The following is a 115343-nucleotide window of genomic DNA, read 5'->3' as shown; positions in this document are numbered from 1 at the left end:
AGCGCTTTAAGGGTAACAGCACGTTCGGGCGCAGGCAGGCAGGTAATGCAAAATATTGCCGATGTAGCATTGTACTCCCTAAAGTAGCACCCTCGCGGCCTACTTTAGGGCTATACAATGTTCAAACAATAAACTAAGCACTAACTACACCTATCCTTTTTAATAACTTCCTGTTTTCGCGCCTGTGTATCAAACGATAAACGATGGAATAAATAACAGGTAATATTAAGAGGGTAAGAATAGTAGAAGTTATTAACCCGCCAATAACCACAATGGCTAAAGGCTTTTGGGTTTCTGAGCCTATACCGGTTGATAATGCGGCAGGCATAAGGCCAATAGCGGCCATCAGGGCGGTCATCACCACCGGGCGCACACGCGATATCACCCCTTCAAGTATGGCCTCGTTAAGCGGCATATGCTCTTCCAGGTTCTTGCGGAACACCGAGATCAATATCACACCATTTTGGATACACACCCCAAACAAGGCTATAAAACCTATACCGGCAGATATACTAAAGTTGGTATGTGTAATATGTAATGCCAGTATCCCGCCTATGAGCGCGAACGGTACGTTCATAATGGTAAGCATGGCATCCTTGGCATTACCAAAGGTGATGTATAGGATCAGGAAGATAACCAACAAACAAATAGGTACCACGTGGGCCAGTGTGTTTGATGCACGTATCTGGTTCTCAAACTCGCCGTTCCAGGTAAATGCGTAGCCCTTATCAAGTTTTACGGCGGCATTTACTTTTTGCTGTGCCTCGGCAATGGTACTGCCCAGGTCACGGCCACGCACCGAAAATTTGACTGCTATGTAGCGCGTGTTATTATCCCTGAAGATAAATGCCGGACCGGTCAGTTGTTTAATTGTTGATATTTCCTTGATGGATATTTTAGAGCCGTTCATGGTAGGTACCATCAGGTTTTCTATTTTCTCTTCAGTATCGCGGTATTGTTTCTGGTACCGCAGGCGTATATCAAACTTACGCTCCCCCTCATATAACTGGGTAGCAGCTTTACCGCCAATAGCCATTTCTATTACCGAGTTGGCATCGGCAGTGGCAACGCCATACAATGCCATCTTTTGCTGGTCAAGCTCAATTCTAAACTCGGGTTGGCCAAGGTTACGCAATACGCCAAGGTCATCTACACCTTTTACATCCTTCAGCACTTTTAATACCTCATCGGCCTTATGATCAAGCGTTTCAAAGTCGCCACCGAAAATTTTAACGGCCATACTGGCGTTAACACCGGCAACGGCTTCGTCAACATTATCACGTATGGGTTGCGAGTAGTTATACACTATACCCGGCAGTTTACGCAATTGCCCGTCCATTTGGTCTATCAGTGCTTCCTCGGTTAAGCCACTCGGCCATTCCTTTTTATTCTTTAGATCAACCTGGATCTGCACGTTAAAGAAACCCTTAGGGTCGGTACCATCATTGGTACGGCCCACTTGTGCCAGCGTTTGCTTTACTTCTGGAAATTTTTCCAAAATCTGCATCATTTTTTGGTTGATGTTCTCGGCCTGGGTAAGCGATACGCTCATCGGCAACTCAGCTTCTACCCAAAGGGCGCCCTCGTTCAAATCGGGTAGGAACTCCGTACCTAAGAATTTAGCCGAGAAGAAAGTTACTCCCATAAAGGCAAGCGCAACAATAAGGCTCAGCTTTTGGTTTTTATAAGTAAACCCAAACATTTTACGGATGCCGTTCTCAAAAAACAGCACAACCGGATTGTGTTTTTCCTTCACATTTTTTCTTAACAGGATGCTTGATAATGCAGGCACCAATGTTAAGGTAAATAGCAACGCGCCTAATAAGGCAAACCCTAAGGTATAAGCCAGCGGTGAGAACATTTTACCCTCTACCTTCTGGAACGCGAAGATGGGGATCAAACAGGTGATGATGATGAGTTTGGAGAAGAAGATGGCCTTGCCCATTTCGGCACCAACATTTTTGAATAAACCAAGCTTGGCAATCTTGTTAAATTTCTCCATCCCCAGTTCCCTGGCGCGATGGTCGAGCGCTACGAAGATGCCCTCAACCATCACCACGGCCCCATCTATGATGATCCCAAAATCTACCGCCCCCATCGATAACAGGTTGGCCGTCATCCCCTTTATACGCATACATATAAAGGCGAATAATAAAGCCAATGGTATAATAATAGCAACAATAAGCGTGGTACGCCAGTCGGCCATAAACAAAAACACGATAACGGTTACCAGCACAATACCTTCCAGTAGGTTATGGATCACCGTTTCGGTACAAAAATCCATCAGGTTGGTACGGTCGTAAAAGGTATCAATCTTCACATCCTTAGGCAGTACATTCTCGTTCAGGTCTTTTACCTTCTCGCGGATCTTATCCAGTACAACAGCCGGGTTTTCGCCCTTGCGCATTACAATAATACCCTCAATAACATCCTTTTGCCTGTCGCGGCTTACCTGCCCCAGGCGTGGCAGGCCGCTTTCTTTTATATCGGCCACATTACGGGCCAGTATAGGCACGTTGTTTACGTTTTTAATAATGATGTTCTGGATCTCACTGATGTTGTTGATCAAACCGATACCACGCACCACAAAAGCCTGGTCGTTCTTTTCAATTACATCGCCACCTACGTTAATGTTACTGCGGTTAATAGCGTTGTAAACATCAAGCGATGTAAGCCCGTACTTTTGTAATAATGATGGGTTTACACTTACCTCGTAAGTTTTTTCCTCGCCTCCAAAGCTGTTTACATCGGCAACCCCCTGGATAGATTTAAACTGTCGGTCCAGTATCCAATCCTGTATGGCAGTAAGTTCATGGAGTGATTCGGTTTTGCTTTTCAGCGTATAGCGATAAATTTCGCCGGTTGGGCCGTAAGGTGGTTCCACCTCAGGTTTCACACCATCGGGCAGGTCTGCGTTCTGCAGGCGGCTTAGTACCTGCTGGCGGGCGAAGGCATCATCCACATCATCATCAAAAATGATGCGCAGGTATGACAGGCCAAATGATGAAGTGGTACGCAGGTTAACCTTTTTCTGTACCGAGTTCAGCACTGTTTCCATGGGTATGGTTATCATTTTCTCCACCTCTTCGGCGCTGCGGCCTGGCCATTGTGCAATTACGATGATCTGCGTATTGGTAACGTCCGGAAACGTCTCTATAGGGGTATTCAAGTAGCTCCAGACGCCCAATACAGCCAGCACCGCAGTCAAGAAGAATACCATCGCCCGGTGCCGTAGCGAGAAGTATATGATATTTTTAATTAGCTTGTTCATTTATTTGTTTTTGAAGGCCTAAGGCCGGAGCGAATACCAAAGACATGATAAATTTATCCCTGCTTTGATTTCTGACTCTTACATCTTGATTCTATTCCTGATTCTAATAATCCTTATTCAATTAATCTTCCGTTAAGGCGTTATAAAGCAACAACTGGCTTTTTGACACTACCTTATCGCCCGGTTTTAAGCCCGAGGCCACGTAAGTAACACTATCCACAGTTTTTATTACGTTTACTGCACGTACCTGCAAATCGCATTTGCTGTTATAAACTACTACATAGTTTTTACTGCTGTCAAATATCACTGCTGATGCCGGTATGGCTACCGATGTTGTGCTTTCGTTATTGGTGATAAGCACATTGGTAAACATTTCGGGTTTTAGCAGCATATCTTGATTATCTAAAGCAATACGTACTTTCATCACTTTATTATCAGGGTCAAGAACCGAGCTTATCTCATCTATTTTACCGTTAAAAACTTTATCAGGATATGCCAGTGTTGATATTTTGGCATCATAACCCTTTTTCACCTTTGTAATATCCGATTCAAATACGTTTGCCCAGATCCATACATCCTTCATATCAGATATAGTGAATAAGCTGTTGCTGTTATCAGGCCTGATGAAGTTACCTGCCGAGATATTCTTCTCAACAATATAACCGCTGCCCGGCGCTTTAATAACAAGCGAGCCGCTGGCGTTGGTATTGCCACCGCCGTTAATAGCAATCTGGTCGCGGACTTTGCTATTCGCGGCAACCGCTTTGTTATAGTTCTCTTTTGCTTCGGTGTAATCGCGCTCGCTTGATATACCGTTCTTATACAGGTATTCGGCCTGCTCTAACTGGCGTTTGCTAATGGCAAGGTCAGATTTTGTTGACGTAAGGTCGGTATAGCTGCCGGCAACATCAGCGCTGCGCAAAACCGCAAGCACCTGGCCTTTGGTTACCTTATCACCTAATGATACTTTTACCTCCATCACCTGCCCACTGGTAAACGGAAACACTTTCACTACTTTATTTTCATCGAATGATACCTCGCCCGACAGGGTAAGCTCATCCTTCATTGGTGTGCTTTTGGCGGTATCTATCTTTATCATTTTTGCCAGCGAATCGCTTATGCAAACCTGTTTGGTTTCCATAGTGCCGGTTTTTTTATCCTGGCAAGCGGTAAGGCCAATTAGCCCAAGGCCTAAGTATATAATTTGCTTTTTCATTTATGTTTATTGCTGATGCTTATTGCTTATAATGGGTTTATTACGGTAGTGCCTACAGCGTAGTTTAAATCGGCTATGGCTTTTTGCAGGTTTAGCTGCTGCTGTAAAATTTTAAGTTTGGTTTCGCGGTACGAGTCAAAAAAGTCTACATACTCCTGCAGGTTTATCTGTTTTAGCTGAAAGCCTTTGCCCATGCTTTTAAAAAGCTGGTCGTATTTCGCATAAAAGTCGTTCTCTTTTGAGCCGAGTAATTGCTGGCTTAGCTGGTACTGCTGCACCGCCGAATAAACATCATTATTTAACTGCAGTTCGCTGTTCTTAAGGGTGTACTCCTGGCTTTGGGCGGCAAGTTTTGCATTTTTAATATTCCCCTGGTTACGGTTAAATATTGGTAGCGGCAGGCTAATTTCCAAACCCACAAAATTGCGCGCATAACTGCTGTTCTGGTCAAAAGTGCTACCGATGGTTATATCGGGCACAGCCATTGCTTTTTGCAGCGCAAAATTGTGGTTGTTTTGGTTTAACAAGTACTGATTGGCCAGGTAATCGCCGCGGTTGGCCTTGGCAGTCTCGGCCAGTGTGGCGGCGTTAAGTATGGTATCGGTATTGTTAAAAGTTATCTGAGGGGCAATAAATTGGTTCGGGTTTGCTGCAAGCAATGTTTTGAGCTCGCTTTGCAGGTCGTTTATCTGGCGGTTTATTTCAACCAGGTCATTCTGCAAGCCAAAATTCAATGCTTTTAAACGTATAACATCTTTTAATGAGTTGTTACCTGCCTGGTATGATTTATCAATGGCGTTTACCATATTGGTTGCCGATGCAATTTCCATCTGGTAAACCTTGCGCTGGTCTATCAGGTTGGCCACCTGCGCAAAATCAAGCAGCAGGTTATAATGCAGGTTGCGCAACAGGTCGTTAAACTGCGCTTGCTGTATCTGTACATCATCATTAGCAATTTGTACCTGCTTGCCGCGCTTGCCGGCTGTTTTAAAAACCTGGCTTAACTGTACCAGTACCTGCCCGTTACCATTGCTGTGGTTAAAAAACTTCTTGTTGGCGTCGGTAATGTTTTGGTCGGTACTTAAAACAGGGTTATCCCACAGTTTGGCTTGTTTAACCAATGCCTGTGCAGCATCAACATTGTATTTTTGAGCAAGCAGGCTAAGGTTATTTTGCAGAAAGGTTTTCTCTGCATCTTTAATGGTAATACGAAGTGTATCCGTTTGGGCCGAAGCTTTTTGCCCGCATAGAATAGCAAGGGCAAAAAGTATAAAAATTCTGTAATACGTGCGTAACATTGTGCTTTGTTTGATAGTACCAAAACTATTGCACGTGTATTAGAGACACATTAAAACTGAATTAGAATTGCATTAGAATTTACAGTGGAGTATTGTTTGCTTTATTCGGCTTAGTTTATTACCTTTCAGAATATTTACCTGTCACAATGAAGAAACTTTATACTAAAGGCAACGGCGCTATTTTCAAGCTGTGTATTATTCTGTTTATTGTTTGTGTTGCTATTATTTACAGTTGTAAAAAAGATAATTCTCATTCCTCCCAGCCACTAAATCAAAAGGAACAAAGTGCTTTTGTACAGGAAGCCAAAAGTTGGTTTGAAAGAAACGATGCTATCAATAAAGAACAATCGCTTGCTACCAATGCTACAGGAACTAATAAACGCAAATGGAGCGACGGGTTAAAGCCCGACTGGAATAAAACAGCCGTATATCAAAAAGATAAAGGGACGATCATAGAAATGCCCCTGTTTAGCAGCGGGTTATCTTTTTAATAAACACTGCCGATGGCAGCCGGGCAACACAGCAAAACAATTATACCAAGGCCAGCTACTTAATACAGAAAGATAGTGCAGGTGTTTTCAGGGGATGGTTTATGGTATTGGTAGCTGATACCGCCTATATAAACGGCGACTTTACTAAACTAAACAAAAACTCTTACCAAAGTAAGGACCCGGCTTATAGCGGCAGGCTGCTGTATTTTGATACAAGGCAAGTTTTTAGGCGGATGGCGATACGCTAATGGAGCGATCACTAAAACAATAACGTTGAGTGATTATACAACAAACAGCCAGCAGGTTAATGATTCAAAAATAAAAGTTAATCTGGTGCAAACCTGTCACACTATACCGATAACTACGGTAACATGGGAGTGTATAACAGTAGGTGATAATCCGGCAACTTCCTCTACCGGTTGTACAGCTCACTATGAGTACACCTATGAAACAGAGTGTAACCCTACAGGCGGAGAAGGTGGTGGTGGATCAGGCGGCGGTAGTGGTGGCGGAGGAGGATCAGGCGGCGGAGGTGGTGGTGGAAATTTCCCTAACCCACCAAACCCGAATTGCCCACCGGTAGCAATATCATCAATTGATGGGAAACGTGTTAATTTAATTTCTGGCGGCGGGCCATGTACGCCTACTATTAAAAATCTTGTTAATAACCCATGTTTAAAAAAGATGGTTGATGCATCTATAGCCAAGAATGTTAACTATAGTATTAAAGAATCGATGAATTCTGTATTTGATCAGAACAGTGATTTTAATATTAGCTTTATAGATGCACCGCCTCAGAGTTTTAGAGCGCCTACTGTAGATGGTGATACTGGTATAGATAATTTTAGCTTTAAGAAAAACCCAGATGGAACTCCAAGTCATGAATTAGATTTTATGAGTGTAGAAATAAGATTAAATACAAATTTAAGTAATGCATCTAAAGAATACATCACTGCGACAATTATGCATGAAGCACTACATGCTTATTTATGGTATAGTCAAACAATTGTAAACCAACACTTAGACATGGCAAGAAACTATATTACTTCAATGTCTTCTCAATTGCAAGCAATGTATCCTAACATGTCGGCATCAGATGCCAAGGCTTTGGCTTGGGGTGGTTTAATCCAGGAAGCAGGAAGTTTGTATTCAAGCCTTAGCCAAGCAGAAAAAAATAATATTGCAAATACTAATAATGCTTATAAAAATGGAACTAATGGAGCACCATGTAACCCTTAAAAAGGTAGGTTTAAAATTTGTAATAATATTAATTTTAATAATACTTTATATACCATCAAACGCACAATCAACAAGGGATATAAATAACTTTTCAAAATTTGTTATTAAAAATTACAATTTACCGGACACTTTAAAAAACGATTGCGAATGGATGTACGCTATTGTAAAAGTTAAAACTGATACCCATAACAAGATTATCAAATATGATTTTGTTAATAAGCCACCTCTGGGGATGGGAAGGGCCTTTGATTTTTTGATTGGCTACCAATTTTCTCAAAAAATGAAAATAAAAGGCCATCCGGTTGTGTTTTATTTTTCAATAGACAATTCCGAAATTTGTATACCAAAAGAGGGTGAGAAAAGATTTTATGCTCCCAATCAAGCGGTAGAGACTATTATGGCAATTTATTACAAAATTTATAAGGATGATCCTCAAACCGTCATTATACCAGGTTTAATTATAAAAGCCTTTTATCCTCGGCAACAATAAGTAATATCTGTCAAGGTGTTGTAAATTCCTTCGTCGCAGGGGCTTACATTGTGGACTCTGCGATGCCTTTCATACGGCCGCAGAGTCTCTTTCAGAAGCCCGTGCGGTGACGTGAATCGAATTGCCCACCCGTAGCAGTATCATCAATTGATGGGAAACGTGTTAATTTAATTTCTGGCGGCGGGCCATGTACACCTACTATTAAAAACCTTGTTAATAACCTATGTTTGAAGGCAATGGTTCGCCCTTCTCGGTATTGTCACCAACAACGGCACTAAAAGAGGCTAATGACAGGTATAAATCTGGCGCAAGTGGAACTCCGTGTACAAAATAATTCATATTGATATGAAACTAACAATAATAAATCTGCTTTTTTTAGTACTTCCATTTACATATCAACAAGAATCGGAATATAAAGATTTTAGGCATTTTGTTTCCAGTAAATATTTTATACCTAAATCGGTAATTAACAATTGTAATTGGCATTACGCTATTGTAAAAATCACTATAAGAAACAAAAAAATCATTGAGTACAAAGTTTTAAACGAGACATCGGATGATATGAGAAAGAGTTTCGGGTTTTTAACAGGATATCGATTTTCAAATAAAAGTATGCCAAAAAACCAAACATTGGTTTTCTGTTTAACTGTTGAAAACCTTAAAACATCGTGCGATATTCCCAAAACAGTTAACTATACACCCACAGAGATTTTAAGCAAGGTTATGTCGGGATATGCTCATCAAAGAGAGATTGAACCCAACACTGTTTTTTTGTTTAATCCCATCATATCGATGATAGAGGATCCGAGATATTAAGAACACCATTGCTATCACTTGATCTTGTTGGGAGTGTAGTTAAACAATTATGAAATATATCACCATCACTTTATTAATAATTGGCTGCTTCTTTTCAAAGAATTTGCCCGCTCAAAACGTTCAGCCGTCTGAGTTTGTTAATCCTACTACAGAGCAGGGTATTTTAAATAAAATCCTAAATGGAATTTATTTTACGTATTACTCCCCAACTTATATAAGTAATAAAACGCCCGTTTTCACTATTCTTAAAGTTGATGTATCTAAAACCGGAAAAATCACAGACATTATTTTTTCTGACAATACAGATGCCGCGTTTAAAAATGCATATTTAAATAACAATGATATTGAAAGTTTCAAAAAAACATTGGAAAGGTATGCTCAGCAAAAATCATATTTAAATACGTCCATGTTAATTCCTATTAGCTATCAACCTAATTCACCAAACAAAGAAGGTGTGTTTACATATGATAATATTCAATCGCTAACCAAATTTAAAGGCCAAAGTTTTATTGGGTCTACTGTCATTTTGCCAACGGTAATCATATCTGTTCTTTCAAAAAATAATATGTAAATTATAATCATATTTCGCCCTTGTTGGTGTTGTCACCAACAAGCCGCCATGCATTAATAATATGCTATTTCAAAACAGGCCTAAAGGTTGTTGGTGACAACACCTACAACGGCACTAATAGATGAATGGATTTGTAGAGGTAGGGATTATCCGCTTTGTTAAACCTCTGCATTCTCTCGTTGGGAGGGTGTTGTTCCGGGCGATGTTCTATTTTCGAATATTTATAAGATCCACCCTATCTATCCTGGGGAAATTTACACCAGTCTTATCCTTTTAAAAACTCCACTATAAATGTACTGCCTCTCTCTGCACCTGGTTCTACGCGGATAGTGCCTTTAAAAAGTTCAATTATTTTGCTGGTGATGTATAAACCTATCCCGCTGCCCGGTATGCTCTTATCCTTATTAGCCCTAAAAAATGGGTTAAATATCCTTTCAGCATTTTCTTTACTGATGCCCGGGCCCTGGTCTGTAACCGCAATTTTTATGTGCGCTACCGTTGCTTCAAAACTTAAGGTAACGGGGTGCGGTTCGGAATATTTAAAGGCGTTATCAATAATATTATTGAGGGCTATGTATAGCATTGATTTGTTGGCCATGATGGTTAACAGCTCGTCATCATCAGGCAGGTTGGCCAGCTGAATTTTGAGCATCCCCGCCCCTTTGCGCGCCGACCATTGTTCCTCCAGTTCCCAAACCAATTCATCCACCCTCACCGGGCTTAGTTTGGCCTGGGTATAGTTCAGGTCAACCTGTGCAAGTTCCATCAGGCTGGTAATGGTTTCCTGCAGGCGCGCGCCATCAGTAGCTATTGATGACAGAATGCGTTCGTACTCCACCTTGTCGCGATCTTTCTCCAGCGCAACCTCAACCTCGCCCATTATACTGGTAAGCGGCGTGCGCAGCTCGTGCGATGCATTCGCCACAAAGGTTTGCTGTAACTCAAAGGCATTTTGCAGGTGGGCCAGCAGGCGGTTAAAGTTATCTATCAGTTCGGCTATCTCGTCTTTACTGTTTACCTGGCTTACCCGCAGGTGCAGGTTACTGGACCGGATGTTCCTGATCTGAGCGATTACCTTATCAACCGGAGAGAGTGCCTTTTGAGCAAATTTACGCCCCGCAAAAAACAATATCACTCCAAAAACAACAAAAAGCGAGCTGGCTATCTGCCCCAGGATGATCATCCGGCGTTGCGAGTTGATATCAATTGCTGATGCCAGGATCACAAAATCGCCCTGATTATCGTGATAAAATTTGCCCACCACTTTACGCCGGCCCTCTTCATACTCAATGTAACCATCCCGGCGTACCTGGTTAATGATATCCTTTGTCCAATAAATGTTATGATCCATTTTAAAGGCCGACATGTCATTACGGTCGTAAATACGGATCACCTCTCCCGACAATTTCTCGAGGTACTGCTGCTGTACTTGTAACAGGGAGTCGGCCGCCAGTTCATCTGCCTTAAGATACAATTGCGAGGCAAGGTTGGTACGGTCGGTTAAACGGCTATAAAAATCGGCAGTAAAAAACGAATACACGGCAATATACAAAGCCACCAAAACAAGCAGCAGCGCCCCCGAACTGATGAGCGTAAAATAAAGCGATAGCCGGGTTTTTATTTTCAATTAGTGATAGCTTGAATTAACGAATTAGTGATTTTGCTTCCCTTGTTTAGTCCCTTGTCAATCTTTTAGGATATACCCCATACCAATAACCGTATGAATTAGCTTTTTATCAAACCCCTTTTGTATTTTATTTCGCAGATAGTTTACGTAAACATCAACCATATTGGTGCCGGTATCAAAATTTATACCCCAAACGCGTTCCATAATATACTCGCGCGATAGCAGCTTATTTGGGCTTTTGATGAATAGTTCCAACAAACTATACTCCTTGGCGGTAAGGTTTATCTGTTTGCCCTCGCGCTCGGCGGTTTTATCCCAGGTGTTTAGTTTAAGGCCGCCAAAGCTCAGGATGTGATCGTCACCATCGGCCAGTTTTTTACGCCGAAGCAGCGCCTCTATCCGTGCAAGCAGCTCATTAAAATGGAATGGCTTAACCAAATAATCGTCAGCACCCGAGTGCAGGCCGTTCACTTTATCATCAATTGTACCCAGGGCGCTTAACATCAGTACAGGCAGTTGGGGCTGATGCCTGCGTACCTGCCGGCAAATTTCGATGCCGCTCATATCCGGCAGCATAACATCCAATATCATCAGGTTATATTCGTTTGCCTGTACCATTTCTAAAGCAACTTCGCCGGTATCGGCAATATCTACTTCATAATCGTGTTCGTTAAGGCCTTTTTTTATAAATGATGATACCTTTTCTTCATCTTCTATAACACAGATCCTGATCATGCTGAGCGTTTTTTCAAATATGAAAATATTCAAGGTAAATTGAGCCTATTTGTCAACTTACTTTCACAAATATACATTACAGCGCATATAAAGCCCGCCTGTGTTTGATGCCGAAACCCATTTTATTAGGTTTGCAGCCATGACCACTACCACAGGCACCAAGCTACACCCCGCAATAATCCCCCTGATGGCTGTTGCCGCAGGCGTTACCGTAGCCAATATTTATTATAATCAGCCCATTCTTAAAGATATTGGCGAATCTGTACATGCCTCAGGGTCCGAAATTGGGAAGGTATCTATGTTTGCGCAATTGGGTTATGGTTTGGGGATGTTCTTTTTGATCCCTCTTGGCGATAAAGTGAACCGTAAACGGCTCATCCTGTTACTTAGTATCTTATTGATGACCACCCTTGCAGGGTTTAGTTTTGCTACAAAGCTATACCAGGTTTACGCGCTCAGTTTATTTGTTGGCCTCTTTGCAACATCGGCCCAGATACTGATGCCTATGGCCGCCACGCTCGATAGTGTTAACCGTGGTAAAACAGTAGGTAAAGTTTTCAGCGGGATATTGGTAGGGATATTAGGCGCGCGGGTTATCAGCGGGTTAATTGCCGGCTGGCTGGGGTGGCGTTTTGTTTATGGCATATCGGCAGGGATGGTATTTATTGTTGCTATACTGCTTAAATTTTATTTGCCAAACGTGCCGCCTAAGTTTAAAGGCAACTACGTTGGTTTGCTTAAATCGGCCTTATCATTAGTCGGCGAGTTTAAAATATTAAGGCAGGCTGCATTATTAGGTTTCTTCACCTTCGGCATCTTCTGCTCTTTCTGGACCACCTTAACCTTTCACCTGAGTAATGCGCCGCTTAATTTTTCGGCCAGCACTATAGGTTTGTTTGGGTTTATAGCTATTGGGGGCGCATTGGTAGCCCCGTGGTTTGGCAAACTGGCAGATAAAGGCAACACGCACCGCTCCCTTCTTATATCGGTAGGGACGATCATCGCGAGTGTTATTTTGCTAAAGATATTCCCGTACTCTATCGCGGCGCTTGTTATAGCTATCTTCTTTTTAGATATAGGCGTACAGGCTACCCAGATAACCAACTTTGCCCGTATCTATGCGCTTGATGAACACGCCCACAGCAGGCTCAACACCATTTACATGACCACCTATTTCATAGGCGGATCGGCAGGTACTTATTTTGGCCTGCTATCGTGGAAAATGGGCGAATGGAACATGAGCACCTGGCAAATGCTTTTATGGGGCGTTATAGCCATAGCAATTGTTATGGTGAGTAAAGGCAAAGCGGCTAATCAACAAAAAGCTACCGTTTAACCCGGTTTATCCCATTATTGATACCGGCTTTTATCATATCGCCGTAACCATCAGCAGGTAAAAAAGTTGCGAAGCTAAGCGCAAGCTGGTAGTTATCATGTGCATTGGCAAAATCCTGCAGATCCTCGTAACATTTGGCAACATTTAGGTACAGGGATGGGTATATTGCTTTTATCTCATCGGTGTTAATTTCGAGCGCTAAGTTTAATGCGGTTTCATCCCAGATTAATTTACCCGCAACTGTATCCTGCCGGCGCGCAACATAATGCGCGGCTGTAAACCTCTCTGTATTATTTTTAGCCTCGTTCCAGGCTTGTTCAAATAATATCAGTGCCTGTTCGGGTTTGCCCTCGCCCTCCAGCATCATGCCTTTGGCGCAAAGTTTATTGATGGGATTTTCAGGGTCGAACTGCATAAACTTATAATTTTAAACGCTTTGCTTTACCTTTTCCTTTAAATGATCGGCAAGCCGTATAGTTAGCGCGGTTAGCGTTAACGTAGGGTTTGGCGCGGCGGCAGTTGCATAGCACGATGCACCGGCCATGTACAAATTGGCTATGCCATGCACTTTGCAGTTGGCATCAACCACACCTTTTTTAGGGTCATCGGCCATGCGGGTGGTACCCATGTGGTGCCAGCCCCCGCCCGTAAATGATGGCCAGGCGTTATCGTTCTCGTCCTGCAGGTAATCCATCAGGCGTACCCTGCCTGTAGCGCTGATGCCCATCTGTTCGCCTATTATTTTGTAGATGCTGCGCAGGCTATGCTTCTCCAGGGGGGTAAGCTCCCAATGAAGGGTAGCACGCGGTACGCCAAGCGCATCTTTTTCATTTTCTAAAGTAACGCGGCTATCAGGATTTGGCGCCTGCTCTACCCGGGTAAACAGTTCAAATGCCTTGTAGCTTTTAAAGGATTTTTCTTTTTTAGCTTTTTCCTGATCGGCATGCATAAACGCGTTGGTTTTGGCGGTATCGGCGCTCCAAAGATCGATCATCGGGGTGTGCGTTTTGGCTATCTCTAAAGGCGTTAATGATGCCGTGCCGTTTAATATGCGGTACTTTCGCTGCAGCTCCTCGCTTATGGCCAGTTCGGCGCGGTGCTTAACGCCCCAATCCCACTGGTAAAGTTTAAGCTCCTGGGGCTTGGTGAGCCACAGTTCGGCCGATTTTATCTCCAAATGCTCCATAAAGTATCGGCCTACGTTATCGTTTTGGTTACCCAGGCCTTTTGGCGCCTGTTTGTTTGATGCCAGCAGCAGGCGCGCATTCTGTATAGAACAGCAGGCTATAATAAATTGCTTTGCCCTAACTGTATGCTGTTTGCCGGCAAAATTTTTCACAGTAACTTCTTTTATAGCCGTTACACTTTCGTTTGCAGTAATATCCGTTACATTGGCATACGTGTACAGATGGATATTGGGTGCTTTTACAATGGTATCGCGGTATTTGGTGCCAAAACGTGTGGGCGGGCTAAACTGCCATATTTTATTAAAAACGGCCTTATCATTAAACGGCAGCGATGTTAGCTCTGGGTCTTTATCCTGCCAGTATTTTACATCGTACTCATAAGGGCCAAGATCGAGGTTTTTGTGGGCACGGGCATAGTATGGGTCAAGGTCTTCGCGCTTGATGGGCCATCCGCTATGCGGCACCCAGTCGCGTTCTTTAAAGTCAACAGGGTCAAAAGGCGAGCAGAAGCCTGCCCAGTGCCCGGTTGTGCCGCCAAAATAATGCAGCCTTGCCGATTCGAGCGGGTAGTAACGTTGCCCGGTAACTTTGCCTTTGTACAGGTCCTGCATCCGGGATTCGTATTCAAAGCCTCCGCCTTCCAGTAATATTACTTTATAGGGAGTGTTCAACCATTCAAGCGCCATACTTATGCCTGCCGCCCCCGATCCTACTATACAAATATCACCTTCGATCAGGCTATTGTTATCAATATTTCTCGCGTCGATATGCATGGCCGGTTATGATTTAAGTAATGAATAAAGCGCGCACTGCCTGGCTTCGGTTACCGACATTACCCAGCCCCTTACCACCAGGATATTACCCTGTTTAAAATCGGCTGTTACCCGTTTATCAAGCATGGCTTGTATCTCGTTCTTACTTAGCGCAACATCTTTACCACCCAAAAGCAGCTGCGATAACTTCTCCTTATTATCCTCGGCAGCATGAGTTTTACGGTAAGCCAGCCCGGCCTCGTCAATCGTTTTATCATCAACCAGTTGCGAAAGTAAATAGGGCTGTGCCACCGCCATTTCTTTAGCCCCACCGCAGCCATGCACCATTGGCAGGGTAAGCGCCAGTGCGGTAAAGGCCGATAGTTTTACAAATAACCTCCGTTCCATACTTTTCAGTTTTTCACCACTTCCAGTCTCATGCTTCCTACGCCCCGCTCCTTGATCAGTTCGGTATAGTTGGTTAGCGTAAACTTATTATTAACCAGCGCCTTAAACTGCGGCGAGAGCAGCATGTTCAGTTCTGTTTCGCGGTGCAAGGCAGTAAGTGGTTTGCCTGCTTTGGTGTTCATCATACTACTGTTCATATCAAACAGGGCGTTCATTTCGGGCGTTTGCAAGGCAACATGTATCACCACCAGGTTTGGTCTGTTCTTGCTTAACTTGTTGGTTACATAAGCTAAAAAGGCTTTCTTTTTGGTAGCTACAGGCTCGCCCCACATCTCCTTGTAGGTTTCGCCAAAGTAAACGGTTTCGCTTAGGGTTGATATACCCAGTTTGTATTTACGGGCAAGCTTTTCGGTAAGCGCACGCAATGCCGGAGTTGATAACGCTATGCCCATGTGCGGATCGATGTAGGATATTTTCAGGCCCGATGCCAGCGCCCTTTCTATCTGTGCTGATAACTCTTTCTCTACCTCCTCTGTCTTATACCCGCTTTTGGCAAAGGCCTCTGTACTTTGCGGAAAGTAGCCAACCTTATCTACCAAACTCGGCACCGCCTCGCGCCCGGTAACCGGCCCCCAGCGGTAGTTCTTCCACTCGCTGGTAAGGGTTAAATGCACGCCAACGCTTATCTGCGGGTTCTTTTTCAGGATCTCTACTGCTTCCTGGTACCAGGGGCAGGCAAACTGTACCGACGCTGAGAAAGGCATTTTTGTATCGGCCATTTTTTGCATGGCCATGTTTACAGAGTGGTTCATGCCAATATCGTCAAGTCTTAACATCAGCCGTGGCAAAACCTGGATAGACATTTGTGCCGACGCCGTTTGCATTACAGCAACGTTCAATAATAAAAAGAACAGGTGTTTTATATTTTTCATAGCAGATATTATTACTTATTACACTTTTAAGAAGGCCTTTTTGCGGTACAGGAAATACATGAACATCCATTTAACCATAATAAAGCAAATAGCCATTACCACGATATTGTAGGGGCTGCCAACCCACTCGCCCAGCCAGCCAAAAAAACCATTGGTAGCGTAGTTCCAGTTGATGAATTTGCTGGAAATGTAGATAAGGATAGAGTTCATGCCTATCACCTTAAAAAAGAAAGCCCATTTTTTATATCCCAACACATCTATCACATAGTAAAACAAAGCCAAAAGCAGTAAGCTTAAACCACCAACCTGCATCACAAACGAGCTTGTCCAAAGGTTTTTATTGATCGGGAAATCGAGGTTCCAAACCTGCGCTATTACCAGGAATATAACACCAACCACAGCCAATATAAATGCCTTTCGCCCTTTATGCTGATGGCCGGTTTTTAACAGTGCACCTGCCAGTATGCCCAACAAACCTGTACTGATAGCCGGGATGGTGGAGAACAAGCCCTCAGGATCATGTATGCCCAGATAAAGCTTACCCGGCAGCAGCAGCCTATCCATATACGATGCAAAGTTGCCCGGCATGGTGAGGTCGCCATGCGCGAAACCCGGTGCCGATGTAAATTTAAGTAACAGCCAATACCCGATAATGAAAAACCAAAACCAGGCTATTTGCCATTTGCGGTTGGCATACAGGTAAATAATATTGGCAAACATATAGGCAATGCCGATGCGGCCCAGTACCGATGCAAAACGGATCTCGTCGATAGATTTAAGTGTTTTCAGCCCGTTATTAACAAGTAAGCCAAGCAGTATCAATATGGCCGCACGTTTTATAACACGCAACACCAATTGCGGCCTGCTTGCGCCTTTTTCCAACTCGCGGCCAATAGAATAGGGCGTGGCCACTCCCGCCAGGAACAAAAACAGTGGGAATATCAGATCGTACAAGTGAAAACCGTTCCAATCCGGATGGGTAAACTGGTTGGCAATGCTGCCCCAAAACGGCGAACCGGTTGCTTTGGCAAGGGTGTGGAAGATCTCCTCGCCACCCAGTATCCAGAACATATCAAACCCACGCAGGGCATCTAACGAATACAGGCGTTCATAAGTAAACGGCGATGTGTTTACATCAGCAGTGCCATCGGCTTTTTTTGCAGTCATGGTGTTTATGATAATAAGGGTTGAACAAGCCGGCTAAGGGTACCGGCATTTGGTTTATGAATGTACCATTAAATATAGGATACTTTTTAAATAATTTGCAAAAGTATTTCCATAATTATTTTCATGTTTGATTGCCAGTCGGAGCCTGTCGAAGACTTGAACGAACTGCTAATGGTTCGACAGGCTCACCATGACATACTTTTTTTTGTCAGTCTGAGCTCGTCGAAAACTTGAACGAACTGCTAATGGTTCGACAAGCTCACCATGACATACTTTTTTTGTCAGTCTGAGCTTGTCGAAGACCTAAACGCTTTGCAACTTAGACAGGCTCACCATGACATACTTTTTTGTCAGTCTGAGCCTGTCGAAGACCTGAAAGCTTTGCATTATTTAACTTTTGCTAACTTAGTTATAATGAACCATTATCATGTTTATATACTTTTGTGTAGCGACGGATCATATTATACTGGTGTAACAAATAATATTGAAAGACGCATGATTGAGCACGAATCTGGTGAAAACCCCAATTGTTACACATTTAAACGCAGGCCACTGAAACTGGTCTTCAATGAAGTATTTGCTGACATTAACCAGGCTATCGCATTTGAAAAGCAGGTTAAAGGATGGCGAAGAGCCAAGAAAGAAGCTATCATAAACTGCAGATGGGACCTACTTCCTGAATTAGCAAAGTCGGCGAATGGTTCGACAAGCTCACCATGACATACTCTTTTTGTCAGTCTGAGCTTGTCGAAGACCTAAACGCTTTGCAAAGTCGGCGAGTGGTTCGACAGGCTCACCATGACAGTTCCACCCCTCTTGTCAGTCTGAGCTCGTCGAAGACTTGAACGCTTTGCAAAGTCGGCGAGTGGTTCGACAAGCTCACCATGACATACTTTTTTGTCAGTCTGAGCTCGTCGAAGACCTGAACGCTTTGCAACTTCGGCGAGTGGTTCGACAAGCTCACCATGACATACTTTTTTTGTCAGTCTGAGCTTGTCGAAGACCTAAACGCTATGCAACTTCGGCGAGTGGTTCGACAAGCTCACCATGACATACTTTTTTGTCAGTCTGAGCTCGTCGAAGACTTGAACGCTTTGCAACTTCGGCGAGTGGTTCGATAAGCTCACCATGACATACTTTTTTTGTCAGTCTGAGCTTGTCGAAGACCTAAACGCTATGCAATATTAGCTAATGGTTCGACAGGCTCACCATGACAGTTCCCCCCTTGTCAGTCTGAGCCTGTCGACCCCTCTTACCCAACCGGCGGTATATAAAAATGCGTGATTTACGGTATATGGGTTAAGGCCTAATTAAGGCACTTTTAATACATCATTTGCAAAACATAAATTGGATTCCCCCCTGCCATGGTTAGCATTTAATTATATCTTTCTATTAACATGTGTAAAAACAAAACCCAGTTTAAAAGGCACGCCCTTTTTAAGTTTTTAGCCTTACTGCTTTTAATATCCCCCATCAGGGTACTGGCACAAACCAATCTAACCGATAGCCTGAATATTAAATTAAAAAAGCAGCTATCAGAACTGAACATAAAATTTGAGGCCGAACACAAACAGAAACTGATACAGCAACAGCAATTTGCCAACAATAGGCGCAATACTACCGTAATAGTAATAGCAGTGCTGTTTGCCGGGGGGGCTATCATCGGTTATCAATCATACAGCCGTTACCGCTTAAAACAGATGGTAGTGTTGCAGTCGGCGATGCTGCACCAGCTGGATATAGCTACCCAAGGCATTATAGAAGCCGAGGAAAAGGAACGTAAACGTATAGCTGCTGATCTGCATGATGGCGTTGGGCAGCTATTTTCGGCCGTACGCATGAACCTGAGCAGCCTGATGGATCGTACTGTTTTAACTAATACGGCAGAACAGGCATTGGCCGAAAAAACCCTGGCCATGGTTGATGAAAGCTGTAAAGGGGTGCGTACCATTGCCCAACAGATGATGCCAAATATTTTACTGAAGGCGGGCCTTGCAGCAGCTATAAAAGATTTTGTGAACAAGATAGACTCGCAGCACCTGAAAATAAACATGGAAGCTTACGGGCTTGAGGAACGACTGGATAACAATGTGGAGATAGTGCTTTACCGGGTGTTGCAGGAGTGTATAAACAATGTGATAAAACACGCACACGCCAGCAGGCTGGATATAAACCTTACCCGCGAAGGCAGGGATGTATCTGTTACCATTGAAGATAACGGCATTGGCTTTAACGCAGCAGACAAGATTAAATTTGCGGGCATAGGCCTAAAAAACATCATTACACGGGTTAAATACCTAAAGGGCAGCGTGGATATCTCGTCCGACCAGAACAAGGGCACTCTGGTGGCTATTTATATCCCGCTTATGGCTTAAATTTAAAGTAGCTTTTGGCGTTAAAATAGCAGATATCCTGTATCACCTTACCCGTCCACGCCATATCATGCGGCAATTCGCCGTTCACAATATCTTCGGCAAAAAGGTTGCAAAGCAGCCTGCGGAAATACTCGTGCCGGGGGAACGACAGGAAACTGCGCGAATCAGTAAGCATGCCAATAAAACGGCTCAGTAAACCCATGTTTGACAGGGCGTTGATCTGTCTGGTCATACCGTCCTTTTGATCCTGGAACCACCATGCCGAGCCGTATTGCACTTTACCGGCTACCGTGCCATCGTTAAAATTGCCTATCATGGCAGCCATCATTTCGTTATCCGCAGGGTTTAGATTGTAAATGATGGTTTTGGCGAGGCGGTCGTCTTTATCCAGTTTATTCAAAAATTTTGATAGCGGCCTGGCCTGGTTAAAATCGCCGATAGAATCAAACCCCGTATCTGGCCCAAGCTGGCTTAACAAACGGCTGTTATTGTTACGCAATGCCCCTAAATGAAACTGCTGCACCCAATCCTTTTCCTGGTTCCACACCGCAAAGTTATACAGCATAGCCGATTTGAATTTCACCTTTTCGGAATTGGTAACCTTTTTTTCGGCGCGTACCTTTTCAAATATCTCGCGGATTTCCTCGTCGGTGTATTCTTCGGCGTAGATATGCTCAAGGCCATGATCAGATACGGTACAGCCATTAGCCGCAAAGTAATGATGGCGGTTTTTCAGCGCGTATAAATAATCCTCAACCGTGTTTATAGTGGTGTTTGAGATCTCTTCCAATTTAGTAACGTAAGCATTCAGGGCCACAACATCCTCAATATACATGGCCTTATCAGGCCTGAAAGCGGGGTACACCCTTACCTCTGCCCCATCCTTTTTTAACTGGCCGTGGTGGCTCAGGTCATCCAGCGGGTCGTCTGTGGTGCATATTACATCCACATTCATTTTTTTGATAAGCTGCTGTACCGAAAATTCCGGGCTTTGCAGCTTTTCGTTACAATCAGCATATATAAATTCGGCTGTGCCGGGCATCAGGCGTGATGTGATCCCGAAGTAGCGCTGCAGTTCAAGATGTGTCCAGTGGTAAAGCGGGTTACGCAGGGTGTAAGGAACGGTTTCTGCCCATTTATCAAATTTTTCGTTATCGGGTTTGCCCCCGGTAATATAGCCTTCGTCAATACCATTGGCGCGCATGGCCCGCCACTTGTAATGATCGCCTTTTAGCCAGGCCTGGGTAATGTTAGCAAAGTTGATATTGTTGGCTATCTGATCGGGCGGCAAGTGGCAATGATAATCTATAATAGGGAGGTCTTTGGCATGGTCGTGAAATAACTCTCGGGCCACATCAGATTGCAGCAAAAAATCCTCGTCCAAAAAACTTTTCATAACTGGCTAATAAAACGGCAATGTATTAAACATTTTCGACAGATTTTGCGCCCATGATCTGCAAACGTTTTAGCTGGTTTTGGTTGATGCCGGTTTTTATTAAAATCAGCACTTCTTTACCAACGCTACAAGCCGCTTTAAAATCAAATTACCAAGCATTAAAATCCCATCTGGCCCAAAATCTCTTTGACAGAAAAATGCGCCCCACACACGTATTCGTCTGCCGCACCGTAATAAACGGTAAGGGTATCGCCATCCGCATCTAAAATATGGCCATTGGTAAAAACCACGTGGCCGAAAAAGCCGGTAGTTTCATAAGCCTCGGTAGGCTCCATGATAGGTTCGGTACTGCGGGCGATAACGACTGACGGATTTTGCAGATCGAGCAGTACTGCACCCAGGCAATAGCGGTGTTCTTTGGTGGCGCCATGATATATTTCCAGCCAGCCTTTATCTGTTTTTATAGGTGCGGCACCTGCGCCTACACGGCCGCTGTCCCACATCCCCTCGCGGGTTTTTAGGATGCATTTATGGTTACCCCAGTGTACCCCGTCAGGCGATTCGGCCAGCCAGATGTAATTACCGCCAATATCTACACTACTTGGGCGGTGGAGGGCGTAATACAAGCCGTTTATTTTTTCCTCAAATATGGCAACGTCCTTATTATGAGGTGGCAGTATCATCCCATAGGTTTCAAAATTTTTCCAGTCGGTAGTGGTACGCATGCCTACACCTACCCCACTGTCGCTAACGGCGGTAAAAGTTAGGTAATATTTATCCTCTAAAAAAGTAACCCGGCAATCCTCAATGCCGAATGTTTGCAAGGGGCCTATGCCAAACAGTTTTTTATACCCCTCGGGCTCATAGAAAGTGATACCATCATCGCTGCAAAGTAACCGCAGATGGGATAGCGTGGTGAGATAATCAACGCCTTTATAACGCACCACCCGCGCATCGGTAGCTATCAGGTCCGAATCATCCAGCGCTATTTCAATGATCCGGGTTTCGCCGGTTGCAGTAAGTATCGGGAAGGAAACTTTCACCTCGTTTTGCTCGGGCCGTTCGGCTACACGTACCAGCAGCCATACCTTGCCATCAAACCTAAACACGCCCGGGTTTAGCAGGCAGGCAATGGTTAAGCCATCTAAACTGGGGGTAAGGTCTTTAGGTGCTAATAAAGGGTTTTGCGGGAAACGTTTTGCTATATCGGCCATAGTAAATGTGTTGGTACTTATAATTCAACAGCATACGTTCGGGATGGTTTATAATAAAAAAAACTTAACTAAAATTTGCGTAACCGAATGGTAACATATACCTTTACGTAACCAAACGGTTACAAATATAAATTTGAAATGAGAAGAGATGTATTCCAGGCCATTGCCGACCCTACCCGCCGCCAGATCATTAACCTGCTGGCCGGGCAACAGTTAAACCTTAACGCCGTTGCCGATAACTTTGACGTAAGCAGGCCTGCTATATCCAAGCATATAAAAATACTTACCGAATGCGGCCTCATCACCATTAAACAGCAGGGGCGTGAACGCTTTTGCCGGGCCGACCTGAAAAAACTGGAGCAGGTAGCCAAATGGACCGACCAGTACCGCGCCTTCTGGACCAGCAAAATGGATGCACTGGAAGATTTTTTAACCAAGGAAGAAACCGAACAAAAACCAAAACATATATAAATTATGGAAACAAAACCACTTGTAGTTGAGCGCATACTGAATGCGCCGGTAAGCCGCGTATGGCAGGCTTTAACCGATAACGAAAAAATGAAACAATGGTATTTTCAACTGGAAAGCTTTGAACCCCGTGTTGGCTTTGAATTTAGCTTTAACGGTAAAGGCAGCAAGGGCGAAAGCTACAGGCATAATTGCCGTATTACAGCGGTTGAGCCTGAGAAAAAATTAAGTTACAGCTGGGTTTATGATGGTTTTAGCGGCCACTCGGAAGTTACGTTTGAGCTTTTTCCCGAAGGTGATAAAACGCTGGTAAGGATTACCCATACCGGGTTGGAAACCTTCGTGCAAAACGGGCCGGATTTTGCTGCGGAAAGCTTTACCAAGGGCTGGAACCACATACTGGGCATCAGCTTAAAAGAATTTGTAGAGAAAGAAAATTAATACAAAAAAAGACCGGTGAAAGCTTATGCTTTGCACCGGTCTTGCATTTATACATTATATGATTACCTGCCGCCTGTACGAGGTACAGTTGGCGCACCCACTGGTGTAGTGCTTGGCGCTGTAGGCGAAGTTGCTGGCATTGGGTTTGGCGTTGCGGGCGGTGTGCCAGTTGGTGGTACACCTGGCGTAGGCGCCGGTGCTGTAGGTGTTGTTGGCACTGTAGGCGTAGTTGGGTTTGTTGGCACCGTAGGGTTTGTTGGACTGGTTGGCGCCGACGGGTTTGTAGGTGTTGTTGGATACGATGGCACAGCAGGCGTTGTTGGGCTTGTTGGTACCGTAGGCATTGCCGGGCTACCTGTTGGGGTAGTAGGTGTTGTTGTTGGCTTTGTTTTTTTAGTTTTTGATTTTTTAGGCACTGTATCCTGGCTAACAGTTAAATTACCTGTTAACAAAGTAGCTTTATTTAACGCGGGGATGTTGTGACTTTTAGCCGCGGCATAATTGATACCGAAAGCAGCGATCGCCGTCGCCATTATTAAACTTATCTTTTTCATGGTATATATTATTTATTGGTTTATTACATTAACTATAGTGCAATGGTTGTGCCAAAAACGATATATACTATATTTAAATTCATAATTAATGCCTTAGATAGTATTTGCCCCGCAACCATATTGCCACCTTTACTAAAATTATTAAAGCTGGCACTTCTACCAGCGGGCCAATAACTCCGGCAAATGCCTCGCCCGAATTAATGCCAAATACACCTATAGCTACCGCGATAGCCAATTCGAAGTTATTACCGGCGGCTGTAAATGCGATAGATGCATTCTTTGAATAATCGGCCCCCATATACTTGCCGGTAAAAAAGCTAACCAGAAACATAACTGCAAAGTAGATAAACAATGGTATAGCAATACGCAATACATCAAACGGTATTTGAACAATTAATTGCCCTTTTAAGCTGAACATTACCACGATGGTAAAGAGTAATGCAATAAGGGTGACTGGCGATACAAGCGGTATGTATTTGGTTTGAAACCATTCTTCGCCCTTTAATTTGATAAGGCCGTAGCGGCTTATTATACCTAACGCGAATGGTATACCTAAATAGATGCCTACACTTTTAGCAATTTCGGCAATGGTGATATTTATATGCAGGCCTTTAAGGCCAAATAAAGGCGGCAATACAGTGATAAACACATAAGCATAAACGCTGTACAACAGCATCTGGAAAATACTGTTCAAGGCAATAAGCCCCGCAGCGTACTCGCGGTTACCTTCTGCCAGTTCATTCCATACTACAACCATGGCAATACACCGGGCAAGGCCAATAAGGATCAACCCTATCATATATTCCGGGTAATCCCTTAGAAATGTGATTGCCAATATAAACATCAATACGGGCCCAACAATCCAGTTCAGGAACAGCGAGGCGCTTAATACTTTAGTATCTCTAAACACCTCGCCTATGTTTTCGTATTTTACTTTGGCAAGCGGTGGGTACATCATTAAAATTAACCCTATTGCTAAAGGTATATTCGTTGTACCGCTTGAAAACGAGTTGATAACACCTGATGATGACGGTATAAAATAACCAACGGCTACGCCAATAGCCATTGCAAGAAATATCCATAAGGTTAAGTACCGGTCTAAAAAGCTCAGCTTTTTGCGGTTAGCCGCCGGGGCACAATTGGTTGCTGACATGGGTTAGCTGATGTGTTGTTTCACAAAATCGGCGGCGTATGTTTTGATCATATCACGTACCCTTTTAAACTCATCCATCACCTCATCAGGTGTACCCGTGGCTTTCGCCGGATCAGGAAAGTTGTAATGTAAACGCTTCACATTCCCCGGAAAATACGGGCAGGCCTCGTTAGCGTTATCACATACGGTTATCACCACATCAAATGGGATAGTAAGGTATTCATCTACATGGTTTGAGGTATGTGCGGATATATCTATCCCATCATCGGCCATCACCTGTATGGCTTTAGGGTTAACGCCATGCGTTTCGATACCGGCGCTGTAAATATTGGCCTTATTGCCTGCAAAATACCGCAGGTAACCTTCCGCTATCTGGCTGCGGCAACTATTGCCGGTGCACAGTACTAAAATATTTTTCATCGTATCAATTAGCAACATCCGCCTCCCGGTGTGCAGCAGGCTGCATTTTCGGCAAGGTTTTGCAATTTTATTTTGGGTTTAACTTCTACTACCGGCTTGCAGCATTCTTCGCCTTTATCATTGGTGCCGCAACTACCGCCACGTTCTATTGCTTTGCACTGCACAGCATCGGGCCTAAGGTCAACAATCAGGTTATCGCTGCTTGCCGTAATGTTTTTAGGCAGCATCTGGCGGGTATCAAACTGCGTATTACCAAATTCAATTTTAACAATGGCATCGGCATCAAGGGGCAATGCCTTTTCTACCAGGTTTACAATTGACAGCGCTTTACTCACCTGCATGGCCCTGTCCTGTTCCTGGCCTTGCGGCTCCCACAGTTGTACAATCACCTCCGTCCACTTATTCATTACCCCGCCACAATCTACCGATGTTATGGGCGCCTGCTTAATTTCGGTGATATGATATGATGCATCCACCCACTTATCTTCGGCATACTGAAACTGTAGAACCATCTCCGGATTTGCCTGTAATTTCTCTTTAAAAGATCCCCATTTTAAGTTTTCCATTTGTTTATAGTTTAATTAATCCATCGTAATATTACGATAGATGTTGTCAAAAAATTTTAGCAGCAAGTATTTACATCTTTGTATGATGCAAACATGTTATTTATTTCATTCTGTAAATTTTTCCAGGCCACAGGCTCAATGCAATAGCAAATGCTAACACCTTCTATCGAACCTTGTATCAGGCCGGCATTTTTCAACTCTTTTAAGTGCTGCGAAATGGTAGCCTGTGCCAAACCAAGTTCATCAACCAAATCGCCGCAAATACAGGCATTAGCCTTTATAATTTGTTGCAGAATAGCAATACGTGCCGGGTGCGCAATGGCCTTTAACTGCATAGCCAGTTTGTTTTGCTGGTTGGTAAAAATATCTGTTTTGGTAACGCCCATATATCAATCGCAATATTACGATTAATATTGCGATTGATCAATTTTTTCTTTATTTATGCCGCTGTCGCGAGTTTAGCGCAGCGTAACTCGCGACAATGCATTAAGGTCAGCATTCTGCTTACGTCAGCTGAATGCTGACCTTGTGCTTATCACGAGCTGAAAGCTCGCGATAGCGAGGAGTTTAGCGCGGCGTAACTCGTGACAATGCATTAAGATAAGCATTCTGCTTACGTCAGCTGAAAGCTGACCTTGTGCCTATCATGAGCTGAAAGCTCGCGATAGCGAGGAGTTTAGGGCAGCGTAACTCGCGACAATGCATTAAGATAAGCACTCTGCTTACGTCAGCTGAAAGCTGACCTTGTGCCTATCACGAGCTGAAAGCTCGCGATAGCGAGGAGTTTAGCGCAGCGTAACTCGCGACAATGCATTAAGATAAGCACTCTGCTTACGTCAGCTGAAAGCTGACCTTGTGCCTATCACGAGCTGAAAGCTCGCGATAGCGAGCCCCGTATCCGTTACCCTAACGCTTTTATCAACGTTTAACCACTATTTCAAAATCACCTTTGTAGCCCCATAACCAAACTTCTCTTTACGGGCATCCATAAAAGTTTGCACTTTGGGGTGTTTGCTCAGCAGCTTATGCAGTTCGTGTTTTAGTATACCGTTACCTGTGCCGTGTATAAAAGTGATATCGGGCATTTGGTGTACAATGGCGGCATCAAGCGCTTTTTTAAAGTGGTCGGTTTGTATGTTCAGTATCTCGCTGCTGGCTAAAAATTGGTAATCGTCGCGCAGTTTTTCGATATGCAGGTCCAGCTCGCTAAAGGGTTTAGCTACTGTTTGCGTTTTTTCTTCGGCGGGTTTAAAAAAACTTTCCTTTAGTTTTTCGGCATCTATAACCAGTTCGGGTTCATCAAGCTGTATCATCCAGCCTTGCTGCTTAATATAGGGCACCAGCTTTTTAGCGCCGGCAAAATCTTTAGCTTTAAATTGTTCGCTTACATTTAATGGTTCAACCAATGGCTGGTTCTGTTTAGTATAAAACAGCATCTGGAAAATAAGCTTTGGCCACAACTGCAGATCAGATAGTTTGGCCGAATATACTTTTGCAACGCCGTTTGGCTCAACAATACCGGCAAACTCACCTTTAAAATCTTTTTGCTGCTGGGTGGTAAGCGAAGCCAGTAACTGGTACGAGGTTTCATTGATGATATATAAATGCACCAGCGCGTTGGCTTTGGCATCGGCCACTACGGCAACATGTACGCCTTTGTTTTTAAACTCGCCTGCGGGTTGCTTGATTTCGGCAACATGTTCTTCGTCGTGGCTTTCGACACCATGCCCGTGTACATAGGTAACTTTGCTTGCCAGTACGGGTATCTCAAAATCATCCTCAACGGTAACACCTATCATTTGCTCGTCGATAATTTTGGTAACGTAACCTTCAAGCCTCTCGTCAACAAAACGCACAAAATCACCTAATTTATATTTCATAGCTACAAAGGTATTAATATAGTATAACACCGTTAATTAAACTTACTTTTACATGTAAATCATTTTTTATTAAGTAAAGAAACCAGACTTTGGTTTTTGTGTTTATTTGTCACAATTAATTAAATTAAGATGGAACCTCACACCCCTCCCGCTCCTGATAAAAAATTCCTGAAGCAAATATTTCTGCATCATTTAACCCGCATTTATAACGGCAAACGCTTTTTACGCGAACGTACACCGCACCTGATAGAGCTGGCATCATTTGAAGCCCTTAAACTGGCCGTAAAAGAATTTGGCGGCGATGTTAAAAAGCAGCTGGAGCGCATGGAAGATATTTATAAACTGATTGGCGAAACACCCTCGCCCGATATCTGTAACCCTATCAGCTCTATTGTTCGGGATGAATTTTGCCTTGACGATGACCAGGAAGTGCCTCTGTTAAATGATCTTGACCTGATGCTCTATCTGCAAATTTTAGAGCATATCAATATTACATCATACCGGATGCTTATTATGATAGCCAAACTATTAAAGTACGATGAAGTGAAGCAACTGCTAACCGAGAACTTTGATGAAGCGGCCGATAACGACCAGTTGTTTACGCTGATAGCGAAGGAATACGTAACACCCGAGTAAGATGATACTAACTTTCGAAATCATGAATATTTCTCTTCATCATAATAGCGGTCAATTTATTATTGCTCGTTTATTAGAAGGCGGGTTAGATTTCGAGGTAAGGGATGGTTCAGTTTTCGGCAACGTACCTATTTACAATTATGTCGATATGCCAAGACTTATTGACGACAATAACAAACAACGATTAGATGTATTCATATTTAGGCCATTAAAGCAGTTGCAAGAAGGTGATTTTATTCAAGGTCAACAAGTAGAACTACTAATACCCAATAATTGATTAGCTTGCCTGATTCGGCAAACAGAAATGATTCACATCAAAGAAATCTCTATAAAAAAACAAAACCGGACCATAGGCCCGGCTCTGTATAGTTATTTAATACCCCTACTAAAATAACTTACAACAAAGGAAAAAAAATTAATCCCGGCAAACAAGCGTCCTGTGTAACAATTCGTTTACCTGGCCATCAAAGCTATTGTTATAATATATCATAAATTTGCTGCGTATTACACCAAACCCAATACACTATGTTTAAAAAACTATTACTAACTGCCGCTTGCAGCATTGCGCTGTTACAATTGCAGGCACAAAGCCTTTACATGCCACGCGATATAAAAAAAGCGTTTGATAATGGTACCCGCAGCGCCGATGGTAAACCCGGCCCCAAGTACTGGCAAAACCATGCCCGGTACAATATCTCTATTACCGCGGCACCGCCGTTAAGCACCGTGAAGGGTACCGAAACCATTACCTACATTAACAACAGCCCCGATACTTTAAAAAGGCTGAACATGAAACTGATACTGAACATCCACCGCCCCGGCGCAGCCAGGGCAGGTGATGCAAGCCCGGATTATTTAACCTCGGGTATCCAGATAGATACTTTTTTAATTGCAGGCCAGAAAAAGCCATGGAACAACGCACAGGCAGCATCAACCAACCAGGCGGTTGGTTTACCAAAACCACTGCTTCCGCACGATTCTGTTAAAATTAACATAGCCTGGCATTTTGATGCATCAAAACAAAGCGGCCGCGAAGGGCAGATAGATTCGACCAGTTATTACCTGGCTTATTTTTACCCGCGCGTATCTGTTTATGACGATTACAACGGCTGGGACCGCGTAGCATTTGTTGATGCACAAGAGTTTTATAACGATTTTAACGATTACACCCTTAATGTTACCGTACCAAAAAACTTTATAGTTTGGGCTACAGGCACCCTGCAAAACCCAACACAGGTATTGCAAAAAGAATATGCAGACCGCCTGCAGAGATCAATGACCAGCGACAGCACCATCCACGTTGCTACTATTGATGAAATTACCGGGAACAAGGTAACCGCACAAAACGCCATGAACACCTGGACCTGGACCGCCACCAACATCAGCGACGTAGCCCTGGGTTTAAGCAACCATTACATTTGGGATGCAGGCAGCGTTATTGTTGATAAAAGCACCGGCAGGCGCGCAAGCATGCAGGCAGCTTACTCTGTTAAGGGTACCGATTTTAAACAATCTGTACAGTATGGCCGCAATGCTTTGGGCTGGTTTAGCCATAACTGGCCGGGCGTACCCTACCCTTTCCCTAAAATGACGGCTTTTCAGGGTTTTGCTGATATGGAATACCCAATGATGGTGAACGACAGCCAAATGGGCGACCCGGGTTTTGCACAGCTTGTGCAGGACCATGAGATTGCGCACACCTGGTTCCCCTTTTATATGGGCATCAATGAAACCCGCTACGCCTTTATGGACGAGGGCTGGGCTACAACTTTAGAATACCTGATAGGTATTGAAGAAAAGGGCAAAGCCAAAGCCGATGAGTTTTATAAACAGTTCCGTGTAAACAGCTGGATAAACAACCGCTCAAGCAACCAGGATATCCCGGTTATTACCCAAACCAGCGAGCTTACTACCGGTTACGGTAACAATGCTTACGGTAAACCATCATTAAGTTACCTTGCCCTTAAAGATATGCTTGGCGATGAGCTGTTTAAAAAAGCCCTGCATGGTTATATGGACAGGTGGCACGGTAAACACCCTATCCCATGGGATTACTTCAACTCGATGAGCAATGTATCGGGCCGTAACCTAAACTGGTTCTTTAACAACTGGTTTTTCACCAACTATTATAACGACCTGGCTATAAAAAGCGGTGTAACCGGTAAAGATGGCTATACCTTAACCGTAGCTAACATTGGCGGTTTCGCTATCCCGTTTGATGTGGTGATCACTTATACCGATGGCAGTACCAAAACCATCCACAAAACCCCTGCAGTTTGGGAAGCCAACCAAAAACAAACACTGGTTACTTTCAGTAACGAAAGAGGTAAAAGCCTGAAATCGGTAACGTTAGATAACGGCATCTACATGGATGCCAATACCAAGGATAATACCTGGGCGCCAAAAGCTAAATAAGGCACACAATATCATATCAATAAAACGCCCGGCTCATATTTGAGCCGGGCGTTTTTAGTTTATAAATACTTGTAAAAACTGAATTTGATCCTGGTTATTTTTTTATCACGATGATATTACCAAGCTTTTGAGATACGCTTAATATACCTCCTTTATCAAGCGGCTGCCAAAACCAGCCCTCTTTGTTTTTACCGGCAACCTCTGTAAGTTTTTTACCGCTTACTGTAATGCCGGCAGGTTTAGCTGTAAGCCTGAAAAGGTCATTGGATGCTTTATCAAAAATTTTGTAAGAAATGCTATTGGCATTATACACTATGTTTTGAACGGTAGAAGATGTTTTCAGCATATGATCTGACCCTGCAGGTGCCAACTGTGGCGCAATTGCCATAGCACGGATATAATGACGAACGAAATCGCCATAACCATCGGTCATCCAAACATCGTTTGTTGGATAATAATTTTTGCCATCATAATCTACCGCGTAGGTTGCCCATGTAAGCTGGCGCACCGCATTACGGTTAAGGGTGGTATCGCCTGTCATGGCCCAATACAACAACTCCATAGATGCCTGGCGGGCCGAGTGGCTGTTACCAACCACCGGGTATGCCGTTTGTTCATTGGTAACTGTTACACCGTATTTTGCCCAATCTTTATTATTAAATGTGCTGTGTACCCATTTGAAAATATTTGATACTGTTTTTTTCCAATCAGGGTAAAGTTCCTTATGCTCCATAACAAACATGGCATAAGTTGTGGCATTTATTTGTGTTTTTGAGTATCCCGGTACATCTTCAAAAAACGGCCCCCAATCGTTGGTTTTTTCCGGATAGTTCTTAAACCACTTTAAAGTTTTATTAAATGCATCCTGATATTTTACAGTGTTACCTTTATGTAGTTTTATCAGTTCGCTAAACAACTGAAGGGTGCCTGTCCAATTTGCAGTATAGCTACCCATTCTTGGTTCTTTGTAATAATCATTTTTACCAAGTGCAGCTACTTTACCGGTTACAGCATTTACCTTAAAAGGCCATGGTGAATTCTTTGCATCGCCGGGTTTTATGTTTGCTGCCATAGTGTTGGCAATTTTCACTGCAATATTCAGATATTTAACTTCGCCGGTTTTTTTATACAATCGTATCAGTTCATAACCTAACGATCCTGCTTTATCGGGCTGTAACACACCTTTACCAGCCATCATATCGCCATCATAAATTCCGATTTCTACTTTGGTATTATACGGATATGGCAAATTTGGCCATTTGCAAGTTGGCGAAGACATAGAATGGGCCAGGTAATAATCGGCCTGATATTTCATATCTTTTATAAAATCCTCATCGCCAAGGTAATTATAAAAGAGATCCCAGGCAGATATCCCCATAGCCACCTGGTCGCCACCTATACCGCGTTTATCATGGCTGGCTTTCCATACCTGGTGGTTCATATAATATCTTTCGCCATTGGTATCTACTTCCATGTTTTTCCAAAACTTCCATGTCAGTTTTATAGTTTGGTCAAATGCATCACCATAGTTATCCGCATTCCACGGAATTAGATTACCACCTCCATCTACCTTTACCTTATGGTAAATGATAGAATCTGATAGTTCGCGTCCGTTTTTAATACTAAGAATGTTTCTACCCAGTATGCCATATTGCGCATTAGCGGTATTACTACATAGAAATAATGCTAAAAGCGCACAAAGGCCTTTACCAATTTTTTTGCCAAAATTGTGTTTGTACATTTGTTTAAAGTTTAAAATAAATTGATTATTAATTGATTCGCTCATATAAGAGCCCTTAAATATATCCTATTTAAGCCTATATAAACCGACTCACATAACATTTATTAATCATATTTATTTGCAAGTACCCAACAGGCGTCGCATTATCAATGACTATCAAAAGGTTACAAAATTACCGTCAAAAAGACAGCTTAATTTATTTATAATGAATTAATTACAGAAATACATAAGAGAGTGTAGTAATAACACAACTATATGCTAAAAAACTGGTGTAATAACTACACTAGCTACGAGCTAAAAGAACGGTGTAATAATTACACCAACCACGGGTGTGGTGCGGTATTTAGTGGTTTATCTATAACCATTCAATCAACTTGCAATTTATACTAACAAGGCATAGTTGGTTAACAGATGCTCAGCGCTACCCGAATAACAAACTGGTAAAACCAAAAAAGCCCGGCTAATTAGCCGGGCTTTACACATGTTATGTTAAATACCTTATGCGTTCTGGATAGAGTTGTTCCAGTCGTTAGCGGTACTTTTTACTTTTGATTTTGCGCTGTCAACACCGTTTTCGGCGTAATTGGTAGCTCTTGCTTTTGCACTGTCAATAGCATCGTCGGCATCACTAACGGCTCCGCTAAACTTTGATTTCACCGAATCAACCGCATGGCTGCCATATTCTTTAATGTTATCGGCAGTAGATTGCGCTTTATTTTTTGCTTTATCAACAAGGTCATTTACGTAATCAGCAATATCGCCTCTTAGTTCTTCACCTTTTTCGGGGGCTAATAATAAACCCAATGCGGCGCCCGCTGCAGCACCCACTAAAAGTGCTGCTATAATTTTTGCTTGATCTTTCATATTCTTTACTTTTTGGTAGATGATTTTGTACTTAAGTAACAAATACCATACCGCTCTGTTTAAAAAAGTTCATAATAAGTTTAATATGCTAATGTTTTATTGTGACACGGAGGTATGCATCACACAAAGCATGCGCTTTACTGTTTAAGGAGTTATGGATATCACTTCGCTTATAGGCTCTACCCGGTCTGTACATTTTCGTAAAATGTTCTATCTGGTAACAATTGTACTGGCAGGTATACTCATTGTACTTAAATACCAACTATTGCCTTATATAAACAGGAAAGAAAATTTAATTGACCGGATACTTCGGCGCGTATTAGATTTTTTGATCGTATTGATATTCATGATCATCGCCGTGGCCTCGGTAGCCTTTTGGCTAAGCGGGAATGAATAACAGGTAGTGAATGTGAGTGTACGTCTGAGCTTGTAGAAGATCTAAACGACAGGCCAATTCTCAACCGGTTCGCCATGGCAGTTAGTTCAAAAAAAAACATCCGCCTTTGTGGGGCAGATGCTTTCTGTAACATTTAGTGGATTAATATATAATTAAACAACCTTTACGTTTACTGCGTTTAAGCCTTTTCTTCCGTTTTCTACTTCGAACTCAACTTTATCGTTTTCACGGATTTCGTCGATCAGACCTGTTGAATGAACAAATACATCGGCACCACCACCATCTGGGGTAATAAAACCAAATCCTTTTGTTTCATTGAAAAATTTTACTGTTCCTTCTTTTTGCATTATATTAATTATTAAAGTGCGCAAGGTATGCATAATTATCCACAATAGTGCAAAAGCGCTATAAATGCAGCGGGTTGTATATTAAAAAACGGGATTTATTACGCTACAACTGCCAGATGGCGGCCATGCAGGGTATTCTCAGAATCTTTTACAATACTGCGGATCTTCTCGTCCAGTTCGTTAACTGTCAGCTCCATCATATCAAAATAGCTAAAGTTTATATTCTCCATTTTAATAAGGTCCATAATACCCAATAATGATGCTACCGGCCTGCGCAACTCATGCGACTGGATAATGGCAATACGGTTAAGAGCTTCATTTTGTATATTGATATAGGCTTCCTGCTTTTTATGGTGGGTAATATCGGTAGAGTTAAGTGCCACCCCAATCACATCACCTATACTGTTACGCACTGGTAAAAAGGTGGTTACCTTCCAGCAGGCGAATGGAGTACCCTGCATTAAAAGCCACTCGCGCTTTATTGACCGGCCAGTTAGCGCTATGTTAAAGTACTTTTTAAACTGTGGCAGTATACCGGGTTCGGTAAAGTTAAGTAAATTATCGCCTTCGGTTAATTTATGGCCGTAAGCGTTTTTCACAAAACCCGCGGCCGACCTGTTAAACGCCAGTACTTCAAAATTACGGCCTGCCAGTATATGGGTATCATTCGAGCTATCAAAAATAGCCTTCAGCTTTAATTCCGATTCGCCAATAGCCGCAGCATGCTCCTGCTCTTTTGCACGTTGTTTAGCCAGTGTATTCAGGCTCCAGTTCAGCTCTATCAGGTTTACCACCTGCTTAGCCATTACCTGCAGCGCTTTTTGCTGGTGTGCTTTTAATTCGCCGGGTTTCATACCAATCACACATAAACTACCAATGGCAAAGCCATCTTTTGTTATTAAAGGCGCGCCTGCATAAAAACGCACGTATGGCTTGCCGGTTACCAGTGGGTTATTGCAATGTAATGGGTCGGCCGACAGATCATTTATAATATTCACGTCTGACTGTTGGATAGTAAGGTTGCAGAAAGCTACACTGCGTGGGGTGCATTCAATTTCGGTACCAACTGATGCTTTAAACCATTGGGTATCTTTATCAAGCAAGGTAACCAGGGCCACAGGGGTTTGGCATATTTCGGCTACCAGGGCAACAATTTCATTCAAGTCTTTAACAATACCGGCATCAAGATGCATAAACCTGTTTACAGCTGAAAGGCGTTGTTGCTCGGTATATTTATTCATACAAAGGTAGATAGTTGAAATATTATTTTTTTAGCCTTAACTGGCTATTAATTATACACTTAAGTTTAATAAATGTTTAAAAAGGTTAAGTATTATTTCAGCAAGGGTTATTTAAATACGTAAATTATAGCTGCATGGTTTGTAGCCGGCCATTATAACCTAAAAAACCCCGATGGAGTTAACTACGGGGTTTTGCTAAATACCTTAATACAACGTATAACCACATTCGTTATAATAATTACCTAGCCGCATTATATATAGGGCAAGCGCCTTATAATTAGGGGGAAATTAAAATTATATACGTATTGTACCGGTTAACGGTTTTTTATTATCCTTATCTTATTCAGAGTATACACTTTGCACCTGGTCCCGCAGGTTATAGTTCGATGCCATTACCTCGCCGTAAGCGCCTGCAGTGCGTATGGCTATCAGGTCGCCACGGTACGATTGCGGCAAATCAACATCCTTCCGGAAACAGTCCGTGCTTTCACATATCGGGCCTACTACGTCGTATTTTATTTCAGATTTCGAATGTTCAATTTCGGATTTGTCTTGATTCTTGATTCTTGACTCCTGACTCAAATTCTGGATCGAATGATACGCCTGGTACAACATCGGGCGCATCAGCTCCGTCATACCCGCATCCAATATCAGGAAATTCTTTTTCTGGCCGTTCTTTACATACAGCACTCTTGAGATCAGCGAGGCCGACTGCGCAACCATAGCTCGGCCAAGTTCAAAATGCACTTCCTGGCCGGGTTTAACGTTCAAAAATTTGCTGAACACTTTAAAATAACTTTCAAAATCGGCAAGACCGTTGGTATCGGGGTTATAATAATCAACACCGAGGCCACCGCCCGTATTTAATATTTTTATAGCGAAGCCGTGGTCTTCAAACCAATCCTGCATTTCGTTAATGCGGGTACACAGGTTACGGTAAACCTCCATATCGGTAATTTGCGAACCGATATGAAAGTGGATGCCTAAAAATTTAAGGTTATGGCACTTACGCAGCGTTTCGGCTACATCATTTAACTGCCAGGCATTTATTCCAAATTTATTCTCATCCAGCCCCGTGGTGATAAAGTGGTGCGTGTGCGCATCAACATTGGGGTTAATACGTATAGCTATACCGGCAACTTTGTTTTTGGCTTTCGCCAGCTCATTAATGATCTCCAGTTCCTGTACCGACTCTACATTAAAACAAAAAATATCGGCATCAAGCGCCAGGTTAATTTCCTTGTCAGATTTCCCTACGCCTGCAAAAACCACCTTACCTTTATCAAAGCCATGCTCCACTGCTGCCTTTACTTCGTTACCGCTTACGCAATCGGCCCCGAAACCGAAAGACTGGATCATATCGATAACCTTTGGGTTAAAGTTGGCCTTCATGGCGTAATGCACATGGAAACCGTATTTTGATGATGCATCCCTGCAGGCATCCAAAGTATTGCGTAAAACACCCATATCGTAATAATAAAATGGGGTTTCTGTATCGTTAAAGCGTTGTATCGTATTGTTGTTGAACATCTTTAAAAGTCAAAATTAAAAAGTCAAAAGTCAAAATTGACTATCTAAAAGCCGTCATTGCGAGGAGCGATAGCGACGTGGCAATCTTCGACATGCTTGTCGCCTACTTTTCTATCGAAGATTGCCACGCTACGCTCGCAATGACGCGCGGTTATTATGTTTGAGGCGAAATCTAAAATCGTAATTCTAAAATCGTAAATTAAAATAACCTGCTATGCAGGCTTCTCAATACCTCTACCTTATCTTCTGTTTTTACCAGTACAGACATGTTGTGGTCGCTGCCACCGTATGATATCATCCTTACCGGCACATGTTTTATAGCCTCCAAAACGCGGGCTGCATAGCCATGTTTTTCGGCGCCAAAATCGCCAACCACGCAAATAATGGTGTGGTTCACATCAATATCAACCGAACCAAATGCGGCCAGTTCTGCGGTTATCTCGCCCAGGTAAGTGGTATCATCAATAGTTAACGATACGGCAACCTCTGATGTGGTGATCATATCTATAGACGTGCGGTAACGCTCAAACACCTCAAACACGCGGCGTAAAAAACCATGCGCCAGCAGCATACGGCTGCTTTGTATCTTAATAGCAGTGATACCATCCTTAGCCGCTATAGATTTTATCCTGTCCTTCTCGCTGGTATTGGTGATCAGTGTACCCGGCGCCTGCGGATCCATCGTGTTCAGCAAACGCACCGGTATTTTATATTTTTGCGCCGGGAATACGCTTTGCGGGTGCAAAATTTTGGCGCCAAAGTAAGCAAGCTCGGCGGCTTCATCAAATGATAGCTGGGCTATGGGTTTGGTATTGCTTACAATACGTGGGTCGTTATTATGCATGCCGTCAATATCGGTCCATATCTGCACCTCTTCGCTGCGTATGCCCGCTCCTATCAGTGATGCGGTATAATCGCTGCCACCGCGGCGCAGGTTGTCTATTTCGCCAAATGCATTACGGCAAATAAAGCCCTGTGTAATAAACAGGTTCACATCGGGGTGTTTATCCAGCAAAGGGGTAAGCTCGGTAGTGATGTGCTCTACAACCGGCTCGTTATCCTCGTCGGTTTTCATAAACTCAAGCGCCGGTAATAAAACCGATGGTACACCTATCTCTTTTAAATAAATATGGTACAGGGTGGTTGATAGTAACTCGCCCTGCGCTAATATAATTTTATCTTCTATGGGGGTAAACAGATCGTTGGCAAAACTGCTCAATAATCTAAAATGATAATCAATTACTTCCTTACCCTGCTCCAAAGTCTCGGGTTTCTTTAAAAGCTCTTTTATAACAGCCTCGTACTTATCCTTTAGTATGGCAATTAAATTTGCTGCCTTTGCCTTATCATTTGTAAGGTAGGCCTGGCCTATTTCAACTAAATTATTGGTAGTGCCCGACATGGCCGACAGCACCACTATTTGCCGCTCTTGGGGGTTAATTATATCCAGCAGCTTCTGCATACGGGCGGCACTACCAACCGATGTTCCGCCAAATTTTAAAACTTTCATTATTTGTTTCCGTTTACCATAAAACATTAATATTCTTGTATGAATATTGAGGCGCTAAAAATAGGATTTTAAACCACTTATATCTAAAATGAGCAAAATAAAATTTGGAACAGATGGCTGGAGAGCGATCATTGCCGACGACTTTACTGTTGAGAACGTAAAACGAGTGGCCTATGCAACCGCATTGTGGCTAAAACAAAACTTTGAAAACCCATCGGCTGTTGTTGGCTGCGACCCGCGTTTTGCAGGGCCAATGTTTGCAGATGTTACTACCGCGGTGCTTGCATCGCAGGGTATTAAGGTTTTCCGTGCCGAAAACATGTTTATATCTACGCCCATGATATCGTTAGGTACCGTGCGTAAACAAGCATCGGCAGGTATTATAATTACAGCAAGCCATAACCCGCCCGCCTACAACGGATATAAGATAAAAGCGTTTTACGGCGGCCCGGCCACACCCGATGATATTGAAAAAGTAGAATCACAGATCCCGGATACCATCAGCCTGGAGCTTAAATCGGTTACAGATTATGTTACCGAAGGTTTGGTAGAATATATTGACCTGGAGGATATGTATGTGGAACATGCCGAAGCCAGCTTTGATATTGCTGCTATCCGCGATAGTGGTTTGCAGTGGGCTTACGATGCCATGTACGGTGCCGGCCAAAATGTTATGCGCCGCCTGTTCCCCGATATTACCTTTTTACATGCCGATTATAACCCAAGCTTTGATGGCCAGGCGCCCGAGCCTATACAGCGTAACCTGCAGGAGTTTGAGCAACTGATTAAACTATCTGAAGGGGAAATTGCTGCCGGTTTGGTTACCGATGGCGACGCCGACCGCATTGGCTTATATGACGGCGAAGGAAACTTTGTTGATTCGCACCATATACTTTTATTGCTGATACATTATATGTACAAAGTAAAGGGCGAAAAAGGCGAGGTCTATTCAACCTTCTCTTGCACCAGCAAAATTCAAAAACTTTGCGATGCATACGGCTTAAACAACACCGTTACCAAAATTGGCTTTAAATACATTTGCGACCTGATAGTGAACAGCGGCAAACCGTTTATGGTGGGTGGTGAAGAATCGGGCGGTATTGCAGTTAACGGGCACATCCCCGAGCGCGATGGCGTTTGGATAGGCCTAATGATTTGGGAATTTATGGCAAAAAGCGGCCGCAGCTTAAAAGACCTGGTACAGGAAATTTATGATGTGGTTGGCAAATTTGCTGTTGAGCGTTACGACCTGCATGTTACCGAAGAGAAGAAACAACAGATCATCAGCAACTGCAAAAGCGGTTACAGCACCTTTGGTAACTTAAAGGTAGCCCGAACCGAAGATCTGGATGGCTTCAAATTCTTCTTTGAGGATGAGACCTGGGTAATGATCCGTCCATCAGGCACCGAGCCCGTACTGCGCGTTTACGCCGAGGCCCCAACTACTGCCGAGTCTATTAAAATATTAGATACTGTTAAAGCAGAATTATTGAAATAAAACCGGGATCTATACGATTCCGCAGATTTATAGATTTTTAAAAGGCTTGCTTCGGCAAGCCTTTTTTTGTTGCCACAACCCTTTAAACTCCCTGTTATGCTGAATGAAGTGAAGCATCTAATCGCCAATGTGACTCACCCCGCGACACTGCGTGCGCGACCCTCTCTCCGCAAGCGGAAAGAGGGTTAAAACTCTTCTCCTCACCCTCTTTGCGCAGCAGAGAGGGTCGACCAGCGAAGCGTAGTCGGGGTGAGTAAACTAATGTTCTTTAGCCAGGAACAGCTCACTGACCATACCACCCCGTCATGCTGAACGCAGTGAAGCATCTAATCGCCAATGTGACTCACCCCGCGACACTGTGCGCGCGACCCTTTCTCCGCAAGCGGAAAGAGGGTTAAAACTCTTCTCCTCACCCTCTTTGCGCAGCAGAGAGGGTCGACCAGCGAAGCGTAGTCGGGGTGAGTAAACTAATGTTCTTTAGCCAGGAACAGCTCACTGACCATACCACCCCGTCATGCTGAACGCAGTGAAGCATCTATTCACCAATATCACTCACCCCGCGACACTGCGTGCGCGACCCTCTCTCCGCAAGCGGAAAGAGGGTAAAACCTATATCCGCACCCTCTTTGCGAAGCAGAGAGGGTCGACCAGCGAAGCGTAGTCGGGGTGAGTAAACTAATATTCTTTAGCCAGGCACAGCTCACTAAAAGACCCTTCATTGCGTTAAGAATGGCAAGTGGATTTTTTTTTCTAATTTCCCGGTGATATATCACCCAAGCCGCGCACTTATAATTAAACGCAGGTATTATGGTAAAAACGGTTAACAGGGAACACTTACTGATGGAGCTTTATAAAAGCGCCTTCCCCCCACTGGCTAAGTATGTGGCCAGGATGGGCGGCTCGGTTGACGATGCCAAAGATGTTTTCCAGGATGCTTTGGTAATTTATTATGAGAAAGCAGTTGCCGGTAGTTTAATTACTGCCGATGGTAAAGCCTACCTTTTAGGTATTGCAAAGCACATGTGGTTTAAAAAGTTCAGGGAGCAAAACAATACTTTTCCGCTTGATGATACATGGGAACAAGCCGATGAAACGGAACAGCAGATCTGTAACAACAAGGTTTTACAATTTTTAGAAACCGCAGGTAAACGTTGCTTGGAACTATTAAGTGCTTTTTACTACCATAAGTTACCCATGAAAGAAGCCGCCGAACAATTTGGCTACGCTGGCGAGCGCTCGGTAACCGTACAGAAATACAAATGCCTGGAAAAAGTAAGGGACACCGTTAAAGAAAGATCACTGACCTATGCGGACTTCATTGAATAACATCAAAGAGATTGACGACCACGTGCTGGGCCTCGCAGCCCCGCAGGACGGCCTGTTGTTAGAGGCGAAGATGATCCTGAACCCCGAACTGAGCATGGATGTAGCCTGGCACAGGCAAACACTCACGTTGGTGCAGCAATATGGGCGCAAACAGTTGCGTGCAGATATCGAGGCTGTGCATCAGCAGCTTTTTACCCGGCCAAAACATCAAAATTTCCGCGAAACCATACTGCGCTATTTTAAACGCTAACCATTAATTTTTAGAAAGAATGAACACCAACGAGTTCCGCAAATACGCGGTGAGGCATCGCCATGTCCAAAGTTTACATGTAGACAGGTTTATTGCGCAGGTAAACAACAGCCGCATCACCAGCCAAACGCCAGCCATTATGGAAGAACGACAGATGAACATCACCCAGATGGATGTATTCTCGCGCCTGATGATGGACAGGATCATCTTCCTGGGTACCGCGGTTGATGACCATGTGGCCAATATCATCCAGGCGCAATTGCTGTTCCTGCAATCAACCGATGCTAAGCGCGACATCCAGATCTACATCAATTCGCCGGGCGGCTCAGTTTACGCGGGGCTGGGTATTTATGATACTATGCAATTCATCTCACCCGATGTGGCAACCATTTGCACCGGCATGGCCGCATCTATGGCGCAGGTATTGCTGTGCGCGGGTACAAAGGGCAAACGCGCCGCCCTGCCCCATTCACGTATCATGATGCACCAGCCATCGGGCGGTGCGCAGGGCATGGCATCAGACATCGAGATAGCTGCCGTACAAATTGCTAAAATGAAACATGAACTTTACCAGATCACCGCCAAACACACCGGCCAGGATTATGAAACCGTTCACCGCCTCTCCGACCGTGACCACTGGATGATTGCCGCCGAAGCGCTTGAGTTTGGGATGATAGATGAGATCTTGGATGCGCGGGAGTAGTATTGCTCCCCCTTTGTCATGTTGAGCATAGCGACGCATCTATTCACCGACATCACTCACCCCGCGACACTACGTGCGCGACCCTCTCTCCTCAAGCGGAAAGAGGGTTAAAACTCTTCTCCTCACCCTCTTTGCGCAGCAGAGAGGGTCGACCAGCGAAGCGTAGTCGGGGTGAGTTAACTAATGATCTTTAGCCAGGCACAGCTCACTAAAAGACTCTTCCCTGCGTTAAGAAATTCCGCTGACCAACCTCCCTGTCATGCTGAGCATAGCGATGCATCTATTCACCGACATCACTCACCCCGCGACACTGCGTGCCCGACCCTCTCTCCGCAAGCGGAAAGAGGGTTAAAACTCTTCTCCTCACCCTCTTTGCGCAACAGAGAGGGTCGACCAGCGAAGCGTAGTCGGGGTGAGTTAATTACCGGGTAATACATTTTCCGCTATTGGTGTTATCCAAAACTTTTTCAGGACGGCTCACTACAGGTCCTTTTTAAGGGCGTTTTAAAGTCGTTTTGGGGCGGTTAACAACATGGTCGGGCTATTAAATAACTAAGTGGTGTGTAATGGTGGCTGTACTTTATCAGCAACAAATTAAAAATATCTGATTATCAGATATTTAATCAAATAAACGGGTGTTCACGGCAGTGAACGTGAACACCTTTCAAATTCGTGATGACAAAAAAATAAAGTTGTTAAAATGTTTACCTAATAATCGCTTACTTTGGGTTTTACATCAGCGTATAATCCATGAAGAAATTATTTACCGCCATTTTGATGCTGTCCTGCATCATTTTTAAAACATCGGCACAAAACAATAGTGTAAATACCACTACAGCCAATTACAGTAACTTGCAGCAAAAATTTGTCGACCTGAAGTTTGGTATGTTCATCCACTTTAACATGCCTACCTATATGGATGCCGACTGGCCTGATCCCGAAGCGGAAGCAGCCAACTTCAACCCAAAAAAACTAAACGCCGACCAATGGGCAAAAGCAGCAAAAACCGCTAACATGACCTATGGCTGCTTAACCACCAAACACCACAGCGGTTTCTGTATCTGGGATACCAAAACAACCGATTACAACGTAATGAACAGTCCGCTAAAGCGCGATGTGGTAAAGGAATATGTTGATGCATTCCGTAAGAATAACCTCAAAGTGATGCTTTATTACAGTATCCTGGATACTCACCATAAATTGCGCCCGCATACCATCACTCAAAAACATTTTGAAATGGTGAAGGCACAGCTAACCGAACTGTTAACCAAATACGGTAAAATAGAAGCTTTGATTATTGACGGCTGGGATGCGCCATGGTCGAGAATTAGCTATGACGATATCAATTTTGAGGATATCTATCATCTGGTAAAATCATTACAGCCCGAATGTGTGCTGATGGACCTGAACGGTGCCAAATACCCTGCCGAAGGCCTGTTTTACAGCGATATCAAAACTTATGAAATGGGGGCAGGCCAGCGCTTATCAACAAAAGATAATGTAATGCCATCATTGGCTTGTTTACCCTTGCAAAGCAGCTGGTTCTGGAAAACAAACTTCCCTACCACCCCGGTAAAAGAACCTGCTAAAATGGTTGCACAATTAAACACGCTTAACCAGGCGGGCTGCAACTTTATTTTAAATGTTGCCCCAAACCGCGATGGTTTATTTGATGATAACGCCTTAGCCGCTTTAAAAGAAATTGGCAAACAATGGAAAAATGATGTACCTGCCCCAAAACTGGCGGCAACCAATGCGCCCATCATATCAAGCAACCTGGCCAAAAACAAACCATCAAATTCAAGCTGGAGCGATGATATGAACATTATGGATTTTGCCAATGATGATGACTTCACAACATCGTGGACATCAAATACGGCCATCAAAACCCCATGGTACGAAATTGATTTTGGCCACGATACCGAATTTAACACAATTGCCTTAACCGAGCCAAAAGCCAACATTAGCGCATACCACTTTGAGTATTTGCAAAACGGTGTTTGGAAACCAATTGCAGAGGGTAACATTGCATCGCGCGTAAAGATCCACCGTTTTAACCGGGTTTATGGCACCAAAGTTCGGGTAACTATTGATAAAGCCGAAGGCCAGGTATCTATTGCGGAATTTGGCGTTTACAACGAGAGAAGATAAAACATCATTATTTAGTCGCGAAGTACCGCGTCTCTACAGAGAATATATTGTAGAGACGCTATACTTCGCATCTTGTTTATAAAAGCCCCCCCAACGTAACAATTCCATCATTAAACACTTATTTAAAACTGTTCGGCACATTTTATCGTTCATAACACAGAATTTATCCAGAATTAGTTTTAAAATGTCAGCTACTTTCCGATCCGGTCTTAAGTATTTATTGGTTACCACCATGCTCACATTTACTGGCCTTAGCTCAAAGGCCTACTCTATATTAGCACACGAAGCCATTATAGATGCTGCATGGAAAACAGCCCTGGTGCCTTTATTAAAGCAAAAATATCCTAACGCCACGAGCGAGCAAATGCTGATGGCACACTCCTACGCGTATGGCGGCGCCATTGTAGCCGATATGGGTTACATGCCTTTTGGCAACGGCTTTTTTACCGATCTGGTACATTACGTACGCAGCGGCGATTTTGTACAGGCCCTTATTACCGATTCGCAAAACCTGAATGAATATGCATTCGCACTGGGCGCACTATCGCATTATATGGCCGACAAATACGGGCACTCTTTATCTACCAACCTTAATGTGCCTATTATTTACCCCAAGCTTCAAAAAAAATTCGGCAATGTGGTTACCTATAATGACGACCATACCTCGCACAGCCGTATGGAGTTTGCATATGACGTATTGCAGATAGGCCAGAACGGCTATACATCAGAAGGTTATCACGATTTTATTGGCTTTAACATCTCTGTACCGGTTTTAGAGAAGGCCTTTTACGAAACCTACGGCCGCGAACTGGGCAGTATCTTCTCAAACATAAATTCCTCCATCAACACTATGCGTTGGGGTGTGCGTAACCTTTTTCCGGTACTTACCAAATCGGCTTACAAGGCTAACCAAACTGACATTGAAAAAATGCACCCTGGGATAACGGCGCGTAAGTTTCAGTATAAAATGAGCAAACGATCGTTTAACCTGGAGTTTGGCAAGCAGCGCCAGGAATCTAAGTTTTTTGCAAAAGTGGCCGTATTTTTCATCAGGATATTACCCAAAATAGGACCTTTAAAAACACTTAAATTCAAATCGCCGGGCGAGCAGGGCCAAAAACTTTTCGCCATTAGCTTTGAAACCATCTTAAAGAATTACAAGAATGCTTTAGGGCTGGTTGGTACCAACCAGCTGGTACTGCCTGATATTGATTTTGACACGGGTAACCCCTCCAGCATTGGTGAATACCAACTTGCTGATAACACGTATGCCAAACTTTTAGAAGAATTACAAGAACAGCAATACAAAAACGTTACCCCTGAGCTAAAAAAGAGCATCCTGGAATTTTACAGCACCGCAGACACCACACAGTTAACCGGTAAAGACCTGAAACAATGGACCAAAACAAGCATTAGGATCAAAGAACTTGCGCTATTAAAACCCATAGCCCAGGATACCTTACGGTCGCTTATAACATCTAAGTAAGCTATCCTGAATAGGCTTTAGGAAAATCAAAAAAAATCAAATGCAGCCCTTTGTCTTCAATAACCACAGCACTTACATACCCAGGCGCAATATTAAAACTACGCAGCAGCCAGTTTTTATCATTGCCGGTAAGGCTGGCATCTAAAATATGCTCTCCATCAAGTGCGGGCGTAATTTTAAGGTGGTCGCCAAGGCCCTGGCCTGTTGCTTTAAGGATGGCTTCCTTACGCGTCCATAGTGTAAAAAAACTATCGGGTGAAGTACCAATACGACCAATCTCTTCCCTGCTAAAATTATCCTCTAAAATATCCTGGAAAGGGAATAGGGGGTCAACAAATTCCACATCAGCACCTACGGTTAATTGCGCTACAGCAAGCACTATCCAATCGCCGGAGTGCGACAGGTTGTAGTGCAGAATCATGCCGTTTTCATTTACCAAATAAGGCTTTTTATTATCGCCCAAAACAAATTGTAATTGTGCTGGTGGCGTGTTCAGGTATCTCCCCAATATAACGCGTTGCGCACCCCGGCTTACTATAAACCTATAGGTATCTTTCTGCTGCCTGTATTTGCCGGCACGCAGTGTTTCTTCCGCGGTAAGCAGGGCTTCAAATTGCTCTAAACGTTTTATGTTTTGGCTAATGTTAATACGCCATACATGTACCTCGTTATTATTAATAACAAGGTCTTGCCTGGCACCATCCTGCCACAACACATCAATTAAATATCGGTTGGTGATAGTGCCCAAAGCGTGCTTAATCGTTTATCTTGTTCAGGCATTCCTGCAATATTTCGGCGAATCGCTTATCGTTAGGCTCTTTAAAAAGGGTGTTATGCTCACCGGGTACGTTATGGATATTTACCCCCTTTAAGGCATAAGGCTTCCAGCCCATGTACACGTAATCATCTAAATAAAACGAACGTGTTTCGGCGCGAAACAGCTCTATAGCAATATCATACGGCTGTATGCGGTAATGCTTTTGCGCTTCATTGTTCATCTCATCTATTTTATGCGAGTAGCCAAAAAAACCCGTCTGTTTTTGTTCTGTACCAAATTTAAGCTTCCATAAAAGTCTTATTGCGCCACGTTCAAGCGCCTTGGCACGGGTTATAATTGTTTTTTTAAAACCATCCTTAAACAACATGGCATGCCACACTTTGCGGCCAAAATACATTCCGCGTTTAACATTTTTAACCAGCCATGGGTCGTAATGCGGGGTACGATAAGCATAGGTATCAAACATGGCCAGCATGCGCACTTCCTTGTTCAGGGCTTTCAGCTGGCGAGCCATTTCGTAGGCAATTATCCCCCCGAAAGAGAATCCTGCCAGTGCATATGGGCCATCGGGGTTTTGCGCACGTATGGCCGCAATATAATGTGCCGCTATGTCTTCCATCCTATTCAATGGTTCGTCAACGCCATTCAACCCTTTAGCCTGCAAACCATAAACAGGCTGGTCGGCATCCATATGTTTGGCGAGGGTGTTAAACAACAAAACGTTTAAGCCGGCGCCGTGTACAATATAAATAGGTATTTTGCTGCCTGTGGGTTTTATAGGCACTAATGAATCCCAGGTGATGGATTTTCCGTCCATCTCCAGCATCAGCGACAGCTTTTCTACTGTTGAGTTTTCAAACAGTATGGCCAGCGGGAGGCGCTTACCTGTGTCTTTCTCTATCCGCGCCATAACCTGTACGGCTATCAGCGAGTGGCCGCCAAGCTCAAAAAAGTTATCGTGAATACCTATCTGCTTAACACCTAAAAACTCAGTCCAGATATCGGCAACCATTTTTTCCACGTCAGTGCGCGGTGCAACGTATTGTACGGTTTGTACCGTTTCAATTTCCTGGGCGGCCAATGCCTTTTTATCTACCTTGCCGTTTGGTGTCATCGGCATGGCATTTATCACAATAAAATTATCGGGCACCATATAATCGGGCACCGATATGCGCAGGTTGTTGCGCCACTGATGGATCAATTCATTATTATCACCAACCTGCGGGATGCCCTCTTTTAAAATGATATAGGCAACCAGCTTATCCACGCCATTATTATCGGCACGGGCAATCACTACGGCCTGTTTTATGGCTTCCTCTTTAGCCAGGTTAAATTCTATCTCACCTGTTTCAATCCGATAACCACGAATTTTCACCTGCGCATCAATTCGTGATATGTACATCAGATCGCCATCAGGGGTGAATGTTCCCAGGTCGCCGGTGCGGTACATTTTCGCCCCCGGTTCGTCCGAAAAGGGATCTGAAACGAATTTTTCCGCCGTTAGTTCGGTTTGATTCAGGTAACCTTCGGCCACACCCTCCCCGGCTATATAAATTTCGCCTGCCACGCCCGGCGACAGCATATTTTGGAACGCATCTAAAATATAAATAGCCGTATTATCAATAGGTTTACCAATGCTGATAAAACCGTCATCGGCAGTAATTTCTTTAAGGGCCGACCAGATGGTAGTTTCCGTTGGGCCGTAAACATTCCACAGCGACGTGGCCTTATCCAGGATACGCTGCGCCAGGTCCATTGGTAAAGCCTCGCCGCCGCATATCACTTTTACCCGTTCTTTATCCCAACCCGCCTCAAGCATAATACGCCAGGTATACGGCGTGGCCTGCATTACGGTAATTTTATCTTTTTTGATGATACCGAGCAGCGCGTTACCATCTTTGGCGGTAGCGGCATCAGCCAATACTATTTGCGCGCCGGTTATCAGCGGAAGCCAAAGTTCCAGTCCGGCAATATCAAAGCTGATGGTGGTTACGGCAAGCAGCTTATCGGCAGCGGTTAGGCCCGGCTGCTTTTGCATACTGTACAAAAAGTTAACCACGTTATGGTGCTTTATCTGCACTCCCTTTGGCTGCCCGGTTGAGCCTGATGTATACAGGATGTAGATCAGGTCTTCTCCTTTTACCGTCACATCCGGATCGGCTGTGGAATAATTGTTAAGCGCCGGCAGGATGTCCTCCAGTATAATCTCCTTCGCGTTTGATACGTATTGGCCTTTGTAAGCCCGGGACGTAAGCAGCACCACCGCGGCCGAATCTTCCAGCATGTAATTGATGCGGTTAATGGGGAAGATCGGATCGAGCGGAACATAGGTGGCACCTGCTTTAATGATAGCCAGTAACCCGATCACCAATTCGGCCGACCTGTCCAGCGAGATCGCCACCTTATCGGTTGGCTTCACGCCGTTCTCAATCAGCACAGCTGTCATTTGATTGGCCTTTTGGTTAAGCTGTTTATAGCTAAGCTCCTCGTTATTAAACTTCAGGGCGATATTATTGGGATATTGTTCTGCCGCTTCACTGATGATCTGGTGAAGCGGTTTGTCCTTCGGATAGGCAACCTTGGTATCGTTCCATTTATCCAGCTGCGCTTTTATTTCAGCAGCGTTCAGTACCGGTAGCTTACCTATCGCTGTATCAGGCGTTTTTATTACTTCGCGCAGCAAATGTTCCAATGTATCCATAAACCGGCGGATGGTAGCCAGTTCGAACAGTTGTGTATTGTACGACCATTCGAAGGTCAGTGTACCTTTATGGTCGGTAATGTTCAGGAAGATCTCGAACGTTTCGTACTCGCGCGGGTTGTTGATATAGCGGTGCTTCAGGTTATAAAAACTGATGCCCTCATCCATCCCAATATCGATATTAAAAACCACCGGCACCAGCGGCAGGCGCGATGCATCCCTCGGTATATTCAGTTTTTTAAGCAAACTGCCGAAGGTGTACATCTGGTGATCGTATGCATCAAGCACAGGGATTTTACGCTCTTTTAAGTACTCTATAAATGATTGATCGCCCCTTGGGAAACTCCTTAAAGGCAGCAGATTAACACAGTGCCCAACAAGGCCAAAATTGCCCGTGGCCGATTGCCCGGCGGCAGGCAAACCAATAATGATCTCCTCCTGCCCTGTTAACTGGTACAAAAATACCTCAAACGACGCCATAACAGCACTTATAAAGCTGGTACCGGCCTTACGGGCTAATAGCTTCAGTTCGCTAACCAGGGCCGCATCCATGCCAAAATCGGCACGGTTGCTTTTGTAGGTGCGCGGCGTTGGCCTTGGGTTATCGGTAGGTAAATCAAGCAGGTGGTTGCTTCCTTTAAACTGGTTTAGCCAATATTGTTCAATTTTCTGATGTTCTTCGGTTCCCGATAATTCTATCTCTGCAACGGCATATTCGCTGAATTTTGGTGCAGTTGGTAGCTTTGGTGTTTCCTGCTGCGCAAATGCCGAGTAAAGCTTACTCAGATCCTGCATGATGATCCCTACCGACCAGCCATCGCAAATAATGTGGTGCATCAGCATGATGACCATGTGCTCATTATAGCTCAGCTTTAATATGGAAACTTTAAACAGCGGGCCGTTCACCAAATCGAGCGGAGTTATAGCCAGCTGCCTGTTATAATTTTTAATAAAAAGCTTGTTCTGCTCATCATCCTGCCCAGACAGATCATGGTAGTCAACAGTGATCTGCGGGTTATTGTAAACGATGATATTTGCGCCATCGGCACTAAAAACAGTACGCAGGGCCTCGTGCCTGTCAGATAATGCCTGTAAGGCCTTCATCATGGCGTCGGTATCAAATGTACCGGTAAGCACAATGCTTGAAGAATCGTTATAAGCACAGCTGGCATCGTTGCCACCTATCAGGCACGATGTCCAGATCTCTATCTGCGGTTCGGTAGCCGGGGCAACCAATAGCATTTCCGGCCCGGCGAATGGGTCAAACTCGTCAGTACTAACCTGAGGGATATATGTAGCAATCTGATCCAAATTAGCGGCCGTTTAGTTTTATCTGTAAATATTTACCCGGATTGTTCTCATCAGGTACAAACCAGGCGGGGTTACCGTCTTTATCGCGGCCAAGTTTTGCGCCTTCAACAGGTGGCTCGTTAGCATTGGTAATAGCCGGCTTTGCTAAAGATACAACAGGCGCAGCATTTTGCATTTTAAAAAATCCGGCCTCTATCATGTCGGCAATGCTGGCATTAAAAGCTGTTATCATGGTATCCACATCCTCTTCGGTATGCGCATCCGTCATAAAGCAAGGGAAACCATCCAATACGTGAATGCCCCTTAAACGCATCAGCGTAAACAGCAACTCACTGTAAGGAATTTCCTCTAAAAACTTCAACCGCCATAACGAGGCATAGCCAACTACGGTTAGCGGCAGATCCTCCTTTTTACAGATAGCATCCATACCGCTTTTTAAACGCGTAGCCAGGCCGGTCAGTTTTTCCTGCAGGGCGGGGCCGCGGTCTTTCATGTATTGTAACGATGCCATACAAGCGGCCAGCGCAAGCGGGTGGCGCACAAAGGTACCGGCAAAGTAAGTTACCCCTACTTCGGGTACCGAATCATCGCCATATTCCCAGAAACCGCCATCCAGCGCATCCATGTATTCGGCCTTGCCGCAGATGGCGCCAACAGGCATACCACCGCCAATAACTTTACCATATGTACCCAGATCGGCTTTTACGCCAAACAGAGCCTGTGTGCCGCCGGGATGAAAACGAAAACCGCTGATCACCTCATCAAAAACAAGGCAAATCCTGGCTTCCTCGGTAACCACACGTAGTTTTTTCAGGAATTCAATAGGCTGAAACTCGGGCCTGCGGCTTTGCACTGGCTCTACCAGTACAGCTGCTATCTCGTCCGCGCGTTCTTTAATAATGCGCAGGGCTTCATCCGTGCCGTAGTCCAGTATCAGCATGTTCTGCACATTACCTGATAAAATACCCGATGCAGCAGGAACAGTTTTCAATTTTTTAGTGCCACGCACAATCACCTCATCCATAATGCCATGGTACGAACCGCTAAAGGCTACGATCAACGGGCGACCGGTTACCGTACGGGCTACACGCATGGCGCCTAATACAGCCTCTGAACCGGTGTTGCATAATGCAGCGCGGTCATGATTGGTAAATTCGCACATGAGCTTGCAAACCTCGCCTGCAAGCTCATGCTGCGGGCCTATCTCATAGCCCAGTTCCATTTGCGCCAAAACAGCCTGCTTCAAAATATCAGGCTGATAACCCAGCATGTTTGAGCCGAAACCGTTAAGGGCATCAATATACTCGTTACCATCCACATCCCATAAGCGGCTGCCTTTTGAGCGATTGATGACTATAGGGTAAACCACCTCTTTGGTTAAGGGCCTAAAGCCGCTCACCACACGCGGATCGGCCATATACCGGCGATGCTGCTGGGTTTGTTCTTTACTCTTTTTTGTTTTTTCGTTATAATCTTTGGTGAGCTTAGCCAAAAAAGCCATTTGCTTATCATCAAGCTCCTGCACTTTACGCTCGATGCGTGCAGTAGCGCCAAATGGTTTTTTTATCTCCACCATTTCCTCCGGCGTTATATCCGGCTCCTGGCCTAAAGCAGGCGGTGCTACCGGCTCACGTTTTATTTCATTAACCGGTGGTGGCTGAAGGGTAACCTGCGTAACTTTTACCCCTGTGCTGGCGCCTCCCTGTAAATGCGCTATCTGGCTGGCCAGCAACTGCAATTGCTGGTTGATCATGCTCAGGGCAACATCGGTGCTACCATTTGTATTGAACGGTATATTTGGCATTTGTACCGGGCGTTGCGCACTTGCCTGGTTATATACAGGTTGTTGCTGAACAGGCGCCGGTTCAAACTGGCCCGCAGGCAGGCTTTTATCCAGAAAATCGGCCAGCAGGTTAATGGAGTTGTATTCCTCAAAAAGTTTCCTGAAGGTAACCGGTACATTAAAAGTTTTTTTAAGATTGGTAGCTATCTGCGTTAACAATAACGAATCAAAACCGATCTCGGGGAAGCTTATATCCGCGGCATCTTTTTCAATCTCTATGCCCGATGCATCTTCAAAGATCTCGTACAGTTTATCGGCCAGCAAATCTTTTCTCATTATACTATTTTCTTCTGTTGTTGCAGGTGGTGTATCCGGCACAATTTCCTCCGGTTGGTAATTTACCGTTCCTGTTTGATTAATTACTACAGGATCAACCCAATATTTTTTATGATCGAACGCATATGTCGGTAACCTTAAGCGCTTACGTTTATCTGTATAAAAAGCGTTCCAATTGGGTTCAATGCCGTTTAGCCACAGTTGCCCAAGGGCCTTTATAACCGATAGATATTCCGAAACATCGCCATTGTTTTCCATCCCGGCAACGGTAGCTACCGGGCTTTCAATAGTTTGCTGCGCGGTTAGTGTAGCCAACGTGCGGCCAGGGCCGACCTCTAAAAACAGGCGGCCTTTGTCTCCGGCAAGGGTATCAACAGCCGCCGCAAAGCGTACTGTTTTACGCAGGTGCGATGCCCAGTAAGTTGGGTCGGTTGCTTCGGCAGCGCTAAGCCAGTTGCCGGTAGCGGTTGATACCACGGGTTTTACCGGGGCGTTCAGCGTAACGGTTTTAACTACTTCTTCAAATGGTGTCACAATATCGTCCATCATGGCCGAATGGAAGGCATGACTGGTTTGCAGTAACCTGCCGGGGATGCCTTTTTCTTCCAGCACCCTGGCGAATGCCGCAACGGCATCTTTCCCGCCCGCCACTACCGATAACTTATTGCTGTTGATAACGGCTATAGAAAGATTTGCAGGCAATATCTTCTCCAGTTCGGCAGCGTTGATGCGTACCGAGAGCATATCGCCTTCAGCAACTTTGCTTACCAGTTTGGCGCGTTCGGTGATGAGTTTTAAAGCATCAGGCAAATTAAACACGCCAGCAAAATGCGCAGCTACAAATTCACCTATGCTATGCCCGGTAAATACCGCTGGCTCTATCCCCCAGTTCATCCATAGCTTGGCCATGGCGTACGAGGTAATGAAGATAGCCGGTTGGGTATAAAATGTATTTTTTAGTTTTTCGGTCGCCTCTGCGGATGCAGGGGTATAAATAACGCTCAGGATATCCTCATGTGCGGTATCCCTTAGCAGTGTAATGCACTCGTTAACAGCATCGGCAAAAACAGGCTCCTGTTCGTACAGTTCGCGGCCCATATTGAGGTACTGCGCGCCCTGCCCGGGGAACATGAATACAACCTCGGTAGCTTTTTCTTTTAAGGTTTTTGAGTTGGAGAGATCGCGCTTAAACCTGGCGAGCTTCTCCATCAGGTCTTTTCTGTCAACAGCCGGTATAAAGTTGCGTTCCTTAAAATCAATACGGGTAGTGTGCAGGTTGTAGGCAATATCGGCCACATCAACACCCTCGTTATCCTGCAAATAATAGTATAACCTGTCCGCCCATTTGGATGCGCTGGTTCCCGTTTTCGCCGACCAACTGATCAGGCTTACCGGTTTACTTTCGGCAGCGGGCTGTTCTGTTTTAACATACTCTTCCAGTACGGTGTGTACGTTGGTACCACCCACCCCAAATGAGCTTACCCCCGCCCTGCGTTTACTATCACTTTGCCAGTCGGCAAGCTTGGTGTTCACAAAAAACGGACTGTCGGCAAAATCAATATTGTGGTTTGGTTTGGTATAGTATAATGATGCAGGGATTTGTTTATGGTACAGTGCCAGCGTAGTTTTAATAAAACCCGCTACCCCCGCTGCGGCCACCATGTGGCCCATATTACTTTTTATAGACCCAATGGCGCAATACTGTTTCTTATCCTGAGCGCCAAAGGCCAGGTTTAGGCCTTCAATCTCTATCGGGTCGCCTAAGGATGTGGCGGTGCCGTGGGCTTCTATATAGCTGATGGTTGCCGGGTCTACACCCGCATCGGCAATAGCCATGGCAATAGCGCCTGCCTGCCCGGTTGCACTCGGCGCAGTAAAACTGCCTTTGCCGCCGCCATCGTTATTTAAGCCTACGCCTTTTAATACGGCATAAATGGTATCACCATCGCGCTCGGCATCCTGCAGGCTTTTCAGCACTACAATGCCCGCGCCATCGCTAAACACAGTACCATCCGCTTCGGCATCAAAAGAGCGGCAATGCCCGTCGGCACTTAACATAGTACCCTGTTGGTACAAATGACCGCTTTTTATTGGCGAGTTAACCGATGCACCACCTGCCAGCGCCACATCGCACTGCCCGTTACGGATGCTATCGGCAGCCTGCGCAATTGCTAATAGCGAAGTTGAACAGGCCGAATGCACACTTACAGCCGGGCCTGTGAGGTTTAACTCGTAAGCGGTACGGGTTGCTATATAATCTTTCTCGTTAACGGTGGCCACCAAAAAGCGGCCAACGTTCTCAATCTTTTCGGTGTTTGATATGACGTTGTTGGTGTAATAGGTATTATTACCAACGCCTGCAAAAACGCCAACGGCGCCATCGTACTTCCCGGGCAGGTGGCCCGTGGTTTCCAAAGCCTCCCAGGCCAGTTCTAAAAACACCCGTTGCTGGGGGTCCATCAGTTCGGCCACTTTGGGGCTGATACCGAAAAACGCGGCATCAAAGCCATCGGCATTTTCCACTACACCACGCGCCTTTACATAATTGGGCGCATTGCGTACCTCAAACGGCACACTTGCGTCAAGCTCCTCATCGCTGAAAAACGAAGTGGTTTCTCGTCCTTCAACCAAAACCTTCCACAGTTCGGCAATAGTATCAGCACCCGGAAAACGGGCAGCCATGCCTATTACGGCTACATCGTTGTTGGTTTTATCGGCCCTTGATCTGCCTGCTGCAATTTTTGTTATGTTTTTACTACCTTCTAAAAAGGCGGCTATACCATTAACTGTTGGGTACTGGTACAGCTTGGTTATGGGTAAGGTATAGTTATACTGCTTTTTTAAAGCGGCAACAGTTTTTAGCGCCAGGATGGAGTTCCCGCCCAGTTCAAAAAAGTTATCGAAAATGCCAACCTTATCCAACTGTAATAGTTCGGCCCATATGGTGGCTGTCCGCTTCTCTGCTGTAGTATTTGGAGCCTGATATAGTACCGATAATTCGGGGCGTTGGGTATCAGGAGCTGGTAAAGCGTTTCGGTCTACCTTCCCGCTGGTTGTTTTGGCAAAGTCATTAACCCAAACAAATGCCGATGGCATCATGTAATCGGGTAGTTTTTGTTCTATGCTATCGCGAAGGAATGCAATATCTTTTTTTCCGCCTGATGCGATAAGATAAGCCACCAGTCGTTTTTGGCCGGGTACATCCTCGCGGGCTATCACAACCGACTGGCTAATACCGCCCAACTGATTCAGCAGCACTTCTATCTCACCAACCTCTACCCTGTTCCCGCAGATCTTCACCTGTGTATCCAGGCGGCCAAGGTATTCTATATTACCATCGGGCAGGTAGCGGCCCAGGTCGCCGCTGCGGTAAATACGGGTGAGGTTGCCATTGGCATCTGTCCAGTTTACAAATTTTTCGGCGGTTAGTTCAGGCCGGTTCAGGTACCCATAGGCAAGGCTAACGCCGCTAATGCAGAGTTCGCCTTGTTCGCCTTTGGCTACCGGCCTTAGCTGCTCATCTACCACGTGGATGTTAACGTTTTCTATCGGTTTACCAATATTTGGTAAAAGCGGCCAGCTTTCGGCAGGGCCTTCCATTTTAAGGGCGGTGCTGCATACGCTGGCTTCGGTTGGGCCGTACATGTTAAAGAATACACAACCCGGCAGTGCCCGGAAGAAACGCAGGATCTGCGGGGTTATCTTCAACTGCTCGCCTGCGCTTATCACCTCCTGTAACGATTGCGGGAAATACTGCTCGGCATCGGCAGTTTCGGTAAAGTATTGCAATGCAACAAAAGGCACTATAATACGGTTCACCTTTTGTTCATCAATGTATTTTAAGAGCTTAAGCGGGTCGATCACCGTCTCGTCATCTATCAATACCAGTGTACCACCTATGCAAAGTGTACTAAACACTTCCATAACCGATGCATCAAATATCAGTGGCGAAAACTGCAGCGTACGGTGCCCCACACCCAAATAAGGCGAAAGGTGACGTTGCCAATTCACCATGCTAACCACACCCGCATGCCCAACGCAAACCCCTTTTGGCTTACCTGTTGAACCCGATGTGTATATAATATAGGCAACCCTGGTTTTATCCCATTCGCCAAAAAAAGCAGTCGGGGTAACAGGCTGGTCAGAAACTATTACATTTTTAACAATAGCGCTAAAAACCATTATATCGCTTTGCGGTGCAATTATGGTATCCATATTGCTATCGTCAGCAATATCATGAAGTCGTTCTGCCGGGAAGGTTGGGTCTAAAGGCAAATAGGCCTTACCCGCTTTAAGAACAGCAAACAGGCTAATAATGGTTTCGATGGAACGGGTAGCGCTTACCCCGATAACAAGCGAAGCGGGAGATGCAGACACAATGGCTTTAGCCAGTTCATCGGCTTTGGCGTTTAGTTCGGCGTAGGTAATTTTACGGTCGCCAAAACTAAGTGCTGTAACCTGCGGATGCTGCTGTGCCTGCTCTTCAATCAAATGATGTATAAACACATCACCGGTTGAAATATTTGTATACTTATTATCGGTAAGAATATCCATTAAGCTAAATAAGTAGGATAGTTTTTAAAGCTATCCCTATAGTTACCCTTATTCGGTTTTTAATCGGGTTTAAGATATAAATTTTAATGCTATAGGATTACAGCATGCGGCAAAAAATTTCATTTAATTTTCACTTAAACAAAGGCTTACTTTTTGCTTTGCAGCCACCCTTCACATAACCATAAATTAAACCTGTACCATAAAAGCAAGTAATATTGGCTTATATGAAATTACAGTTTTGTTTTATATAAATATTTAAGGCAACAGCTATTTAGTATAGCTACCGGTTGTAGGGGTAAACCAGCAATTATTTACTTAAATTCTATTTGGTCAGGCTGGGCGGCAACAATTTCGGGGCGATTTTTGTGCAGTTCGAACACGCCGGTAACACACATTGTTTTGCCCTTCAGGTTAGCCCAATCCAACGTTATTTTATTACCTTTTACAGCTATGGTATACTTTTGATTTGGATAATTCCCACCCATATTGATCAGCGTAAGCGTATCACTGAATATTTTTACAGACGACACCACATCGCACAGGGTTTTGGTTTTACCAAGGTTGGCATTAAATTCCTGTGCATTAAAATTTTGCGCAGACGCTTTAAAAGTAAAAGCTGCTATAAAAACAAAAAGTATAAGTAGTTTTTTCATACCTCAAGATATAGCAATAATTACAAAACAGAAAGAGGAATGTTTTGAGGTATGTTGTTAATAACAGTGTACACAACTAACATTAACACAGTATTTCTCCAATTTTATACATTAACTTTAAAATGTGAAGATACTGATCATAGAAGACGAGACCGGCCTGCGCGACAGCATACAAGCTTATTTTACAGGCGAAGACAGTGTGTGCGAAACCGCGAAAGACTTTACTTCGGCAATTGCCAAGGTTAGCGTTTACCGTTACGATTGCATTATTCTTGACCTTACCCTGCCACATGGCAAAGGCTTAGATATTATTAAACATTTAAAAGCTAACCAGTTTAATGATGGCATACTGATAGCAATGGTAAGTTTATTAAAATAGCCGAGGATTAAGTTATTGAAGATGCTGCGGTCGTGCATCCGCAGCGTCTTTTAAATTACCTGATATAAGTTTACCCCACAAAATTTGCACAGAATTGAATAGGAGATTTACAAATAAAAGTATCTAAATTAATAGCGGATAGCACATAGCGCTGATGAAGTACATTATTATTAACCTGTTTTTACTTTTTTTAACATGTGCTTCCTGTTTAGGGCAAACCAAAACTTTGGATGATTATTTGCAGCAGGCTGTAAAAAACAGTCCGCTGTTAAAGGATTTGAATAACCAGATACTATCGGCTCAACTGGATAGCGTGCGCATCAAAGCCGGTTTCAGGCCACAGGTTACGGCCAGCAGCGCAGGGATGTATGCACCGGTTATAAGGCGCTATGGTTATGCATCAGCTATAACAAACGGCCAAACACTAAATGGCTTAGTTACGGTTAGTAAAGCATTTATAGGTAAAGATTACCTGAATGCGCAATTTGCGGGTCTGGGCCTCCAAAGAGACTCATTACGCAATAGCATTAAACTTTCTGAACAAGACCTTCGCCGAACCATTATAGGGCAATACATTACCGCTTATGGCAGCCTGCAGCAGCAACGCTTTAACCAGGAGATTGTTGACCTGCTGAGTAAAGAAGAAAACCTGTTGAAGCGCCTTACCCGCAGCAACGTTTACCGCCAAAGCGATTACCTTACCTTTTTGGTTACGCTTAAACAGGCCCAACTACAGCTATCACAAACTCGTTTGCAATACAAAACAGATTATGCTACGCTAAATTATTTATCCGGCGTAGCCGATACCGCTATCTTTGAGATAACTAAACCTGAGCTTCAAAAAACTATTAACACCACAGAACGCAACGCCAGTATCTTCTTTAAACAATATCAACTGGATAGCATCAGGCTCATTAATAGCCGCAAACTGATAGATTACAGCTATCGCCCAAAACTGAGCGTTTTTGCTGATGGCGGTTACAACTCCGACCTTACCGCGCAGTACTACAAAAATTTTGGCACCAGCATTGGCTTTAGCGTAAGTATGCCCTTATACGATGGGGGGCAACGCAAACTTTTATACAAAAAGCTTTCTTTAGAGCAGGAAACCCAACGCAACTATAAGGCATTTTTTAACAACCAGTACACCCAACAAATTAACCAGCTTAACCAGCAAATTAGCGAATACGATAAACTGATAGCCGAGATAAACGAGCAGTTCAAATATTCGGAAAGCCTGATAAAGGTTGATACACAACTCCTGCAAACCGGCGACCTTAAAATTGCCGACCTGATACTGGCTGTGAATAATTACCTTACTATAAAAAACCTGCTTACCCAAAATATCATCAGCAGGTTGCAACTCATCAATCAACTTAATTACTGGAGCCGATGATCATAAAACGACCTTACCACCTACCCCTTCATATATTATTTACCTGCCTGCTTACCGCCACAATATACTCATGCGGCGGTAGCAAACCCGCCGAAGAAGATGCTGCTACCACCCCGCAAACACCCATTACCGTTACCACTATTGGCAACAGCGCTATGGCAGATACCATTGAGCTGAATGCAACATCAACCTTCCTGCAAAAAAATTATGTAAAGGCAAATGCCATTGGTTACATCCAAAAAGTAAATGTACAGCCAGGGCATTATGTAGAAAAAGGCCAGCTCATGTTCACCATTAAAACCAAGGAAGCACAAAGTATTGGCAATACCATTAATGTATTAGATACCACATTTAAATTCTCGGGTATTAACAGCATCCGGGCATCACGCAGTGGCTTTGTAACCCAGCTACTGCATCAGGTTGGCGATTACGTGCAGGATGGCGACCAACTGGCCATCATCAGCGACCGTGAGAGTTTTGCCTTTGTACTGCAGCTGCCATATGAGTTAAGGGGCGTAATTGCCAGCAACCAAAACCTGATGCTTACCCTTCCCGATGGCGAGAAACTAAACGGGCACATTGCATCGCTTATGCCGTCGGTTGATTCGTTATCGCAAACGCAGGGTATTGTTATCAAAATAAACAGCAACCATCCCATCCCCGAAAACCTGGTCGCTAAAGCACACATCATCAAAACGGCAAAAAGCAGCGCGCCATCGTTACCAAAATCAGCTGTGCTATCAAACGAAACACAGAACGAGTTTTGGGTAATGAAGCTGATAAACGATACCACGGCTGTAAAAACATCCGTAAAAACAGGTATAGAATCCGGCGGGCGGGTGGAGATCACTTCGCCCCAATTTACCCCCGGCGACCGCATAGCCGTAACCGGGAACTATGGCCTGGCCGATACCGCCAAAATAAAGATAGTGAAGCAATGAACAACCTGAATAATTTTTTTATCACACATAAAAAGCCCATCAGCTTAATGCTGTTCATCATTCTGCTGGGTGGCGGGTTTGCCTATTCGCGGCTGCAAACTTCATTATTCCCCGAGATTACTTTCCCTAAAATAAAAATCATTGCTGATGCGGGCCTGCAGCCTGTTAACAAAATGATGGTCACGGTGACCAAACCGCTTGAAAACGCCGTTAAGCAAGTGCCAGACCTGCATTATGTGCGCAGCACCACCAGTCGCGGCAGCTGCGAGATCTCGGCTTATATGAACTGGGATGCGGATATCGACCTGAGCCAGCAACGCATCGAATCGCGCATAGCGCAGATAAAAAATATACTACCGCCCGATGTAAATGTTACGGTTGAGAAGATGAACCCCTCCATCCTGCCGGTAAGCGGGTACACGCTGGAAAGCCACAACCTCTCACCTATCGAACTGAAACAGTTGGCTACTTATACCATAAAACCCTTTCTTTCGCAGGTAGATGGCGTGTCGGAGATCAGAGTGATAGGCGGCAAAACCAAAGAGTATTGGCTGGTGCTGAACCGCCAAAAAATGAGCTCGCTTGGCTTAACACCCGATATAATAACCAACGCTCTTGCGCAAACGGCGTTCATCAAATCAAACGGTTATTTGTCTGATTATAAGATGCTGTACCTAACCGTTACCGATGCCAGCGTTAACACCAGCGAGCAACTGCAAAACATGGTGGTGAGCAATAACCGCAAGCGGGTTATCCAGTTAAAAGATATTGCCGAGATCCAGGTGAACCCAGGCATCGAGTACACCAAGATAAATGCCAACGGCCACGAAGGTGTGCTAATAGCAGTTATTAAACAACCAAACGCTAACCTGGTAGATCTGTCGGCGGCCATGACAGCCAAGGTAGCCGACCTGCAAAAATTGCTGCCAAAAGGCGTAACCATAAAGCCATACTACGTACAGGCCGATTTTGTGAACGAATCGGTAAAAAGTGTTAGCGATAGTTTATGGATAGGGTTGGCATTGGCAATTATTGTAGCTATCATTTTCCTGCGGTCGGTTAAGGCAAGCGCCACTATTTTAATAACCATCCCCGTTACGCTGTGCTTTACGCTGATTGTTTTATATGCTGCGGGGTACACGCTAAACATCATGACGCTGGGCGCCATAGCGGCAGCCATAGGACTTATCATAGACGATGCCATAGTAGTGGTAGAACAGATCCACCGAACGCACGAGGAACACCCGGAAGAGCCAACCATAACTCTTTTAGAGCGGGCTATTAATTACCTGTTCCCGGCTATGGTGGGTTCGTCTATTAGTACCATCGCTATATTCATTCCTTTTTTGCTGATGACTGGCGTTGCAGGTGAATATTTTAAGGTAATGACCAACACCATGATCATTACACTGGTTTGCTCCTATTTTGTAACCTGGATTGGTTTGCCGGTAATATACCTGCTGCTCACCAAAAACTCGGAAGTGAATACTGTTGGCAAAAAGCAAGAAGCTCATGGGGTGAAAAGACAGCGTTGGGTATCGTTCTTTATCCTGCGGCCATTCATGAGCATTGTTTTAGTTGTGGTACTGGTCGCGATTATCGTCATTATCCCGGGTAGACTGGAAACCGGTTTCCTGCCGGACATGGATGAAGGAAGTATCGTTTTAGACTACACCTCCCCTCCCGGTACATCCTTAGAAGAAACCGACCGTATGTTGCGCGAGATAGAAAAGGTAATCATCAAAGAACCTGATGTAGCTGCTTACTCGCGCCGTACTGGTACACAAATGGGTTTTTTTATCACCGAACCCAATACAGGCGATTACCTGATCCAGCTAAAAAAAGGCCACGGTAAAACATCAGAAGAAGTGATAAGCGACCTGCGTGCGCATATTGAAGCCACACAACCAGCCCTGCGGGTTGACTTTGGACAGGTTATAGGCGATATGTTAGGCGACCTGATGACATCAACCCAACCTATCGAAATAAAAATTTTTGGTGACGACCAGGCAAAACTACAGGCTTTATCAAAACAAGTTGCTACTATAGTAACGGATGTAAAAGGCACGGCCGATGTTTTCGACGGGATAGTTATCGCCGGCCCATCTGTAGATATTGTGCCCGATTACACCAAGCTTGCCCAGTACAATATAACGCCTGCCGCTTTGCAGTTGCAAGTACAGTCGGCATTGGAGGGTAATGTGATAGGTAATCTATTTGAGCGCGAGCAGCAATCCCCTATCCGCATGGTGTACCCGGGCAACCGCCTGCAGGATGTAGCGGGTATAAAACGCTTAAGCCTGTTTTTACCTGATGGCAGGCTGATACCTATTACCCAACTTGCCAGCGTGAACTTGCGTACCGGGGATGCCGAAGTTGAGCGTGAGAACCTGCAGGCCATGGGCGTTATCAGCTCCCGGTTAGAGAACAGCGACCTGGGCAGCGTAATCCCCGCCATACAAAAAGGCATAGCCGAAAAAGTAAACCTGCCGCCCGGTTACCACATAGAATATGGCGGCGCTTATGCCGAACAGCAGCAAAGTTTTAAAGAGCTTTTAATGATACTGGTAACCGCAAGCCTGCTGGTGTTTGGGGTGATCTTGTTCCTGTTTAAACAGTTCAGGATTGCGTTGCTGATATTGGCTATAGCCGTTTTAGGCATCGGCGGTAGTTTGCTTGCTTTATTTCTGACCAATACACCGCTTAATGTGGGCAGCTACACAGGGTTGATCATGATCGTGGGCATCATAGGCGAGAACGCCATCTTCACCTTTTGGCAATTCCGCGAAAGCGCGCGCGAAAGCAGCGTAGATGATGCTATTGTTTACTCCATATCAACCCGGCTTCGCCCTAAACTGATGACCGCCCTGGGCGCAATTATAGCACTGATGCCTTTAGCGTTGGGGATAGGCGCCGGTGCGCAACTGCATCAGCCTTTGGCCATAGCAGTTATAGGCGGCTTTTTAGCGGCGCTGCCATTATTACTTATTGTGTTACCAAGTATGTTAAGGGTATTTTACAAAAACCATGTTTTTGCAAAAAAAATAAGCGAGTAAATTAAAACTGCATAGAAAACTGCAAACCTAAAGTACCCTGGTTGTATGATGGCAATAAAATAGAACTACTTTTAGATTCTTTCTTCAGCTCTTCAGGTACATCCCTGTTATTCTCCTTTTCGCGGCCTGCTTTAAAAAGCCGGTTACGTATATAAGGGTAAAGCAGGTAAGCAGCTTTTGCAGACAGGATACCGAACCCGGCACCGGCAACAACATCGCTAAACCAATGGTCGCGGTTATACATACGTAAAATACCTGTAGCCGTTGCAAAGCTATAACCAACTGCACTGTATCCAATAGATTTATCGCCCAGTTCCTGCGCCATAAACTCAGCTCCAAGAAAAGCGTTGGCAGTATGGCCGGATGGAAAAGAATTGTAATCGGACCCATCAGGGCGCAACCTGTGTGTTACTTTCTTTAAACCAAATGTTGCTACCCCCATCATGCTTTCGGCCATTACCAATATTAAGGTACGGTCAACAAAGGTGTTTTTGCCATGTATGCCAACTAAGTTCAGCCCATAAACCAATGCTACTGGTGTATATTGAAAATAATTTTCTGGGTGATGCCTAAAATTGGGCGCATCCTCATTAATATCATTATTAATACTGATGTCAAGCCGCCTTACCGGATGGAAAAAGAAATTGCTTGCTCCGTAAGCAATGAGTACAGACGGGGGCACCAATGCCCAGGCTTTACTACGTAAATGCCTAACAGTATCGGGTGCTGTAAACAAATCTTTCTTTAACGTATCAGCTATGTTTACTTTTTTTGCTGTATCAGCCACCTGCGCTTCGGCCTTAAAGCAAACAAGGCAGAGTATGATATAAATGACTTTTTTCAATGTAGAGGTGTTAGGGGTTATTTACCTATTTAATTATATGGATCTATGGTGCGTGGCAACGCCTACACCTATATTACACGCACTTTTTCCGGTCCGTATATTTCTACAAACACAATTTGCCAGCGTTTAATCCTTTAATCGACATGTTATCGTCCTCGTTAGAGCTGTTAACACCCAATGCAAATACTTTTAATTTATGGGGATATAACATAGCTACCTTAATTTGATGCTATTTAAGGTTATATTCTGTAGAAATTTTGGAGAACCGCAATAAAGGCTAATTAGTTAGCCGGATGGCTGTGAACTATCGATACAAAAAAGCCTCTTTAAATTACATTAAAGAGGCTTTGGAGTGATCCCATCAGGATTCGAACCTGAGACCTACTGATTAGAAATCAGTTGCTCTATCCAGCTGAGCTATGGGACCATCGCGATTTTTTCGCGGTGCAAATATGCGAAAATTGGTTGATACAGGCAATAGCAACTGCGTTAAAATTACACACCCGCATTTAGCTGTAAAATAAGGCCAATAATATATTTACCGTCACAAAAAACAGCACTATCAGAATTTTGTTAAAATATTACATATAATTGCATTCTATTATAAACCGGCACTATCTATAAGGTTAGTGTTTTATATGTAAAACTGACAAATATTATTTTCATGAATTAACTTATTAATCGGGCTGTTTATTAAAATTTATTTTTTGGTAAAAAAGCTGTAAACCATGCACTAATAAGAAGTTTTAATGGCTGAATATCAATTTTTTACTTTTTAAAACTAAGAAGTGTTTTTTTTACAATAAGTTAATCATACTTTTAACCCAATTTTTTTTTAAAAACTTATTTTATGATCATAATTGCTGACGGTGGCTCCACCAAAACAAACTGGTGTTTAGTTACCGAAGATGGTAAAAAGGTGTATTTTAACACCGAAGGTTACAATCCGTATTTTTCAGGCACTGATTACATCATTCAATCGTTAAAGGAAAGCCTGCCTACCGATCTTGAGAAGGACAACATTACCGAAGTTAACTATTACGGTGCCGGGTGTTCAACTCCCGAAATGCGTAAAATTGTTGAAGATGCCATGAAGGCAGTTTTTACAAAATCCAGGGTTAATATTGGCCATGACCTGCTTGCTGCCGCACGTGCCTTATTGGGTAACAATGAAGGCTTTGCTGCCATTTTAGGAACAGGTACCAACACTTGCCTTTATAACGGTAAAGAGATCATTAACAACATCGATTCAGGTGCATACATCCTTGGAGATGAAGGCAGCGGCTGCCATATTGGTAAAAAGCTATTGATTGATTATCTGCGCGGCTATATGCCCGAGGCTGTACGTAAAAACTTTTGGGAAACCTTTAAGCTTACGCCTGATGATATAAACGAGATTGTTTATACCCAGCCACGCGCTAACCGTTTTTGCGCAAGCTTCAGCAAATTTGTTTATGATAACATTGTGAACATAGAATATTCACGTAACCTGGTACGCACTTCATTCGAAGACTTTTTCCGCAACCTGGTTACCCACTACCCTGATTATCAAAAATACACATTCAACTGTATAGGTTCGGTTGGTTACAACTTCCGTAACGTGCTTGAGGAAGTTTGTACTGAAAACGGCATGACCGTTGGTAACATCATCCGCTCGCCTATAGATAACCTGGTAAAATTCCATTTGGAATTAGCGCCAAGCCAATTGTAATTGAAAGAGAATCAAGAAGTCAAGACATAAGAATCAAGACTTTGCAAAATATAAAAGCCGCATCGATATCGATGCGGCTTTTTCATGAACTTTTATTCCTGTCTTAACTCTTGATTCTAAAAACCCTGACTCGCTTATTTATCCAGGTTCAGATCGTTCTGGAAGATCTTGGTATACTTGCGTCTGTCAAATTTGTACAGTTTGGCGGCACGGTACGATACGCCTTTTTGCTTCTCATCCAACTCTTTAAGGAAACCGTAGCTTAGCATCTTTTTGCGGAAATTACGTTTATCAAGTTTTTTGTTCAGCACTGCTTCATATAACGATTGCAGTTGTGTAAGTGTAAACTTCTCAGGCAATAATTCAAACGCAATAGGCTGGTAATTTAGCCTGCGTCGTATCTTGTTAAAGCCGGTTTCGAATATCTCGCTGTGGTCAAATGCCAGTTTGGGCAGGTCGTTAACCGGGTGCCAAAACGCGTTTTTAGCATATTGAGTAACCGGTTTAACTTCTTTTTGCCCGTTAATACGTATAAGGGCGTAATAAGCAACTGTAATTACACGGCCCTGCGGGTGGCGGTTAACTTCGCCAAATGTATGAAACTGTTGCATGTGCAGATCGCGCAGGCCCGTAAGCTCATAAAGGATTCGTTCAGCAGCATTATCAATACTCTCATCCTGCTCAACAATATATCCGGGCAGGGCAAGCCAATCCTTAAACGGCTCTTCGTTACGTTCTATAAGTAATATCTTCAGCTCACCGGCCTCAAAACCAAATATGACACAGTCTATAGAAAAAACTGAGTTAAATGTAGGTAACTTTACTTCCAAGGGAAATGTATTTAGGTTATAATTGTGCTTAAATATATTGCTTAATTTTTAATGTAAAAATAAATAAATAAATTTAATGGTGTAAATTTGACACACTATATTCGCACCTACAAATTTACCTAAGTAAATAATGCAAAAAATTTCAAAGATAGCAGTTCTTACTTCGGGTGGCGATGCACCAGGCATGAACCCATGTATACGGGCTGTTGTACGTACCGCAATTTATCATGGCCTGCAGGTAGCAGGCATCCGCCAGGGTTACCAGGGGCTTATCGACAATAATATGTACGATATGAACACCCGTTCGGTAAGTAATATCTTAAACCTTGGTGGCACAATACTAAAAACCGCAAGGTGCCTTCCCTTCCGTACAGATGAAGGTATGGAGCTTGCCTACCAAAACTTAAAGGCTAACGGGATTGATGGCATTGTAGTTATAGGCGGCGATGGTACTTTTACCGGCGCCCTGCGCTTCTCCAGAAAATATCCGGACATTGCCGTAATAGGTGTACCCGGAACTATTGATAACGACCTTTATGGCTCTACTTACACTTTAGGGTTTGATACAGCCACCAATACGGTTATTGAAGCTATTGATAAAATACGCGATACTGCCGATGCACACGACCGCCTCTTCTTCATCGAAGTAATGGGCCGCGACTCTGGTGCTATTGCCCTGCGCGCGGGCATATCATGTGGTGCAGAAGCCATATTGTTACCTGAGCGTGATACTGCTATTGAAATGCTGATAGAGAACCTGAAAGCCGGCCAGTACAATAAAAAATCATCAAGTATTGTAATTGTGGCCGAGGGAGATAAAAGCGGAGGCGCTTATGACCTTGCTGAAGCAGTTAGAAAACAAATCAAGTTTTACGACATAAAAGTTACTATATTAGGCCACTTGCAACGCGGGGGCAGCCCGTCGGCGTTCGACAGGATCCTGGGCAGCCGTTTGGGCTTTGCCGCTGTTAACGCCATGATAGATGGCAAAACACAAATGATGGTTGGACTTGAAGCTAACCACATAAAATTAACAAGCCTTGAAGAGGCGCTTACCCAGCATCAGTTTAAGTTAGAAGATGACCTGATGCAGATGGCAGATATATTATCAATTTAAATGATTGCAGTTGTTTATAGTGGATCTAACAATGCCGGCTGGCGATTAGCCTATAAGGGACGAACGGTTGCCTCGTTCAATACCAATGCCATTAATCCCTATTTTAACGACGAGAAATACATCATACAACTGCTCAATAAAAACATCAACCTTATACACCACGCCGAACAAATAAAACGTATTTATTTTTTTGGTGCAGGGGCATCTTCAGACGAGCTTAAGCATGTTGTACACAATGCATTTGCTGCATTTTTTAAATTTGCAAAAATAACCGTTGGGCACGATATTGAGGCTGCAGCAATTGCTTGCTGCCGTAATGCGCCCGGCATTGTAAGTATTTGCGGAAGCGGAAGCAACGCCGCCTGGTACGATGGAAAAAAGGTAAAACCAAACAACTACGGTTTAGGTTATATATTGGCAGACGAGGGTTCAGGCAACTGGCTGGGCAGGCAACTGATAAAAGGTTTCATGAATGAAACGCTGCCGGTAAACATCCGTAAAAAGTTCGTACAGCGGTATGATGCCGACCGTAAAACTTTGCTTGAAAAGGTTTATCGCCAAAAACAGCCCGCATTGTTCCTGAGCTCGTTTAGCGATTTTTTCCTGGAGAATAAACAAGACGCTTATCTTAAAAACATTATCACAACCGGTTTTGGCAAACTAATACAAACTTACCTGGTACCTCTGCATAAACAGCACCCGGAAGCACCTGTACACTTTGCCGGAACAGTAGCAGCCAACTTTCAGGATTACCTGCATGAGGCCGCCGCGGATAACGGGATTACGATAACGGATATTATAAAAGAACCCATAAACCATTTATTGACGTATTATTCAAATAAAAATTAGAAAAATCATGAAAATAGGAATCAACGGCTTTGGCCGTATCGGTCGCTTAGCTTTTAGGGCCGCAATTGAAAGACCAGATGTTGAAGTTGTAGGTATCAACGACCTTGTTGAACCTGATTACATGGCTTACATGTTAAAATACGATTCAACCCACGGCCAGTTCAAAGGCACTATTGCTGTAGAAGGCGGCCATTTGGTTGTAAACGGTAAAACCATCCGTGTTACTGCCGAAAAAGACCCTGCAAACCTTAAATGGAATGAAGTAGGTGCAGAAGTTATTATTGAGTCTACCGGTTTATTTTTAACCATAGAAACTGCACAAAAACATATTGATGCCGGCGCTAAAAAAGTGGTTATGAGCGCACCTGCAAAGGATGATACCCCTACTTTTGTAATGGGTGTAAACCACAAGCTGTTAAAAGCTGATCAAACTATCGTTTCAAACGCGTCATGTACTACTAACTGTTTAGCGCCTATTGCTAAAGTATTGGATGATAAATTTGGTATTGAAGAAGGTTTAATGACTACTGTACACGCGGTAACAGCTACTCAAAAAACAGTTGATGGCCCATCGCATAAAGACTGGAGAGGCGGCCGTGGTGCTTACCAAAACATCATCCCTTCATCAACAGGTGCTGCTAAAGCGGTTGGTTTAGTTCTCCCTCAGTTAAAAGGCAAATTAACAGGTATGTCGTTCCGTGTTCCGGTTGCCGACGTTTCTGTTGTTGACTTAGTAGTGCGTTTAAAAACTCCTGCTACTTACGAGCAAATCAAAACTGCAATGAAAGATGCTTCAGAAGGCGAATTGAAAGGCATTTTGGGTTACACCGAAGATGAGGTAGTATCTGAGGATTTTAAAGGTGATGCACGCACATCAATTTTTGATGCAAAAGCCGGTATCGCTTTGAATGACAACTTTGTTAAGGTTGTATCATGGTACGATAATGAGTGGGGTTACTCAAACAAACTGATTGACCTTGTTCAGGAAATTGGCAAACTGTAATTGCTCCAGCCCCTAAAGGGCAAGAATAATTTTAAAGGCCTTTCCAACTTATGTTGGGAGGGCTTTTTGTTTATAGGCAGTTATTTGGCCTCTCACCTACATTTACTACCTTTAAGCAAATCTTTTTTATGAGAAAATTATTTACGTTGTGTTTGTCATTGGCGATGTTTAGCATATGCCAAAATTCTATTGCCCAGCACAGAAACTTTGTGGATGTAGCCGGCCTGGACCCCGCTATTAAGCCGGGCGACAATTTCTTTAGATATGTAAACGGGCGATGGTATGACACGGTGAAGATCGATAACGATCAAGCCGGTGTAGGCTCCTATTCGTTTCTCAACATACCACAAAAGCGGTTGTTGCAAAACATCCTCGATAGCGTTTCTAAAGCCAGGAATGTGACAGGCAGCATCGAACAAAAGGTTGGGGATTTTTATGCTTCGGGTATGGATATGGTTACCATTAACCGCAGAGGTTATGAGCCTGTCAGATCCATTTTGGCGCGCATTGATGCAATTAACAGTGTACCGGCGCTTCTTAAATTTGTAGCCGTTGAGATGACTTCGGGCAACCGTTCGGTGATCAGCTTCGGCATATCTCCTGATAACAAAAACAGCTCGATAAATATTGCCCATGTTTACCAGGGTGGCATTGGCCTACCTGAAAAAGGGTATTACTTTAAAACCGATTCGGCAACACTACAGGTTCAAAAGGCTTATAAAACTTATCTAAGTACATTATTTCAGCTGACAGGAAACACCCGTGCCACGGCAATCAAAAATGCAGATATCGCTTACAGTATTGAAAAACAATTAGCTCAAGGCAGTAAATCTAACATCGAGTTAAGGGATGTAAATGCGAATTTCAATAAAGTATCTATCGCTTCAATCGGCAAAACACAAGCAAACATTGGCTGGTCGGTATTACTCGCAACATTAGGAGTCAAAACAGATTCGATAGATATGGCGCAACCGGCTTATTACGATAAGCTGAATGCTATGCTGAAATCTGTTAGCATGGCCAATTGGAAGACTTATTTAAAAGCCGCTACATTACAAAATTATGCCGATGGGCTTAGTCAGCCATTTATTAACGCGTCGTTTGCGTTCAATAAGGTTTTATCCGGCGAGGATAAGCAAAAATCCCGCAGGCAGGTCATGACGGCGACCGTCGATGGACAGTTAGGCCAAGCTTTAGGCCAGCTTTACGTAAAACGTTATTTTAACGAGGATGCCAAAAAGCGCGTGTTGGCGTTGGTTAACAACCTCCAAAAAGCTTTTGAGAACAGGATAAACCAATTAGACTGGATGAGCGATAGCACTAAGAAAAAGGCCGTAGAGAAGTTATATACGTTCACAAAAAAAATTGGTTACCCCGATAAATGGCGCGATTACGATAAGGTACAGATAAGCAGGAACAAATTTTTTGAGAACATAGTATCACTCAACAAAAACGGTTATTTGTATGAGTTGGGGAAACTGAACAAACCAGTCGATAAAACAGAGTGGGGAACAACACCCTCAACCGTAACCGCGTATTACAATCCGCCGGTAAACGAGATCGTTTTCCCGGCTGGTATTTTGCAATACCCCTATTTTGATTTCGCGGCAGATGACGCTATTAATTACGGCGGTATCGGCATGGTGATAGGCCATGAGATGACCCACGCCTTTGACGATCAGGGCGCCCAATATGACAAAGACGGCAACGTGAAAAACTGGTGGACCGCAGAGGATTTAAGGAAGTTTAAAGAGAAAACAACACAACTTTCTAACCTGTATAGCTCTTTCACTGTTTTAGATACTGTTCACATTAAAGGCCCGCTAACGTTAGGCGAGAACACTGCAGATAACGGAGGAGTAGCTATCGCTTACGATGCCTTTAAAATGACCGAACAAGGCAAAAGTGGTGATAAGATAGACGGCTTTACGCCCGATCAACGCTTCTTTTTATCTATAGCCCGGATCTGGAGGGTAAAAACCAGGGATGCCTTTTTGCGCACCTACGTAAATACTAATCCGCATTCACCGGCTATGTGGCGTGTAAACGGCCCCCTGATGAATTTCGCACCTTTCTACAAGGCCTTTGACATTAAGCCCGGCGATAAAAACTACAAAGCTGAAAACGAACGAGTAAGGATCTGGTAATAAAGATCGGGTAATATCTATCAAACCCTCAAAACAATTGTTTTGAGGGTTTGACCTTTAAACTAATCCCGGATTCAAACATTCTCTTCCTTCCCTCCTTATTATACTACTTATGAAAGATCTTGCTTACCGCTTTAAAATCGCCGATACCAAAAACTTTAAGTTAAAGGATTTTAATCCCGATGAAACAGCTGGTTACGACAAGGACGGGGCCGAGGAACTACTGGCCGACCTTATCAGCGAAACAGCCAAAATGCAAAGCGAGCTTTACGCAGCAAACAGTCGTTCGTTGCTTATCATTTTCCAGGCAATGGATGCCGCGGGCAAGGATAGCGCTATAGAACACACCATGTCGGGGTTGAACCCGCAGGGTTGCCAGGTGTACAGTTTTAAGCAACCAACAGCCGAAGATTACGAGCACGATTTTTTGTGGCGGCACTATAAAGCCCTTCCCGAACGTGGGCGCATTGGTATTCATAACCGTTCGCATTACGAGAATGTGTTGGTTACTAAGGTACACCCCGAATTTATCCTGAAAGAAAATATCCCGGGCATTTCCAAAGTAAAAGATATAGGGGGGAAATTTTGGAACCGGCGTTACGAAAGCATCCGCAATTTCGAGGATCATTTACATGCAAACGGAACAATCATTATTAAATTCTTCCTGCATGTGTCAAAAGATGAACAAAAGAAACGCTTTTTAGAACGTATTGCCGACCCTGAAAAAAACTGGAAATTCTCATCAGGCGATGTCAAAGAGCGCCAATTATGGGACGATTATATGAAAGCCTACGAAACGGCAATTAAAAAAACCAGCACCAATGATAATCCATGGTATGTTCTGCCTGCAGACAAAAAATGGTTTACCCGCATAGCAATTTCAACCATCATCCGGCAAACATTAAAGGATATGAAACTGGAGTACCCTATTTTATCCAAAGAGGAAACGGAAAAACTGGAAGAAACTAAGCGAATTTTGGAAAAGGAATAACTCCAACACCATGCCATTGCCAGCATAGCGTGGCAATCTCAGCATATCCGTTTGCCATGTGAGATTGCCACGTCGCTATCGCTCCTCGCAATTGACATGATGGTTATTTTAAAGTACTTACCAGGGCGTTACACCATAATCGCTGAAGTAGCCACCGGTGGGGCCGTCTTTATCAATCATAGCGTACTGTACAATAGGTGCTGCTCCTTCTTCTACAGTTTTATACCCCTGGTTGTTGTTAAAATCTGTTTTGGTATAACCAGGGTTCACCGCATTTACCTTAAAGTTTTTTAACTCGTAAGCTAAGGCTATAGTATAGCCATTTAAAGCGCTTTTTGACGGGCCATATGCGGCGGTTTTAACATCGTAGTGCCTCCAGGTTTTGTCTGTATGCAGGCCAAGCGAGCCAAGGTCTGATGTTACGTTTACTATCCTTGGGTTTGAGGAGGCTTGCATCAGTGGTACAAATGCCTTTGTTACGCGGGCAACGCCAAAAACGTTAACCTCATATACTTCCTTGTAAGTTTCTATAGGTGTTTCTAACACCGGCTGAGGGATACTGCCGGGGATACCTGCATTATTTATAAGCACATCTAAATGATCTATACGTTTGGCCAGATCATCATAAGCTTGCTGTACCGACTGATCGTCCACAACGTCTATCTGTATAAACTCAACGTCGTTTAACCCTTCGCCGTGCAGTAGCCCTACAGCTTCATTGCCCTTTTGTTTATCGCGGCAGCCTAAAAATACATGGTAGCCGGCATTTGCCAATTGGCGGGCGGTTTCCAGGCCAATACCTTTATTGGCACCGGTAATTAATACGGTCTGTTTTTTCATATAGCAAAGCTACAGCAGCCCTAACTTTCTATCACTGCACATAGTAAGGCATTAACTGTACATTTCGCGGATTTGCTGGCGAAATGCCATCGGCGTGTTGTCTGTAAGGCGTTTAAAGAAACGGTTAAAATAGGCTGCGTCTTCAAACCCTAGTTCATCTGCAACTTGTTTTACCGAAAGGTTGGTATGTAAAAGTTTGCGTTTAGCCTCAACAACCAAACGGTTATGAATATGGCTGATTGCCGTTTTACCGCTTTGTTGTTTCACCACATCATTAAGATAACCGGGCGTAAGGTTTAGCAGGTTGGCATACGCAGCTACATCATGCATTTGAGTGTGGTTCTCCCCTATTAACGCCTGGAAGTTTTTAAGCAGGTTGTGATTTTGGGTTATTGTACTTTCGCCAAATTGCTCGGTGTAGATGCGGCTAAGATAAATAATGAGCACCCGAAGCCATGATGCAAGCATCTGGTTTTGCCATGCACCACCTGTTTTATACTCAATGGCCATTTTTCGCATCACATCTTCCAGGTAAATGATCTCATCAGCGCTCAAAACTATTTCATGTGCCCCTCCCGGGTTTTGAATAATGGGTAACTGGCGCAGCATGCGGTTTTCGTCCAGCAGCAAAAATTCTTCGGTAAAACCGGCAATATATCCTTTTAAAGGTTTACTTTCTTCCTTCAAATGAACCTGTTGCGGTACGGTAAAATAAAAATGACCGGGTTTAACTGTGTATGATGTAAAATCTATCCAGTGGCGACTATCTCCCTCCTCTACAAATGCAAAGAAGTAATAATCCTTACGATGCGGAAGCAGGAAAGCATCCTCTATAATAACATCAACGCCATTGGCCTCGTGCACCTCTATCATAGTAGGCTTTCCACCATCAAGGGTTACTAAAGGATAACTTGGGATGATATGTTTTTCGGGCGCTGTTAAAGCAGGCATAGTACTTAATATACAACTTACAAGTTGGCGATTATATGCTTCACTACGTTTAGCATTACAAGTGGCTGCTTACATCAACTCACTATCATTTTTTACATGCCATGTTTTATAGGCCATGTAGTACAGTAGTAGTGTTGGTATCACATAAAACAGCGCGCCGCCTGTATTTATTGCCGGATAAGCAATAATAATGCTATAGATAAGCAATACCAGGGCTACCGTGCCACCTACAAAATATAAATAGAAAAACTTACCGGCCATAATTATTTGCTGCTTTTAGATTTTTTCTTTTCGGCTTTGCCGGATACTTTTTTAAATATAGCTGCACCCAGCGGTGGTGTTGTAATACTTATAGAAGAATCTTTTCCGTGCCAACTGGTAGCTTCAGAGGCTATCGGGTCGAAATTAATCAAACCGCTGCCCCAGAATTTTTCGGCATCCGAGTTAAAGATCTCCTGCCACTCCCCTGCTGCCGGTACGCCTATGCGGTAATTATAATGCGGTACCGGGGTCATGTTCAATACCACTACCAGGTCGTTTTCCCTGTCAACACCTTTACGGGTGTAGGCCAAAACAGAATCATCAAGGTTGCCCGCATCTATCCATTCAAAACCAGTCCACTCAAAAGCTTTTTCATAAAGGGCGGGCTCAGATTTATATAAATGATTGATAGCTTTTACAGCTTCTTTCATTCCCTGGTGGCTCATGTGCTCAAGCAAGTGCCAATCTAATGATTTTTGGAAATTCCACTCCGCTACCTGTCCAAACTCGCTGCCCATAAACATTAGTTTGGTACCCGGGTGGGTAAACATATAACTGTACAACAAACGCAGGTTGGCAAATTTTTGCCAGTCGTCTCCGGGCATTTTATTCAGCATCGATCCTTTGCCATACACCACTTCATCATGCGAAAAAGGCAGCATAAAGTTCTCTGTAAAGGCATATACCATACTAAACGTTAGTTGGTTTTGGTGGTATTTGCGATAGATAGGATCATGTGCAAAATAATCAATTGTATCATGCATCCAGCCCATCATCCATTTCATACCAAAACCCAAACCACCGGTAAACACAGGGCGGCTAACACCCGTAAACGATGTAGATTCCTCGGCTATGGTCTGCACATCGGGGAAATTACTATAAACCGTAGAATTAAATTCCTTCAGGAAGGATATTGCCTCTAAATTTTCGTTACCACCAAATACGTTTGGTTCCCACTCGCCGTGGTTCCGCGAATAATCAAGATAAAGCATAGATGCTACCGCATCCACACGCAAACCGTCTATATGATACCTGTCCAGCCAAAATAAAGCGTTACTGATCAAAAATGCCTTTACTTCGTTACGGCCGTAATTAAATATATATGACTTCCAGTCCGGGTGAAAGCCTTTTTTTAGATCGGCATGCTCATAAAGGTGCGTACCATCAAAATTATAAAGACCATGCGCATCACCCGGGAAATGCGAAGGCACCCAATCCAGTATTACACCGATGCCGGCCTTGTGGAATTGCTCAACAAGATACATCAGGTCCTGCGGGGTACCGTAACGGCATGATGCTGCGAAGAAACCAGTGATCTGGTACCCCCAGCTTGGATAGTATGGGTGCTCCATCAAAGGCATAAACTCTACATGTGTAAAGCCCATTTCCTTAACGTAAGGTACCAAGGTTTCGGCAAGCTGCCTGTAGCTTAAAAACTCTTCGGGGCTTTCGGGACTTCGCGCCCACGAGCCCAGGTGCATTTCATAAACCGAGTATGGCTTATCTAAAGCGGTGTATTGGTGGCGGTTGGCCATCCATTGTTGATCGTCCCATTCATAAAAAGTATCGGCTACGATGGATGCGGTACGCGGGGGCAATTCCCAGCGCAGGGCAAACGGGTCGCTTTTCTCCAGATCTTCACCTGTTGATGATTTGATGTAATATTTATAGGTTTCGCCAACGCCGATGTTTGGGATAAAACCTTCCCAGATACCTGAGGCATCCCAACGGTAATTTAACGAATGCGAACCTTTGTTCCAGCCGTTAAAGTTACCTATTACGGCTACGTACTGCGCATTTGGCGCCCATACGGCAAAATAAGTACCTATAACGCCTTTATGCTCTACTACGTGCGAGCCAAGCTTTTCGTACAACTTAAAGTGCTTACCCGATTTAAACAGGTCGATATCAAAATCGGTAAAACGGCTGTATGGTTCAACGGCTTTCAGGTTATTGGTATTTTCAATAATTTCCAGCGGTTTTGATTTCTTCGGAGTTGTTGTTTTTTTGGCAACAGGCTTTTCAGCCGCAACTTTTTTAGGTACTGCTTTTTTTACAATAACCGGTGCTTCCTCATCCTTCGGCCAGGTTTCCTGGGCTGCTGCTTTTGGCTTAGTTTCTTTTTTCGCCTTTACGGTTTTTGATTCCGGCAAGGCAGTATCGGGTTTTAAAATTTTCTTTGCCATAGTAAGCAGCTGTTGGTACGTATAGGTTAAATTGGGTTCAGGATATTAATCCCTCATGTATCAAATATATCATTATTGAACATACAATAAAGGCAGATGTTTATTATAAAAGAAATATTCGGGCTTTAAAAGCGATTTAACCACTAAGGGCACAAAGAAAACCACAAAGAACACAGTGTTTTTACTTTTTGAGAATGAGATAATCTCTCTGCTTCCTCTGTGTAAACTCTGTGCTCTCAGTGGTTAAATCTAAACCCTATTTAAATATCTCTATCTGTTTAAAATTCTTACTGAACTTAAACTCGTAGGTTTTATCAGGGTTGGAATTAATGGTTGCAATTTCTTTACCATCGGCTACAATTTTTGATGGCTTAAACGGCAAGCCGTTAAGTTTAATATGATAGCCTTCATAGCGTGGTGTGTATAAGCCTTCCATACTTTGCTTGATGGTTAGCTTATCGGTATCACCTTTTACAACAAATTTCTTTTCGAGGTAAATATCCTGCTCGTAAGCAAAAGTTTCGCCGTAATCTTCAAATAGGAACGAGTTTACCTCGTAATCGCTATAGTAGATATTCAGTTTAACTTCTTCTATCTCTTTCTCGCCTGTGTATTGCATAACCGGGTATTCAGGAATAACAGAACCGGCTTTGATAAATATAGGCATAACATCCAGCGGGGTTTGCACAACAACTTCTTTGCCCCCGTCTACCATCTCCAGTGTCCAGAAATCGTACCATGTACCTTTTGGCAGGTAAACCTTACGGCTTTTCTGGCTTGGCTCAAGCACCGGGCAAATCAATATTTTATCGCCATAAGTAAACTCATCCTGGCGGAAATGGTTAGAAACCTCATGCTGCTCATGCATTACAACAGGCCTCAATATTGGAAAACCATAACGGTGATGCTCCCAAAAAGCCGAGTACAGATACGGTATCAACCGGTAACGCAACTCAATAAATTTACGGTTAATAGAAGTAAATGGCTCGCCAAAACTCCATGGTTCGCGCTCTTTGGTATCACCTGCAGAGTGCGCACGCATAAACGGCGAAAAGGTCCCCATCTGGATCCAGCGGGTAAACAATTCGCCATCAGGCTCGCCGCTGAAACCACCGATATCTGTTCCGCAGAAAGAGATACCTGAAACAGATAACCTTTGCAACTGGATATTACCCAGTTTTAAATGCTCCCATGACGCTACGTTATCACCCGTCCAAACAGACGAGTAACGTTGCACACCCGAGTAACCGGCCCTGGTTATGGTAAACGGACGTTTATTTTTCATTTGCTTACGCAAACCTTCGTACGTTGCACGCACCATTTGCATCCCGTAAACGTTATGCGCCTTACGGTGCGACCCACGATACCCATCGTACTGATGGCGCACATCATCCGGGAAGGTACCCGAGCCAAAAACAGCAGGCTCGTTCATATCGTTCCAAACGCCGGCCACGCCAGTTTCAACAAGTTCGTCGAACAGATCGCCCCACCAGGCGCGCACCTCGGGGTTTGTAAAATCAGGAAACTGGCAGCGGCCCGGCCACACATGGCCTTCCATAAAGTAATCGTCGCAACGGCGGCAGAAATATTTTTTCTCTTTACCCTCCTTAAATACCGAATAATTATCATCCACCCGGATGCCCGGGTCAATAATTACCACGGTTTTAAAACCATTGGCGGCCAGGTCGGCAATCATTTTTTTAGGGTTGGGGAAATATTTGGGGCTCCATGTAAAACAACGGTAGCCATCCATGTAATCAATATCCAGGTAAATACCATCGCATGGGATCCTGTTCTGGCGGAAGCCATTGGCTATAACCCTTACTTTATTTTCGGGATAATAACTCCAGCGGCATTGGTGGTAACCCAGCGCCCAAAGCGGCGGCATTGGGTGCGTACCTGTTAGCAGGTGATAGTTCTTCACCACATCCATCATATGCGGGCCGTGGATGTAATAATATTGCAGTTCGCCCCCATCTGCCCAAAAGCTGGTTTTTGTAGGGTCTTCACCACCAAAATCAAAGTGGGCTTTAAAGGTATTATCAAAGAAAATACCGTGTGCAATGCCATCGCTTACGCTTATGTAAAACGGAATAGAACGGTAAAGCGGGTCCTGGTTAAAACCGAATGAATAGGCATCGGTGTTCCAGTTTTTTAACCGCTTACCACGCAGGTTAAATTCGGTGGCTTTATCGCCCAATCCAAAAAAGCTTTCCTGCTCCTCGCATGTTTTGGTGCAAAACACGTAGTAACCGCCAAATTGAGTATTTTCTTCCCAGTGCATCGGTACCGCATCAGCACTGGTTACATGGTCGTTTTTATCCGAGAAAGAGATAAAGAAATCCTGCTTGCGAATGTGGCAGTTAATAGCCGGTGTAGTTACACGGAACTCGTTCTCGTTCTCCAATAGTGTAAACTTAACTGGGGTTTGCGGTAATTTAGGCACCGCGTATGAAAACTCTTCCAGGAAAACGCTGTGCGGCGCTAAACGCACACGGATTATCTCGTTAGTTACTATCAAAACCTCTACTTTGGCATCGCCATCGGTAAAGAATATCTTATTGCCAAGCTGTTCGGCATGGTTGGGTATGCCCAGATATTTTTTTACAATGGGTTTAATGCCATCGGCCGGGTTATTTAAGTGGTGAAATTCTTCATCCTCAACTAACATCTCCTCCACCTGCAGCAATTTTGCTGTTATCAGTTCCGGGTTGGGGTCGGGTATATTTTCTGCCATATTAAAATTCAAATTCAATTTGTGCTGATTGGCCAAAGCCCAATAAACACAAATTATTACATCAGCTAATTTATTGGTAACAGCTAATAAACGATTATTTCCTGAATTTTCAAGCCATAATTACGCCAAAACTCAACTTTTGGCGGCTATATACCATTTTTAAGAATATTGTAATAACTTAGGGCAAACTATCCTAACAATTGCAAAATGAATAATTATTTTATCACCCAGCCACCTTATTCAAACAGCAAAAAAAAATTCGTATCGCTTATAAACTTTATAAATAAAGGATTACGTTTTGTGGACCTGGGCTACCAGGTACAGCAGCTTGATACACGTGTTGACATGAACACCGTTGAGCAAAGGATAAACTATTACCACCTGTTAACCAACATTATAACCAGCAACGTACCGGGCGATGTGATAGAATTAGGTACATTCACAGGCCAATGTGCTGCACTTTTTGAAAAGATCATAGAAGTGAACGCATCTGATAAAAAGCTTCATGTGTATGACAGCTTTGGCGTTTCGTTTAAATTTAAGGGTGATATTGAAGAAAAATTAAAAGAGAATTTTATTACTGCCGGCTTAAAAGCCCCGGTAATACACAGGGGGAATTTTTTTGATACTTTGCCGTCAGAATTACCCGAAAAACTATCCTTTATCCATATAGATTGTGGTTTTGGCGGCGACCCGTTAGAACACAAAAAAGTTATGATGCATTGCCTTCAAAGTGTTTACCCACGCATGGCTACAGGCGCCATATGCATCATGATGGATTATAATGACCCGGCTGAAAACGGCATAGCCCCAAATGTAGCGCCTGGTGTAAAACTTGCCTGCGATGAATTCCTTACAGGTAAGCCCGAAACCATAATGGCTTTATACGGCAACACCTATCTGCATGCGTATTTCCGTAAGGTTTAGTGCTAGAGTGCTAACAATAAAGCATTACATGCCCCTATAACAATCGGTATACCGGCATCAATATCAGCTGTATTAAAGGTAGCGCCTGTTAACATATCTGTAAAAACGGCTGCCCCATTCAGGCCAAACTGCGCAAGCAATTCTACCGGTATTTTAATATTAATGGCACGTTCGGTACGGTTAAAGTTAGCTATTACCAATACTTGTTGGTTGGCAGTATAGCGCAGGTAAATATACAGCATGGTATCAAACCCGTGCTGGCGTTCGTTGGCTATCATCAGTTCGTAAAACTCGCCTTGGCTCAAAGCCTCATTGTCTTTTACCAAATTCAACAACTTACTGTAAAAATTACGCAGTTGTTTTTGTGCCGATGAAAGATTTGCGCCATCAAAAGCACCGTTGTTCATCCATTGCTGGTGCGCGGGTACGCCCCAATAATCAAATATGGTGGTACGGCCATCATCGCCGCTAAAACCCATTTCGCCTTCTGCAGGTTCGCCTACCTCCTGCCCCGAGTAGATCATTACCGGGCCGGTTGCCAGTGTTGCGCTCACGATCACCCCCGGGATAGCCAGTATGGCATCGCCTGCAAAAAAGCGACTGGCTACGCGTTGTTCATCGTGGTTCTCCATAAAACGCAGCATATGCTCGTCTATACCGCGGCAATGATTGTTCCATACAGCGTTTATTTCCCAGGTGGATACGCTGGGCTCGTTACAGGTTAGCCTGCGAATGGCATCGTAAAGCCCTACCTTATCGTACAGGTAATCGAACCCACCATTGTGAATATAGTTGTAGTATTGGTTTTTATCGTAAGCTTCGCCGATGAATATCATATCGGGGTAAGCGGCTTTTATTTTAGGGATAAGCCATGCCCAAAACTCAACCGGTACCATCTCTATCATATCGCAACGGAACCCATCTACCCCCATTTGGGCCCAATAGGTTAAAATATGAAACATTTTATGCCAAAGCGGTGGGATATGATCAAAATACGACTTCTTACCATCCAGGTAGTAAACGCCATAATTCAGTTTAATGGTCTCAAACCAATCGTTTATGGTAGGTGCGGGATTAAACACGTCATTACCGGTAGCTTTTGCAGGAAACTCATCAAACTTACCATCCTTTAATGGCGATGTAAATTCATCCCCGCCGGGGTTATAACCACCGGGTACAATAAAAGGCTGGCCCGGGATGTAATAAAAATCGTTATCGGGCGAAAAGCTCATGGTACTATCATCGTCCTCCCCAAAATCGCGCACACCGTCGGGCTTTACATCAGATGTATAGGTACGGGCCACGTGGTTGGGTACAAAATCGATGATCACCTTCATCTGGTTTTGATGTGTACGGCCAACCAGTTCTTTAAACTCCGAGATCCGGAACTCCGGGTCAACTGCCAGATCGGTTGCTATATCGTAATAATCTTTTATGGCATAGGGCGAACCTGCACGGCCTTTTACTACATCGGGGTCGTCTATTTTAATACCATAGGCGGAATGATCTGTCATGGTGGCGTGCTCTATCACACCCGTGTACCAAACGTGGGTAAAACCCATTGCTTTAATTTCGGCAAGGGCTTTATGGGTGATATCATTAAGCTTCCCTACGCCGTTCTCTTCTACCGAGCCATAGAACTTGTTGGTAGTATTGTTATTGCCAAATAATCGCGGCAATAGCTGGTATATAATTAGTTTATGATTGGGCATTTAGTTGGCTAATTTTGATTTGATCAAATTTTCGGAATTTGCATCGATTAAATAATCGGTTCCGTAAATCTTTATATTCATCTCTGTATCGGACAGATTCTTAACTGTTACTCCTTCTCTGCTTATCCTGATATTTAACAATATTCCTCTAAACCCGATCTGGAAAGACAAAGCTCCCCATTCGGCAGGCAATAACGGATTGAACGACAATGTACCATCCTTCACCCGCATCCCGCCAAAACCTTCTACTACGGCCATCCATGTACCGGCCATAGAGGTGATATGACAGCCATCATCAGTATCATTGTTATAATCGTCTATATCCAATCTTGAGGTGCGCAGGTAAAACTGATAGGCACGCTCAACATCGCCCAGCTTAGCGGCTAATATAGCGTGTACGCAGGGGGATAGCGACGACTCGTGCACCGTTCGCGGTTCGTAGAAATCATAATTCCTGCGGATGGTATCGATGTCGTAGTTATCCTCAAAGAAGTACAGCCCCTGCAATACATCCGCCTGTTTGATGAAGACGGAACGCAATATCCTGTCCCAGCTCCATTTTTGCACCAGTGGGCGCTCGGTTGCAGGCAGGTCTTTTACCAATGTCTGTTCCTTATCCATATAGCCGTCCTGCTGTAAAAAGATGCCAAGCTTATCATCGTGCGCGAAATACATTTTACCGATAATATCCGCGAATTTCTCGCATTCCTGCTCTTCTTTAAAAGTTATTTTGGCAACCAGGTCGTTGTATTTGGCTTGATTAGCCTCTTTTACCTTGCCAATGGCTTGGATGGTATATTTTAAACACCAAACAGCGATGGTACTGGTATACCAGTTGTTGTTCACATTATTTTCATACTCGTTTGGCCCGGTTACGCCCAGCATCACATACTGCTGCCGCTCTGCCGACCAATTTACCCTTTGCGCCCAAAAGCGGGAAATAGCGATGAGTACTTCCAAACCATAGTCGGTTAGGTAAGTTTCGTCACCTGTATAACGCACATAGTTAAATATAGCAAAAGCAATAGCCCCGTTGCGATGGATCTCCTCAAAGGTTATTTCCCACTCGTTATGGCATTCGGTACCATCCATGGTAACCATGGGGTACAGTGCCGCGCCATCTTTAAAGCCAAGTAGTTTGGCATTATCAATAGCTTTACCTAATTGTTTATAGCGGTACAACAACAGGTTTCGCGCAACTTTCTGATCGGCCGTGGCCAGGTAGAACGGTACGCAATATGCCTCGGTATCCCAATAGGTAGAGCCGCCGTATTTTTCGCCGGTAAAGCCTTTGGGGCCAATGTTCAGGCGATCGTCTTCGCCTGTATATGTTTGGTTTAGTTGGAATATATTAAACCGGATGCCCTGCTGCGCGGCGGCATCACCTTCTATGATAATATCGTTGTGCTTCCATTTTTCGGACCAGGCAGCGGCTTGTTCGGCCAGCATGGTATCGAAGCCTTTGGATGCAATCAATGTTAGTACATCTGCAGATAAACTTGCCAGTTCAGCAGCCGGGTGGTTTTGCGACGACAAGTTTGCGGCATACTTAGTCAGCGTAATACATTGTCCCTGTTTAGCCTGCAACTTTACTTCGGCTGCTATGTATTTTTCCTTTTGGATCGGGTTTGAATGAATGCTGACTGGCTTACCATCCTGCTCAATACTAAACTTCATCGCGGTAGCAACCTCAAAGCCTGTTTTTTTGGTTCGCAATTGTACGTAGCCATTATCGGCATCAATCGCTTTGCTTACCTCATCCCAAAACTTTTCATCGTAGTTGGAGTCTTTATTGACGATGTCGCCATCAATGAACGGGGTGAGCGTTATCTCACCCTCAAAATTCAGCGGAGCTATGGTATATTTTATTGCGCCACATTCATCATCAACCATACTGCAAAAGCGGATGCTCTCAACTTCCACCCCTTTACCTGAATCTGTTTTAGCTGTAAAATTTCTTTTAAGGTAGCCTTCTTTCATATTCAGTTCCCGGCGAAAGGATAACACCTCGCATTTAGCCAGATCGAGTTGCTCCTCGCCTATCCAAACATCAATACCTATCCAGTTGGCAGCATTAAGCACTTTGGCAAAATATTCAGGGTAGCCGTTCTTCCACCAGCCTACGCGGGTCTTATCGGGATAGTACACCCCAGCCACATAATTGCCTTGTAAGGTTTCGCCGCTGTAGGCTTCCTCAAAGTTGGCGCGCTGCCCCATACGGCCATTGCCCAGACTAAAAACGCTTTCGGCTACTTTGTTATAATGCGGGTCGAAACCCTCTTCGATAATCTTCCACTCGTCAACCTTAAAATATTGTTTCATTGCTATATGGGTACAGTGTTAGCGGGCAATAGTTTGGCTAAAATAAGAGAAACAATCAGCATATTTAATTTGATGTGTAAAGTTTACACGAGGTAAGTATCAACTCACCCCGCTACGCTTCGCTGGCGACCCTCTCTGCTACGCAAAGAGGGTAAAGATATGTTTCTTATTTCTCCCGCCCTCTTTCCGCGAAGAGAGGGCGTTGAGCGTAGAGATGACAGGGGAGTAAAATTCTTGCATCTCCCGCGCATTACTTTTACCTTGCGTTACCTACGATGAAAAACAAGATCTTAATTATTGGGGCCGGTGCTGCCGGTTTAATGGCTGCGCGCACACTTAGCAAATCCGGCAAACAGGTTACCGTGTTAGAAGCGCGCAACCGTTTGGGCGGTCGAATCCATACTTTAAGTGATGAATCCTTTTTTAAGGTTACCGAGTTGGGTGCCGAATTTATACATGGCGACCTGCCCGTTACGCTCAATCTTTTAAATGAAGCCGGGATAGGTTACCACAACGCCAACGCCGAAATGTGGCGTTACGAAAATGGCGCGTTTAAGGAGAACAGCATGGTGATAGAAGACTGGGACCTGCTACTTAAAAAACTAAACGGACTTGAACAAGATACCAATGTATGGAATTTTATAGAGAAGGAATTTCCCGGAGATAAGTATACCTGGCTGCGCAACTCGGTATGGAGCTATGTATCCGGCTATGACACTGCCGACCCGCGTAACGCAAGCGCTTTTGCCCTGCGTAACGAATGGCAGCACGAGGAAATGGACGCACAACATAGGATTGATGGCGGTTACTGCAGCATAATTAGTTACCTGGCCACAGAATGTAAGGCCAACAGCGGCGAGATATTCCTGAATGCTGTGGTCCAAGAGATAGAATGGAAAAAAGGAAATGTAAAAGTCACCACAGATGACGGCTCTGTTTACGAAGCCGGGCAATTGCTGATAGCCACGCCATTAGGTGTATTACAGGCTGCAAAAGGCGAAACCGGTGCTATAGTTTTTACGCCTGAAATACCCAAATATGCCAAAGCTATACAGCAAATGGGTTTTGGTGCGGTTATAAAGTTATTATTTGAGTTTGATACCGCTTTTTGGCTGGATAGACAAAGCCATGAAATGGCCGACATAAACGTTGACAAAATGGGTTACCTATTTAGTGATGAGGAGATCCCTACCTGGTGGACACAGGCCCCTGACCATTCCACCGTACTTACCGGTTGGATAGGAGGCCCTGCAGCGGCAGACAAAACCAATACCCCCAATACCGAAATTTTAGAGCAGGGCCTGCAATCGTTAGCTAATATTTTTAAGATCAGTTTCGAGGAGATGAAAGGCAAACTCATTGCCTACCGTATTATGAACTGGACGGCCGACCCATTTACCCGTGGGTCTTACGCTTACGATACTATTGAAGCGCCCGTTGCTCGTAAAATATTGAACATCCCTGTTGAGAACACGCTGTTTTTTGCAGGCGAATATCTATATGATGGCACGGCCATGGGCACGGTAGAAGCGGCACTAACCAGCGGGCTGGAAGTGGCAAAGAAAATGCTGAAATAGGTGATAAAAAGGGGTACTAAAAAGCTAAAAACAACTTGCGTTTAACAAAGCAGGCTAATTAACTTACCCCAATTAAAACCTATCTCATATTATGCAACCAGTTGTAGAATTAATTCCGGCTTCAAATGCCCCTGCGCCGCCATCAGGCACAAGACCCGGTTGGGCATCAGGCCCCGAAACATTTGATCAGCGCAACGAGATCCCGGTATTGATCTGGGGTGGCTATCAATATTGGACATTTGAATACCTGGATAATCGTTCTGCTTTCACTATCGTAGCTTGCAATCATATCGGTAATATTGTAAAACAATGGGAAAAACAAGGCCCGCGCTATATATGGGACATTACCTTACAGCGTGACGAAAAAACCTTAACTTTTTGGGGACAAGGCAACGAAAAGCTAACTGTTAAGCTGGATGAATTGTGTATTAACGAAATGCAATATTACAGCCTTTACCCACCACCTGCTGTAAGTTTAATACCGGTTTCGCAAGCCCCGGCAGTACCTGCCGGTTTATACAGCACCTGGCAACTTGAGTCGAATGAAACGGCCCGAAAGTTGGGAGTGCCTGTATTAACCTGGGGAGATTATACTTACCGCGTTTACGAACACCCTGATAACCGCCTTGCCTTCGCCATTATAGCTTTTAATAAGAATGGGGAAATTGTAACAGACTGGGAAATACAAGGTGTACGTTACATCACTGACATCAATGTAGATGTGCCAAACAAACGTGTGAGCTTTACCGGGCAAGGCAATAAAACAATAACACGCACCTGGGATGATCTGAAAGTGGGAGAGCCCAACCCGAATGGTGCAGGCTTCGATAAATTTGCGAACATGGAAATAAAGGAAATGCCTGCATCGGCCGCTCCTGCCTTGCCTGCTGAACTAACAACCGGATGGGCAACTGGGCCTAATTCGTATACAGAAAGTAAACAATATTTGGTTTTGCTTTTTCATGGTTATACTTATTGGGCCTTTGATTACAAGAATAACGATAATAGTATTTGTATAATAGCTTATGATAGTGAAGGAAACCCTGTTAAACAATGGAGAAAGCACGGCACACGTTACCTGTGGTCAATTACTTTAGACCCAAGGCGAAAAACGGTTACCTTTTGGGGCCAGTCAAATCAAACAGTGGTAATAGGTTGGGATGAGTTGAAGGTAAATTAATTTCCTAAAAGCGCCGGGCCTCTTGAAGCGGCCCTTTGCCCTTGTTGGTGGTTAGCCCTCTCTGCCCTCGCAGTGCCTCTTGAAAATGGTCCTCTGCACTTTAGATAAATACGATCAAGGCGTTTGGCCGGCCAATAAGTACAGCACCGCCATACGTATAGCTACGCCATTTTCCACCTGGTCAAGAATGATCGACTGTTTGCTGTCGGCTACGTCACTGGTTATTTCAACGCCTCGGTTTATAGGGCCTGGGTGCATAACGGTGATCTCTTTGTCCAGTGAGTCCAGAATTTGTTTGTTGAGGCCAAACATCATGGTGTACTCGCGCAAACTCGGGAAATATTTGATATCCTGGCGCTCCAACTGAATACGCAGCATATTGGCTACATCGCACCAGTTAAGGGCTTTTATCAGGTTGTGCTCAACTTTAACACCAAGCGAGCCGATATATTTAGGGATAAGCGTTGTAGGGCCACAAACCATTACTTCGGCACCTAATTGTTTAAGGCAAAGGATATTTGATAAGGCTACTCGCGAGTGCAGGATATCTCCTACTATTACCACCTTTTTACCGGCAACATCGCCATAACGTTCGCGGATGGAGAAAGCATCAAGCAGGGCTTGTGTAGGATGCTCGTGCGCACCGTCTCCGGCGTTTACTATCTGGGCCTTTACATGTTTGGATAGGAAAATGCCCGCACCCGCGTAGGGATGGCGCATTACAACCATATCAACCTTCATGGCCAGTATATTGTTTACAGTATCTATCAGGGTTTCGCCTTTGCTTACCGATGATGATGATGCCGCGAAGTTTACCACATCGGCAGACAGCCTTCTTTCGGCCAGTTCAAATGAAAGGCGTGTACGGGTGGAATTTTCAAAAAAGATATTGGCAATGGTTACATCGCGCAGCGATGGTACCTTCTTGATCGGCCTGTTCAGCACCGTTTTAAAATTATCGGCGGTTTCAAATATCAGTTCGATATCTGAGCGGTTCAAATCTTTAATTCCTAATAGGTGACGTGTGCTAAGAGCCATATTTTTATTTCGAATGTCGAATGTTCAATTTCGAATTTGTCTTTCTTTATTTCATAGATTTTGATCCAAATCGTAAATCTAAATCGTAAATCTTTAATTATTTGCCTCTGATACCAGTACAATCCTGTCCTCGCCGTCGGTTTCCTTCCAGCTTACTACTACTTTTTGCGATGCGATAGAATCAACCTCTATACCAACATAATCTGCTGCTACGGGAATATGGCGTGAATAGCGGCGATCAACCAGTGCCAGCAGTTCCACCTTCTCGGGCCTGCCAAATGCCTGCATGGCATCCATAGCGGCGCGGATGGTACGACCTGTCCACAGTACATCGTCCATCATAATTACCTTCTTACCTTCAATAATAAAATTTATTTTGGTTTGGTTAGGCACCAACGGTGAGCCCTGGCGGCGAAAATCGTCGCGGTAAAAGGTGATATCCAGGTCGCCCTGTTCTATTTTACTTTCCGGTAGTATCTTTCTTAATTCTTCGGCTACGCGTTTAGCCAGGTAAATGCCGCGTGGCTGTATGCCAATTAAAACAGAACCTGAAAAATCGTTATGATTTTCAATTAATTGACGACATAAACGCTGAATTGTTATTTGAAATTTTTGACCGTCGAGCAGCGTTAAGTTTTGCATCGTAAGGGTGGATTTGGGCAAAGGTAATTTTTTTTGCTGATTTGTAGAATAGCGAATACACATTAGTTGAAAATGAAAGGTCAATTTATTAAATTTAACATTACTTGTACCACTTATAATATGCGCTGCAAAAAAACCTCTCTCCGCTTTTTCTCCATTATTAACTGCTATATCCTCATGATGATTTTGTGGCATGGTGAAGCTATTGCTCAAAGCAAACCAACAGGGGTTAAAGATATTGTAAGCAAAATAGAGCAGTACCAGGAACGCCTGCCATCAGAAAAACTGCACCTGGTTTTAGATAAGCCAAACTATTTTACCGGCGACACATTATGGTTTAAGGTTTACCTGGTAAATGCATCAAACAGGCAGCCATCGCCCATCAGCAATAAGGTTTATGTAGAACTGATAAATGATAGCAGCCGAGTTACCGACAGGCTCATTATACCTGTTGTAAATGGTTTAGGCGAAGGTGATTTTAAGCTGTCGGCAAACGGACTGATGGATGGCGGGTATACCCTGCGCGCCTATACAAACTGGATGCAAAATTTTGGCGAGGAGCAATTTTTTCATAGACGATTTTATATTGGCAACGACAGCAAAAACAACTGGCTCATAAGCGAGCAGCACTCCGTAAAAACCACGCCCGGTGGCAAAGAAGTTACCCTGGCCGTGCAATTAAATGATACCAAAAACAGCCCGGTGATGTACACCGATGTACAGCTGCTACTTGTAAATGGCAATAAAACGGTATTTAAAAAAGCCTTCACCACATCAGACCAGGGCACTTTTAAAACCAGTTGGACTCTCCCTGCAAATGCCGATACCCGTAATTTAAAACTGGTTTTGCAAAACAGCGCCGATAAAAAAAACCGACAAAGTTTCCCCTTTTATCCTGGTGGCGAAACGCAAAACATTGATGTGCAATTTATGCCAGAGGGAGGTAACCTGATTGCCGGGCTGCTTAATAAGATAGCCTTTAAAGTCGTCGGCGAGGATGGAATGGGTATAAATGTATCGGGCGTAATTGTTGATAGTAAGAACCGCGAAGTGGGTGGGTTTCAATCGGCACATAACGGTATGGGCAATTTTAGAATGGTACCTTTAGCCAACGAGGTTTACCGCGCGCAGGTTAAATATGCGGGCAACATTAAAACCATAGCGTTGCCACAGATAAATGCAAAAGGCATTGGTTTTAGGATCGATAATATATCTAAGGCTGATACCGTTAATATTTACATTAGCGCCACTGCCGATGTAGCTGCTCAAAACAAAACCTATAACCTTGTAAGCCAGGCAAAAGACACCATTTACTTTGGCACTGTTTTTAACTTAAACAAAGGCTACTACAACGTAAGCCTCCCCAAAAGCAAGTTTGTTACCGGCATTGTAAACTTTACCGTAATTGATGATGCAGGCATCCCACTAAATGAACGCAAGGTATTTATTGACCGGCACGACAGGCTTGCCATTACCCCGGTGGCCCATAAACTCACCTACCAGCCCAAAGATAGTGTAGCCATAGGCGTTACCGTGCTTAACCCCGATGGCAACCCTGCCCGTAACAGTGTTTTTACAGCGGCAGTTACCGACGACGCCCAGGTAAAAACCTCTCCCTATGGCAATAATATTTTAAGCAATATGCTGCTGGCATCCGAACTAAAGGGAAACATTGAAGAACCGGGCTGGTATTTTACGGGTAATAATGCAGAAACCACCCCGGCGCTGGATGACCTGCTGCTAACACAGGGGTGGACGGGTTTTAACTGGGATAACCTTGCCCACCCCATAAAAGAGCCACGATTTTTACCCGAAACAAGTAATATGCTAAGTGGTAGTTTATATGGTATGTTTAAAAAGCCTATCGACAAGGCCAAAGTAACCTTACTGTTATCAAACAAAGAAACTTTGATGGTGATGGATACTGTAAGCGGTAAAAACGGGCGGTTTTTTTTTGATAATATCCCGTACCTTGATTCGGTAATATATACGGTTAAGGTAAATAACAAAAAGGGCAGCACTTTTGGCGGTGAAATATATGTTGACGAAATAAAACAGGCGGGAAAATTGCCGCTGTACACTACCCCTTTAATGCCCTGGTTTATTAATACCGATAACACTTTGCTAAAATATTATGAAAATAATACGGCCAATAAACAGGCATCAGCAAAAATAGCTTTGGGAGATGTTAAGGGTACACTGCTGGGTGAGGTAAAAGTTAATGCCAAACGCACCACAACATTAAAAGATGCCAACGGCGATGACATTGATTTTTATGATGCGCTTATAGATGAAAAACAACTCATAAAAGCCGGACGGCAAAATCTTTACGATTACCTGCTTGCCAACCAAAAAGGTTTTAAGGTAGTAACCGGATACAGAGGAAACCCTAACAGCAATTTCCTGATGAATGGTAACGCTGTTATATGGTTTATTATAGACGGTATTAACGTGGCAAGGTTTTATACCATGACGAATGTACCGAATAACCATTTTAACTTTTTAAAATCGTATTTAACAGGGCTTTTAGCGGCAGATGTAAAGCAAATTGTTGTATACCACGCTTATAGCCGGGGCCTTAAAGATGTAGTGGCGTATTTGGTTATCCAAACCCGCGGGGGGAACGGGCCAGCCACCAGTTCGCCATCAGGCATATACGTTTACCGGCCCGAAACAGCCTATAAAGCAAGGCAGTTTTACAAACCACGTTATACAGTGAACAATACTTACGATAACCAGGTAAACCGTGCAACAATACACTGGGAGCCCAGTTTAATAACCGACGAAAATGGCAAAGCAACCCTATCCTTCTATACGGCCGATAAGCCATCGACCTACACTGTAAATTTTGAGGGTACAGATATGCTTGGGCATTTCGGCGTACAAACCCTAAAATTAAAAGTTGATAATAAAGCTATTAACTGAACTATCCCATAAACCCTATCCTAACAAGATATCAGGCATAAAAAAAGCCCTTCCGATTGCTCGGAAGGGCTTTGTATGTAAACTTTAAAAGATTAAACTTCTTCGGTTTCTTCAGCAGCAGGAGCTTCAGATTCCGGTTCAGCTTTTTTAGCAGCAGGAGCAGCAGCAGGCTTTTTAGCCGCTTTGCTTTCTGCACCTTCCATCTGCTCTTTTAACTGAGCAAGAACGCTAAGGTCGCCTAAAGTTGATTTCTCTACTGATTCTTTCACTTTCTTAACCGCGTTATTAGCAGATTTTGCTTCCTTTTTACGGTTTTCGAACTCCTGAACACGAGCATCAGCACGAGCTTCTTCCCATATACGTGAGTGTGAAATTACAATACGCTTGTTCTCTTTGTTAAACTCAATGATTTTAAACTCAGCGGTTTCTTCAGCTTTAACTGATTTACCATCTTCTCTTACCAGGTGTTTAGTTGGGCAGAAGCCTTCAACACCATAAGGTAACGCTACGATAGCACCTTTATCAGTTACTTTTAACACGGTACCTTCATGTATTGAATCAATAGTGAAGATGGTTTCAAAAGTATCCCAAGGGTTTTCTTCAAGCTGTTTGTGGCCTAAGCTTAATTTACGGTTATCGATATCAAGCTCCAGAACTACTACGTCTAATTTTTCGCCAACCTTAGTAAATTCGTTAGGGTGGTTTACTTTTTTAGACCATGATAGGTCAGAGATGTGTATAAGGCCGTCAATTCCGTCTTCCAGTTCAACAAACACGCCAAAGTTGGTCATATTTTTAACTGTAGCAAGGTGCTGAGTACCAATGGCGTATTTCTCGCCTGCGTTTTGCCATGGGTCAGGAGTCAATTGTTTGATACCTAAACTCATTTTGCGTTCGTCGCGGTCTAAGGTTAATACCTGGGCTTCAACTTCGTCGCCAACTTTCAGAAATTCCTGAGGGTTACGCAGGTTTTGAGACCATGACATTTCTGACACATGGATCAAACCTTCAACACCCGGGATAATTTCTAAGAACGCGCCGTAATCAGCAACGGTTACAATTTTACCTTTTACTTTAGAGCCGATCTGGATGTTTTCATCCAATGACTGCCAAGGGTGTGGGGTAAGTTGTTTTAAACCTAAAGCGATACGTTTTTTCTCGTCATCAAAATCCAAAACAACAACGTTGATCTTCTGATCCAATGCAAGAACTTCTCTTGGATGCTCGATACGACCCCAAGAAATATCTGTAATGTGCAGTAAACCGTCAACACCACCAAGGTCAATAAATACACCAAAGTCGGTAATGTTTTTAACAGTACCTTCCAATACCTGGCCTTTTTCAAGTTTGGCCACGATTTCGGTTTTTTGGTTTTCCAAATCGTCTTCGATAAGCACTTTGTGCGATACCACAACGTTTTTAAACTCGTGGTTTATCTTAACAACTTTAAATTCCATTGTTTTACCAACGTACACATCGTAATCACGGATTGGTTTGATATCGATCTGTGAACCTGGTAAGAAGGCTTCAACGCCCATAATATCTACAATTAAACCACCTTTAGTACGGCTTTTTACAAAGCCTGTGATGATCTCATCGTTATCCAGAGCCGAATTAATGCGCTCCCATGATTTTTGAGTTTTTGCACGTTTACGAGATAATACTAACTGACCGTTAGCATCTTCCTGTGATTCTACAAATACTTCAACTGTATCACCAACTTTAAGGTCTGGTGTATCACGGAACTCAGAAACAGATACTAAACCGTCAGATTTAAATCCGATGTTTAATACCACATCTTTGTTATTGATGTTTACAACTGTACCAGTGATAATTTCGCCTTTAGTGATAGAGCTGAATGTTCCATCATAAAGTTTTTCTAATTTCTCACGGTCGCTATCGCTGTAGTTACCAAATTTCTTGTCATCTGCATCCCAGTCAAAATCCTGATCAGGTGTTGCTGCGATTTGTGACTTGATGTCTTCAATTGATATTGAATCAGCTTCTGATTCAATTGTTTCTTTCTCAGCAGTTGCCGTAACTGTATCCAGCTCAGCTTGCTTTGCTTTTAATTCTTTTTCTGCTTCTTGTTTTTTTGCCATTAATAAATTTTACTCCTTTTTCCCAACGCTCGTTTGGGACTGCAAAGGTACGGATATAATTTATATAGATAAAAATATTTTTAGTGTTAATTATTGAGTTTTAAGCACTTTTATTGAAAAAATTAACGCTTTTTGAGATAAGCCGGCGCTAAAGAGCCAGTACGCACTACTTTTTTGACAAGATGGGGAGTTTAGTTATGCCTGTTTGTTTCACCTGTATGCAACTTCAATCCTATTTCGTTATAAATGCTCATAAAATCAGCTATTAAACCAAGCCTGTATTTGAGCAGGATGCCAGTCATTTGCGACTCTTGCTGCGGGGTAAAGGGGTTGCGCCATATGCGCATGCAGATCCGTTTTAAGGCATACGTTATCTGCTCTATATTAATATAGGTGTTTAAATATCGGCTGCGCTTAAATTCGGCATGAAACCTGAAGAATACATCGGGGTTTTTCATACCGGCAAAATCTAAAAACTCGCGGATAACATCATCTTCGCAACTATCAATGTGATCGTAAAACTCACCTACGTTTATTTCATCGGTTGTAATAAGCAGGTTATCCAATATCAGCTCAATTGCGATATGACCCAAAAAGAAAGGTTTAACCGGCGATTCGGTAATAACAGGTGCAAGCAGGGTTTTGAGGGTATGCGAGTGGGTTAGGAAAAAATCGGCAGAGTGGAAATACTTATCAACCAGCAGGTGCTTATTCCATCCTTGTATAATTGAATTTACACGGGCATCGGCATGTACTAAATGCTCGGGATGCAAAACAATTGTTTTGTCGGCATTTTTTAAAAGATCGGGCAGTACTGTTCCTAAGATAAAGTAACAGTTGATGTTATCCCGGTCGAAATAATAATGAGAAAGAAAATTCATAAAAGGCGTTGAAACGTCTGTTTTGAACAAAATACAAAAATCGGGCTAAAGTTTAAAGCGGCTTACAGATATTATAAAATCATGACGGTTTAATAACTCTATTTTAACAGTTACTCACCAAATAATTATTCTATTATCTTTGCCATCCCGATGAAATCGGTTTTAAAATATACAAGATGAATTTTGTTGAAGAATTACGCTGGAGAGGAATGCTGCATGATATTATGCCCGGCACCGAAGAACTGTTGAACAAAGGTATGGCTTCGGGCTATATTGGTTTTGACCCTACTGCCGATTCATTGCACGTAGGCCATTTAACCCAGATCATGACACTGATCCATTTTCAGCGCGCAGGCCATAAACCTTATGCTTTAGTTGGTGGCGCTACGGGTATGGTGGGCGACCCATCAGGCAAATCGGCCGAGCGTAATTTACTGAGCGAGGATGTGCTGAACCACAACCTTAAATCGGTGCAGGCACAACTTGAAAAATTTCTCGACTTTAACAGCGGCGCCAATAGCGCCCAAATGGTTAATAATTACGATTGGTTTAAAAACTTCACGTTCCTTGATTTTATCCGCGATGTAGGCAAGCACCTTACCGTTAATTATATGATGGCGAAGGATTCGGTTAAAAAACGACTGGAAGGCGACACCGGCATGTCGTTCACCGAATTTACTTACCAGTTGGTACAAGGGTATGATTTTTACTACCTGTGGAAAAATAATAACTGCGTATTACAAATGGGCGGCAGCGACCAGTGGGGTAACATTGTTACCGGCACAGAACTAATTCGCCGTAAGGACCAGGGTGAAGCTTACGCTTTAACCACCCAATTGATTAAAAAAGCGGACGGCACAAAATTCGGTAAAACCGAAAGCGGCGCGGTATGGTTGGATCCTGTACGTACATCACCATACCAGTTTTACCAGTTTTGGCTCAACACTACCGATATTGATGCAAAGGCGTACATTCGCATATTTACGTTATTTGAGCGTGAGGTTATTGAAGCGATGGAAACCGAGCATGATGCAGCACCACACACCCGTGTACTGCAAAAAGCTTTGGCGAAAGATATAACCCTGCGTGTACATGGCGAGGCTGGTTTTGAAAAGGCTATCAAATCAACCGAGTTTTTATTTGGCAATACCGGTATCGAGTTTTTAAGCGAGCTGGATAACGAAGAAATATTAGCCATATTTAGCGGCGTGCCTAACTTTACGATAGCAAAAAGCGATATTGAAGCAGGTATAAACGTATCAGATTTGTTAGCTGCTAAAACCGCTGTATTCCCGTCAAAAGGCGAAGCTAAGAAAATGATACAGGGCGGTGGCGTAGCTATCAACAAAGAAAAAGTAAATACCCCTGATGATGTTTATACCGTTGCCAACCTTATTAATAACAAGTACTTAATAGCGCAAAAAGGTAAAAGAAATTACTTTTTAATTGTTGTAAAATAATTTGGATTATCCGACATTTTGTAATTATATTTGTATAAATGTCGTACAAAATAAAACATACTGCAAAAAACGAGGTTAATGAACCTATGGCAATGTATATTACCCAGGTATCATCAACCCCGTTTTATAATTTATTGGGTGGCGCAAAAACTGCCACAACATCTTCTGATTTTGACATTATTAAACTGGCGCGCCAGGGATTTCCCAAAAAGGCCTTACTTGCGTTAGCAAAAAAAATATCTTTAAACATCCAGGAGTTATCCAACATTTTGCATATCTCTGAACGCACTTTACAACGCTACGAGGATGACGCCATCATTAAAACAGAGTACGCCGAAAAGGCTGTTGAGCTTGCCCGCCTGTATACCCGCGGCGAAGAAGTTTTTGGTTCGATGGATAAATTTAAACTTTGGGTAAAAGCGCCAAGCTTTGTATTTAAAGGCGAAGCCCCTGTCACCATTCTTGATACCTCGGCAGGGTTTGATATGGTTTTTAAAGAGCTTGGCCGCATTGAACACGGCATTTTTGCATAAATGATACTGTATCGTATTGCTAACTGTACATACATTCAAGATTTAAGCGGCACCGGTGCGCGCCTTTATGGCGGGCGCTGGAACAGTGAGGGCAAATCAATGGTTTACATGGCGTCATCACGGGCATTAGCCGTGTTGGAAGTACTTGTACACCTTCCCCCGCTTTTACTGCCCGATAACTTTTGCGTTGCCGAAGTAGAGGTACCCAATAACAGCATTTTAACGCTCGACGTAAAAACACTGCCCGATAACTGGCAAGATGCCTCATCGCCTGCCGAACTTAAAACCTTGGGTAACCAATTCATCAAAGAAACTAAATACCTGATGATGAAGGTGCCGTCGTCTGTTGTACCCGAAGAATATAACTACCTGCTTAACCCATGGCACCCTGATATCAAAAAGGTAAAAATCCTAAATACCCATCCCTTTACCTTTGACGACAGGCTGATTTAGCTTCCCCTCCCTAATACATATTTATAAATAGATGAGGTATATTCAAACTAAATATTTAGTTTTATAAACTCGCTTATTTATAGATCAATGAAAAAAGTACTCTTCTCTGCCTCGGTATTATTTTCTGCAGCAGTTTGCTCTGCGCAAAAAACGGATGTGGCTATCGGCAAAGCCACTTACGAATTCATCCACCTTAGGGACACAACCTACAGGAACAAGCCTTATACCGAAAATATGGTTTTACTGCTGGGGCGCAATGCAAGTGCCTATCGCAGCTTAACCAAGCAACAACAGGAAGAAATGATGGCCAACCAAATTGCTAACCAGGTAAAAACAGCTACTGACCCTAACCGACTTAACCTTACCATTACCAGCCCGGGGCTGGTATCAAACGAAGAGTATTACCAATACATTAACGACAAAAAACTATACACCGAAGAGCAGATAGTTAATTATTACCTGGTTGAAGAACCGCTACCCACTATTAAATGGGCTATACAGAAAGACACCATGAGTTTTGGCGCACTGCACGCGCAAAAAGCAACCGCGCACTTTAAAGGCCGCGATTATACCGCCTGGTTTTGCCCCGACCTGCCCTTTCATAACGGGCCGTGGAAGCTTAACGGCCTGCCAGGCTTAATACTGGAAGCATCCGACTCAAAAAAAGAAGTGCAATTTAAGTTTACTGGTTTCGAGGATATCAGCAACTTAAATCAATCTATTTTACCACCCGCAGACGATATTAAAACCACTCCGCAGGATCTGGCCAGGTTAAAGGAGGCGAAGGCTAAAGATCCTGCCGGCTTTAGCAAAGCATCACATGGCAGCAACTCCGGCGCGCGCCGGGGGGCAAAATTATTTATGGGCGATATAGACCCCAATAAAATAGTATCTATCAATGTAGTAAAATCATCATCGCCCAACACCCGGATAATAAACAACCCTATAGAATTGCCCGAAAAAAAATAGGCCTGCAAATGCAAGCCTATTTACTATTTAACATTAGTATAGCTTAAAAATCGCTTAGTAATTCCAATTTTTTGTGGTTGTATTCTTCCTGCGAGATCAAACCACTTTCGAAAAGCGTTTTCAGCCTTTTAAGCTTTTCGGTAAGCTCATCCTTTTTTGGTTCCTCTTGCACAACAGGTGCAGGTAGCGGGGTTGGTACTGGCGCAGAAACAGGCGGCTGTTGTTGTACCGGTGCCTGGAAACCCACATTCGACGCATGATCGATGTTTACTGCACCAGATTCGGCACGTTTTTCTTCCAGCTCGCGCAGGCGGCGGGCTTCGCGCTCTGCCTCTTTACGCTCCTGGGCGTATTGGTATAGTTTACGTGCCTGTACTTTAGGCAGGTAATCAACACCCATTTCGGTACCTATTGTGGTTTTGGCGCTGAAAACAGCTCCTATAATTTCTTCCTTGGTATATACATCAACAATATCCTTCCATACAAAATCAACAAATTTAATGGATAGGCCAAGATTTGCCGGGGTAAAGAAAAGGATACGTTTATTGGTGATAGCGATACAATCCGGAAAAAGATTTACTATAGGCTTTTTCTGTACAGCTATGTATATAATCTCCTCGCCGGTGGTAAGCAAATCAACCAAACGGCTGTGTACTTTTTCAACCGCTTTAGGGTCTTGCTCGTCGCGTAAGAATTTGTCGATCATGATCATTGTTGTTCTTTGAGGTCGCAAAAATAATAATATTAATGCTAATTAGATAAATATTAGGCGATGAGCAAATTACAGCCGCGGATATCCGAGTTATCAAACCTGCCTATCACCTCAAAAGAGCCGTCGGCATACACCCTCCCCAGATCCTGCGTGGCTATGAACGAACAGGAATTAATATTGGCCAGATCAATGATATTTACACCACCTGTTTTACCTATTCCAACTAAAGTAAAAGGATCGTTGGTATCGCGCGTAATTATCCGCATCCATGGTGGACAGTTAAATATCCCTATGCCTTTAGAATAGGCTTGCGATAAAAGCTCCGTCATCCCGTATTCTGAATGGACGGCATCAACGCCAAACCCTGCACATAATGCAGCGTGTAATTCTTCGCGGATCATCTCTTTACGGCGACCTTTCATCCCACCTGTTTCCATTACGATCAGCTCCGGGAAATCTATTTGGTAATTATCCGTAAAATCAAGCAAAGCAAAAGTAACGCCTATGAGCAGGGTTGGTTTATTATCTGCTTTTTGCTGTTTCAGTTTAAGATAAAGTTCCTGGTGGTTGTACAGGTAAAAACCGCTATTAGGATTGGCTGATTGAGTGATCAGGTCCTGCGCCATGTAAATAAGCGACGACCCTTCGCGTTCCAGATATGCGGGCAGCAAAGCGAGCACTGTATAATCTTTTATATCGCCATAAAATAAACTGAAGGCACGGCGAAAGCTCTCTTCGTACCAGCTTACATCCGTTACATGATGGCTGCTGGTTATCATTCCCGTAGTGCCCGAACTGGTGAAAATCACATCATCTGGTTCGTTCGAAGTAACAACGGCGTGTGCTTTAAAAAACTCAACCGGCAAAAAAGGAATCTGCTCAACCGACTTAATATCAGCCGGGTTAAGTTTCAGCCCATTAATAAAAGCCTTGTAAACACCACAGTTTGCCGCCTGGTAATTGAATACCTGTAAAGCAATTTCTTTAAAGCTCTGCTCATTATTTATGGCGAATACCTGTTGTTTACCGGGTTTTATCATGCTGCGGGCAAAGATAGGAAGATGTGCAGATATGCGGATGTGTGGATATGCAGATGAATGTAAATAATTCATTTAAGTCCGCAAGTTTCGGGTTTTAACAGCCGCGCTTTGGTAGAAATTTGGTGTATGAAAATATTTAAAATAGTACCGCTATCGCGTGCGTATTCACAAAAGATAAAATCGACCATGATTGATGATTTTAACAACCTGGTTGTTGAGCAATTGGCTACCGGGCTTGGGCCATGCCGCGTATCATTAAAACCTTTTGAAAAAGGTGTGATACCCGCCTTCTGTTTAAGCACTCTCCTTTTGATATAGAAAATGCTTACAACCAACCCGGTCCGGTATTTATTAACAAAGCAGATGTAGAGCAATACAGCGATGTGCATTGTTTCCCACCGGAAATAAAGGCCAATAGAAAAAGCTTCCCGTTAACACTTATTGGCTACAATACCAAACAAATGATGGTTTTAACAGAAACTGTGGCCGATAAGGATGTTGATGAACTGATATTAAAGATATTTAATGATAACCCAAGTGTTGATTACCTGCATGCCCGTAACGCACAGGCTTGCTGGTTTATATGTAAAATTGAACGGTTTTGACAATAATCTGCAATGCATTCCTGAATAAATATTCTGATTTGGAGTTATATTTGCTTGTACAAATAATACAATAATTAATAATATCTACCCCATGAAAACATTAAAATTTTTAAGCTTACCTCTACTGCTAAGCGCATTTTTTATACTTGCCTCAGCAAAGCCTGCTGATGATAAAGGAACCGAAAAAATCAACGACGCCACCAAGGTTTTAAAAGATTTTGGAAAAATGAAAGAAAGCATCCCGCATGAGCTGATTGAACAGTATGAGGGTATTGTAATTATCCCGAAATTGATCAACGCCGGTTTTGGTATTGGCGGCAAACGCGGACAAGGTGTTGCCATGGTTAAACTGGCCAATGGCCAGTGGAGCGACCCGGTATTTATAACGCTTACCGGTGGCAGTATTGGTTTCCAGATTGGCGTACAATCTGTTGATATGGTTTTGGTTTTCCGCAACAAAGGCGTACTGGCTAAGGTCGAAAACGGTGATTTTACCATTGGTGGTGATGTATCTGCAGCTGCCGGCCCGGTTGGCCGCAGCTCTACAGCCAGCACCGACTACAAGCTACAGGCCGAGGTTTACTCTTACTCGCGCAGTAAAGGTTTATTTGCAGGTATTAGCATAAACGGTTCAAATCTGGCTATCAACAAAAGCGCTAACACCGCTTATTATGGCGAAGTTTCTGCATCGGCCGATCTTTTTGCAAGATCAACAGATAAAACCGCAGCAGTTACAGAGTTAAAAGCTGCTTTGAAAGCATTGTAAGTAAAACTAATTTTATTAAAAAGCCCCTGCCAAAATTGGCAGGGGCTTTTTGCTTATTAGGCCAAAAGATTTTTAAGTATGTATATTTTCAACCTTCACAGTTGTCATACTACTGCTTTCAAAAGTTAAATTCACAGACCTTGCGCCATTTGGCCTTGTACGATGAATTACCTTTTGGGGGATCGTAAATAACTGATTGGGGAACAGCTCCACAGTTCGGTCTTCCAAATCGATAAATATGGAGCCTTCGACAACTAAAAAACTTTCGTCAGATTCCGGGTGAAGATGCCAAAAGTAAGGTTCTGTCATTACACCCATTCTAACTACATGGTCATTAACCTGGGCAACAGGGATATTTTTGTATGTCTTGTTGGTTATGGCCTCTTGCGTGATATCGATTATTGTTAGTGATTGTGTGTTCATTATATATTTTGTAGCAAGGCAGAATTGCTATTATAAAACTCCCGAATCCAGCCAATTTTTCCAGTGCGAGTTTGCCTTTAATGTAGGCTGGTAAAAAGACTTATCGCCTGTAATAATTACTTTAGCTATTTGTTTCCATGTCTCGTAAGCACCTGGTCTTTTTTTATTTCTATTACGCTTATTAGTATTCGCCATGCGCTGTTCTTGTTCCCGTAATAATTTTTCGAACGTCTCAAAGTCTACATGCGCCACACCACCATTAATGTCCTTATTATACTCGTAAGTATATTTTAGATGTTCATCTGATATTGGAGTATGACTTATTTCTAAAAAGTCTTTATGGTGCCATTCATTTAAAACTAAAATCTTTTTTAAATCTACGGGAATAGATTTAAAAAGTTCATCATCAGCAGCCCTAAAAACCTCACTTTGCGAAATAACAGCTAGCCTGGCGGCTTCTTCTACACGAATTTGACCGGGCTCGTACTCCAGTAATTTTATTCCATTGGTCTTGTAATCTTTTACATTTGCAGATAAACTAACCTTTTTCTCTTTTAACAACCAATATTTTGCATCTGGAAGTAACTCCGGCCCATCTGTAGTTTCGAAAAAGCTATCGGGATCAATATTTCGCAAGGTGTAATAATTACTTTTCTGGTTATTATATTCTTCCAAATTCACCAGGCAATTACCGTAATAATAAATTTCAAGTTCAATCGCAGCTGATCGTTCGTTATAACCTAACCGTTCTATAGCAATTGCCCACCTTTCATCATCGCCCCTAAAAACATTTAATCGGCTATCTATGAGGCATGAATAAGGATACCCGAGTTGTACAAATTGAAAATAATCTCCAAGCTTGTAAGTATTGTCTAGGTTAGATAGTATTTCTTTTTCGGTTAGCATAATTATCTTGCAATTACCCTTTCTCAAACACCCGCTTCACCATTAAACCCGATACCGCCGATAAGCCACCTGCCAGCCCGCCGATGATAGCCATCACTGCCAGCAATAATAGCCAGTTTGGTAAATGAAACACATGCGCCACGCGTGTAGCCAATATATGCTGATTGGGAAAGCTTTTTAATAACGCGAGAGCTATCCAGGCTAAAGAAACACCCGCAAAGCCCGACCAAAATGCCCAGCCTGATCTTTTGCCGAAAATAATTGCGGCACCAAATGCCAGTATGCAGCCTACCCACCAGGGGAACAGATAGCCGCTTATAAATGCCAATAACAGTATTACAGGGAACAGCATAGTTTATTTGCTTAGTGTTAATGTTCTTTTTATCCGGGTTGAATTCTCTGCGACCGATTGAAGGAACAGCAGTTCTTTCAGTTTGCCATCCTGCCAGGTTTTCAGCATATCATCATAATAAAAACTGCCTGGGTTGCCCGATTGCCCGCCGGGGATGATACCATATCCCTTAACCTGTGGACCAAGCTGTACCACCATTCGCCATGAAGGGCCATGGCCATCAATCAGCGCGTTAACGGTTGAGCCTGTACCGCCAGATACAAAGTTGCCCGAGCCTAAACCCGGTACATTACCTAAATGAGCTACTTCAAATGGTTTTACAATGCCCCATTGCCAAGTTTTTCCAATATTACCATGGTTCTTCACCAACTCGTTAACAGCAGCTATATACGAAGCTATTATGATATCTGAAGCGGTTTCTACAACCGGGGTGGTTTTACTGTCAAACCATTTGGAGTTAGGTTCCTTCATCAGTAAAGTTTCCGTCCTGTCCATAGTTGGGTAATATAACAGCCTTTTCTTATCCTCAAAATTATCCCGCCAGGTAAACGTGTAAAACTTAATCCACCAGTTGCTGAAAATACTGGCGCCCACAGATGTTGCACTGAAATACTTATCCCATTTTTTGAGGGTATCTAAAGCTGCAAGCTGGGTATTATCCAATTTACTGGCATCCAGGTATTTTAACATGGTTGGCAAAATATCCTGCGCACGGATGCTATAATCATCGGTCTGCAAAAGGCGCATACTATCTACCGTAGCTTTATGCATGGCACCAAGGCGGTCGTTAATGCGTTTGCCACGCTCATACCCTTCAAACTTCCAGTTGATGTAATACGGGTAGGTTTGATCTGTTGAGGATTGATTGGCTGAACTTACAAAACCACGCGGCGGGTTCTTCACCGTTGGGTTTTGCTCAAAGGGGATCCAGCCATGCCAGTCGTTTACGGGGTCGCTGCCATCCATGATAAATTTGCCCTGGTCTTTATATTTAAGCGGCAGTTTACCATTGGGTGTGATAGCAATATCGTTATCCGCAGAAGCGAAAATAAAGTTTTGCGCAGGGGCGGTGTAATATTTTAATGCTTCGCGATAGTCGGTATAATTTTTTGCACGATTAAGGAGATAAAAGGTTTTAAATTCATCACTTTCATCGTGCGCTATCCAGCGCAGGGCATTGCCTACGGGGATATTTACACGGCCTTTTTTGGCTATATCGGCATTATCATAAACTATGGGGCCGTGGTGTGTGTATACAACGGTATCAACAAGAGGCTTCTGGCCAAGTATGTTTATTACTTCAACCTTTTTGGTAACCTTATTCCATTTGTTGTTGTACCAGTATTCGTTGCGGCTGGCATCTTTAAATTTCACCTGGTACCAGTCCAGTATATCGGCGTCAACATTGGTAACGCCCCAGCTTACTTTTTGGTTATAGCCAATCACTACACAAGGCGCTCCCGGTAGGGTAACACCATACACGTTTACGCCCGGCGCCGTCATCTGCATCTGGTACCAGATGGATGGCAGGGTAAGGTTAAGATGCGGATCGTTGGCTAAAATAGGGTAACCGCTCGCCGTTTTTGAGCCGCTTACCGCCCAGTTGTTACTGCCAATGCCTTCTATCTTGTCCTTATCCTTCATACTTGCCAGCATCTGTGCTTTAAAAGCGGCAGGCGGGGCAGGTATCGGTAATGGTTTAAAATCCCATTTTGTACCTACTGGGATGATAGGGTCTTCATGATTTGGATAATCAGGGAACAGATCATTTGTTACCTGTGCACCAAACTTATCAAGTACGTTGGTCATGGCCAGTTCATTTGAGCCGCCGGCCAATGTTTCCGACATCAGCTTTAATAAGTACGCCGAATTAATGGGTTTCCACTCTTCAGGTGCGTAGTTCAACAACTTAAATTCTATGGGGTAGCCACCGGGTTTAAGCTGCTTGATGTAGGCGTTAACACCATCGCTGTAAGCATTGATCACCTTACTCATTACCGGGTCTTTCAGGATGCCTTGCAGGGTATGTTCAGCTCCATGGGTCATGCCCATGCGGCGGTGGTAGCGGTCGAGTTCTAAAGCCTTCGGGCCAACCACCTCAGATAATCTACCTGATGCGCTGCGGGTTTGAATATCCATTTGCCAAAGGCGCGCTTTGGCAGTTAAGTAGCCTTGCACATAATATAGGTCGTGGTCGTTTTCTGCAAAAACATGGGGCACCATATTCTCATCATACCTGATGGTTACCTTACCTTGCAAGCCTTTAAGCTTTAGTTTTTCGGTAGGAATAATATTCTTGCTTTCGGCATTTTGCCAGAAACCTGTTGATGGGTTCAGGAACTCACCCAATGGTGGCACATCGCCAAATTTTGTTTGTAATGCCCAGATAAGCACGCCGGTAATTGCTATAGAAAAAATGGCCTTAAATACTTTCATTGAAAATAATTAATGAATTAGCGATCGAGTGAATCTTCGAACCTTTCGGCTTTAACCTTTACCTCTTCAGCTTTAAACTAATATTTTACGGCAAGTTACGTAAAGGGTAAACATTTGGCAACTTTTAAAAGTTGCCAAATCTAAAAAGCTACCGTGTCCTGATGCTTGCGCGATCTGCGTTTTTTGTTTGGCTTTTTAACTTTCTTAACCTTCTTTTCAACCCGTTGGGTTTTCTCTTCCTTCCTGAAATTCCAGGGTGGCGTTGGGTTCTCGTCCTGCCACAGGCCAAGGCGATTTTGGCGGGCCTGCTGCTCAAGCATGGCCAGTTCCATACTTTTTGAGTAGGTACGGTATTGCCATGCGTAGCCTTGTTTCACCAATTCGTGGTTTACGTTGGTGCCGTTCTCTAACACAACCTCTCCTACTGTACGGCCATAACGATCGTGTTGGTTACCAACCAGTTTTACCATTTTGCCAAAGCACAGGGCCGAAGTAAATTGTTTGGCGGCCTGCCCAAAGGCCTGGCTTTTTTCGGGGCAATCTACCTCTGCAAGGCGAACGGTTATACTTTGCTTATCGGGCGATAGCAGCACCATAGTATCCCCATCCTTTACGCCTACTACTTTATATAGAGTTTCGTTTTTATTACAACCTATAAAAATGATAAGAACTAAAAGACAAAGAAATAAGGACTTTTTGAGCATACGGCTAAGATATAAATTTGTGTTATTTAACAACAGAGGGCATGAAGTAAAAACCAAAGAGCACATAGATTTGTAAACAAAGACATACTATGCTTCCGCAAATTTAGCGTAGCGTAACTTGTGGTATGGCACCCGGCAAGCTTTCAGCTTGTGTAAGCTGAAAGCTGACTTGGTAAACGCCACTAGCTGAAAGCTCGTGGCAGCGGCATTTATTTCCCGTGTAAACTCCAGGCGTTACCGTCCGGGTCTTTTACAGTAGCGAAACGGCCCCATGGGGTTTTATCGGCACTGCCAACTGTTATGCCTTTCTCTGCTATTTCTGCTAGGGTTTTATCCAGGTCATCGCATTTAATGACAAAGCCTTGTATGCTACCGGGTTTTAACTCAGGGAACCAGTTTACCAGTGTAATAGATGTGCCACCATCAGGCAGGCCCAATTGTATCCAGTTTGCACCGCCCTGGTATGGCGCTTCTACAATAAGTTTAAAACCCAGTTTAAGGTAAAACTCTTTAGCCGTCTGCTGATCTGTTACCGGGATAGATATAATTTCGATAGACCTCATCACATTAATTGGTTTGAATTGTTCATGCTTATCTATAACAGCTTGTATCAAAAATAAAGCTGATATTTGTAAGTTTTATAATTATTAAAAGTTTTTTGAGATGGGTAAATTCACTGTACCTGATAAAGTGCTGTTTGTATGTACAGGGAGCAAATGCGCTAAACGCGGCGGCAAAAGCATGTATAAAACTGCCGAAAAGTTTGCCAAATATAGTAAGGAAGATATTGAGGTGATACGTATAGAATGCACAGACCGGTGCGATTGGGCACCGGTCTGTACGTTTTCTCCGGGGAATATCTGGTTAAAAGAATATTCGGAGAAGGATGTTTTAAAGCTTTTGTTAGCTAAAGATTAAGCTTCGCTGTCGTATTTAATACCGCCAACGTGCTTATCAATCTGCCATCTGCCGGTACCTTCTTCGCCAATAACTTCAAACAGTTCAAGCGCGCGGCGTGCTTTGTACTCTTCTTCGCGTTGCTCTTTCAAAAACCAGTTTAAAAATTCGTTGGTTACAAAATCCTGCTCTTTTAAGCAACGGGCGTAAATATTTTTGATAGACTGCGTTACGCTGATCTCCTGGTCAAGGGCTTCCTCAAATACCTCACGAAACGAGTTGTACTCTTGTTTAATGCCGGTTACATCAGGCGATATAGCGTTGCCGCCCATATCTAAAATGTATTTGTAAAATTTTAGCTGGTGCTGTCTTTCCTCTTCTGCCTGTTTAAAAAAGTAGTCAGACGAGAAATCGTAACCGTTACGGTTACACCACGATGCCATGGCTAAATATATGGATGAAGATGTTGCTTCTTTCTTAACTTGCTGGTTTAAAAGCGCCTCTACTTCGGCAGAGATCAGGCTTTTGATACGGATAAGATCTTTCATGTATGATTTATATTTAGAACTATTTAAACAGGGCAATAAACATGCCGACTTAAATAGTTATACAATAATACCTGTATAAACAGCCATCAAAGAAAATAAAGGCAATATGAATTCAGTCTAAATTACTAAAGGGCAACACGATACAAGCGGTCTTGTATAATATTGTTTAGTTGCAGCATTACAAACGTACCTTCCAGAATTTCCTTCAGAGCGATAATTTGTAACAGGGTTAGGATGTAAGTGTGGTCGCAGGCGCAGATAAAGATGATCTCTATATCAGGTTTTTTTGATGAATCGAGAAGTTTGGCTTCAATATCAACATTGTAAACTGCTTTTTTTAGTTTAAGCAGGCAGCGGTAATCAAATTTGGCAACTTTACCGGCAAAATCAACATACCAGCAACGTTCAGCATCACACTGATATACGGCGCCGTTTTGGGTGCTGAATACATCTGACAAGGTACTTATTTGCGGATTTGTTGTTAGTGTTGTTACCATTCGACAGCACAAAAGAACGGACTATTTATAATTAATCCAAATAATGTTAATAATTTATTTATAATGATTATTAACAAGGCAACTTATAACTTTACGGCCATGAATATTAAAGCCTGTATTTTTGATCTGGATGGCGTAATTGTGGATACCGCCATATATCATTATAAAGCATGGAAACGACTTGCTAACCAACTGGGCTTTGATTTTACAGAGCACCAGAACGAGCAACTAAAAGGCGTTAGTCGCATGGCGTCGCTTGATCTGATACTTGGCTGGGGCAACATCACCAATAAAACCGAGGCTGAAAAGCTGGAGCTTGCCGCCCAAAAAAACGAATGGTATACTCAAATGATAGGCCAGATGACGCCCGCCGAAATACTGCCCGGCGCCCGCGAGTTTGTGCAAGCCTGCCGCGACGCGGGTTTAAAAACAGCCATTGGTTCGGCCAGCAAGAACACGCCTACCATCCTTAATAAATTAGAATTGACACATTTGTTTGATGCCGTTATTGATGGTAACAGCGTAAGCATCCCCAAACCCGACCCTGAAGTATTTTTAAAAGGAGCCGAAGCGGTAGGTGTTGCCCCGGCAGCCTGTGTGGTTTTTGAAGATGCCATAGCCGGGATAGAAGCCGCCATAAACGGCGGAATGAAAACTGTGGGTATCGGCTCGCCGGAAACATTGACAAAAGCAAATATAGTGGTAAGCGGTTTGGATAAGATGAGTTTGAAGATACTGGCGGAGTTGTAATAAAACTATTCGCTTAGGCGTATACCTCCATAAGATATTATAATGATATGAAGCTGAAACTTTTTGTATTTTGCCTGTTTATTTCCACTGTAGTCTTCGGCCAAAAAAAGCCGGTGAAAATTAGCATCACACATTTAACCAAAAACATTTATGTGTGCACATCATACGGTTACCCGGATGATAAATCGCCGGCATACCCGGCTAACAGCTTATTTGCGGTTACCGATAAGGGTATTATTCTGGTTAATTCACCATGGGGCGATGAACAAACCCAACAGCTAATAGATAGCGTTAAACGGCGCTTCAACAAAAAGATAATCTTTTGCATTGCTACTCATTTTCACGATGATTGTTTAGGCGGATTTGATGTATTAAAAAAGCAAGGTGCTAAAACCTATAGCAGCATGCAAACTTACGCGCTTGCTAAAAAAGAAAATAACGAGCTGCCGCAATACACCTTTGCCCGCGATACTACCTTTAATATTGCCGGTATAACTTTAAAAACCTTTTACCCCGGCGAGGGCCATACGCATGATAATATAGTGGTTTGGTTGCCTCAGCATAAGATACTTTTTGGCGGCTGCCTGGTTAAAAGCTTAGAAGCAGACAACAAAGGTTTTACCGGTGATGCCAACCTTAAGCAATGGCCTTCATCAATCAAAAATGTACAAGGCCGTTTTAAAGACGCCCGTTATGTGATTCCAGGCCACTTGGGATGGCAGGGCGGCTTAAAGCAGTTAAACCACACACTGCGTATCCTCAATAAATAACTTAGTCTTTTGGGCTTCGTAGTTTAGCACGCTCTTTTATAATGCTCTTTACGGCACGTGCTACAAACTGTTTTTGTTCATCGCTCAGGTCGGTTACTTTACTATCGCCGTTAAACTCGTACTCTATTTCTTTATGAAAATTCTCTCTGGCTTTAAAACCTTTGTCGTTTTGCTCAAATTCCAGGTAGCCGCCGTTTGAGATATGCTCAATACCATCCTCCTTTTCATTAAAAACTATTTTTCCCGAGTATTTTATCCGCTGCGAAAAATTGTCTGTTTTATTTACAATAGTGGTTGATTTGCCCCAATCGCATGCTGCTACAGTGCCTAACATTATCAATGCCAGTACTATAATTTGTATTTTTTTACTTACCAGTTTCATGTTATTTAAGTTTTACAACACAAAAATACACATTACATGGTATTATGCAATACATAGTACTATTAATAAATACAACTAGCTATAAATCAGCTAAATAATTTACTACTAACTGCGCAAACTCTTTACCGGATTAATCATAGCCGCCTTAATAAATTGGTGACTAACTGTTGCCAGTTTTGTAGTGTCCGGCTAAGTTTTATAATGCCAATAAATAAATAGGCTTAGCGTAAATAAGGCATTATTTACAGAGAGGTTTACGAAAACGCACAGTTAGAGGTACTATTTCGTACGTTTAAATTCGTAGATTAGTTAACAATAAAATTGTTACGTATCAATTTATATGAATGCCTTGGCTGTTGTAATAAAAAAGTTAATTTAACGGTGTGATAGCTTAGCTCCTTTTAGTTGTCACTATTATAAACTGATAAAGCCTGATGTCGAAAAAGAAATTACTGTTCTTACCTGTATTCCTGTTTCCGCTAATGGTTATTTTATCACAATGCTTAAGCCCTACAGAAGCAGCCACCGACCCCAGAGGAGATGCTTACGCCGGCGCAAGAACTTGTATCAGCTGTCATAAAAAAATTAGCGATAGCTATATGCACATGGCGCATACCATTGCGTCCTCCCCTGCCTCAACAAACAGCATCCATGGTAGTTTTTTATCGGGTTTTAACTCAGTTAACTATAACGACCATACCAAGGTTGTGATGACCAAAACAGATAGCGGGCTTTATCAAACCAATTATGTAAACGGTGAAAAGGTAGAAAGTGCCCGCATGGATATTGCCACGGGCGGTGTTAAAGGCGAAACCTATTTATACTGGAAAGAGAATGAGCTTTTCCAGTTGCCGGTATCGTTTGACAATACCAATAATCGCTGGATTGTTAGCCCCGGGTATGATACCACTATGGCCAGTTTTGATAGATCAATCAACATACGTTGTATGGAGTGCCACGCATCTTATGCTAAAACCGAACCGGGTAAGGTGCCCAGCTTTGCTGGTAACCCGATAGGCTTTGATAAGAAATCGATTATTTTAAGCATCGATTGTGAGCGTTGCCATGGAGGGGCCAAACAGCACGCTGACTTCCAGGCGGCCAATCCCGATGTTAAAACTGCCAGGTACATCACCCGGATAAGCACTTTAAGCCGTATGCAAAAAGTAGATCTTTGCGGCACCTGCCATTCGGGTACACAAACGGTTAACACCAAATCGATATTTGATTTTAAACCCGGCGATAAGCTTACCGACTTTAAAAAACACGCCCCCTCCGCCGGTCCTTTAGATTTTGCGCATATTGATGTACATGGCGACCAATTAGACATGCTCAAAACAAGCAAATGTTACATCAGCAGCAATATGGATTGCAATACCTGCCACAATACGCATCAAAACGAACGTAGCAACGCTGTGCTATTTGCACAACGCTGCCAAAGCTGCCACTCAACAGCAAGCCATAATATATGTAAACTAACAGGTGAAATTGATGCACAGGTATTACAAACCAAATGTATATCCTGCCATATGCCCGCATTGCCCACTAAGGCTATTATCAATAACCATCAATCCGTATTGATACACAGCCATCACATAGCTGTTTATGGTGATGAGATAACCAAAATATCGGCTTATTTAAAAAAGAAATGATGGTTACAATTGCTGTAATACAGCTGCTGTAACCATCATTAAATATTGTAGAGATATTACTTCTTAATATTATTCTGCAACACAATAAACGGCAGATGTTCGTCCCAATTTGGTGAAAAATTTGGTTGGAATAAAAACCCGCTTGCATAGTTCCCTAATATAATATCCGGCTTGCCGTCTTTATCCAGGTCGTTTACATTCATGCTCATCCATCGGCCATATTGGCTAACTGGAACCGCATGAGGTTTAAATTGCATTGGTTTATCCTGCTCAAAGTAAATAAATTCCTCGGCCGGGTTATTTTTCATATCAGCAAAGAAAGCGATGGTAGCAATATCAATATCTCCATCATTATCAAAATCCTGCGCTATGGCTTTTGTTGCACCGTTTATAGGGTAAAACCAGCTTTGTTTAAAATTAAAATCACCTGTGTTTTTGTAGATGTATAAACCGTGATAAGGTTTCAGGATACGCGAATCGTGAAAATTATACCCACAAGTATAAACAAGGTCCTGTTTACCATCATGATCAATATCAGCCAGCGCAAAGCTTGTTGAGCCGTTTACCGGTGGGAATGACAACAACTCACGACTGGTAAAACCTCCTTTTTTATTATTCAGGAATAATGATAACCCCTCGTTTCCGGTGCCAAACAATACCATCAGGTCCGGATAACCATCACCGTTAAAATCCTGCGAAACGGCTTGTACAGCTCCGGGCCTGTCGGTTATGGTAAACTGTTTTAACGCTTTGCCATCTGGACCCAACTTAAACAGGTAAACACCACCCTTTGTAAAGCCCTGCCCTAATACAATAAGATCATTATTACCGTCTTTATCTACATCAACATTCAGCGTTTGTACAGGCCTTGGCATATCTCCGGCAACTTCTGTTGCCGTTAAAGGATTAGCGGAAAGGTTAGCTCCGTATATTTTCCCTGATGGGTAATCGACAGCATCTATCCGGCCAATGCACGATAGTATTGCTCTATCACCTCCCTTAGCATCTTTTATAAAATCAGCATTCACTGCGGCCGATGACAAATGAGTTCCCCTTATAGCTTTAAGCTGGTTATTCCATTCGGTTAAATTGTTTGCAACCAAATCGCTGGTGTATATATTACCTGTACTTGGGTTTGCCGCTACCATAGTGGTAAAAGCTACATCAGTGCCGCCGGTGGGTTTTTTTAATGTAAAGCCAGCCCAATCATTTACTAATGGTACAGGGCGTTTTGCGGGTAAAAGTGTATCTGGTGCAATTTTATTGTAGTAATCAACAATTGCCTGCCAATTTACTATTGATATACCAGCGGTATCTTTAGGGGCTTTATAGAAAGATGGGCCGTATGTGGATATGCCTAAATAGTGGGCCATTGATGGCAAGGAATGCATTCGCCACACATCTTTAGTTAGAGTATTTGCCGGCACAAGCGAATGGCATTTTGTACAATGCAGCTTTACCAGGTGTTCGCCATCTGCTATAACATCGCCTGTAAGCTTGTAATCGGTACCTGTTTTACTTTTGCACCCCTCAAGTAATGTGCTTAATGATAATAAGGCAACCCCGGATAGTATAAAAGATGTAAATAAAAAGGTGTGCTTTAGTTTCATAATAAGTATCTAATCCCTTTTGTTAATTCTGTAGTTTTAATGTGTTCCAAATAAATTCGCCAATCTTGCGGCCCTGTATAGCGCCCTGGTCTACGCTGTTCTTATAATGGATACCACCATAAAAACGGCTTATCGACGTTTCGTCTGATGCTTTCAGGAACGATTTGAAATGGCGCTGCATACCAATGTAACGTAAATCGCTGGTATCGTCATATTCAAAATTATCACCAAATAAGTGCGTTAGTATTACCGCAGATGCTGCGCTGATATCGCTATGCCCGCTTGGATATTCCGGGAATGGAGGTGTTTGCAATAATGGTAGCCATTTTGGGTCCCACTTAGCGTTTATAACGGTAACCGGCCTAATGTACTCAGTAGTGTATTTAACCTGCCAGCCGCATATAAAAGCATCGTATAAGGCTATTGAAGTTAAGGCATATGCCTGTGCGGTTTTCACAGCACTTGCTTTGGTTTTTTCGCAGGCTATCCGCGCAATACCTATCCAGTGGCCACCAGGGGTTATTTTTTTATTTACAAACATCATATGCCCGTTATGTTGTATCACAAAGGGGTTGTCGTCCCAAAATTTGGCAATAGTTACCTGCTCAGGAGTAAGTTTTTTACTTTGCTCGTAAACCTCCCGGTTTTGTTTAATGTATTCGCTGTTTTCATCGTTACTGAAAGGGGGCGGTGGCGGTAATGCAAAGTCTGATGATGATTTTACGACAAAAGTTTCCATGGTTCCCCAGCAAAACTCTACCCCGTCCAAATAATCGGGCGCTGTTGGGCGCCATTTTCCATCATCATCACTTCCTAAAAACCTTGGCTTGCCTCGTGTTTTTGCATAATTATCAAATTTGGCGCGCCCTAAAACTGCTTTACCAACACTTTCACCAAACGCTACCGAGCGCGCAAAGGTAGAATCATCAAGGTTGTTTTTATACATTGCAAAAACCTTATCCTCGTAACGTTTTAATGTATCTACGGAGAAAGTTACCTTGTGTGCAACTGTAAAAAAGGCCTTTGTAGCTGCAAGCGCATAATTATATTTTACCCCCTTTTTAGGTTGGGGCATGGCCTTAAAGCCGTTTAACTGACCTGCTATTGAGTTGTATTTAG

Annotated in this window: 99 protein-coding genes and 1 tRNA gene (2 of these 100 cut by a window edge); 46 read left to right on the top strand and 54 right to left on the bottom strand. The window is 43.5% G+C overall.

The window, feature by feature from the left end; all coding sequences use genetic code 11:
• A protein-coding gene (locus tag IDJ75_RS03180; RefSeq protein WP_191174157.1) for a TetR/AcrR family transcriptional regulator crosses the window boundary here: on the top strand, positions 1-87 show its final stretch. Its footprint begins 495 nt before the window's first position; only the last 87 of its 582 coding nucleotides appear in the window; the start codon falls outside the window, past its left edge; its stop codon occupies positions 85-87.
• 46 nt (positions 88-133) lie between these two features.
• Here IDJ75_RS03180 and IDJ75_RS03175 read toward each other — a convergent pair whose 3' ends face one another.
• The 3 genes from IDJ75_RS03175 to IDJ75_RS03165 form a co-directional block, all read right to left on the bottom strand.
• Positions 134-3271: an efflux RND transporter permease subunit gene (locus tag IDJ75_RS03175; RefSeq protein WP_191174156.1), complete on the bottom strand. Its 3138-nt coding sequence runs from the start codon at positions 3269-3271 to the stop codon at positions 134-136.
• Positions 3272-3392: 121 nt separating this feature from the next.
• Entirely contained in the window at positions 3393-4487 is a 1095-nt protein-coding gene (locus IDJ75_RS03170; protein ID WP_191174155.1) for an efflux RND transporter periplasmic adaptor subunit, read from the bottom strand.
• Positions 4488-4513: 26 nt separating this feature from the next.
• The gene (locus tag IDJ75_RS03165; RefSeq protein ID WP_191174154.1) at positions 4514-5785 is read right to left on the bottom strand and encodes a TolC family protein; all 1272 of its coding nucleotides are present in this window, start codon (positions 5783-5785) and stop codon (positions 4514-4516) included.
• Between the two features lie 146 nt (positions 5786-5931).
• Here IDJ75_RS03165 and IDJ75_RS03160 point away from each other — a divergent pair, with 146 nt between their 5' ends.
• The 4 genes from IDJ75_RS03160 to IDJ75_RS03145 all read left to right on the top strand — a co-directional run bounded on the left by IDJ75_RS03160 (position 5932) and on the right by IDJ75_RS03145 (position 9392).
• A complete protein-coding gene (locus IDJ75_RS03160) occupies positions 5932-6276 on the top strand; it encodes a hypothetical protein (RefSeq protein ID WP_191174153.1) in 345 nt (114 codons plus the stop codon).
• Between the two features lie 273 nt (positions 6277-6549).
• Positions 6550-7515, top strand: a complete 966-nt coding sequence (locus tag IDJ75_RS03155) for a hypothetical protein (protein ID WP_191174152.1) — start codon at positions 6550-6552, stop codon at positions 7513-7515.
• Entirely contained in the window at positions 7493-8005 is a 513-nt protein-coding gene (locus IDJ75_RS03150) for a hypothetical protein (protein WP_191174151.1), read from the top strand. The genes IDJ75_RS03155 and IDJ75_RS03150 overlap by 23 nt, the downstream gene beginning before the upstream one ends.
• Before the next feature lie 865 nt (positions 8006-8870).
• On the top strand, positions 8871-9392 hold the full coding sequence (locus tag IDJ75_RS03145) for a hypothetical protein (protein ID WP_191174150.1): 522 nt from the start codon (positions 8871-8873) through the stop codon (positions 9390-9392).
• 265 nt (positions 9393-9657) lie between these two features.
• Here IDJ75_RS03145 and IDJ75_RS03140 read toward each other — a convergent pair whose 3' ends face one another.
• Both IDJ75_RS03140 and IDJ75_RS03135 read right to left on the bottom strand, forming a co-directional pair.
• On the bottom strand, positions 9658-11019 hold the full coding sequence (locus tag IDJ75_RS03140; protein WP_191174149.1) for a sensor histidine kinase: 1362 nt from the start codon (positions 11017-11019) through the stop codon (positions 9658-9660).
• Between the two features lie 57 nt (positions 11020-11076).
• Entirely contained in the window at positions 11077-11754 is a 678-nt protein-coding gene (locus IDJ75_RS03135; protein WP_191174148.1) for a response regulator transcription factor, read from the bottom strand.
• Positions 11755-11893: 139 nt separating this feature from the next.
• Here IDJ75_RS03135 and IDJ75_RS03130 point away from each other — a divergent pair, with 139 nt between their 5' ends.
• A complete protein-coding gene (locus IDJ75_RS03130; protein ID WP_191174147.1) occupies positions 11894-13090 on the top strand; it encodes an MFS transporter in 1197 nt (398 codons plus the stop codon).
• Here the strand turns inward: IDJ75_RS03130 and IDJ75_RS03125 are convergent.
• The 5 genes from IDJ75_RS03125 to IDJ75_RS03105 are packed head-to-tail and all read right to left on the bottom strand — an operon-like array spanning position 13080 to position 17536.
• On the bottom strand, positions 13080-13505 hold the full coding sequence (locus IDJ75_RS03125) for an rRNA adenine methyltransferase (protein ID WP_191174146.1): 426 nt from the start codon (positions 13503-13505) through the stop codon (positions 13080-13082). The genes IDJ75_RS03130 and IDJ75_RS03125 overlap by 11 nt on opposite strands.
• A 12-nt stretch (positions 13506-13517) precedes the next feature.
• On the bottom strand, positions 13518-15050 hold the full coding sequence (locus IDJ75_RS03120) for an FAD-dependent oxidoreductase (RefSeq protein ID WP_191174145.1): 1533 nt from the start codon (positions 15048-15050) through the stop codon (positions 13518-13520).
• A 6-nt stretch (positions 15051-15056) separates the two neighbouring features.
• Positions 15057-15437, bottom strand: a complete 381-nt coding sequence (locus IDJ75_RS03115) for a hypothetical protein (RefSeq protein WP_191174144.1) — start codon at positions 15435-15437, stop codon at positions 15057-15059.
• Between the two features lie 5 nt (positions 15438-15442).
• Positions 15443-16369 (bottom strand): ChbG/HpnK family deacetylase, encoded by a 927-nt coding sequence (locus tag IDJ75_RS03110; RefSeq protein ID WP_191174143.1) that lies wholly within the window; start codon positions 16367-16369, stop codon positions 15443-15445.
• 18 nt (positions 16370-16387) lie between these two features.
• A complete protein-coding gene (locus tag IDJ75_RS03105) occupies positions 16388-17536 on the bottom strand; it encodes an acyltransferase family protein (protein WP_191174142.1) in 1149 nt (382 codons plus the stop codon).
• A gap of 264 nt (positions 17537-17800) precedes the next feature.
• Between IDJ75_RS03105 and IDJ75_RS03100 the strand changes: the two genes are divergently transcribed.
• Positions 17801-18256, top strand: coding sequence for a GIY-YIG nuclease family protein (locus IDJ75_RS03100; RefSeq protein ID WP_317173731.1), 456 nt, complete (start codon positions 17801-17803; stop codon positions 18254-18256).
• A 677-nt stretch (positions 18257-18933) separates the two neighbouring features.
• Positions 18934-19911, top strand: a complete 978-nt coding sequence (locus tag IDJ75_RS03095) for a sensor histidine kinase (RefSeq protein ID WP_191174141.1) — start codon at positions 18934-18936, stop codon at positions 19909-19911.
• On the opposite strand, the gene uxaC is transcribed toward IDJ75_RS03095, so the two are convergent.
• Both uxaC and IDJ75_RS03085 read right to left on the bottom strand, forming a co-directional pair.
• Positions 19901-21307, bottom strand: a complete 1407-nt coding sequence (gene uxaC, locus IDJ75_RS03090; RefSeq protein ID WP_191174140.1) for a glucuronate isomerase — start codon at positions 21305-21307, stop codon at positions 19901-19903. The two genes, IDJ75_RS03095 and uxaC, sit on opposite strands and share 11 nt — an antisense overlap.
• Before the next feature lie 158 nt (positions 21308-21465).
• Positions 21466-22521 carry a glycoside hydrolase family 130 protein gene (locus tag IDJ75_RS03085; protein WP_191174139.1) on the bottom strand — a complete coding sequence of 352 codons (1056 nt, stop codon included), beginning with the start codon at positions 22519-22521 and terminating at the stop codon, positions 21466-21468.
• Positions 22522-22659: 138 nt separating this feature from the next.
• Between IDJ75_RS03085 and IDJ75_RS03080 the strand changes: the two genes are divergently transcribed.
• From IDJ75_RS03080 to IDJ75_RS03070, 3 genes are read left to right on the top strand one after another with little or no spacing between them, the layout of a single operon-like run.
• Complete coding sequence (locus IDJ75_RS03080; RefSeq protein WP_191174138.1) at positions 22660-22992, top strand: ArsR/SmtB family transcription factor; 333 nt, start codon at positions 22660-22662, stop codon at positions 22990-22992.
• 3 nt (positions 22993-22995) lie between these two features.
• On the top strand, positions 22996-23430 hold the full coding sequence (locus IDJ75_RS03075) for an SRPBCC family protein (protein WP_191174137.1): 435 nt from the start codon (positions 22996-22998) through the stop codon (positions 23428-23430).
• 15 nt (positions 23431-23445) lie between these two features.
• On the top strand, positions 23446-23913 hold the full coding sequence (locus IDJ75_RS03070; protein WP_191174136.1) for a hypothetical protein: 468 nt from the start codon (positions 23446-23448) through the stop codon (positions 23911-23913).
• 156 nt (positions 23914-24069) lie between these two features.
• Here the strand turns inward: IDJ75_RS03070 and arsB are convergent, their stop codons facing one another.
• The 5 genes from arsB to IDJ75_RS03045 form a co-directional block, all read right to left on the bottom strand.
• A complete protein-coding gene (arsB, locus tag IDJ75_RS03065; protein ID WP_191174135.1) occupies positions 24070-25137 on the bottom strand; it encodes an ACR3 family arsenite efflux transporter in 1068 nt (355 codons plus the stop codon).
• A gap of 3 nt (positions 25138-25140) precedes the next feature.
• Positions 25141-25557, bottom strand: a complete 417-nt coding sequence (locus IDJ75_RS03060; protein WP_191174134.1) for an arsenate reductase ArsC — start codon at positions 25555-25557, stop codon at positions 25141-25143.
• 8 nt (positions 25558-25565) lie between these two features.
• Positions 25566-26123 carry a DUF6428 family protein gene (locus IDJ75_RS03055; protein WP_191174133.1) on the bottom strand — a complete coding sequence of 186 codons (558 nt, stop codon included), beginning with the start codon at positions 26121-26123 and terminating at the stop codon, positions 25566-25568.
• 56 nt (positions 26124-26179) lie between these two features.
• Positions 26180-26509 (bottom strand): ArsR/SmtB family transcription factor, encoded by a 330-nt coding sequence (locus tag IDJ75_RS03050; protein WP_191174132.1) that lies wholly within the window; start codon positions 26507-26509, stop codon positions 26180-26182.
• A gap of 546 nt (positions 26510-27055) precedes the next feature.
• A complete protein-coding gene (locus IDJ75_RS03045) occupies positions 27056-28003 on the bottom strand; it encodes a Smr/MutS family protein (protein WP_191174131.1) in 948 nt (315 codons plus the stop codon).
• Between the two features lie 129 nt (positions 28004-28132).
• Between IDJ75_RS03045 and IDJ75_RS03040 the strand changes: the two genes are divergently transcribed.
• The 3 genes from IDJ75_RS03040 (at position 28133) to IDJ75_RS03030 (ending at position 31054) form a co-directional block, all read left to right on the top strand.
• Complete coding sequence (locus tag IDJ75_RS03040; RefSeq protein ID WP_191174130.1) at positions 28133-28639, top strand: DUF892 family protein; 507 nt, start codon at positions 28133-28135, stop codon at positions 28637-28639.
• A gap of 22 nt (positions 28640-28661) precedes the next feature.
• The gene (locus IDJ75_RS03035) at positions 28662-28916 is read left to right on the top strand and encodes a hypothetical protein (RefSeq protein ID WP_191174129.1); all 255 of its coding nucleotides are present in this window, start codon (positions 28662-28664) and stop codon (positions 28914-28916) included.
• Positions 28917-29164: 248 nt separating this feature from the next.
• Positions 29165-31054 (top strand): M1 family metallopeptidase, encoded by a 1890-nt coding sequence (locus tag IDJ75_RS03030; RefSeq protein ID WP_191174128.1) that lies wholly within the window; start codon positions 29165-29167, stop codon positions 31052-31054.
• Positions 31055-31148: 94 nt separating this feature from the next.
• Here IDJ75_RS03030 and IDJ75_RS03025 read toward each other — a convergent pair whose 3' ends face one another.
• Positions 31149-32795, bottom strand: coding sequence for a hypothetical protein (locus IDJ75_RS03025; protein ID WP_191174127.1), 1647 nt, complete (start codon positions 32793-32795; stop codon positions 31149-31151).
• A 498-nt stretch (positions 32796-33293) separates the two neighbouring features.
• A complete protein-coding gene (locus IDJ75_RS03020; protein ID WP_191174126.1) occupies positions 33294-33659 on the bottom strand; it encodes a YtxH domain-containing protein in 366 nt (121 codons plus the stop codon).
• Positions 33660-33813: 154 nt separating this feature from the next.
• On the opposite strand from IDJ75_RS03020, the gene IDJ75_RS03015 reads away from it, so the two are divergent.
• Positions 33814-34056: a hypothetical protein gene (locus tag IDJ75_RS03015; RefSeq protein ID WP_191174125.1), complete on the top strand. Its 243-nt coding sequence runs from the start codon at positions 33814-33816 to the stop codon at positions 34054-34056.
• 152 nt (positions 34057-34208) lie between these two features.
• On the opposite strand, the gene IDJ75_RS03010 is transcribed toward IDJ75_RS03015, so the two are convergent.
• The 4 genes from IDJ75_RS03010 to IDJ75_RS02995 form a co-directional block, all read right to left on the bottom strand.
• Positions 34209-34403 carry a cold-shock protein gene (locus IDJ75_RS03010; RefSeq protein ID WP_067057762.1) on the bottom strand — a complete coding sequence of 65 codons (195 nt, stop codon included), beginning with the start codon at positions 34401-34403 and terminating at the stop codon, positions 34209-34211.
• A 98-nt stretch (positions 34404-34501) separates the two neighbouring features.
• Positions 34502-35644 (bottom strand): GAF domain-containing protein, encoded by a 1143-nt coding sequence (locus tag IDJ75_RS03005; RefSeq protein ID WP_191174124.1) that lies wholly within the window; start codon positions 35642-35644, stop codon positions 34502-34504.
• Positions 35645-35983: 339 nt separating this feature from the next.
• Entirely contained in the window at positions 35984-37174 is a 1191-nt protein-coding gene (gene lysA / locus IDJ75_RS03000) for a diaminopimelate decarboxylase (RefSeq protein ID WP_191174123.1), read from the bottom strand.
• Between the two features lie 199 nt (positions 37175-37373).
• On the bottom strand, positions 37374-38684 hold the full coding sequence (locus tag IDJ75_RS02995; protein WP_191174122.1) for an aspartate kinase: 1311 nt from the start codon (positions 38682-38684) through the stop codon (positions 37374-37376).
• 88 nt (positions 38685-38772) lie between these two features.
• Between IDJ75_RS02995 and IDJ75_RS02990 the strand changes: the two genes are divergently transcribed.
• The 6 genes from IDJ75_RS02990 (at position 38773) to IDJ75_RS02965 (ending at position 46098) form a co-directional block, all read left to right on the top strand.
• Positions 38773-40182 carry a phosphohexomutase domain-containing protein gene (locus IDJ75_RS02990; RefSeq protein WP_191174121.1) on the top strand — a complete coding sequence of 470 codons (1410 nt, stop codon included), beginning with the start codon at positions 38773-38775 and terminating at the stop codon, positions 40180-40182.
• Between the two features lie 807 nt (positions 40183-40989).
• Positions 40990-41508 carry an RNA polymerase sigma factor gene (locus IDJ75_RS02985; protein ID WP_191174120.1) on the top strand — a complete coding sequence of 173 codons (519 nt, stop codon included), beginning with the start codon at positions 40990-40992 and terminating at the stop codon, positions 41506-41508.
• Positions 41489-41758: a hypothetical protein gene (locus IDJ75_RS02980; protein WP_191174119.1), complete on the top strand. Its 270-nt coding sequence runs from the start codon at positions 41489-41491 to the stop codon at positions 41756-41758. Before IDJ75_RS02985 ends, IDJ75_RS02980 begins: the two co-directional genes overlap by 20 nt.
• Before the next feature lie 19 nt (positions 41759-41777).
• Complete coding sequence (locus IDJ75_RS02975) at positions 41778-42461, top strand: ClpP family protease (protein WP_191174118.1); 684 nt, start codon at positions 41778-41780, stop codon at positions 42459-42461.
• Between the two features lie 750 nt (positions 42462-43211).
• Positions 43212-44612, top strand: coding sequence for an alpha-L-fucosidase (locus IDJ75_RS02970; protein WP_191174117.1), 1401 nt, complete (start codon positions 43212-43214; stop codon positions 44610-44612).
• A gap of 232 nt (positions 44613-44844) precedes the next feature.
• Positions 44845-46098, top strand: coding sequence for a zinc dependent phospholipase C family protein (locus IDJ75_RS02965; protein WP_191174116.1), 1254 nt, complete (start codon positions 44845-44847; stop codon positions 46096-46098).
• 1 nt (position 46099) lies between these two features.
• Here IDJ75_RS02965 and IDJ75_RS02960 read toward each other — a convergent pair whose 3' ends face one another.
• From IDJ75_RS02960 to IDJ75_RS02945, 4 genes are all read right to left on the bottom strand, one after another.
• Positions 46100-46846, bottom strand: a complete 747-nt coding sequence (locus IDJ75_RS02960) for a 4'-phosphopantetheinyl transferase family protein (RefSeq protein ID WP_191174115.1) — start codon at positions 46844-46846, stop codon at positions 46100-46102.
• A 7-nt stretch (positions 46847-46853) separates the two neighbouring features.
• Positions 46854-50888 (bottom strand): non-ribosomal peptide synthetase, encoded by a 4035-nt coding sequence (locus IDJ75_RS02955; RefSeq protein ID WP_191174114.1) that lies wholly within the window; start codon positions 50886-50888, stop codon positions 46854-46856.
• Between the two features lies 1 nt (position 50889).
• Complete coding sequence (locus tag IDJ75_RS02950) at positions 50890-57561, bottom strand: polyketide synthase (protein ID WP_191174113.1); 6672 nt, start codon at positions 57559-57561, stop codon at positions 50890-50892.
• Positions 57562-57872: 311 nt separating this feature from the next.
• On the bottom strand, positions 57873-58214 hold the full coding sequence (locus tag IDJ75_RS02945; RefSeq protein WP_191174112.1) for a hypothetical protein: 342 nt from the start codon (positions 58212-58214) through the stop codon (positions 57873-57875).
• A 124-nt stretch (positions 58215-58338) separates the two neighbouring features.
• Between IDJ75_RS02945 and IDJ75_RS02940 the strand changes: the two genes are divergently transcribed.
• From IDJ75_RS02940 to IDJ75_RS02925, 4 genes are all read left to right on the top strand, one after another.
• Positions 58339-58593: a response regulator transcription factor gene (locus tag IDJ75_RS02940; protein WP_191174111.1), complete on the top strand. Its 255-nt coding sequence runs from the start codon at positions 58339-58341 to the stop codon at positions 58591-58593.
• Positions 58594-58747: 154 nt separating this feature from the next.
• Positions 58748-59989 carry a TolC family protein gene (locus tag IDJ75_RS02935; protein WP_191174110.1) on the top strand — a complete coding sequence of 414 codons (1242 nt, stop codon included), beginning with the start codon at positions 58748-58750 and terminating at the stop codon, positions 59987-59989.
• Positions 59986-60930, top strand: a complete 945-nt coding sequence (locus tag IDJ75_RS02930; RefSeq protein ID WP_191174109.1) for an efflux RND transporter periplasmic adaptor subunit — start codon at positions 59986-59988, stop codon at positions 60928-60930. Before IDJ75_RS02935 ends, IDJ75_RS02930 begins: the two co-directional genes overlap by 4 nt.
• A complete protein-coding gene (locus tag IDJ75_RS02925; protein ID WP_191174108.1) occupies positions 60927-63986 on the top strand; it encodes an efflux RND transporter permease subunit in 3060 nt (1019 codons plus the stop codon). Before IDJ75_RS02930 ends, IDJ75_RS02925 begins: the two co-directional genes overlap by 4 nt.
• Position 63987: 1 nt before the next feature.
• Here the strand turns inward: IDJ75_RS02925 and IDJ75_RS02920 are convergent, their stop codons facing one another.
• Together IDJ75_RS02920 and IDJ75_RS02915 are read right to left on the bottom strand one after the other, a co-directional pair.
• Positions 63988-64830 carry a phosphatase PAP2 family protein gene (locus tag IDJ75_RS02920; protein WP_191174107.1) on the bottom strand — a complete coding sequence of 281 codons (843 nt, stop codon included), beginning with the start codon at positions 64828-64830 and terminating at the stop codon, positions 63988-63990.
• Between the two features lie 353 nt (positions 64831-65183).
• Positions 65184-65257 (bottom strand) — tRNA-Arg (locus tag IDJ75_RS02915).
• Between the two features lie 423 nt (positions 65258-65680).
• Here IDJ75_RS02915 and IDJ75_RS02910 point away from each other — a divergent pair.
• Positions 65681-66541: an N-acetylglucosamine kinase gene (locus tag IDJ75_RS02910; RefSeq protein ID WP_191174106.1), complete on the top strand. Its 861-nt coding sequence runs from the start codon at positions 65681-65683 to the stop codon at positions 66539-66541.
• Positions 66542-66675: 134 nt separating this feature from the next.
• On the opposite strand, the gene IDJ75_RS02905 is transcribed toward IDJ75_RS02910, so the two are convergent.
• Positions 66676-67371: an NUDIX hydrolase gene (locus IDJ75_RS02905; protein ID WP_067061196.1), complete on the bottom strand. Its 696-nt coding sequence runs from the start codon at positions 67369-67371 to the stop codon at positions 66676-66678.
• 130 nt (positions 67372-67501) lie between these two features.
• Here IDJ75_RS02905 and pfkA point away from each other — a divergent pair, with 130 nt between their 5' ends.
• The 5 genes from pfkA to IDJ75_RS02880 all read left to right on the top strand — a co-directional run bounded on the left by pfkA (position 67502) and on the right by IDJ75_RS02880 (position 73478).
• On the top strand, positions 67502-68488 hold the full coding sequence (gene pfkA, locus IDJ75_RS02900; RefSeq protein WP_191174105.1) for a 6-phosphofructokinase: 987 nt from the start codon (positions 67502-67504) through the stop codon (positions 68486-68488).
• Positions 68489-69337, top strand: coding sequence for a hypothetical protein (locus IDJ75_RS02895; RefSeq protein ID WP_191174104.1), 849 nt, complete (start codon positions 68489-68491; stop codon positions 69335-69337).
• A 7-nt stretch (positions 69338-69344) separates the two neighbouring features.
• A complete protein-coding gene (gap, locus tag IDJ75_RS02890) occupies positions 69345-70340 on the top strand; it encodes a type I glyceraldehyde-3-phosphate dehydrogenase (protein ID WP_191174103.1) in 996 nt (331 codons plus the stop codon).
• A gap of 128 nt (positions 70341-70468) precedes the next feature.
• The gene (locus IDJ75_RS02885) at positions 70469-72487 is read left to right on the top strand and encodes a M13 family metallopeptidase (protein ID WP_191174102.1); all 2019 of its coding nucleotides are present in this window, start codon (positions 70469-70471) and stop codon (positions 72485-72487) included.
• A 112-nt stretch (positions 72488-72599) separates the two neighbouring features.
• Positions 72600-73478 carry a polyphosphate kinase 2 family protein gene (locus IDJ75_RS02880; RefSeq protein WP_191174101.1) on the top strand — a complete coding sequence of 293 codons (879 nt, stop codon included), beginning with the start codon at positions 72600-72602 and terminating at the stop codon, positions 73476-73478.
• Positions 73479-73595: 117 nt separating this feature from the next.
• Here IDJ75_RS02880 and IDJ75_RS02875 read toward each other — a convergent pair whose 3' ends face one another.
• The 5 genes from IDJ75_RS02875 to IDJ75_RS02855 form a co-directional block, all read right to left on the bottom strand.
• Positions 73596-74318 carry an SDR family oxidoreductase gene (locus IDJ75_RS02875; RefSeq protein WP_191174100.1) on the bottom strand — a complete coding sequence of 241 codons (723 nt, stop codon included), beginning with the start codon at positions 74316-74318 and terminating at the stop codon, positions 73596-73598.
• 51 nt (positions 74319-74369) lie between these two features.
• Entirely contained in the window at positions 74370-75269 is a 900-nt protein-coding gene (locus tag IDJ75_RS02870) for a helix-turn-helix domain-containing protein (RefSeq protein ID WP_191174099.1), read from the bottom strand.
• Between the two features lie 69 nt (positions 75270-75338).
• Positions 75339-75530: a hypothetical protein gene (locus IDJ75_RS02865; protein ID WP_191174098.1), complete on the bottom strand. Its 192-nt coding sequence runs from the start codon at positions 75528-75530 to the stop codon at positions 75339-75341.
• Positions 75531-75532: 2 nt separating this feature from the next.
• Positions 75533-77716 (bottom strand): 1,4-alpha-glucan branching protein GlgB, encoded by a 2184-nt coding sequence (gene glgB / locus IDJ75_RS02860; RefSeq protein WP_191174097.1) that lies wholly within the window; start codon positions 77714-77716, stop codon positions 75533-75535.
• A gap of 256 nt (positions 77717-77972) precedes the next feature.
• A complete protein-coding gene (locus IDJ75_RS02855) occupies positions 77973-80387 on the bottom strand; it encodes a glycoside hydrolase family 31 protein (protein ID WP_224746517.1) in 2415 nt (804 codons plus the stop codon).
• Between the two features lie 273 nt (positions 80388-80660).
• Here IDJ75_RS02855 and IDJ75_RS02850 point away from each other — a divergent pair, with 273 nt between their 5' ends.
• Positions 80661-81380, top strand: coding sequence for a TylF/MycF/NovP-related O-methyltransferase (locus tag IDJ75_RS02850; RefSeq protein ID WP_191174095.1), 720 nt, complete (start codon positions 80661-80663; stop codon positions 81378-81380).
• Positions 81381-81382: 2 nt separating this feature from the next.
• On the opposite strand, the gene IDJ75_RS02845 is transcribed toward IDJ75_RS02850, so the two are convergent.
• Positions 81383-83092 carry an alpha-amylase family glycosyl hydrolase gene (locus IDJ75_RS02845; protein WP_191174094.1) on the bottom strand — a complete coding sequence of 570 codons (1710 nt, stop codon included), beginning with the start codon at positions 83090-83092 and terminating at the stop codon, positions 81383-81385.
• Positions 83093-85414, bottom strand: coding sequence for a glycoside hydrolase family 65 protein (locus IDJ75_RS02840; RefSeq protein ID WP_191174093.1), 2322 nt, complete (start codon positions 85412-85414; stop codon positions 83093-83095).
• 275 nt (positions 85415-85689) lie between these two features.
• Between IDJ75_RS02840 and IDJ75_RS02835 the strand changes: the two genes are divergently transcribed.
• On the top strand, positions 85690-86991 hold the full coding sequence (locus tag IDJ75_RS02835; RefSeq protein WP_191174092.1) for a flavin monoamine oxidase family protein: 1302 nt from the start codon (positions 85690-85692) through the stop codon (positions 86989-86991).
• Between the two features lie 91 nt (positions 86992-87082).
• Positions 87083-88171 carry a hypothetical protein gene (locus IDJ75_RS02830; RefSeq protein ID WP_191174091.1) on the top strand — a complete coding sequence of 363 codons (1089 nt, stop codon included), beginning with the start codon at positions 87083-87085 and terminating at the stop codon, positions 88169-88171.
• A gap of 114 nt (positions 88172-88285) precedes the next feature.
• Here IDJ75_RS02830 and IDJ75_RS02825 read toward each other — a convergent pair whose 3' ends face one another.
• Together IDJ75_RS02825 and pyrR are read right to left on the bottom strand one after the other, a co-directional pair.
• Positions 88286-89209, bottom strand: coding sequence for an aspartate carbamoyltransferase catalytic subunit (locus IDJ75_RS02825; protein ID WP_191174090.1), 924 nt, complete (start codon positions 89207-89209; stop codon positions 88286-88288).
• 93 nt (positions 89210-89302) lie between these two features.
• On the bottom strand, positions 89303-89851 hold the full coding sequence (pyrR, locus tag IDJ75_RS02820; RefSeq protein WP_191174089.1) for a bifunctional pyr operon transcriptional regulator/uracil phosphoribosyltransferase PyrR: 549 nt from the start codon (positions 89849-89851) through the stop codon (positions 89303-89305).
• Between the two features lie 177 nt (positions 89852-90028).
• Between pyrR and IDJ75_RS02815 the strand changes: the two genes are divergently transcribed.
• Positions 90029-92776 (top strand): hypothetical protein, encoded by a 2748-nt coding sequence (locus IDJ75_RS02815; protein ID WP_191174088.1) that lies wholly within the window; start codon positions 90029-90031, stop codon positions 92774-92776.
• Positions 92777-92868: 92 nt separating this feature from the next.
• Here the strand turns inward: IDJ75_RS02815 and rpsA are convergent, their stop codons facing one another.
• Together rpsA and IDJ75_RS02805 are read right to left on the bottom strand one after the other, a co-directional pair.
• Complete coding sequence (gene rpsA / locus IDJ75_RS02810; RefSeq protein ID WP_191174087.1) at positions 92869-94878, bottom strand: 30S ribosomal protein S1; 2010 nt, start codon at positions 94876-94878, stop codon at positions 92869-92871.
• Positions 94879-95069: 191 nt separating this feature from the next.
• Positions 95070-95759, bottom strand: a complete 690-nt coding sequence (locus IDJ75_RS02805; protein ID WP_191174086.1) for a hypothetical protein — start codon at positions 95757-95759, stop codon at positions 95070-95072.
• A gap of 176 nt (positions 95760-95935) precedes the next feature.
• Here IDJ75_RS02805 and tyrS point away from each other — a divergent pair, with 176 nt between their 5' ends.
• The 4 genes from tyrS (at position 95936) to IDJ75_RS02785 (ending at position 99174) form a co-directional block, all read left to right on the top strand.
• Complete coding sequence (gene tyrS / locus IDJ75_RS02800) at positions 95936-97219, top strand: tyrosine--tRNA ligase (RefSeq protein WP_191174085.1); 1284 nt, start codon at positions 95936-95938, stop codon at positions 97217-97219.
• A 38-nt stretch (positions 97220-97257) separates the two neighbouring features.
• On the top strand, positions 97258-97752 hold the full coding sequence (gene parS, locus IDJ75_RS02795; protein WP_191174084.1) for a type II RES/Xre toxin-antitoxin system antitoxin: 495 nt from the start codon (positions 97258-97260) through the stop codon (positions 97750-97752).
• Positions 97753-98205 carry an RES family NAD+ phosphorylase gene (locus IDJ75_RS02790; protein WP_191174083.1) on the top strand — a complete coding sequence of 151 codons (453 nt, stop codon included), beginning with the start codon at positions 97753-97755 and terminating at the stop codon, positions 98203-98205. It begins immediately after the preceding gene.
• An 87-nt stretch (positions 98206-98292) separates the two neighbouring features.
• Positions 98293-99174 (top strand): GLPGLI family protein, encoded by an 882-nt coding sequence (locus IDJ75_RS02785; protein WP_191174082.1) that lies wholly within the window; start codon positions 98293-98295, stop codon positions 99172-99174.
• A gap of 43 nt (positions 99175-99217) precedes the next feature.
• On the opposite strand, the gene IDJ75_RS02780 is transcribed toward IDJ75_RS02785, so the two are convergent.
• Together IDJ75_RS02780 and IDJ75_RS02775 are read right to left on the bottom strand one after the other, a co-directional pair.
• A complete protein-coding gene (locus tag IDJ75_RS02780) occupies positions 99218-99880 on the bottom strand; it encodes a PH domain-containing protein (RefSeq protein WP_224746462.1) in 663 nt (220 codons plus the stop codon).
• Positions 99881-99939: 59 nt separating this feature from the next.
• The gene (locus IDJ75_RS02775; RefSeq protein WP_191174878.1) at positions 99940-100926 is read right to left on the bottom strand and encodes a phenylacetate--CoA ligase family protein; all 987 of its coding nucleotides are present in this window, start codon (positions 100924-100926) and stop codon (positions 99940-99942) included.
• A gap of 126 nt (positions 100927-101052) precedes the next feature.
• On the opposite strand from IDJ75_RS02775, the gene IDJ75_RS21090 reads away from it, so the two are divergent.
• The 3 genes from IDJ75_RS21090 (at position 101053) to IDJ75_RS02765 (ending at position 102297) form a co-directional block, all read left to right on the top strand.
• Positions 101053-101244: a hypothetical protein gene (locus IDJ75_RS21090; RefSeq protein ID WP_224746461.1), complete on the top strand. Its 192-nt coding sequence runs from the start codon at positions 101053-101055 to the stop codon at positions 101242-101244.
• Positions 101217-101531: a DUF1203 domain-containing protein gene (locus IDJ75_RS02770; protein ID WP_224746516.1), complete on the top strand. Its 315-nt coding sequence runs from the start codon at positions 101217-101219 to the stop codon at positions 101529-101531. Before IDJ75_RS21090 ends, IDJ75_RS02770 begins: the two co-directional genes overlap by 28 nt.
• 91 nt (positions 101532-101622) lie before the next feature.
• Positions 101623-102297, top strand: coding sequence for a lipid-binding SYLF domain-containing protein (locus IDJ75_RS02765; protein WP_191174080.1), 675 nt, complete (start codon positions 101623-101625; stop codon positions 102295-102297).
• Between the two features lie 72 nt (positions 102298-102369).
• Here IDJ75_RS02765 and IDJ75_RS02760 read toward each other — a convergent pair whose 3' ends face one another.
• The 6 genes from IDJ75_RS02760 to IDJ75_RS02735 form a co-directional block, all read right to left on the bottom strand.
• On the bottom strand, positions 102370-102720 hold the full coding sequence (locus IDJ75_RS02760) for a cupin domain-containing protein (RefSeq protein ID WP_191174079.1): 351 nt from the start codon (positions 102718-102720) through the stop codon (positions 102370-102372).
• A 30-nt stretch (positions 102721-102750) separates the two neighbouring features.
• Positions 102751-103626: a DUF7003 family protein gene (locus IDJ75_RS02755; protein WP_191174078.1), complete on the bottom strand. Its 876-nt coding sequence runs from the start codon at positions 103624-103626 to the stop codon at positions 102751-102753.
• Between the two features lie 13 nt (positions 103627-103639).
• Positions 103640-103978: a hypothetical protein gene (locus IDJ75_RS02750; protein ID WP_191174077.1), complete on the bottom strand. Its 339-nt coding sequence runs from the start codon at positions 103976-103978 to the stop codon at positions 103640-103642.
• A 3-nt stretch (positions 103979-103981) separates the two neighbouring features.
• Complete coding sequence (locus IDJ75_RS02745; protein WP_191174076.1) at positions 103982-106414, bottom strand: penicillin acylase family protein; 2433 nt, start codon at positions 106412-106414, stop codon at positions 103982-103984.
• Positions 106415-106554: 140 nt separating this feature from the next.
• Positions 106555-107118 (bottom strand): thermonuclease family protein, encoded by a 564-nt coding sequence (locus IDJ75_RS02740; RefSeq protein WP_191174075.1) that lies wholly within the window; start codon positions 107116-107118, stop codon positions 106555-106557.
• A gap of 209 nt (positions 107119-107327) precedes the next feature.
• Complete coding sequence (locus IDJ75_RS02735; RefSeq protein WP_191174074.1) at positions 107328-107681, bottom strand: VOC family protein; 354 nt, start codon at positions 107679-107681, stop codon at positions 107328-107330.
• A gap of 100 nt (positions 107682-107781) precedes the next feature.
• On the opposite strand from IDJ75_RS02735, the gene IDJ75_RS02730 reads away from it, so the two are divergent.
• Positions 107782-108036, top strand: a complete 255-nt coding sequence (locus IDJ75_RS02730) for a (2Fe-2S) ferredoxin domain-containing protein (RefSeq protein WP_067062740.1) — start codon at positions 107782-107784, stop codon at positions 108034-108036.
• Here the strand turns inward: IDJ75_RS02730 and IDJ75_RS02725 are convergent.
• On the bottom strand, positions 108033-108563 hold the full coding sequence (locus IDJ75_RS02725; RefSeq protein ID WP_191174073.1) for a ferritin: 531 nt from the start codon (positions 108561-108563) through the stop codon (positions 108033-108035). The two genes, IDJ75_RS02730 and IDJ75_RS02725, sit on opposite strands and share 4 nt — an antisense overlap.
• Before the next feature lie 125 nt (positions 108564-108688).
• Entirely contained in the window at positions 108689-109060 is a 372-nt protein-coding gene (locus tag IDJ75_RS02720; protein ID WP_191174072.1) for a hypothetical protein, read from the bottom strand.
• 63 nt (positions 109061-109123) lie between these two features.
• On the opposite strand from IDJ75_RS02720, the gene pgmB reads away from it, so the two are divergent.
• Complete coding sequence (pgmB, locus tag IDJ75_RS02715) at positions 109124-109810, top strand: beta-phosphoglucomutase (RefSeq protein ID WP_224746460.1); 687 nt, start codon at positions 109124-109126, stop codon at positions 109808-109810.
• Positions 109811-109857: 47 nt separating this feature from the next.
• Positions 109858-110580, top strand: coding sequence for a subclass B1 metallo-beta-lactamase (bla, locus tag IDJ75_RS02710; protein ID WP_191174071.1), 723 nt, complete (start codon positions 109858-109860; stop codon positions 110578-110580).
• Position 110581: 1 nt separating this feature from the next.
• Here bla and IDJ75_RS02705 read toward each other — a convergent pair whose 3' ends face one another.
• Positions 110582-110962, bottom strand: coding sequence for a hypothetical protein (locus IDJ75_RS02705; RefSeq protein WP_191174070.1), 381 nt, complete (start codon positions 110960-110962; stop codon positions 110582-110584).
• A 434-nt stretch (positions 110963-111396) separates the two neighbouring features.
• On the opposite strand from IDJ75_RS02705, the gene IDJ75_RS02700 reads away from it, so the two are divergent.
• A complete protein-coding gene (locus tag IDJ75_RS02700; protein WP_191174069.1) occupies positions 111397-112614 on the top strand; it encodes a multiheme c-type cytochrome in 1218 nt (405 codons plus the stop codon).
• Between the two features lie 56 nt (positions 112615-112670).
• On the opposite strand, the gene IDJ75_RS02695 is transcribed toward IDJ75_RS02700, so the two are convergent.
• Entirely contained in the window at positions 112671-114224 is a 1554-nt protein-coding gene (locus IDJ75_RS02695) for an FG-GAP repeat domain-containing protein (protein WP_191174068.1), read from the bottom strand.
• 22 nt (positions 114225-114246) lie between these two features.
• Positions 114247-115343, bottom strand: the 3' portion of a protein-coding gene (locus IDJ75_RS02690; protein WP_224746459.1) for a vanadium-dependent haloperoxidase. It continues 223 nt past the right edge of the window; 1097 of the gene's 1320 nt are visible here — the last part of the coding sequence; its start codon lies beyond the right edge, outside the window — the gene reads right to left on this strand; its stop codon occupies positions 114247-114249.

Source organism: Mucilaginibacter rigui, assembly GCF_014773275.1.
In the GTDB taxonomy this organism is placed as follows: Bacteria; Bacteroidota; Bacteroidia; order Sphingobacteriales; family Sphingobacteriaceae; genus Mucilaginibacter; species Mucilaginibacter rigui_A.
The sequence above is the reverse complement of the archived record's forward strand: the minus strand, read 5'-3'. Positions and strand labels throughout refer to the sequence as shown.

Excerpts from the sequence above, each read along its gene's own strand:
- IDJ75_RS03175 (WP_191174156.1), bottom strand. The coding sequence starts at position 3,271 with ATGAACAAGCTAATTAAAAATATCATATACTTCTCGCTACGGCACCGG.
- IDJ75_RS03170 (WP_191174155.1), bottom strand. The coding sequence starts at position 4,487 with ATGAAAAAGCAAATTATATACTTAGGCCTTGGGCTAATTGGCCTTACC.
- IDJ75_RS03165 (WP_191174154.1), bottom strand. The coding sequence starts at position 5,785 with ATGTTACGCACGTATTACAGAATTTTTATACTTTTTGCCCTTGCTATT.
- IDJ75_RS03160 (WP_191174153.1), top strand. The coding sequence starts at position 5,932 with ATGAAGAAACTTTATACTAAAGGCAACGGCGCTATTTTCAAGCTGTGT.
- IDJ75_RS03150 (WP_191174151.1), top strand. The coding sequence starts at position 7,493 with ATGGAGCACCATGTAACCCTTAAAAAGGTAGGTTTAAAATTTGTAATA.
- IDJ75_RS03145 (WP_191174150.1), top strand. The coding sequence starts at position 8,871 with ATGAAATATATCACCATCACTTTATTAATAATTGGCTGCTTCTTTTCA.
- IDJ75_RS03135 (WP_191174148.1), bottom strand. The coding sequence starts at position 11,754 with ATGATCAGGATCTGTGTTATAGAAGATGAAGAAAAGGTATCATCATTT.
- IDJ75_RS03130 (WP_191174147.1), top strand. The coding sequence starts at position 11,894 with ATGACCACTACCACAGGCACCAAGCTACACCCCGCAATAATCCCCCTG.
- IDJ75_RS03125 (WP_191174146.1), bottom strand. The coding sequence starts at position 13,505 with ATGCAGTTCGACCCTGAAAATCCCATCAATAAACTTTGCGCCAAAGGC.
- IDJ75_RS03120 (WP_191174145.1), bottom strand. The coding sequence starts at position 15,050 with ATGCATATCGACGCGAGAAATATTGATAACAATAGCCTGATCGAAGGT.
- IDJ75_RS03115 (WP_191174144.1), bottom strand. The coding sequence starts at position 15,437 with ATGGAACGGAGGTTATTTGTAAAACTATCGGCCTTTACCGCACTGGCG.
- IDJ75_RS03110 (WP_191174143.1), bottom strand. The coding sequence starts at position 16,369 with ATGAAAAATATAAAACACCTGTTCTTTTTATTATTGAACGTTGCTGTA.
- IDJ75_RS03105 (WP_191174142.1), bottom strand. The coding sequence starts at position 17,536 with ATGACTGCAAAAAAAGCCGATGGCACTGCTGATGTAAACACATCGCCG.
- IDJ75_RS03100 (WP_317173731.1), top strand. The coding sequence starts at position 17,801 with ATGACATACTTTTTTTGTCAGTCTGAGCTTGTCGAAGACCTAAACGCT.
- IDJ75_RS03095 (WP_191174141.1), top strand. The coding sequence starts at position 18,934 with ATGTGTAAAAACAAAACCCAGTTTAAAAGGCACGCCCTTTTTAAGTTT.
- uxaC (WP_191174140.1), bottom strand. The coding sequence starts at position 21,307 with ATGAAAAGTTTTTTGGACGAGGATTTTTTGCTGCAATCTGATGTGGCC.
- IDJ75_RS03085 (WP_191174139.1), bottom strand. The coding sequence starts at position 22,521 with ATGGCCGATATAGCAAAACGTTTCCCGCAAAACCCTTTATTAGCACCT.
- IDJ75_RS03080 (WP_191174138.1), top strand. The coding sequence starts at position 22,660 with ATGAGAAGAGATGTATTCCAGGCCATTGCCGACCCTACCCGCCGCCAG.
- IDJ75_RS03075 (WP_191174137.1), top strand. The coding sequence starts at position 22,996 with ATGGAAACAAAACCACTTGTAGTTGAGCGCATACTGAATGCGCCGGTA.
- arsB (WP_191174135.1), bottom strand. The coding sequence starts at position 25,137 with ATGTCAGCAACCAATTGTGCCCCGGCGGCTAACCGCAAAAAGCTGAGC.
- IDJ75_RS03060 (WP_191174134.1), bottom strand. The coding sequence starts at position 25,557 with ATGAAAAATATTTTAGTACTGTGCACCGGCAATAGTTGCCGCAGCCAG.
- IDJ75_RS03055 (WP_191174133.1), bottom strand. The coding sequence starts at position 26,123 with ATGGAAAACTTAAAATGGGGATCTTTTAAAGAGAAATTACAGGCAAAT.
- IDJ75_RS03050 (WP_191174132.1), bottom strand. The coding sequence starts at position 26,509 with ATGGGCGTTACCAAAACAGATATTTTTACCAACCAGCAAAACAAACTG.
- IDJ75_RS03045 (WP_191174131.1), bottom strand. The coding sequence starts at position 28,003 with ATGAAATATAAATTAGGTGATTTTGTGCGTTTTGTTGACGAGAGGCTT.
- IDJ75_RS03040 (WP_191174130.1), top strand. The coding sequence starts at position 28,133 with ATGGAACCTCACACCCCTCCCGCTCCTGATAAAAAATTCCTGAAGCAA.
- IDJ75_RS03035 (WP_191174129.1), top strand. The coding sequence starts at position 28,662 with ATGAATATTTCTCTTCATCATAATAGCGGTCAATTTATTATTGCTCGT.
- IDJ75_RS03030 (WP_191174128.1), top strand. The coding sequence starts at position 29,165 with ATGTTTAAAAAACTATTACTAACTGCCGCTTGCAGCATTGCGCTGTTA.
- IDJ75_RS03025 (WP_191174127.1), bottom strand. The coding sequence starts at position 32,795 with ATGTACAAACACAATTTTGGCAAAAAAATTGGTAAAGGCCTTTGTGCG.
- IDJ75_RS03020 (WP_191174126.1), bottom strand. The coding sequence starts at position 33,659 with ATGAAAGATCAAGCAAAAATTATAGCAGCACTTTTAGTGGGTGCTGCA.
- IDJ75_RS03015 (WP_191174125.1), top strand. The coding sequence starts at position 33,814 with ATGGATATCACTTCGCTTATAGGCTCTACCCGGTCTGTACATTTTCGT.
- IDJ75_RS03010 (WP_067057762.1), bottom strand. The coding sequence starts at position 34,403 with ATGCAAAAAGAAGGAACAGTAAAATTTTTCAATGAAACAAAAGGATTT.
- IDJ75_RS03005 (WP_191174124.1), bottom strand. The coding sequence starts at position 35,644 with ATGAATAAATATACCGAGCAACAACGCCTTTCAGCTGTAAACAGGTTT.
- lysA (WP_191174123.1), bottom strand. The coding sequence starts at position 37,174 with ATGTTCAACAACAATACGATACAACGCTTTAACGATACAGAAACCCCA.
- IDJ75_RS02995 (WP_191174122.1), bottom strand. The coding sequence starts at position 38,684 with ATGAAAGTTTTAAAATTTGGCGGAACATCGGTTGGTAGTGCCGCCCGT.
- IDJ75_RS02990 (WP_191174121.1), top strand. The coding sequence starts at position 38,773 with ATGAGCAAAATAAAATTTGGAACAGATGGCTGGAGAGCGATCATTGCC.
- IDJ75_RS02985 (WP_191174120.1), top strand. The coding sequence starts at position 40,990 with ATGGTAAAAACGGTTAACAGGGAACACTTACTGATGGAGCTTTATAAA.
- IDJ75_RS02980 (WP_191174119.1), top strand. The coding sequence starts at position 41,489 with ATGCGGACTTCATTGAATAACATCAAAGAGATTGACGACCACGTGCTG.
- IDJ75_RS02975 (WP_191174118.1), top strand. The coding sequence starts at position 41,778 with ATGAACACCAACGAGTTCCGCAAATACGCGGTGAGGCATCGCCATGTC.
- IDJ75_RS02970 (WP_191174117.1), top strand. The coding sequence starts at position 43,212 with ATGAAGAAATTATTTACCGCCATTTTGATGCTGTCCTGCATCATTTTT.
- IDJ75_RS02965 (WP_191174116.1), top strand. The coding sequence starts at position 44,845 with ATGCTCACATTTACTGGCCTTAGCTCAAAGGCCTACTCTATATTAGCA.
- IDJ75_RS02950 (WP_191174113.1), bottom strand. The coding sequence starts at position 57,561 with ATGGATATTCTTACCGATAATAAGTATACAAATATTTCAACCGGTGAT.
- IDJ75_RS02945 (WP_191174112.1), bottom strand. The coding sequence starts at position 58,214 with ATGAAAAAACTACTTATACTTTTTGTTTTTATAGCAGCTTTTACTTTT.
- IDJ75_RS02935 (WP_191174110.1), top strand. The coding sequence starts at position 58,748 with ATGAAGTACATTATTATTAACCTGTTTTTACTTTTTTTAACATGTGCT.
- IDJ75_RS02930 (WP_191174109.1), top strand. The coding sequence starts at position 59,986 with ATGATCATAAAACGACCTTACCACCTACCCCTTCATATATTATTTACC.
- IDJ75_RS02925 (WP_191174108.1), top strand. The coding sequence starts at position 60,927 with ATGAACAACCTGAATAATTTTTTTATCACACATAAAAAGCCCATCAGC.
- IDJ75_RS02910 (WP_191174106.1), top strand. The coding sequence starts at position 65,681 with ATGATCATAATTGCTGACGGTGGCTCCACCAAAACAAACTGGTGTTTA.
- pfkA (WP_191174105.1), top strand. The coding sequence starts at position 67,502 with ATGCAAAAAATTTCAAAGATAGCAGTTCTTACTTCGGGTGGCGATGCA.
- IDJ75_RS02895 (WP_191174104.1), top strand. The coding sequence starts at position 68,489 with ATGATTGCAGTTGTTTATAGTGGATCTAACAATGCCGGCTGGCGATTA.
- gap (WP_191174103.1), top strand. The coding sequence starts at position 69,345 with ATGAAAATAGGAATCAACGGCTTTGGCCGTATCGGTCGCTTAGCTTTT.
- IDJ75_RS02885 (WP_191174102.1), top strand. The coding sequence starts at position 70,469 with ATGAGAAAATTATTTACGTTGTGTTTGTCATTGGCGATGTTTAGCATA.
- IDJ75_RS02880 (WP_191174101.1), top strand. The coding sequence starts at position 72,600 with ATGAAAGATCTTGCTTACCGCTTTAAAATCGCCGATACCAAAAACTTT.
- IDJ75_RS02875 (WP_191174100.1), bottom strand. The coding sequence starts at position 74,318 with ATGAAAAAACAGACCGTATTAATTACCGGTGCCAATAAAGGTATTGGC.
- IDJ75_RS02870 (WP_191174099.1), bottom strand. The coding sequence starts at position 75,269 with ATGCCTGCTTTAACAGCGCCCGAAAAACATATCATCCCAAGTTATCCT.
- IDJ75_RS02865 (WP_191174098.1), bottom strand. The coding sequence starts at position 75,530 with ATGGCCGGTAAGTTTTTCTATTTATATTTTGTAGGTGGCACGGTAGCC.
- glgB (WP_191174097.1), bottom strand. The coding sequence starts at position 77,716 with ATGGCAAAGAAAATTTTAAAACCCGATACTGCCTTGCCGGAATCAAAA.
- IDJ75_RS02855 (WP_224746517.1), bottom strand. The coding sequence starts at position 80,387 with ATGTTAGTTGAGGATGAAGAATTTCACCACTTAAATAACCCGGCCGAT.
- IDJ75_RS02850 (WP_191174095.1), top strand. The coding sequence starts at position 80,661 with ATGAATAATTATTTTATCACCCAGCCACCTTATTCAAACAGCAAAAAA.
- IDJ75_RS02845 (WP_191174094.1), bottom strand. The coding sequence starts at position 83,092 with ATGCCCAATCATAAACTAATTATATACCAGCTATTGCCGCGATTATTT.
- IDJ75_RS02840 (WP_191174093.1), bottom strand. The coding sequence starts at position 85,414 with ATGAAACAATATTTTAAGGTTGACGAGTGGAAGATTATCGAAGAGGGT.
- IDJ75_RS02835 (WP_191174092.1), top strand. The coding sequence starts at position 85,690 with ATGAAAAACAAGATCTTAATTATTGGGGCCGGTGCTGCCGGTTTAATG.
- IDJ75_RS02830 (WP_191174091.1), top strand. The coding sequence starts at position 87,083 with ATGCAACCAGTTGTAGAATTAATTCCGGCTTCAAATGCCCCTGCGCCG.
- IDJ75_RS02825 (WP_191174090.1), bottom strand. The coding sequence starts at position 89,209 with ATGGCTCTTAGCACACGTCACCTATTAGGAATTAAAGATTTGAACCGC.
- pyrR (WP_191174089.1), bottom strand. The coding sequence starts at position 89,851 with ATGCAAAACTTAACGCTGCTCGACGGTCAAAAATTTCAAATAACAATT.
- IDJ75_RS02815 (WP_191174088.1), top strand. The coding sequence starts at position 90,029 with ATGATGATTTTGTGGCATGGTGAAGCTATTGCTCAAAGCAAACCAACA.
- rpsA (WP_191174087.1), bottom strand. The coding sequence starts at position 94,878 with ATGGCAAAAAAACAAGAAGCAGAAAAAGAATTAAAAGCAAAGCAAGCT.
- IDJ75_RS02805 (WP_191174086.1), bottom strand. The coding sequence starts at position 95,759 with ATGAATTTTCTTTCTCATTATTATTTCGACCGGGATAACATCAACTGT.
- tyrS (WP_191174085.1), top strand. The coding sequence starts at position 95,936 with ATGAATTTTGTTGAAGAATTACGCTGGAGAGGAATGCTGCATGATATT.
- parS (WP_191174084.1), top strand. The coding sequence starts at position 97,258 with ATGTCGTACAAAATAAAACATACTGCAAAAAACGAGGTTAATGAACCT.
- IDJ75_RS02790 (WP_191174083.1), top strand. The coding sequence starts at position 97,753 with ATGATACTGTATCGTATTGCTAACTGTACATACATTCAAGATTTAAGC.
- IDJ75_RS02785 (WP_191174082.1), top strand. The coding sequence starts at position 98,293 with ATGAAAAAAGTACTCTTCTCTGCCTCGGTATTATTTTCTGCAGCAGTT.
- IDJ75_RS02780 (WP_224746462.1), bottom strand. The coding sequence starts at position 99,880 with ATGATCGACAAATTCTTACGCGACGAGCAAGACCCTAAAGCGGTTGAA.
- IDJ75_RS02775 (WP_191174878.1), bottom strand. The coding sequence starts at position 100,926 with ATGATAAAACCCGGTAAACAACAGGTATTCGCCATAAATAATGAGCAG.
- IDJ75_RS21090 (WP_224746461.1), top strand. The coding sequence starts at position 101,053 with ATGAAAATATTTAAAATAGTACCGCTATCGCGTGCGTATTCACAAAAG.
- IDJ75_RS02765 (WP_191174080.1), top strand. The coding sequence starts at position 101,623 with ATGAAAACATTAAAATTTTTAAGCTTACCTCTACTGCTAAGCGCATTT.
- IDJ75_RS02760 (WP_191174079.1), bottom strand. The coding sequence starts at position 102,720 with ATGAACACACAATCACTAACAATAATCGATATCACGCAAGAGGCCATA.
- IDJ75_RS02755 (WP_191174078.1), bottom strand. The coding sequence starts at position 103,626 with ATGCTAACCGAAAAAGAAATACTATCTAACCTAGACAATACTTACAAG.
- IDJ75_RS02750 (WP_191174077.1), bottom strand. The coding sequence starts at position 103,978 with ATGCTGTTCCCTGTAATACTGTTATTGGCATTTATAAGCGGCTATCTG.
- IDJ75_RS02745 (WP_191174076.1), bottom strand. The coding sequence starts at position 106,414 with ATGAAAGTATTTAAGGCCATTTTTTCTATAGCAATTACCGGCGTGCTT.
- IDJ75_RS02740 (WP_191174075.1), bottom strand. The coding sequence starts at position 107,118 with ATGCTCAAAAAGTCCTTATTTCTTTGTCTTTTAGTTCTTATCATTTTT.
- IDJ75_RS02735 (WP_191174074.1), bottom strand. The coding sequence starts at position 107,681 with ATGAGGTCTATCGAAATTATATCTATCCCGGTAACAGATCAGCAGACG.
- IDJ75_RS02730 (WP_067062740.1), top strand. The coding sequence starts at position 107,782 with ATGGGTAAATTCACTGTACCTGATAAAGTGCTGTTTGTATGTACAGGG.
- IDJ75_RS02725 (WP_191174073.1), bottom strand. The coding sequence starts at position 108,563 with ATGAAAGATCTTATCCGTATCAAAAGCCTGATCTCTGCCGAAGTAGAG.
- IDJ75_RS02720 (WP_191174072.1), bottom strand. The coding sequence starts at position 109,060 with ATGGTAACAACACTAACAACAAATCCGCAAATAAGTACCTTGTCAGAT.
- pgmB (WP_224746460.1), top strand. The coding sequence starts at position 109,124 with ATGATTATTAACAAGGCAACTTATAACTTTACGGCCATGAATATTAAA.
- bla (WP_191174071.1), top strand. The coding sequence starts at position 109,858 with ATGAAGCTGAAACTTTTTGTATTTTGCCTGTTTATTTCCACTGTAGTC.
- IDJ75_RS02705 (WP_191174070.1), bottom strand. The coding sequence starts at position 110,962 with ATGAAACTGGTAAGTAAAAAAATACAAATTATAGTACTGGCATTGATA.
- IDJ75_RS02700 (WP_191174069.1), top strand. The coding sequence starts at position 111,397 with ATGTCGAAAAAGAAATTACTGTTCTTACCTGTATTCCTGTTTCCGCTA.
- IDJ75_RS02695 (WP_191174068.1), bottom strand. The coding sequence starts at position 114,224 with ATGAAACTAAAGCACACCTTTTTATTTACATCTTTTATACTATCCGGG.